General features: G+C 66.5%; 102 protein-coding genes (2 of these 102 cut by a window edge). 44 read left to right on the top strand and 58 right to left on the bottom strand.

From position 1 onward, the window contains the following. The 4 genes from U4Y88_RS00755 to U4Y88_RS00740 form a co-directional block, all read right to left on the bottom strand. Positions 1–546 carry the 5' portion of an SMP-30/gluconolactonase/LRE family protein gene (locus U4Y88_RS00755; RefSeq protein ID WP_321781587.1) on the bottom strand. It extends 390 nt beyond the left edge of the window, so the window shows 546 of its 936 coding nt (coding positions 1–546); the start codon lies at positions 544–546; its stop codon lies off the left edge, out of view. Between the two features lie 34 nt (positions 547–580). Then, complete coding sequence (locus U4Y88_RS00750; RefSeq protein WP_321781586.1) at positions 581–2,101, bottom strand: MFS transporter; 1,521 nt, start codon at positions 2,099–2,101, stop codon at positions 581–583. A 71-nt stretch (positions 2,102–2,172) separates the two neighbouring features. Then, positions 2,173–2,874, bottom strand: a complete 702-nt coding sequence (locus U4Y88_RS00745; protein WP_224011801.1) for an RraA family protein — start codon at positions 2,872–2,874, stop codon at positions 2,173–2,175. Next, a complete protein-coding gene (locus U4Y88_RS00740; protein ID WP_321781585.1) occupies positions 2,871–3,872 on the bottom strand; it encodes a hydroxyacid dehydrogenase in 1,002 nt (333 codons plus the stop codon). The genes U4Y88_RS00745 and U4Y88_RS00740 overlap by 4 nt, the downstream gene beginning before the upstream one ends. Positions 3,873–4,023: 151 nt before the next feature. Here U4Y88_RS00740 and U4Y88_RS00735 point away from each other — a divergent pair, with 151 nt between their 5' ends. From U4Y88_RS00735 to U4Y88_RS00720, 4 genes are all read left to right on the top strand, one after another. Next, the gene (locus U4Y88_RS00735; RefSeq protein WP_224011799.1) at positions 4,024–5,013 is read left to right on the top strand and encodes a LysR family transcriptional regulator; all 990 of its coding nucleotides are present in this window, start codon (positions 4,024–4,026) and stop codon (positions 5,011–5,013) included. Positions 5,014–5,166: 153 nt separating this feature from the next. After that, positions 5,167–5,769, top strand: a complete 603-nt coding sequence (locus tag U4Y88_RS00730) for an NUDIX domain-containing protein (RefSeq protein ID WP_321781584.1) — start codon at positions 5,167–5,169, stop codon at positions 5,767–5,769. Positions 5,770–5,813: 44 nt separating this feature from the next. Continuing rightward, positions 5,814–6,110 (top strand): YciI family protein, encoded by a 297-nt coding sequence (locus U4Y88_RS00725; RefSeq protein WP_224011797.1) that lies wholly within the window; start codon positions 5,814–5,816, stop codon positions 6,108–6,110. A gap of 233 nt (positions 6,111–6,343) precedes the next feature. Beyond that, positions 6,344–8,026: a putative bifunctional diguanylate cyclase/phosphodiesterase gene (locus tag U4Y88_RS00720; RefSeq protein ID WP_321781583.1), complete on the top strand. Its 1,683-nt coding sequence runs from the start codon at positions 6,344–6,346 to the stop codon at positions 8,024–8,026. Between the two features lie 7 nt (positions 8,027–8,033). Here the strand turns inward: U4Y88_RS00720 and U4Y88_RS00715 are convergent, their stop codons facing one another. The 3 genes from U4Y88_RS00715 to U4Y88_RS00705 all read right to left on the bottom strand — a co-directional run bounded on the left by U4Y88_RS00715 (position 8,034) and on the right by U4Y88_RS00705 (position 11,744). Then, complete coding sequence (locus U4Y88_RS00715; RefSeq protein ID WP_321781582.1) at positions 8,034–8,822, bottom strand: FRG domain-containing protein; 789 nt, start codon at positions 8,820–8,822, stop codon at positions 8,034–8,036. Between the two features lie 144 nt (positions 8,823–8,966). Next, a complete protein-coding gene (locus tag U4Y88_RS00710) occupies positions 8,967–10,244 on the bottom strand; it encodes an MFS transporter (protein ID WP_310630278.1) in 1,278 nt (425 codons plus the stop codon). Between the two features lie 42 nt (positions 10,245–10,286). Then, positions 10,287–11,744 carry a M20 family metallopeptidase gene (locus tag U4Y88_RS00705; RefSeq protein WP_415774375.1) on the bottom strand — a complete coding sequence of 486 codons (1,458 nt, stop codon included), beginning with the start codon at positions 11,742–11,744 and terminating at the stop codon, positions 10,287–10,289. A gap of 186 nt (positions 11,745–11,930) precedes the next feature. On the opposite strand from U4Y88_RS00705, the gene U4Y88_RS00700 reads away from it, so the two are divergent. Together U4Y88_RS00700 and U4Y88_RS00695 are read left to right on the top strand one after the other, a co-directional pair. After that, the gene (locus U4Y88_RS00700; protein WP_321781581.1) at positions 11,931–12,839 is read left to right on the top strand and encodes a LysR family transcriptional regulator; all 909 of its coding nucleotides are present in this window, start codon (positions 11,931–11,933) and stop codon (positions 12,837–12,839) included. A 251-nt stretch (positions 12,840–13,090) separates the two neighbouring features. Further along, positions 13,091–14,926 (top strand): methyl-accepting chemotaxis protein, encoded by a 1,836-nt coding sequence (locus U4Y88_RS00695; protein ID WP_321781580.1) that lies wholly within the window; start codon positions 13,091–13,093, stop codon positions 14,924–14,926. 107 nt (positions 14,927–15,033) lie between these two features. Here U4Y88_RS00695 and U4Y88_RS00690 read toward each other — a convergent pair whose 3' ends face one another. Beyond that, on the bottom strand, positions 15,034–15,996 hold the full coding sequence (locus U4Y88_RS00690; protein WP_224011788.1) for a response regulator: 963 nt from the start codon (positions 15,994–15,996) through the stop codon (positions 15,034–15,036). A gap of 464 nt (positions 15,997–16,460) precedes the next feature. Between U4Y88_RS00690 and U4Y88_RS00685 the strand changes: the two genes are divergently transcribed. Continuing rightward, complete coding sequence (locus tag U4Y88_RS00685; RefSeq protein ID WP_224011893.1) at positions 16,461–16,958, top strand: acyl-CoA thioesterase; 498 nt, start codon at positions 16,461–16,463, stop codon at positions 16,956–16,958. A 21-nt stretch (positions 16,959–16,979) separates the two neighbouring features. Here the strand turns inward: U4Y88_RS00685 and U4Y88_RS00680 are convergent, their stop codons facing one another. Both U4Y88_RS00680 and U4Y88_RS00675 read right to left on the bottom strand, forming a co-directional pair. Further along, positions 16,980–18,434, bottom strand: coding sequence for a sensor histidine kinase (locus tag U4Y88_RS00680; RefSeq protein ID WP_224011787.1), 1,455 nt, complete (start codon positions 18,432–18,434; stop codon positions 16,980–16,982). A 370-nt stretch (positions 18,435–18,804) separates the two neighbouring features. Beyond that, on the bottom strand, positions 18,805–19,797 hold the full coding sequence (locus tag U4Y88_RS00675; RefSeq protein WP_321781579.1) for a GlxA family transcriptional regulator: 993 nt from the start codon (positions 19,795–19,797) through the stop codon (positions 18,805–18,807). Positions 19,798–19,990: 193 nt separating this feature from the next. Between U4Y88_RS00675 and U4Y88_RS00670 the strand changes: the two genes are divergently transcribed. Further along, entirely contained in the window at positions 19,991–20,632 is a 642-nt protein-coding gene (locus tag U4Y88_RS00670; protein WP_310631232.1) for an HD domain-containing protein, read from the top strand. A 105-nt stretch (positions 20,633–20,737) separates the two neighbouring features. On the opposite strand, the gene U4Y88_RS00665 is transcribed toward U4Y88_RS00670, so the two are convergent. Then, positions 20,738–22,048, bottom strand: a complete 1,311-nt coding sequence (locus U4Y88_RS00665) for an MFS transporter (protein ID WP_321781578.1) — start codon at positions 22,046–22,048, stop codon at positions 20,738–20,740. Positions 22,049–22,200: 152 nt separating this feature from the next. Between U4Y88_RS00665 and U4Y88_RS00660 the strand changes: the two genes are divergently transcribed. From U4Y88_RS00660 to U4Y88_RS00640, 5 genes are all read left to right on the top strand, one after another. Then, positions 22,201–23,109: a LysR family transcriptional regulator gene (locus tag U4Y88_RS00660; protein ID WP_321781577.1), complete on the top strand. Its 909-nt coding sequence runs from the start codon at positions 22,201–22,203 to the stop codon at positions 23,107–23,109. 219 nt (positions 23,110–23,328) lie between these two features. Continuing rightward, complete coding sequence (locus U4Y88_RS00655) at positions 23,329–25,164, top strand: diguanylate cyclase (protein ID WP_321781576.1); 1,836 nt, start codon at positions 23,329–23,331, stop codon at positions 25,162–25,164. Positions 25,165–25,334: 170 nt separating this feature from the next. Then, entirely contained in the window at positions 25,335–26,954 is a 1,620-nt protein-coding gene (locus tag U4Y88_RS00650; protein WP_321781575.1) for an EAL domain-containing protein, read from the top strand. Positions 26,955–27,023: 69 nt separating this feature from the next. Then, positions 27,024–27,644: an XRE family transcriptional regulator gene (locus U4Y88_RS00645; protein WP_321781574.1), complete on the top strand. Its 621-nt coding sequence runs from the start codon at positions 27,024–27,026 to the stop codon at positions 27,642–27,644. Positions 27,645–27,693: 49 nt separating this feature from the next. Continuing rightward, entirely contained in the window at positions 27,694–28,242 is a 549-nt protein-coding gene (locus tag U4Y88_RS00640) for a GNAT family N-acetyltransferase (protein ID WP_224011779.1), read from the top strand. Here the strand turns inward: U4Y88_RS00640 and U4Y88_RS00635 are convergent. Next, positions 28,197–28,841 carry a GNAT family N-acetyltransferase gene (locus U4Y88_RS00635; RefSeq protein ID WP_405045004.1) on the bottom strand — a complete coding sequence of 215 codons (645 nt, stop codon included), beginning with the start codon at positions 28,839–28,841 and terminating at the stop codon, positions 28,197–28,199. The two genes, U4Y88_RS00640 and U4Y88_RS00635, sit on opposite strands and share 46 nt — an antisense overlap. A 209-nt stretch (positions 28,842–29,050) precedes the next feature. On the opposite strand from U4Y88_RS00635, the gene U4Y88_RS00630 reads away from it, so the two are divergent. Then, positions 29,051–29,527, top strand: a complete 477-nt coding sequence (locus U4Y88_RS00630; RefSeq protein ID WP_321781573.1) for an OsmC family protein — start codon at positions 29,051–29,053, stop codon at positions 29,525–29,527. Positions 29,528–29,555: 28 nt separating this feature from the next. On the opposite strand, the gene U4Y88_RS00625 is transcribed toward U4Y88_RS00630, so the two are convergent. Further along, complete coding sequence (locus tag U4Y88_RS00625) at positions 29,556–30,455, bottom strand: LysR family transcriptional regulator (protein WP_321781572.1); 900 nt, start codon at positions 30,453–30,455, stop codon at positions 29,556–29,558. A gap of 95 nt (positions 30,456–30,550) precedes the next feature. Between U4Y88_RS00625 and U4Y88_RS00620 the strand changes: the two genes are divergently transcribed. Both U4Y88_RS00620 and fabV read left to right on the top strand, forming a co-directional pair. After that, entirely contained in the window at positions 30,551–31,582 is a 1,032-nt protein-coding gene (locus tag U4Y88_RS00620) for an NAD-dependent epimerase/dehydratase family protein (protein ID WP_321781571.1), read from the top strand. Positions 31,583–31,803: 221 nt separating this feature from the next. Beyond that, the gene (gene fabV, locus U4Y88_RS00615) at positions 31,804–33,003 is read left to right on the top strand and encodes an enoyl-ACP reductase FabV (RefSeq protein ID WP_224011775.1); all 1,200 of its coding nucleotides are present in this window, start codon (positions 31,804–31,806) and stop codon (positions 33,001–33,003) included. 78 nt (positions 33,004–33,081) lie between these two features. Here the strand turns inward: fabV and U4Y88_RS00610 are convergent, their stop codons facing one another. After that, the gene (locus tag U4Y88_RS00610) at positions 33,082–34,824 is read right to left on the bottom strand and encodes an IlvD/Edd family dehydratase (RefSeq protein ID WP_321781570.1); all 1,743 of its coding nucleotides are present in this window, start codon (positions 34,822–34,824) and stop codon (positions 33,082–33,084) included. 271 nt (positions 34,825–35,095) lie between these two features. Here U4Y88_RS00610 and U4Y88_RS00605 point away from each other — a divergent pair, with 271 nt between their 5' ends. From U4Y88_RS00605 to U4Y88_RS00570, 8 genes are all read left to right on the top strand, one after another. Then, positions 35,096–36,046: an ABC transporter substrate-binding protein gene (locus tag U4Y88_RS00605; RefSeq protein ID WP_405045010.1), complete on the top strand. Its 951-nt coding sequence runs from the start codon at positions 35,096–35,098 to the stop codon at positions 36,044–36,046. 241 nt (positions 36,047–36,287) lie between these two features. Next, the gene (locus tag U4Y88_RS00600; protein ID WP_321781569.1) at positions 36,288–37,814 is read left to right on the top strand and encodes a sugar ABC transporter ATP-binding protein; all 1,527 of its coding nucleotides are present in this window, start codon (positions 36,288–36,290) and stop codon (positions 37,812–37,814) included. Beyond that, on the top strand, positions 37,811–38,881 hold the full coding sequence (locus U4Y88_RS00595) for an ABC transporter permease (protein ID WP_224011771.1): 1,071 nt from the start codon (positions 37,811–37,813) through the stop codon (positions 38,879–38,881). The genes U4Y88_RS00600 and U4Y88_RS00595 overlap by 4 nt, the downstream gene beginning before the upstream one ends. A gap of 54 nt (positions 38,882–38,935) precedes the next feature. Further along, positions 38,936–40,069, top strand: a complete 1,134-nt coding sequence (gene yjfF, locus U4Y88_RS00590) for a galactofuranose ABC transporter, permease protein YjfF (RefSeq protein WP_224011770.1) — start codon at positions 38,936–38,938, stop codon at positions 40,067–40,069. A 371-nt stretch (positions 40,070–40,440) separates the two neighbouring features. Continuing rightward, positions 40,441–41,589 carry a sugar ABC transporter substrate-binding protein gene (locus U4Y88_RS00585; RefSeq protein ID WP_321781568.1) on the top strand — a complete coding sequence of 383 codons (1,149 nt, stop codon included), beginning with the start codon at positions 40,441–40,443 and terminating at the stop codon, positions 41,587–41,589. Next, positions 41,589–42,599 (top strand): ABC transporter permease, encoded by a 1,011-nt coding sequence (locus U4Y88_RS00580; protein WP_224011768.1) that lies wholly within the window; start codon positions 41,589–41,591, stop codon positions 42,597–42,599. The genes U4Y88_RS00585 and U4Y88_RS00580 overlap by 1 nt, the downstream gene beginning before the upstream one ends. After that, positions 42,599–43,417: an ATP-binding cassette domain-containing protein gene (locus tag U4Y88_RS00575; protein WP_224011767.1), complete on the top strand. Its 819-nt coding sequence runs from the start codon at positions 42,599–42,601 to the stop codon at positions 43,415–43,417. Before U4Y88_RS00580 ends, U4Y88_RS00575 begins: the two co-directional genes overlap by 1 nt. A 62-nt stretch (positions 43,418–43,479) precedes the next feature. Further along, the gene (locus U4Y88_RS00570) at positions 43,480–44,205 is read left to right on the top strand and encodes a FadR/GntR family transcriptional regulator (RefSeq protein WP_224011766.1); all 726 of its coding nucleotides are present in this window, start codon (positions 43,480–43,482) and stop codon (positions 44,203–44,205) included. A gap of 65 nt (positions 44,206–44,270) precedes the next feature. On the opposite strand, the gene araH is transcribed toward U4Y88_RS00570, so the two are convergent. The 8 genes from araH to U4Y88_RS00530 all read right to left on the bottom strand — a co-directional run bounded on the left by araH (position 44,271) and on the right by U4Y88_RS00530 (position 54,866). Then, complete coding sequence (gene araH, locus U4Y88_RS00565) at positions 44,271–45,281, bottom strand: L-arabinose ABC transporter permease AraH (RefSeq protein ID WP_065064750.1); 1,011 nt, start codon at positions 45,279–45,281, stop codon at positions 44,271–44,273. 115 nt (positions 45,282–45,396) lie between these two features. Continuing rightward, entirely contained in the window at positions 45,397–46,956 is a 1,560-nt protein-coding gene (gene araG, locus U4Y88_RS00560) for an L-arabinose ABC transporter ATP-binding protein AraG (RefSeq protein ID WP_224011764.1), read from the bottom strand. Positions 46,957–47,000: 44 nt separating this feature from the next. After that, positions 47,001–48,005, bottom strand: coding sequence for an arabinose ABC transporter substrate-binding protein (locus U4Y88_RS00555; protein ID WP_224011763.1), 1,005 nt, complete (start codon positions 48,003–48,005; stop codon positions 47,001–47,003). A 74-nt stretch (positions 48,006–48,079) separates the two neighbouring features. Further along, entirely contained in the window at positions 48,080–49,009 is a 930-nt protein-coding gene (locus U4Y88_RS00550; RefSeq protein WP_321781567.1) for a Gfo/Idh/MocA family oxidoreductase, read from the bottom strand. A gap of 84 nt (positions 49,010–49,093) precedes the next feature. Then, entirely contained in the window at positions 49,094–50,023 is a 930-nt protein-coding gene (locus U4Y88_RS00545) for a dihydrodipicolinate synthase family protein (protein WP_321781566.1), read from the bottom strand. 72 nt (positions 50,024–50,095) lie between these two features. After that, on the bottom strand, positions 50,096–51,469 hold the full coding sequence (locus U4Y88_RS00540; RefSeq protein ID WP_310632340.1) for an MFS transporter: 1,374 nt from the start codon (positions 51,467–51,469) through the stop codon (positions 50,096–50,098). Positions 51,470–51,515: 46 nt separating this feature from the next. After that, positions 51,516–53,096 carry an aldehyde dehydrogenase (NADP(+)) gene (locus U4Y88_RS00535; protein WP_321781565.1) on the bottom strand — a complete coding sequence of 527 codons (1,581 nt, stop codon included), beginning with the start codon at positions 53,094–53,096 and terminating at the stop codon, positions 51,516–51,518. An 18-nt stretch (positions 53,097–53,114) separates the two neighbouring features. Next, complete coding sequence (locus tag U4Y88_RS00530) at positions 53,115–54,866, bottom strand: IlvD/Edd family dehydratase (protein ID WP_310632342.1); 1,752 nt, start codon at positions 54,864–54,866, stop codon at positions 53,115–53,117. Positions 54,867–55,029: 163 nt separating this feature from the next. Between U4Y88_RS00530 and U4Y88_RS00525 the strand changes: the two genes are divergently transcribed. Further along, positions 55,030–55,995: a LysR family transcriptional regulator gene (locus tag U4Y88_RS00525; protein WP_321781564.1), complete on the top strand. Its 966-nt coding sequence runs from the start codon at positions 55,030–55,032 to the stop codon at positions 55,993–55,995. A gap of 77 nt (positions 55,996–56,072) precedes the next feature. Then, entirely contained in the window at positions 56,073–56,924 is an 852-nt protein-coding gene (locus tag U4Y88_RS00520; protein WP_321781563.1) for a class I SAM-dependent methyltransferase, read from the top strand. 57 nt (positions 56,925–56,981) lie between these two features. Here the strand turns inward: U4Y88_RS00520 and U4Y88_RS00515 are convergent, their stop codons facing one another. Next, positions 56,982–57,341 (bottom strand): glyoxalase superfamily protein, encoded by a 360-nt coding sequence (locus U4Y88_RS00515; RefSeq protein WP_310632345.1) that lies wholly within the window; start codon positions 57,339–57,341, stop codon positions 56,982–56,984. A 170-nt stretch (positions 57,342–57,511) separates the two neighbouring features. Here U4Y88_RS00515 and U4Y88_RS00510 point away from each other — a divergent pair, with 170 nt between their 5' ends. After that, positions 57,512–58,714, top strand: a complete 1,203-nt coding sequence (locus U4Y88_RS00510) for a tyrosine-type recombinase/integrase (RefSeq protein WP_321781562.1) — start codon at positions 57,512–57,514, stop codon at positions 58,712–58,714. 35 nt (positions 58,715–58,749) lie between these two features. Here the strand turns inward: U4Y88_RS00510 and U4Y88_RS00505 are convergent, their stop codons facing one another. From U4Y88_RS00505 to atzF, 10 genes are all read right to left on the bottom strand, one after another. Continuing rightward, a complete protein-coding gene (locus U4Y88_RS00505) occupies positions 58,750–59,439 on the bottom strand; it encodes a GntR family transcriptional regulator (RefSeq protein WP_310632360.1) in 690 nt (229 codons plus the stop codon). Between the two features lie 117 nt (positions 59,440–59,556). Further along, positions 59,557–59,982, bottom strand: coding sequence for an oxalurate catabolism protein HpxZ (gene hpxZ / locus U4Y88_RS00500; protein WP_321781561.1), 426 nt, complete (start codon positions 59,980–59,982; stop codon positions 59,557–59,559). 35 nt (positions 59,983–60,017) lie between these two features. Then, positions 60,018–60,683, bottom strand: coding sequence for an isochorismatase family cysteine hydrolase (locus U4Y88_RS00495; protein WP_321781560.1), 666 nt, complete (start codon positions 60,681–60,683; stop codon positions 60,018–60,020). A gap of 6 nt (positions 60,684–60,689) precedes the next feature. Further along, a complete protein-coding gene (locus U4Y88_RS00490) occupies positions 60,690–61,688 on the bottom strand; it encodes a formamidase (RefSeq protein WP_321781559.1) in 999 nt (332 codons plus the stop codon). A 3-nt stretch (positions 61,689–61,691) separates the two neighbouring features. Continuing rightward, on the bottom strand, positions 61,692–63,344 hold the full coding sequence (locus U4Y88_RS00485; protein ID WP_321781558.1) for an ABC transporter ATP-binding protein: 1,653 nt from the start codon (positions 63,342–63,344) through the stop codon (positions 61,692–61,694). A gap of 2 nt (positions 63,345–63,346) precedes the next feature. Next, positions 63,347–64,039, bottom strand: coding sequence for an isochorismatase family cysteine hydrolase (locus U4Y88_RS00480; protein WP_321781557.1), 693 nt, complete (start codon positions 64,037–64,039; stop codon positions 63,347–63,349). 47 nt (positions 64,040–64,086) lie between these two features. Further along, the gene (locus U4Y88_RS00475; protein ID WP_310632352.1) at positions 64,087–65,013 is read right to left on the bottom strand and encodes an ABC transporter permease; all 927 of its coding nucleotides are present in this window, start codon (positions 65,011–65,013) and stop codon (positions 64,087–64,089) included. Next, on the bottom strand, positions 65,006–66,136 hold the full coding sequence (locus tag U4Y88_RS00470) for an ABC transporter permease (RefSeq protein WP_321781556.1): 1,131 nt from the start codon (positions 66,134–66,136) through the stop codon (positions 65,006–65,008). Before U4Y88_RS00470 ends, U4Y88_RS00475 begins: the two co-directional genes overlap by 8 nt. Before the next feature lie 67 nt (positions 66,137–66,203). Next, positions 66,204–67,301, bottom strand: coding sequence for a BMP family ABC transporter substrate-binding protein (locus U4Y88_RS00465; RefSeq protein WP_224011747.1), 1,098 nt, complete (start codon positions 67,299–67,301; stop codon positions 66,204–66,206). 70 nt (positions 67,302–67,371) lie between these two features. After that, positions 67,372–69,222: an allophanate hydrolase gene (atzF, locus tag U4Y88_RS00460; RefSeq protein ID WP_321781555.1), complete on the bottom strand. Its 1,851-nt coding sequence runs from the start codon at positions 69,220–69,222 to the stop codon at positions 67,372–67,374. A 423-nt stretch (positions 69,223–69,645) separates the two neighbouring features. Here atzF and U4Y88_RS00455 point away from each other — a divergent pair, with 423 nt between their 5' ends. From U4Y88_RS00455 to U4Y88_RS00445, 3 genes are read left to right on the top strand one after another with little or no spacing between them, the layout of a single operon-like run. After that, on the top strand, positions 69,646–70,470 hold the full coding sequence (locus tag U4Y88_RS00455; RefSeq protein ID WP_321781554.1) for a cysteine hydrolase: 825 nt from the start codon (positions 69,646–69,648) through the stop codon (positions 70,468–70,470). Beyond that, positions 70,467–71,642, top strand: coding sequence for an amidase (locus tag U4Y88_RS00450; protein WP_321781553.1), 1,176 nt, complete (start codon positions 70,467–70,469; stop codon positions 71,640–71,642). Before U4Y88_RS00455 ends, U4Y88_RS00450 begins: the two co-directional genes overlap by 4 nt. A 47-nt stretch (positions 71,643–71,689) precedes the next feature. Continuing rightward, complete coding sequence (locus U4Y88_RS00445; protein ID WP_321782228.1) at positions 71,690–73,288, top strand: gamma-glutamyltransferase family protein; 1,599 nt, start codon at positions 71,690–71,692, stop codon at positions 73,286–73,288. 5 nt (positions 73,289–73,293) lie between these two features. On the opposite strand, the gene U4Y88_RS00440 is transcribed toward U4Y88_RS00445, so the two are convergent. After that, positions 73,294–74,148: a TetR family transcriptional regulator gene (locus U4Y88_RS00440; RefSeq protein ID WP_321781552.1), complete on the bottom strand. Its 855-nt coding sequence runs from the start codon at positions 74,146–74,148 to the stop codon at positions 73,294–73,296. Positions 74,149–74,514: 366 nt separating this feature from the next. On the opposite strand from U4Y88_RS00440, the gene U4Y88_RS00435 reads away from it, so the two are divergent. The 5 genes from U4Y88_RS00435 (at position 74,515) to U4Y88_RS00415 (ending at position 80,592) form a co-directional block, all read left to right on the top strand. Then, on the top strand, positions 74,515–75,546 hold the full coding sequence (locus U4Y88_RS00435; protein ID WP_321781551.1) for a BMP family protein: 1,032 nt from the start codon (positions 74,515–74,517) through the stop codon (positions 75,544–75,546). Between the two features lie 2 nt (positions 75,547–75,548). Then, positions 75,549–77,120 carry an ABC transporter ATP-binding protein gene (locus tag U4Y88_RS00430; protein ID WP_321781550.1) on the top strand — a complete coding sequence of 524 codons (1,572 nt, stop codon included), beginning with the start codon at positions 75,549–75,551 and terminating at the stop codon, positions 77,118–77,120. Continuing rightward, positions 77,117–78,235 (top strand): ABC transporter permease, encoded by a 1,119-nt coding sequence (locus tag U4Y88_RS00425; RefSeq protein WP_321781549.1) that lies wholly within the window; start codon positions 77,117–77,119, stop codon positions 78,233–78,235. Before U4Y88_RS00430 ends, U4Y88_RS00425 begins: the two co-directional genes overlap by 4 nt. Continuing rightward, on the top strand, positions 78,232–79,149 hold the full coding sequence (locus U4Y88_RS00420; protein WP_224011737.1) for an ABC transporter permease: 918 nt from the start codon (positions 78,232–78,234) through the stop codon (positions 79,147–79,149). The genes U4Y88_RS00425 and U4Y88_RS00420 overlap by 4 nt, the downstream gene beginning before the upstream one ends. A 357-nt stretch (positions 79,150–79,506) precedes the next feature. After that, the gene (locus U4Y88_RS00415; protein WP_321781548.1) at positions 79,507–80,592 is read left to right on the top strand and encodes a porin; all 1,086 of its coding nucleotides are present in this window, start codon (positions 79,507–79,509) and stop codon (positions 80,590–80,592) included. Between the two features lie 199 nt (positions 80,593–80,791). Here the strand turns inward: U4Y88_RS00415 and U4Y88_RS00410 are convergent, their stop codons facing one another. From U4Y88_RS00410 to U4Y88_RS00350, 13 genes are all read right to left on the bottom strand, one after another. Then, positions 80,792–81,409: an ANTAR domain-containing response regulator gene (locus U4Y88_RS00410; RefSeq protein WP_321781547.1), complete on the bottom strand. Its 618-nt coding sequence runs from the start codon at positions 81,407–81,409 to the stop codon at positions 80,792–80,794. After that, entirely contained in the window at positions 81,406–82,581 is a 1,176-nt protein-coding gene (locus U4Y88_RS00405; RefSeq protein WP_321781546.1) for a transporter substrate-binding domain-containing protein, read from the bottom strand. Before U4Y88_RS00405 ends, U4Y88_RS00410 begins: the two co-directional genes overlap by 4 nt. Positions 82,582–82,711: 130 nt before the next feature. Continuing rightward, the gene (locus U4Y88_RS00400) at positions 82,712–83,419 is read right to left on the bottom strand and encodes an ABC transporter ATP-binding protein (protein ID WP_224011890.1); all 708 of its coding nucleotides are present in this window, start codon (positions 83,417–83,419) and stop codon (positions 82,712–82,714) included. A gap of 14 nt (positions 83,420–83,433) precedes the next feature. After that, positions 83,434–85,302, bottom strand: a complete 1,869-nt coding sequence (locus U4Y88_RS00395) for an ABC transporter permease subunit (protein ID WP_321781545.1) — start codon at positions 85,300–85,302, stop codon at positions 83,434–83,436. Then, a complete protein-coding gene (locus tag U4Y88_RS00390) occupies positions 85,295–86,128 on the bottom strand; it encodes a branched-chain amino acid ABC transporter permease (protein ID WP_321781544.1) in 834 nt (277 codons plus the stop codon). Before U4Y88_RS00390 ends, U4Y88_RS00395 begins: the two co-directional genes overlap by 8 nt. Positions 86,129–86,192: 64 nt before the next feature. After that, positions 86,193–87,356 carry a substrate-binding protein gene (locus tag U4Y88_RS00385; protein ID WP_224011731.1) on the bottom strand — a complete coding sequence of 388 codons (1,164 nt, stop codon included), beginning with the start codon at positions 87,354–87,356 and terminating at the stop codon, positions 86,193–86,195. Positions 87,357–87,421: 65 nt separating this feature from the next. Next, the gene (locus U4Y88_RS00380) at positions 87,422–88,333 is read right to left on the bottom strand and encodes a nitrilase family protein (RefSeq protein WP_321781543.1); all 912 of its coding nucleotides are present in this window, start codon (positions 88,331–88,333) and stop codon (positions 87,422–87,424) included. A gap of 690 nt (positions 88,334–89,023) precedes the next feature. Continuing rightward, on the bottom strand, positions 89,024–89,464 hold the full coding sequence (gene aroQ / locus U4Y88_RS00375) for a type II 3-dehydroquinate dehydratase (protein ID WP_321781542.1): 441 nt from the start codon (positions 89,462–89,464) through the stop codon (positions 89,024–89,026). Between the two features lie 19 nt (positions 89,465–89,483). Further along, positions 89,484–90,320: a shikimate dehydrogenase gene (aroE, locus tag U4Y88_RS00370; protein ID WP_321781541.1), complete on the bottom strand. Its 837-nt coding sequence runs from the start codon at positions 90,318–90,320 to the stop codon at positions 89,484–89,486. Between the two features lie 6 nt (positions 90,321–90,326). Beyond that, positions 90,327–91,538, bottom strand: a complete 1,212-nt coding sequence (locus tag U4Y88_RS00365; RefSeq protein WP_321781540.1) for a CoA transferase — start codon at positions 91,536–91,538, stop codon at positions 90,327–90,329. Then, entirely contained in the window at positions 91,538–91,996 is a 459-nt protein-coding gene (locus tag U4Y88_RS00360) for a MaoC family dehydratase (protein ID WP_224011726.1), read from the bottom strand. The genes U4Y88_RS00365 and U4Y88_RS00360 overlap by 1 nt, the downstream gene beginning before the upstream one ends. A 2-nt stretch (positions 91,997–91,998) precedes the next feature. After that, on the bottom strand, positions 91,999–92,391 hold the full coding sequence (locus U4Y88_RS00355) for a VOC family protein (protein ID WP_224011725.1): 393 nt from the start codon (positions 92,389–92,391) through the stop codon (positions 91,999–92,001). Then, a complete protein-coding gene (locus U4Y88_RS00350; protein ID WP_224011724.1) occupies positions 92,388–93,338 on the bottom strand; it encodes a ketopantoate reductase family protein in 951 nt (316 codons plus the stop codon). The genes U4Y88_RS00355 and U4Y88_RS00350 overlap by 4 nt, the downstream gene beginning before the upstream one ends. A 106-nt stretch (positions 93,339–93,444) precedes the next feature. Between U4Y88_RS00350 and U4Y88_RS00345 the strand changes: the two genes are divergently transcribed. Beyond that, entirely contained in the window at positions 93,445–94,350 is a 906-nt protein-coding gene (locus U4Y88_RS00345) for a LysR family transcriptional regulator (RefSeq protein WP_321781539.1), read from the top strand. 498 nt (positions 94,351–94,848) lie between these two features. Next, the gene (locus tag U4Y88_RS00340) at positions 94,849–96,471 is read left to right on the top strand and encodes an NAD(P)/FAD-dependent oxidoreductase (protein WP_321782226.1); all 1,623 of its coding nucleotides are present in this window, start codon (positions 94,849–94,851) and stop codon (positions 96,469–96,471) included. A 478-nt stretch (positions 96,472–96,949) separates the two neighbouring features. Here U4Y88_RS00340 and U4Y88_RS00335 read toward each other — a convergent pair whose 3' ends face one another. After that, positions 96,950–98,344, bottom strand: coding sequence for an MFS transporter (locus U4Y88_RS00335; RefSeq protein ID WP_321781538.1), 1,395 nt, complete (start codon positions 98,342–98,344; stop codon positions 96,950–96,952). Between the two features lie 34 nt (positions 98,345–98,378). Further along, entirely contained in the window at positions 98,379–99,251 is an 873-nt protein-coding gene (locus tag U4Y88_RS00330; protein ID WP_224011721.1) for a LysR family transcriptional regulator, read from the bottom strand. A gap of 155 nt (positions 99,252–99,406) precedes the next feature. Between U4Y88_RS00330 and U4Y88_RS00325 the strand changes: the two genes are divergently transcribed. Then, on the top strand, positions 99,407–100,915 hold the full coding sequence (locus tag U4Y88_RS00325; protein WP_321781537.1) for an MFS transporter: 1,509 nt from the start codon (positions 99,407–99,409) through the stop codon (positions 100,913–100,915). Positions 100,916–101,310: 395 nt separating this feature from the next. On the opposite strand, the gene U4Y88_RS00320 is transcribed toward U4Y88_RS00325, so the two are convergent. Beyond that, positions 101,311–101,472 (bottom strand): DUF1328 family protein, encoded by a 162-nt coding sequence (locus tag U4Y88_RS00320; protein ID WP_224011718.1) that lies wholly within the window; start codon positions 101,470–101,472, stop codon positions 101,311–101,313. A gap of 377 nt (positions 101,473–101,849) precedes the next feature. Here U4Y88_RS00320 and U4Y88_RS00315 point away from each other — a divergent pair, with 377 nt between their 5' ends. Continuing rightward, positions 101,850–103,781 (top strand): AAA family ATPase, encoded by a 1,932-nt coding sequence (locus U4Y88_RS00315; protein WP_321781536.1) that lies wholly within the window; start codon positions 101,850–101,852, stop codon positions 103,779–103,781. Positions 103,782–103,893: 112 nt separating this feature from the next. Here U4Y88_RS00315 and U4Y88_RS00310 read toward each other — a convergent pair whose 3' ends face one another. Genes U4Y88_RS00310 through U4Y88_RS00300 form a run of 3 tightly spaced genes read right to left on the bottom strand, consistent with a single transcriptional unit; the run spans position 103,894 to position 105,309 of the window. Beyond that, the gene (locus tag U4Y88_RS00310) at positions 103,894–104,223 is read right to left on the bottom strand and encodes a hypothetical protein (RefSeq protein ID WP_321781535.1); all 330 of its coding nucleotides are present in this window, start codon (positions 104,221–104,223) and stop codon (positions 103,894–103,896) included. A gap of 1 nt (position 104,224) precedes the next feature. Continuing rightward, a complete protein-coding gene (locus U4Y88_RS00305; protein ID WP_321781534.1) occupies positions 104,225–104,788 on the bottom strand; it encodes an isochorismatase family protein in 564 nt (187 codons plus the stop codon). Positions 104,789–104,823: 35 nt separating this feature from the next. Further along, a complete protein-coding gene (locus U4Y88_RS00300) occupies positions 104,824–105,309 on the bottom strand; it encodes a MarR family winged helix-turn-helix transcriptional regulator (protein WP_321781533.1) in 486 nt (161 codons plus the stop codon). 170 nt (positions 105,310–105,479) lie between these two features. Here U4Y88_RS00300 and U4Y88_RS00295 point away from each other — a divergent pair, with 170 nt between their 5' ends. From U4Y88_RS00295 to infA, 3 genes are all read left to right on the top strand, one after another. Then, positions 105,480–107,042, top strand: coding sequence for a methyl-accepting chemotaxis protein (locus U4Y88_RS00295; RefSeq protein WP_321781532.1), 1,563 nt, complete (start codon positions 105,480–105,482; stop codon positions 107,040–107,042). Between the two features lie 259 nt (positions 107,043–107,301). Continuing rightward, a complete protein-coding gene (locus U4Y88_RS00290; RefSeq protein ID WP_065064791.1) occupies positions 107,302–107,505 on the top strand; it encodes a cold-shock protein in 204 nt (67 codons plus the stop codon). Between the two features lie 438 nt (positions 107,506–107,943). Then, a complete protein-coding gene (infA, locus tag U4Y88_RS00285) occupies positions 107,944–108,207 on the top strand; it encodes a translation initiation factor IF-1 (RefSeq protein WP_065064888.1) in 264 nt (87 codons plus the stop codon). Between the two features lie 178 nt (positions 108,208–108,385). On the opposite strand, the gene U4Y88_RS00280 is transcribed toward infA, so the two are convergent. Further along, positions 108,386–108,853, bottom strand: a complete 468-nt coding sequence (locus U4Y88_RS00280; protein ID WP_321781531.1) for a YaiI/YqxD family protein — start codon at positions 108,851–108,853, stop codon at positions 108,386–108,388. Positions 108,854–109,095: 242 nt separating this feature from the next. Between U4Y88_RS00280 and U4Y88_RS00275 the strand changes: the two genes are divergently transcribed. Further along, positions 109,096–109,446, top strand: coding sequence for a hypothetical protein (locus U4Y88_RS00275; protein WP_321781530.1), 351 nt, complete (start codon positions 109,096–109,098; stop codon positions 109,444–109,446). 18 nt (positions 109,447–109,464) lie between these two features. Here the strand turns inward: U4Y88_RS00275 and ptrR are convergent, their stop codons facing one another. After that, positions 109,465–110,370, bottom strand: a complete 906-nt coding sequence (gene ptrR / locus U4Y88_RS00270; protein ID WP_321781529.1) for a putrescine utilization regulator PtrR — start codon at positions 110,368–110,370, stop codon at positions 109,465–109,467. A 99-nt stretch (positions 110,371–110,469) separates the two neighbouring features. Here ptrR and U4Y88_RS00265 point away from each other — a divergent pair, with 99 nt between their 5' ends. Next, positions 110,470–111,861, top strand: coding sequence for an aldehyde dehydrogenase family protein (locus tag U4Y88_RS00265; RefSeq protein ID WP_321781528.1), 1,392 nt, complete (start codon positions 110,470–110,472; stop codon positions 111,859–111,861). Between the two features lie 485 nt (positions 111,862–112,346). On the opposite strand, the gene U4Y88_RS00260 is transcribed toward U4Y88_RS00265, so the two are convergent. The 3 genes from U4Y88_RS00260 to U4Y88_RS00250 all read right to left on the bottom strand — a co-directional run. Then, a complete protein-coding gene (locus U4Y88_RS00260) occupies positions 112,347–112,589 on the bottom strand; it encodes a hypothetical protein (RefSeq protein WP_321781527.1) in 243 nt (80 codons plus the stop codon). Positions 112,590–112,768: 179 nt separating this feature from the next. Beyond that, positions 112,769–114,700: an AI-2E family transporter gene (locus U4Y88_RS00255; protein WP_321782224.1), complete on the bottom strand. Its 1,932-nt coding sequence runs from the start codon at positions 114,698–114,700 to the stop codon at positions 112,769–112,771. A 363-nt stretch (positions 114,701–115,063) separates the two neighbouring features. Further along, a protein-coding gene (locus U4Y88_RS00250) for a phospholipid-binding protein MlaC (RefSeq protein ID WP_224011706.1) crosses the window boundary here: on the bottom strand, positions 115,064–115,343 show its final stretch. It continues 356 nt past the right edge of the window; 280 of the gene's 636 nt are visible here — the last part of the coding sequence; its start codon lies beyond the right edge, outside the window — the gene reads right to left on this strand; the stop codon is at positions 115,064–115,066.

Here is a 115,343-nt window from a genome sequence, read left to right as displayed (position 1 = left end):
CGGGCTCACGCCGTTCGAGAGCAGGCAGTCGAGCCGGCCATCGGCGCGCAGGCGATAGACGCGGCCCGTGGGATCCTGGAGGCCCGTCTGCCCCTGATCGGTGAAATAGATATCGCCATTCGCGGCAATCGCGAGGTCGTTGCAGCCCTTGAACGACTCGCCGTTGCGCGAGGTCAGCAGCGGCTCCACGCGTCCGTTTTGCGGATCGAGTTGCATGATGCCGTTGCGGTAATCGGCGATCAGAATGCGGCCGTCGGGGTGGAACTTGAGGCCGTTCGGCTCGCCGTCGTATTGCGCGACGAGCGTCCAGTCGGTATCGCGCGTACCGTCTCCGTCGATGCGGAAAATGCGGCCAAACGGAATATCGACGACATAGAGCCGACCTTGCGCGTCGAACGCCGGACCTTCGAGAAAGCTGTCGACGCTCTGCCCCGCCTTGTTGGCGTCGGCCCAGGCCGAGCCCACGCCGGTCTGGCGAAAGCACGCGGGCATGGTGGAAAACACGCGCGTCTGCACGACGCGCGGCGGTTCATCGAGATAGAACATGCGGTGCCCTCGGGCAAAACCAGATTAAGCGAATTCAACCGGAGATCTGTTCGAGGCTCAGGCCGCGCGAGCGCGGGCCGAACAGGCCGATCGTGAGCATCACCACGAACATCGATCCGGCGATCAGCGCAAACACGCCGGGCACGCCGAGGTGACGCAGGAAGAAGCCGATCAGGAAGCCCGAGAGCATCGCGCTGATGCGGCTCGCCGAATAGACGAGGCCGATGGCGCGCGCCCGCATGCGCGTCGGGAACAGTTCGGCCTGGTAGGTGCGGTACGAGAACGTCATGCAGTTGCCCGCGAGCGTCATCAGCAGGCCCATCGCGACGAGCAGCATCGGCTCGCGCTGCTGCGCGAAGATGACGCCGAGCACCGCCATCGCCGCCGACGCGCCGACGATCAGCCATTTGCGCTCGACGCGGTCGGCGATCAGCATCGACAACAGCGGCCCGAGCGGACTCGCGATGGCGATCAGAAACGAATACCAGAGGCTGTGCGTGAGCGTCACGCCTTTTTCGGCGAGCAGCGTGGGCACCCAGCTCGCGAAACCGTAATAGCCGATCGACTGGAAGAAGTTGAACACCAGCAGCATGATCGTGCGGCGGCGATAGCGCGCGTTCCACGGGCTATCGCTTTCTGTCGATGCTGATACCGTTGAAGTTGCGTGCGCAACGTTATCGACCTGAGGCGCGACCTGCGGGACATGAGCAATCGGCAACGGCTTGCCCGTCGCGCGCTCGATGCGCTTTTCCAGCCGCGCGACGATCGCTTCGGCTTCGGCGATGCGGCCATGCTGGATCAGCCAGCGCGGGCTTTCCGGCAAACCGAGGCGGATCAGCCAGACGAACGCCGCGCCCGAGCAGCCGATCCACACGACCCAGCGCCAGCCGTCCTGACCGAACGGCGCGATCGGCACGAGCTGCCACGAGAGAAACGCGATGGTCGGAATCGACGTGTACTGGATCGCCTGCACGAACGCGAAGGCACGGCCGCGCAAACGCGCGGGCACGAACTCGGAAACGTAGGCGTCGATGGTCACGAGTTCCGCGCCCACGCCGATGCCCGCCACCACGCGCCAGAACACGATCCAGCCGGGCGCGTCCTGCAGCGACATCATCACGGCGGCGAAGGTATAGCAGAGCAGCGCGCCGACGAACACGCGGCGTCGGCCGAGCCGGTCCGCGATAAACGCCACGCCGATCGTGCCGATAAAGAGCCCGAGAAACAGCGCCGCGACGAACGCGCCCAGGCCGCCGAGATCGAACAGCGAGGCCGTCGTCTTCGTGAAGATGCCGGCCTTGACGAGCCCCGGCCCGATATAGGCCGTGAGGAACATGTCGTAGATCTCGAACCAGCCGCCGAGCGCGAGCGCGCCGATCAGGAGCCACACGGGCGCGCTGGGCGGCAGCCGGTCGAGACGCGCCGAAATCTGGCGCGCGTGGACCTCGGGCGCGGCATAGGCGCGATGGACTTCGTGCGCGCCGTCTGCGGCACGCGGCCCATCGGCCGCCTCGCGCGCATCATGCACACCGGCGACGGGGGTGCTCGATTGCATAGCCTAGTCTCCTGTCTTGTTTTTTGATGTCGCTGCGTTTGCGTGTTCGCGTTCGCGTTCGCGTCGGCGTTTTAAACCGGGCAGCCCTTCTTGCGCAGCAGCGCGTTGAAGCGCTCCGGGTCCGCGCTGCCCGCCTGGTTGGTCGCGCGGATCGTGTCTTCCTTGTCGGCGTGCGCGCGCACCAGCGGCAGCAGCGCGTCGAGCCGGTCGACCGGCACGGCGATCACGCCGTCGGCGTCGCCGAGAATCAGGTCGCCGGGATTCACGACCATGCCCGCGCACGCGATCGGCACGTTCACTTCGCCCGGACCTTCCTTGCTCGGACCGCGGAACGTGTGACCGCGCGCGTAGACCGGAATGCCGCCTTCGGCCCACTCGGCCAGGTCGCGGATCGCGCCGTCGATCACGAAGCCGCCGATCTTCTTCGTCAGCGCCGACGTGCGCATCAGCCCGCCGATCAGCGCCTGGGTCAGATCGCCGCCGCCGTCGACGACGATCACATCGCCCGGCTGCGCGAGTTCGATCGCCTTGTGGATCATCATGTTGTCGCCGGGACGCACGCGCACCGTGATGGCCGGGCCGCACATCGTCAGCGTGACCGAGTGGTGATAAGCGCTCAGACCGTAAGCGCCGGTGCTGCGGCCCATGCAGTCGCCCGCATGCGCGACCGGCACGCTGCGAAACGCCTCGATCTGCGCGGCGCTGGGCAGCGAGGTGCGCTGGCCGACGAAAAAGCCTGCGGGCCAGCCGGCCCGATCCTGGTTGGAGTTCATGCGATGACCTTGATATCGGATTGATGATGCTTGAGCACGGCGCCGTTCACGCAGGCGGCGGCATTAACCACCTCGCCGCGCAGGAAGCGCAGGCAGGTTTCGGCGGCGGACACGGCGACGGCGTCGAGCGCGTCGGGCGTCGAGCCGCCCACGTGCGGCGTGAGCACGACGTTGGGCAGCGCGGCGAGCGGATCGTCGGCGGGCAGCGGCTCGTTGCGGAAGGTGTCGAGACCCGCCGCCGCCAGCTTGCCGCTGCGCAGCGCGGCCACGAGCGCCGCTTCGTCGATCAGCTCGCCGCGCGCCGTGTTGACGACGATCGCGCCGTCCGGCAAACGCGCGATAGCCTCGGCGTCGAGCAGATTGCGCGTGTGCGCGTTGACGGGACAATGCAGGCTCAGCACGTCGGCCTGCGCGAGCAGCGCGTCGAGCGACGATTCGAGCGTGACGAAAGGCTGCGCGTCGGCCTGCTTCGCGACCGGATCGAAGGCGCGCACGTGCAGGCCGAGCGCATGCGCGATCGCCGCGACGCGCTGGCCGATCTGCCCGTAACCGACGAGGCCGAGCGTGCGGCCATGCAGCTGACGGCCGTCGCCCGTGCGGGTCCAGCGGCCCGCGCGCAGTTCGCTGTCGAAGAAGTTGAGCTTGCGCGCCGCGGCCAGCATCAGGCCGATCGCGAGTTCCGCGACCGAATGCGTGTTCGTGCCGGGCGTCGTGAAAACCGGAATGCCGCGCTGCGTGGCGGCGTCGACGTCGATATTGGTCACGCCCACGCCGTGCTTGCAGATCACGCGCAGCGTCGGGCAGGCCGCGATGGCCGCGCCGCTCAGTTCGACCGTGCGCGAGATGACCGCGTCGATGGGCTGCGTGGCGAGAATGCGCGCGACCTGCGCGGCGTCCTGGGCGTCGTCGATATAGACGGTCTCGCACTGCGCGGCGGCCAGCACGCGCTGACCGGCGGGCGCCAGACGCGGCGCGGTGACGAGAATGCGATACGACATCGGGTGTCTCCTTGTTGAACGCGAAGGCCTGATGGCTTCCTCACGCCATTGTTGACACCGCGACTCATAATGTCTATTTTCGATTTTTCATCTTTTCATTCCCATCAGCTATGAATTCCTCACGCGGCGCAGACGCCGGAAGGCGGCGCGCATGGTCATGAATCTGCAGGTGCGCGACCTGATGTATTTCGCGAAAGTGGCCGAACTCGGCCATCTCGGACGCGCCGCCGAGGCGCTGCACGTGAGCCAGCCCGCGCTCTCGAAGTGCATCGACCGGCTGGAGCAGACCTATGGCGCGGCGCTGTTCGAGCGCAGCGGGCGCGGCATCCGCCTGACCGACGCCGGGCGGCTGCTGCAGGAGCGCGTGCGCCTGGTCGAACGCACGCTCGACGAAACCCAGCGCGAAATCGCCACGCTCGGCGCGGGCTTGTCGGGGCTCGTGAAAGTGGGCGCGGCGGCCACCATCGCCGAATTCATCATGCCGACCGCCTGCCGCGTGCTGCACGAGGAAGCGCCCGCCGTGGTCGTGGAACTGCAGATCGGCATGAACGACGTGTTGCAGGACGCCTTGCGCAAGCGCCAGCTCGATGTGGTGATCGGGCCGCTCGGCCGTCACGACGACGCGCTGGTGCAAATCCCCATCCTCGCCGATGACGTGGTGGTGGCCGCCAGCGCCACGCATCCGCTCGCGGGCAAGCGCGCGACGCTCGAAGCGATGTCCGCGTGCGGCTGGGTGCTGCCCGCGCAGTCGGTCGCGACGCGGCAGTGGCTCGAAGCCGTGTTCGCGGCGCACGGCCTGCCCGCGCCGCGCGCCGCCGTGATGACGAGTTCGATCGCGGCGGTGCCGCGCCTGATCGCCGAAACCGGCCTGCTGAGCTTTATTTCGCGGCGCAATCTGGAGGCGGGCCGCTTCACGCCCGCGCTGGTCGAACTGCCGAACCCCGTCACGACGATGACGCGCGAATTCGGCGTCGTGCATCGCAACGACGGCTATCTGTCGCCCGCCGCGCGGCGGCTGATCGAGATCGTGCGCGCGCAGCACGAAGCGGCTGCGGAGATGACTGAGGTGGACGAAGCGACTGCGGTGAAAGCGCGTGGCAAAACCGCGGCGGGGACGGCGCGGAAAAGCCGGAGCCGATAGGCGTCCCTTTTTTCCATCGGCGGTTTGCACGAATTTTCTTGAAATTGCACGAGTCTGCACGTTACCATGCAAGGCAGATCGAGCCGGATTCGTGCTGCTCACGCACGCGCTGCGTTCCGGCTCGCGCCCAGAAAACCGCCATTGGAGACTCGCATGACCGCCACCCGCGACCGCGTCCGCATCGTCGATACCACCCTGCTGTCCGATAACTGGTACGTGCTGAAGAAGGTCACGTTCGACTACCGGCGCGGCGACGGCAGCTGGCAGCGCCAGAGCCGCGAAACCTACGACCGCGGCAATGGCGCGACGATCCTGCTGCACGATCCCGCGACCGGCAATGTCGTGCTCACGCGCCAGTTCCGCATGCCCGCCTTCGTCAACGGCCACGACGGCATGCTGATCGAAACGGCGGCCGGGCTGCTCGACAACGCCTCGCCCGAGGACCGCATCCGCGCCGAAGTCGAAGAGGAAACCGGCTATCGCGTGCGCAATCTGCGCAAGGTGTTCGAGGCGTTCATGAGCCCCGGCTCGGTGACGGAGAAGCTCTACTTCTATCTCGGCGAATACGATGCCTCGCTGCGCACCGGCAAAGGCGGCGGGCTCGCGGATGAAGGCGAGGATCTCGAAGTGCTCGAACTGCCGTTGCGCGAGGCGCTGGCGATGATCGAGCGCGGCGAGATCGTCGATGGGAAAACGATTATGTTGTTGCAGTATGCGGCGCTGCGCGGCCTCACGGAGGGCGCCCACGCCGCCTGATCGCGCGCCTCTACCATGGCCTCGCCCACTGTCACGGAATCATCATGTACATCGTCAACCTGACTTATCTCGTCTCGCACGAACGCATCGACGACGCGCTGCCCGCGCATCGCGTCTATCTCGATGCGCAGTTCGCCGCCGGCAACTTCATCGCCGCCGGGCCGAAGCTGCCGCGCGACGGCGGCGTGATCGTCGCGTCGAACATGGATCGCGCGCGTCTCGATGCGATCCTCGCCGCCGATCCGTTCGCGCAGCAAGGGCTCGCCAGTTACGCGGTCACCGAGTTCAAGGCCACGCGGCTCGCGCCCGCTCTGAATCTGCCGATGCCTGAAGCGCCGTAACGCGCGCGTGCCTGCGTATGAGCGTGCATGACCGTCACGCGCCATCGTCCGGCGTAACGTAACGCGCGCAGTCGGCGCACGCGCCGCGTTACGTAACCCGACCGCGTGCCCGGCAACACGCTCGCTCCGTTGCGCACGCACCGGATGCCGCCGCGCCGTGGCATGGCTCCTGCTTGAACGAAGCGCATAACCCCACGTGCGGCGCACGCCCGCACGGACTACACGCGACTTCGATGAGCACGTCCACCGTCTACGAAACGGCCTTTCTCGCCGCGCCCTTCGGCGCATTTCTGTGCCGCGCCGATGGCGTGTTCGCGCGCGTGAATCCCGCCTACGAACAGCTCACCGGCTATCGCGCGCAAGACCTGATCGGCCAGCGCAAATTCATCGCGCTGCACGATCCCGCCGAACTCGCGCGCCGCATCGGGCCGCTCGCGGGCGCGAGCGGCATCGAAGGTTTTCAGGGCGAATGGGCCTATGTGAAGCGCAACGGCACGCGCGTGCCGGTCTCGCTCGCGCTTGCGCCGCTGCCGGGCGCGCGCGACGCGCGTTACATCGGCATCGCCGTCGACACCACGCGTCACGCGCAGGCCGAGGCGCAGCTCTGGTACGTTTCGCATCACGACCGCGCCACGCATCTGCCCAATCGCGAGTTGTTCCTCGAACGGCTCGATCTCTCGCTTGCACGCTGCCGGCGCGCGGACACGGCGCTCACGGTCCTCGTGGTCGAGATCGACGATCTGCACAAGACGCGCGACGCGCTCGGTCCCGATGGCGCCGATCTCGTGCTCGAATACGCGGGCGAGCGCTTGCGTCGGCTCGTGCAGACCGAGTGCGGCGAGAGCGCGGTCGGCTCGATTGGCGGCGATCAGTTCGCGATTGCTCTGCCCGGTCTCGGCGACGACGCGAGCCGCCTCCCGCAACAACTGATCGACGCGTTCGCACGCGCGGACCGCGCGCAGCCGACGCGCGGCGCGACCATGAGCGTGGGCGCGGCGCGCTTTCCCGCCGACGGCGAGGACGCCGCCACGCTCGTGCGCCGCGCGGGCGTGGCCGTTTCGGAAGCGCGGCGCGCGGGACGCGGCCAGCTCTGCCGCTTCGCGCGCGCGCAGGAAACGCGCGCCACGCGCCAGCTCGAACTCGAACAGGCGCTGCGGCGCGCCATCGACGCCCGCGAATTTTTTCTGCACTATCAGCCGCGCGTCTCGCTGAAGACGGGGCATATTACGCAATCCGAAGCATTGCTACGTTGGCGTCATCCGGCATACGGCCTCGTGAGTCCCGCCGAATTCATCCCCGTGGCCGAACAGGCCGGGCTCATCGACGCAATCGGCGCGTGGGTGATGGACACGGCATGCCGCGAAATCGGCCAGTTGCAGCGCCTCGCGCGCACGCCCACGAAGGTCGCCGTCAACGTCTCGCCGCAGCAGTTCGCCAATCCGCGTCTGATCGAGCAGATCGAGCGCGCGCTGGAAAGAGCCGCCATCGCGCCCGAGCAGCTCGAAATCGAAATCACCGAAAGCCTCTTGCTGACCGACACCGAGCGCACCGTGCGCACGCTGCACGCGTTGCGCGCGCTCGGCATCGAGGTGGCCGTCGACGATTTCGGCACCGGCTATTCGAGTCTCGCGTGGCTCGCGAGCCTGCCGCTGAACCGACTCAAGATCGACCGCTCGTTCATCGCGAAGATGGGCACCGACGCGCGCAGTGACGCGCTGGTGGCCGCGATCGTCTCGATGGGACACGCGCTGGATCTGAGCGTGACCGCCGAAGGCATCGAGACCGCCGCGCAGGCGCAGCGCGTGCGCGAACTCGGTTGCGACGAGGCGCAGGGCTTCTGGTTCTCGCGGCCGGTTTCGTTGCAGACGTTGCGGAATTTGCTGGAGCCTAAGCCGGGTTTGGTGTGTCAGGCGTGAGCGGCGTTCACTGCGCCTGCGTCATCCCCGACCACACGATCTCCAGTTCCACCCCGATCGAGCGCGCAAGCCCATCGAGGCCCGGAAACAGCGAGGCGTTGGTGATATTCATCCGATACAGCCACTTCATCGCGTCCATGCGGATGCGCGCGGGCAGCACGATCTGATGCAGCAGTTCTTCGTTGCTCTCATAGCCATCGAGAATCGCCTGAAGCGGTTTATCGATCACGCCCGGCACCACGAAGGTGCCCGACTGCGCGACCAGCCGGTCGTCCATTTCGGTCGGCTCGCCGGACCAGAGAATTTCGTTCGTATTGCAGAAGAAATAGCGTTCGAAATGGCCGGGCACGCGCGGATCGATCACGTCGCGTGTGAGCACGGGATCGGTTTTCGGACGCGCGCGATTATTCCAGAGCGCGGGCGTATTGAGCGCGTACACCGCCGCGTCGCCGGTCGCGCGTTCGAGTGCGAAGAACGCGGCCACGAATGGGCTCTTGGTGAAGTCGAGCAGACGCGTGGGCGCGCCGTGGTGCTGCATCAGCGCGAGGCAACGCAGGTCGTCTTCGAGTATCGCGGGATGCGCGAGAAAGTTATGCGCCTTGCGGCGGAACACGCGAATCGCGCGTTCCTCGCGCGAGCGCCATTGCTCGTGGTCGCCCACATAGTCGCGCATATAGCGCGACAGCGAGCTTTCCAGCCGCCATTGCGCATTCTGCTGCCCGCGAAACGCCCACCCGTCGAGTTGCGTGGTGAGCGCCATGAACTGATTCCAGTCGCTGAGTTCGGTTGTCTGCATGCCCTGTCCTTTCGCCGCGCGGCTCGGCCCGCGCCGACGCGCGCATCGTCGGACAACCTAACACATCGGCGGTGACAGCGTGAAGTCCGTGCGCGCCGCTCACGGCGCTTGCGTCGCTTGCGTCGCTTGCGTCGCTTGCGACCTTCACGCCGCCGCGCGGCGCGGCAGCGGCTCCATCGGCACGCGGCTGACCCACGCGAGCGCGGCGAGGCTGATGGTCGCCGTGAGGATCAGGTAATAGCTGGGCGCGCTCTTGTCGCCGGTCGCGCCGAGCAGCCACGTGACGATCGCGGGCGTGAAGCCGCCGAACACCGTCACGCCCACGTTGTAGCCGATCGCCATGCCGGTCGCGCGCGTGGCGGGCGGAAAGATCTCGGCCATGAGCGCGGGCAGCGCGCCGAAGTAGATCGACTTCAGCAGGGCGAGCCAGGCGATCAGCACGTAGAGCGAAGACGCGCTGCCGCTCGACGTCGCCCAGACGAAGCCCGGATACGCGCTCACGGCGAACAGCAGCGCGATCCACGTCATCTGGCGGCGTCGGCCGATACGGTCGGAGAGCAGGCCCGCGAACGGCGTGACCACCGTGAGAATCACGCCGCCCAGCATGGTGGCCGCGAATCCCGTGGCCGCCGGCAGATGCAGTTCGCGGATCGCGAACGTCGGCACGTATTGCAGCAGATAATTCACCGCTGTCGAAACCGTCAGGAGTCCAATCGATGTCAGCACGAGACGCTTTTGCTGCGCGAATACGGCGCGCACCGGCGATTCGCTGCGTTCGCCTTCGGTGAAGTCCTCGGCATCCTGAAGAAAGCGCCGCAGATACAGACCCACCGGGCCGATCAGCAAGCCGAAGAAGAAAGGCAGACGCCAGCCCCACGCGGCGAGATCGGCGGGCGCCATCGACTTCGCGAGGCCATAGCCGAACGACGCGGCCAGCAAGGTCGCGAGCCCTTGCGTCGCGAACTGCCAGCTCGCGATAAAGCCACGCCGATGCGGCGCGTGCTCGATCAGCAACGCCGTCGACGCGCCGAATTCACCGCCCGCCGAGAAGCCCTGCACGAGCCGCGCCGCCAGCACGAGCAGCGGCGCGGCCACGCCGATCGCGGCATAGTCGGGCACCAGCGCGATGATCGCCGTGCCGAGCATCATGAGGCTCACCGAAAGCATCAGCGCCGCCTTGCGGCCGCGCCTGTCGGCATACGCGCCGAGCACCATGCCGCCGAGCGGGCGCACGAGATACGAGGCGCCGAACGCGCCGAAGGTCAGCAACAGCGAAGCGGTCTCGTTCGCAGCCGGAAAGAAGTGCTTGCCGATAAACACCGCGAAAAAGCCGTAAATCGCGATGTCGAACCATTCGAGCGCGTTGCCGACCGACGTGGCGACGACGAGTTGCGTGAGACTGGGCGTGCGTTTCGTGGACATGGTGTGGGGCGCGCGCGGCGCAGGCAAGAGTGACGATGACGGCTAGCGGGCGGCGCGGTTTTCAGCGCTCGCGGAACCTGACGCAAGACGCTTCGCATCCTCGCCGAGATCGAACCAGAGTCCCGCCATCACGGCGAGCGACTCGCGCGCGACGCTGCCGAGCAGATGCTCGTTCGGTGCGTGCTGCGCGCAGGCGGGATACGAATGCGGCACCCACAGCGTCGGCAGGCCGAGCGTTTCGGCGAACACGTCGTTCGGCACCGTGCCGCCCAGGTTCGGCAGCAGCGCGGGCTTCTTGCCCGTGCTCGCGCGCAGCGAATCGAGCGCCCAGTGCACCCAGGCGTCGTCGGGATCGAGGCGCGTGGCGGCCGCCGTCTGCGTCACGCGCACACGCACGTCGGCGAAACCGAGCCGTGCGAAATGCGCCTCCAGATGCTCGCCCACACGCCGGTAATCGGTGCCCACGACGAAGCGCAATTGGCAGGTCGCGTGCGCGCGCGGCGGAATCGCGTTGACGGGCGCATCGGGATTGCCGGACTTGAACGCGAGCACTTCGAGCGTGTTCCAGGCGATCACGCGTTCGGTGGGCGTGAGGCCCGGCTCGCCCCAGTCGGCGTCGACGGCGGGCGCGTTCTCGTCGCCGCCCAGTTCGATGTCGGCGAGCGCGGCGCGCACGCTCGCGGGCACGGGCGGCGGACGCAGACCCTCCACCGCGATCGCGCCCTGCCGGTCGACGAGGCTCGCGATCGCATGCGAGAGCACGATGGCGGGATTGCGCAGCGCGCCGCCCCAGTTGCCCGAATGATGCGCGCCCTCGCGCAGATCGATCAGGAGTTCGAAGGTTACGCCGCCGCGCGAGCCGAGGAAGATCGTCGGGCGCTGCGCGCTCACGCGCGGACCATCGGAGGCGATGAAGACATCCGCGGCCAGCGCGTCGCGCTCGGCGGCGCAGACTTCATCGAGACCCGGCGAACCGATCTCCTCGCCGGTCTCGAAGATCACTTTCACGTTGTAGCCGAGCTTGCCCTCGCGCGCCGCGAGCACCGCCGCGAGCGCCGCGAAGTTGACCGAATGCTGGCCCTTGTTGTCGGCGCAGCCGCGTCCGTACCAGCGGTCGTCCTCGACGCTCACGCGCCACGGCGCGAGGCCCGCGCGCCACTGGTCGTCGTAGCCGCGCACCACGTCGCCGTGACCGTAGGTCAGCACGGTCGGCAGCGCCGGATCTTCGATGCGTTCAGCGATCAGAAACGGCGCGCGCGCGTTCACCGGATTCGCGGCGAGGCGGCTCGTGAAGCCCAGTTGCGCGAGCGCGGGCGCGATCTCGTCGCTCAGATAGGCGCGCTGCGCGTCGGCCTGCGCGGGATTCTGGCTTTCGGTGCGAAACGCCACGCGGCGTTCGAGGTCGCGCAGGAAGTCGCCGCTATCGAAGTGATGCAGCGCGGCGTCGATGGCCTGCTGGCGTTGCACGGCGTTCCTGTCCACATTGACGTTGGCGTTCACGAAGTCTCCTTTCATTTCGGCGATGCGAATTTTTCGATGGGTTTGCGATTCGAATTCGCTGCGATTGCGATGCTGCGGAATGGAAACCAGTCTAGGAACGCCAAAAATTCGCAACAATTTCAAATTTTGCGGATAGCATTGCCGAAAAGGCAACGCACAACGATTCCATCCCCGGAGAGTGTCCTCATGCTGCACGGCATCGCCCTGCGCTATTTCGTCGAAGTGGCGCGCACCGGCTCGCTCGCCGCCGCCTCGCAGACGCTGCACGTGGCCGTCTCGGCCATCAGCCGCCAGATCGCCAAGCTCGAAGAGGACGTCGGCACGCCGCTGTTCGAGCGCATGCCGCGCGGCATGGTGCTCACGGAATCGGGCGAACGGCTCGCCGCGCACGCGCGCCGCGCGCTGCTCGAAGGCGACGCCGTGCTCGCCGACATTGCCGCCGCCAAGGCGCTCGGACGCGGCATCGTGCGCGTCGGCTGCACCGAGGGCTTCACGCGCTCGTTCCTTCCTAGCGCGCTCGCGCGCCATCACGCGGCCGTGCCGCACGTGCATTTCATGCTGCGCGCGGGCACGCCCGCGCAGGTCGAGCACTGGGTCGCGGCGGGCGAAGTCGATCTCGGCCTCGCGTTTTCGGGCGGCGATCCGGCGAAAGTGCACGTGGAATACACCGCGCGCGCGAGCGTCTGCGCGCTGCTCAATCCGGCGCATCCGCTCGCGCAGCGCGCGTCGCTCACGCTCGCGGACCTGCGCGGCTATCCGGTCGCGCTGCTCGAACGCGGCAACACCGCGCGCCAGTTGCTCGACGAATGCTGCGCGCGCCAGGGCGTCCAGCTTGAGCCGATCCTCACGAGCAACAATTCGAGCGCGCTGCATGCGTTCGCCGCGCTCGCGAACGCCATCACGCTCGGCAGCCGCCTCTCGCTCGCGGGCCTCCAGCATCTCGCCGACGACCTCGCGCTGGTCGCGCGCCCCATCGACGAACCCGAGCTGAGCCAGCGCAGCCTCTGCATCACGACGATGCGCGACCGGCGCCTGTCGTCGGCGATCGAAAGCGTGTTGAAAGCGCTGATCGAGGCGATCGAAGCCGCGTCCTGAAAGTCACGCGGCGGAGCGTCAGCCCTGAAATCCGCGCCTATCCAGACGATCGCAAACGATTTGCGAAATGTCATGCGCCGCGCATCGCGCGCCTTCAGTTCCCCTCGCCCGCGCCGATAAACAGGTCGGGAAGGCGGCCATGCATCGCCTTTTCGCCATGAACCGGGCTGCCCCGCGACGCGCGCGCGTCGCGACGGCCCGCCAAGGAACGGGGACCGCTCCATCTGGAGCCGCACGGGAATCAGGAAAACGTGAAGCGACTATCGTTGAATCAGAAGGCGTGGAGCATCGTCGCGCTGTTGTGGATCGCACTCATCGTCATGGTCGTGGTCAACGCGATCATGACGCGCACCGGGATGCTCGACGACCGCAAGGCGTCGCTCGCGCAGCAGACGCAGACCGCGCTCGGCACGGTCACTTACTTCCAGAAGGAAGCGGCGGCGGGCCATCTGTCCGTCGACGAGGCCAAGCGCCAGGCCATCGGCGCGCTGCGCGTCATGCGCTACGGCGCGGACCAGAGCGGCTACTTCGGCATCTACGACAGCTCGGTGCTCGCGCTGCTCGTGCCGCCCAAGCCCGAACTCGAAGGCAAGAGCCAGGCGAACATGACCGATCCGAATGGCACGCCCGTGGCGTCGGAGATCGTCAAAAGCTCGTCGCCGGGCGGCAATCACTTCAGCACCTATGTCTGGCCCAAGCCCGGCCACGACAAGCCGGTCGGCAAGATCACCTATGCGGATCTCGTGCCGGACTGGGACTGGCACGTGTTCACGGGCATCTACGTCGACGATATCGACGACGCCTTCTACGGCTCGCTGCTGCGCAATCTCGCGCTCGTGATGCTGATCGGCGCGGCGCTCACGCTCGGCATGTTCTGGCTGATCCGCAGCATCCGCGCGAGCCTCGGCGGCGAGCCCGATTATGCGGCCGATATCTGCGAGCGCATCGCCTCGGGCGATCTCACGGCGCGCGTGCAGGTCGCGAGCGGCGACGAACGCAGCCTGCTGCATGCGATGAGCCAGATGCAGCATCAGCTCGTCGATACGGTGCAGCGCATTCAGACTTCGGCGGAATCGATCACGACGGGCGCGCAGCAGATCGCCGCGGGCAATCTCGATCTCTCGTCGCGCACCGAGGAGCAGGCCGCTTCGCTTCAGGAAACGGCTGCCAGCATGGAGCAGCTCACGACCACGGTGAAGCACAACACCGACAACGCGCGCCAGGGCAACACGCTCGCCGTGAACGCGTCGGACGTGGCCGCGCGCGGCGGCGACGTGGTGCGCCGCGTGGTGCAGACCATGCACGATATTTCGGAGACGTCGAAGCGTGTCGAGCAGATCATCGGCGTGATCGACGGCATCGCGTTCCAGACCAATATTCTCGCGCTCAATGCGGCCGTGGAAGCGGCGCGCGCGGGCGAACAGGGACGCGGCTTCGCCGTGGTCGCGGGCGAGGTGCGCACGCTCGCGCAACGCAGCGCGGGCGCGGCGAAGGAAATCAAGGAGCTGATCGGGCAATCGGTCGCGCAGGTCGTGGAAGGTTCGAAGCTCGTCGACGAAGCGGGTTCGACGATCGACGAAGTGGTCCAGCAGGCGCGCCGCGTGGCCGATCTGATGGGCGAGATCGCGGCGGCTTCCGAGGAACAGCACACGGGCATCGAGCAGGTGAACCGCGCCGTCTCGCAGATGGACGAAGTCACGCAGCAGAACGCGGCGCTGGTGGAAGAAGCGTCGGCGGCGGCGCAGTCGATGGCCGCGCAGTCGAATGGCTTGCGCGATGTGGTGGCGGTGTTCCGCATCGGTTCGCAGACGGCGATGCAGACGAACACCCATACGACCGCGCAAGCATCGACGCAATCCGCGCGCCGTACAACGCGCGCCGTGCAAGCGGTTCGCAGCGCGCCTGTTGCCGCGAAATCCACGCAAGCGACGCAAGCGCTTCCATCTGCGCAAGCCGCGAAATCGAACGAGGTTCTGAAGCGTCCGAATCTCGCGGCGAAAGCGAAAAGCGAAGGCGCGCCGAAGCCCGCAATGCCCTCGCCCGCCGTCGCATCCGCGGGCAGCGATGAGGACTGGGAAACGTTTTAATCCGCGCCCGACGGCTTCGCGCCGTCACCGCAAAACGCCATGAAAAAAGGCGCACGCCGTGAAGCGTGCGCCTTTTTTATCGTCCGCATGAACGCGCGTTTAATTCATCACGCTTCGCGCCGTGTACGCAGCCATTGCGCGAACGTCACGCACTCCTGCGCGAGTTCGACGCCTTCGATGCGCGTCCAGCTATAGTGCGCGTCGGGCGCGCCTGGCAGCACCTGCGGCTCGGCGAATTCCACGCGCGCCATGCCCGGGCGATACGCTTCGTTCGGCCAGAACACCGGCATGATGCGCCGCCCTTCCATCTCCTCGCGCAGCGCCGAAGGACCGCCTTCGTCGGTCACCACGTCGCATTGCGCGTCCCAGTCGTGCGCGTCCCACGCGAGAAAGACGCCGGGGTTGCCCGACGCGTCGAACGTGAGCACGGCGTTCTGCTCGGGCCGCCAATAATATTCGACGAGCCGCTCGCGCTGCGCCAGCGCATGCAAGGCGTCGTTGGTGCGGCGGTCGGCGTAGATCGCGCCCACGCCGTGCACGCCGATATGCCCGCGCCCCGCGCAATGCTTCTGCTGCGCGTTGGCGAGCGCATGCGCGAGCTTGCGCGTCATGCCCGGGTCGGACTTCTTCAGATAGAAGTGAATGAGGCCCGCGTTGAAGGCGTCCACGGCATGCGATTCGTCGGCGGTGCCGGTCAGCAGAATGCGCGTGCAGTTCGTGTCCTTCACCGAAGCGAGGAATTCGAGGCCGTCCTGGCCCGGCATGTCGTAATCGACCACGATGGCCGCGACTTCCTCGAAACGCGCGGCGTCGGCGAGCGCGTCCTGACCGAGCGCGTTGCCGCCTTTCTTTTCGAATTCCGACCACGCCTCGCCCGACATCGGGCTATGCGCCGCGCCGCCCGCGCCGCGCTGTTCGATGAACGCACGCGCTTCCTGCTGCGAGGTGAAGAAATGATGCGTGGGCAGGTTCGGAAAGAGGCCGCGCAGTGCGTTGAGAAAATCCGCACTGTCGTCGAGAAAGACCACGGATACGGGATAAAAAACCGGCTGTCTGACGATGGAACTCATGTTTTTGCCTCGGTGAACGCGCCGTCTTGCGCCGCGCCTTCACGTCTCGTGCGCTATGAACAGATGCGATGGCGGCAGGAGCCTCGCTCCGCATGGCGATTCGCGCCCCGCGTTGCCCCCGACGATACGGCAAGCTGCCGCCGCCCGGTGATTATGGGGCCTTGCGGGCGCACTCGGCAACCATTCGCCCACGCGTTCGCCCATTCGCCAGGCATGAACGCGACAGTCCCGGTTCGCCGCTCGACGCGATTCACTTCGCATCCGTGCGCATGCAAGCCGGCATCAAACGTTTGCGCGCCCCGCCGCGCCGCATGAATTCGCGCAAAGCGTCGAGGCCGGCCTCAAGTATGTGAGCGATGCGGTATTGGCTGCCCGTGAACGCGCACAGAATTGGGGGCATGTCTTCAAACATCGAAGGCATGCGAGGCCGCCGCCAGCGGCCATTCCGATCTGGAGTCAATCGCATGAATGCACGTGAATCGATCCCCGCAGTTCTTTCCCGTGGCGCCAACGGATTTTCCAACGAGATCATGGAGGCGACGCCGAGCAAGACCTTCCATCACGTCATCGACATTTATCTCAAGGACTCGAATGCCTTCATGAACACCTATTTCGCCCGCTATTTCGAGTGGCAGGGCATTTGCCGCGAGCGCTGGTTCCACGAGTGCATCCATAACAATCTGCTCGCGGCGGGCGGCGTCTTCGTGACGAAGCGCGCGCATCAGGAATATGTGCAAGAGACGTTTCCGTTTCAGCGCGTCGATTGCTACATGAACACTTTCCAGGTGCGCCAGTGCTCGGCCTATCTCGTGTTTCGTTTTTGCGTCGACGGTCGGCCCGTTTCGCTCGGCTACCAGCAGATTCTCTTTGCCGGCACCGACAAGCGGATCCGCCGTTTCCCGCCGGGCATCATCGAGCGCGTCAAGGAGTATGAACTCGTCCTGCCGACCAGCGCGAACTGAACACCGAACGTCCGTTAGCGTTCAGCCCGTGTGATCCTGCCCCGCCGTGCGGCGGGGCTTCCCCGGCGCGTCGTGCAGCGCGCGGTCCGCCGGGGAGCCCGGCTCGGGCAGTTGCAGCGTGAAGAGGGTGGCCACGCCCGGCACCGACTCGCAGACGATCGTGCCGCCCAGCGCATCGGCCACGCGGCGGCAGAACGCGAGCCCCATGCCCGCGCCCTTGCCATGCGATTTGGTCGAATAGAACGGCTCGAAGATATGCGGCAGCACGTCGGGCGCGATGCCCGGCCCGCTGTCCGTGAAGCGCAGCACGCAATAGCCGTTCTCGCTCGCCGCGCCGATCTCCACGCGCCCGCCGCCGCCCGCATGAATCGCGTAGATCGCGTTCTTCAGCAGGTTGAACAGCACGAACACGACGAGCGAATCGGAGCCCGAAAAACACAGCTGCGGATCGATGGCATCGACACGCACCATCTCGCGCTCGCCGGGCCGGAACGGAAAGCGTTCGAGCGCGGCATTCACGCACGAGCGGATCGGAAAGGCCTCGAAGCTGCGGCGGTCGAGCCGGTCGAGCGTGAACGATGCGAGCGACATCTCCACGACGGTGCTGGTGCTGTCGACCTGGCGGCGAATCGAAGTGGCGAGCGAGGAGAGCCGTTCCGATTGCCCCGGATACAGGCCATCGACGCAAAGCTGGTGCTGCACCGCGAGCTGATAGCCGCGCATGAGTTCGGGCAGCACATTGCCGATCTCCTCCGCGTGCATGCCGATGGCCGCGAGCGGCGTCGCCACTTCGTGCGCCACGGTGGCGGCGAGCAGATACGGCCGCATCAGCCCGTAACGCACGATGGTGACGGCGAGGATGCCGAGGCTCACGGCGATGAACACGGCGCCGACCGGATAGAACGCGACGCCGTAATTGACCGCGTAATCGGTGGCGGCGGCGCCGTAGAGCCCGAGGCTTACCAGGCAGAGATCGAGCAGCTTGCGGCGGTCGCGCGCCTCGGTCTGTCGGCGCGCCGCGAGCAGCAGCCAGCCGCTGCGCAAGGCGAGCAGCACCGTCTGCGCGACGTGCACCGGATGCAGCAGGCCCGCGTGCGGATACTTGCCGAAGAAGAAGCTGCCGTAGCCCGCCACGACTTCGTCGCTGACCACGAGCAGCATCGCGAGCAGCACGCTGAGCCCATACGACGCGACCAGCAGCGGCCGCTCGCTGCGCCGCCCGCTCACTTCGATCACGAAGTGATAGAACGTGGTGGGCAGGAACAGGATGAAGAGATAGCCGAACTTGACCAGCGCGTCCGCGAGGTCGGGGTCCGAGGTCTGGAACAGGAATGCCCACGTGCCTTGCCAGACGAAGGTGGTCGCGCACATCGATGCGAACGGCACCGAGAGCCGCGTGACGCCTTCCGTCAGCAGTACGTACACGCCGAATCCGAGAAACAACGCGGACACGAACGCGGGCAAGATCGAGTACATAAAATGTCGCGTGGGTTTTTGTTTTTGCTGAACAGCGCGCGGCACGCACACATCGCGCATCGTTTCCTGCGCAACCTCCGCGCCCGCTTCTGGTGCATTCTCGTGTTGCACGCGACGGCGCGCGCGGTTTGACGCTACGGTTTGACGCTGTGGTTCGACGCTGAAACCACTGGCCGCGTCTCCCGTTGACGGGATGTCCCCGTGCGGCCGTTTCTGCTTCGCTGCTTTGCTGCCTGTTCCGACCGGAAAGCCGCTTGTCGATGCGCCTTGCATCAGCCGATGCACCGGGCCGTTCGAACCCCGCGATTATCGCCGGGATCGACGCTTTCTGTCTGAAATATTGCCGCCAATGCCGCGCTTCATGCACGTTTCATGCGCGACGGGTCGCATCCGCCGATCCATCGCCGTCACCCGCGAAGCGTCGGCGATATTCGGCAGGCGTCACGCCCACGTGCTTGAGAAACGCGCGGCGCAGCGTGTCGGCGTTCGCGAAGCCGCAGCGCGCGGCCACGCGCTTGGGCGCCTCGCCGTGCGTGTCGAGCAACGCGCGCGCCGCGTCGACGCGCGCTGCCTCCACCCACGCGGCGGGCGTCACGCCCACTTCGGCCTGAAAGAGCCGCGCGAAATGCCGTGGGCTCAGCCCCACGCGCGCGGCCAGTTCCGGCACGCGATGCGGCAGTTCGGGATTCGCCGCCACCCAGCGCTGCAATTCCTGTAGCGCCGAGCGGCCCGAAGGACGCGTCTCGCCCTTGCGGCTGAATTGCAGCTGGCCGCCGGGCCGCTTGAAGAACATCACCAGTTGGCTCGCCACACGCATGGCGATCTCGCGTCCGAGGTCCTCCTCGACGAGCGCCAGGGCGAGATCGAGCCCCGCCGTCACGCCCGCCGCCGTACGCAGCTTGCCGTCGCGCACGTAGAGCGAATCGGGTTCGATGATCACGCCAGGACACGCCTGCTCGAGCGCGTCCACCGACGCCCAGTGCGTGGTCAGCCGGCGCGCGTCGAGCAGGCCACTCGCCGCCAGCGCGAACGCGCCCGTGCAAACCGAGCCGAAGCGCCGCGAACGCGCCGCCGTGGCGCGCAGCCAGTCGCGCACACGCGGCGCAAGCTGCTGCGTGGCGGCGTCGGGCGCACCGGCCACGAGCAAGGTGTCGATGCGTTCCGTGGTCTGTCCCGCCACGGCGTCGGGCAACAGACGCGCGCCCGACGAACTGCGGATCGGGCCCGCGCGGCACGCGATCACGCGCAGATCGTAGAACGCGCGGCCCGATTCGGTATTGGCCTGTGCGAAGACGTCGAGCGGCCCGCTGACGTCGAGCAGCTGCACGCCGGGCAGCGCGAGAATGGCGACGATTTTCGGCATGAGGGTCGGATTCCGGGGAGAAAAACCGCGCGGCTGAATCGCGCGTTTTACGTCAATTTCAGCCATTTTCCTGCGCGGCTCACGCTATGTCCTGATTACGCGCGAAATGGCAGAAATCGACGTACTCAGTCGATTCTGGACAATGCTAGCACAGCCCAGAATAGCGTCCATACCCACCCGACGGAGTCCCGCCATGAGCCTCGAACTCGCAGACGTTGCCATCCCCGACAGCCAGCTTGCGCGCGAAATCACCGAATTCGTGCGCGATACCGAATCGCCCTTGCTGTTCAACCATTCGAGCCGCGTCTATTACTTCGGCGCGCTCGCGGGCCTCAAGCGCGGCCTGAAGTTCGACCGCGAACTGCTCTATGCGGGCGCGATGTTCCATGACGTCGGCCTGATGCCTACGCACAGCAGCGCGCACGAGCGCTTCGAGGTGGATGGCGCGAACGCCGCGCGCGAGTTCCTGCGCGCGCGCGGCATCGCGCAACAGGACATCGACCTCGTGTGGACCTCGATCGCGCTTCACACTACGCCTGGTATTCCTCAGCATATGCATCCCGTGATCGCGCTGGTGACGGCGGGCGTGGAGATGGACGTGCTCGGCCTCACGTATCACGAGTACAGCCATACGGAGCGCGACGCCGTCGTGCACGCGCATCCGCGCACGCCGCATTTCAAGGAAGACATCATCCAGACCTTCTACGACGGCATCAAGCACAAGCCCGATACGACCTTCGGCAACGTGAAGGCCGATGTGATCGCCGATAAAGACCCGCATTTCCACGCGGGCAACTTTTGCAGCGTGATTCGCCGTTCGGCGTGGGGCGCGTGAATTTCGCGTCCCTATCGTGCGTTTTTCACGCGATCGACGCCCGAAATGAAAAAGGCGCGCAGCCGGTTTGACCGGTTGCGCGCCTGCTTGCATCGAATATCCGCGTCAGATCTTCACGCGCACACCCGCCTGCTTGCGGGCGATCACGAAGCCCAGCGCGCCGCACACCGCCAGCATCGCGAACGCAAAGCCCGCCACGGAAGGCCACTGGCCCTTCTGCCAGAACCAGCCGCCCCACGAGCCCAGCACGCTCGACCCCAGATAGTAGGCCAGCAGATACAGCGAAGTGGCGTGGCCCTTCGCGCCATCCGCGAGTTGCCCGACCCAGCCGCTCGCGACCGAATGCGTCGTGAAGAAACCCACGGTGAGCACGACGATGCCGATCACCACCAGCGCCAGCGCGCTCGACAGCGTGAGCGCGAGCCCGATGGCCGCCACGATCACGCCGCCGATCAGCACCGGCGCGCGGCCGCAGCGGTCCGCGAGCGCGCCCGCCGCCGACGCCGCCACGATGCCTGCGAAATACGCGCAGAAGATCATGCCGGTTTGCGTCGCGCTCAGGTCGAACGGCGGCGCGAGCAGACGAAAACCCGCGTAGTTGTAGACCGTCACGAACACGCCCATCGCGAGGCAGCCGGTCGCGAACACGGCAGGCAGCGTCGAGGCCGACAAATGCTTGCGCCAGAGCGCGACGTGATGCGCGGGGCTCAAATCGGTGCGTCGCACGAAGTTACGCGACGCGGGCAGCAGCACGAAGAACGCCAGCGCGGCGGCCACGTCGATCACGCCGATCGTCAGCATGGCCGTGCGCCACGACAGATGCTCCGCGAGCCAGCTCATGCCCACGCGCCCCACCATGCCGCCGAACGCGGTGCCGCCCACGTACAGCCCCATCGCGAGCCCGAGTCCGCCTGCCGATATTTCCTCGGCGAGATAGGCCATCGCGACCGCGGGCACGCCGCCGAGCGCGAAGCCTTCGAGCGCGCGCGCCACCAGAATGCCGTGCCACGCGGGCTCGAACGCGGCGGCCACGTTGAACAGCGCGGCCAGCGTCATCGAACCGAAGATCAGCCCGCGCCGCCCGACGCGCTCCGACAACGCGCCCGCGCAGAGAATCGAAATCGCGAGCAGGCCGGTCGACAGCGAAAGCGCGAGCGAGCTTTGCGCCGCGCCGATGTGGAATTCGCTCGCGAACACGGGCAGCAGCGGCTGCACGCAATAGAGCAGCGAAAACGTCGCGAAACCGGCGAGAAACAGCGCGAGGCTGATGCGCCGGTACGCGGGCGAGCCGGGATCGACGCCGGTGCGGCTCGCGGGCGACGAAACGGCGGATGAGGAAGACTGTGAAGCGGAAGACTGTGAAGCGGGCGCGACGGCCGAAACGCGGCGCGGTGCGGCGGGATGCTGGGTGCTCATGATGACGAAGCCTCGCGGCGATCTGCAATGACGAGGCAAATTGTCCCGCTCGTTCGTTATACTGTCCAATATATGGAACTGGCTAGTGCGATATGTTTTAGCACTGGCCCTTCACGCGTACACCGCGCATATCGTCCCTCACCACGCCGCTCATGGAACTTCGTCATCTGCGCTATTTCATGGCGGTCGCCGCCGAACGCAATTTCACGCGCGCCGCCGAAAAACTCGGCATCGGCCAGCCGCCGCTGAGCCAGCAGATCAAGAGCCTCGAACGCGAACTGGGCGTCGAGCTGTTCGTGCGCACGCCGCAAGGCGCCACGCTCACGCACGCGGGCGAGGCCTTTCTCGTCGAAGCGCGCCGCGTGCTCGACGACGCCGCGCGCGCCGCCCAGGCCGCGCAACGCGCGGCGCGCGGCGAATCGGGACAGATCCGCATCGGCTTCACCGGCTCGGCGGCGTTCAATCCGCTCGTGCCCACGCTGATCCAGCGCTACACGCAGCGCTATCCCGACGTCCAGCTCACGCTCGACGAAGCCAATACGCCGATGCTGGTGCAAGGCCTCGCCGAAGGCCGCCACGACGCCGTGTTCTTCCGCCCCGGCCGCACGAGCCTGAGCGATGCGAGCGCGCTCGCGGGCATCGCGGTGCATCGCCTGCCCGACGAGCCGATGAAGATCGTGCTGCCCTCCGCGCATCCGCTGGCCGCGCGGAGGCGTCTGCCGCTCGCCGCGCTCGCGAACGAATCTTTCGTGCTGGTGCCCGGCCCGGCCGGCATCACGCTGCACGAGGAAATCGTGCGCGCCTGCGCCGAAGCGGGTTTCAGTCCGCGCCTCGCGCAGCCCGCGCCGCAGATCGCCTCGGTCGTGAATCTGGTGGCGGCGGGGCTCGGCGTGTCGATCGTGCCCGCCGCCATCGCCCAGGTGCAGGTCAAGGGCGTGCGCTATCTCGACATCACCGGCGTGCGGATGAGCGCGAAGCTCTCGCTCGGCTGGCGCGAGGGCGACCCCTCGGCCACGCTCCGGCAGTTCGTGGCGCTGGCGCGGCACGCCGAGCGGCACTGAACGGCGCGCTTCAGGGACGCGCCGCGAGCGCGTCACGCATCGGACGCCGCGCCGCCACCCGATGCTATGCTTGACCCCGGCAATCCGGCAGGAAAGCAGCGAACAGGCAACAAACAAGCGGCAAGCAAGCGACAAGCAAGCGGGCGGACGGGCAAGACACGCAGCACGCATTCGCAACGTCCGCCGCGCACGGGCACATCTCCGAAGGGGCCGGGCACGATGCAGCGCAGCGCGCAGGACACGGCAAACCGCAAGCCGGTCCGCTCACTCTCCAGCATGATCATGAAGCGGCCGCATCTCGTGGTCACGCTCTGCTTCGGCGTGGCGATGCTGCTCGTGGCGCTCGTCGGCCTGCGCCAGCTTTACAACATGACGCGCTACGACCTGCAAAGCCGTCTGCGCGATCTCCAGGTGCGCGCCGTGGGCGTCGACGCGCTGATCGAAGCCGAGCGCCGCCGCCTCTCCTTCCTGCGCAATTACGCCGAGCACGTGCTCGCCGCCGATGCCGATCAGCGCGCGAACATCCAGGACCCCGCCGTGCAGCGCGCGCTGCAAATCAGCGCGCAAACCGCGTGGCAGACCAGCGGCGAACTGAACGGGCCGCCCGTGTTCGGCACCAATGCCGCGACGCTCGTCGGCCTCGAAGGTTTTCATCGCGACGATGCCGACTTGCCCGGCGACATCGCGCTCGCCCGCGCGCTCAGTCCGCTCGTGGAAATCAGCCAGCACGCCGACGCCGTGCAGAGCACCGTCGCCTTCATTTCGACCAACGGCGTATTCGTGATCGCGCCCGAGCAGCACAACTGGAGCGTGCCCGATCTGCTGCACCGCTTCAGCGCGATGAACTACTATCGCGGCCAGCTGCCCGACCGCAATCCGTCGCGCGACGTGCTCTGGACACCCGTTTACACGGGCCTGCAAAAAGGCGAGGCGATCTCCACGCTGAGCGCGCCCGTCTATCTGAACGACCGCTTTCGCGGCGCGGTGGTGATGGACATCACGCAGTCGCGCCTGCTGTCCTTGCAGCTCGCAACGGCCGATCCCGGCGAAGCCGACAACCTCGCCGCGCCGGTTGAGTTCGGCCTCCTGAACAATAACGGCAGCGTGGTCTACTTCCGCAACGGCATGCTCGCCGAAGAGCGTCCGCACCGCTTCAGCCTCGCGCTGCTGCAAGTGGCGCGCGATTCGGTCGATGGCTGGATGCGGCGCGGCTCGGGCTATGTCGAGCGGCGCGGCGATTACCTGCTGTATCAGCGCATCGGCCAGACGCACTGGCTGCTGATGGCCGCCACCAACGACCGCGAACTCACGCTCGCCGCCGCGCGCCGCGTGTTCAGCAGTCCGCTGATCGCCGCCTGGGCCGTGCTGGTTTTGCTGCTCGTCGGCACGCTCTTTATCGTCAAGAATATCTTCGGCAATTACGTGGAGGCCAGCGGGCGGCTCGAAGCGCTCGCGCGCAGCGACCCGCTCACGGGCCTCGCGAATCGGCGGCGCTTTCAGGACGCCTTCGACGAAGCGGTCGAACGCGCGCAGCGCGCCGACGATGCGAACCACGCGGCCCACGCGAGCGCAGAGAACACAGAAAACGACGCCGACGCGCCGCGCGAGAACGGCACGCTCGCCGTGCTGATGATCGACATCGACTACTTCAAGCGCGTGAACGACCGCTACGGCCACGCGGCTGGCGACGTCGTGCTCACGCTGCTCGCGCAGATGCTGCGCGCCAACCTGCGCAGCGTGGACGTGCCCGCGCGTCTCGGCGGCGAGGAGTTCGCCGCGCTGCTGCCTGGCGCCGATCTCGCGACCGCCAGCGCCGTGGCCGAACGCGTGCGCCTCGCGGTCGAACTGCACGCGCAGCACCTCGCCGGTCCCGCGAGCGCGGCGCATCCCGAGGCGATTCCGTTCACGGTGTCGATCGGCGTGGCGGTGTGTCCCGCCGACGGCCCCACGAACTACGAAGCCGTCCTGCAGGTCGCCGACCGTCGCCTCTACGTCGCGAAGGAAAGCGGCCGCAACCGCGTCGTGGTCGCCGATCCGCAGACGCTTGGCGCGTAGTGGAACAAGCTGTGGCACATCGTGCCGCGATCCGTGCCGCAAAAAACGCGCCGCGCGCTGTTATCCACGCTTTCATGCGCAACGAATCGCCGCCGCGCAGCGCCGCATCGGCGCGCGGCGAAAACCGCTAACATCGGGCGCAACGCTTCACCCTCGCGCCCGCTCCCCGCATGAAACGACGCCTGACCGCGCTGACGATGTTCTGTCTCGTGGCGCTTGCCCTCTCGGCAACGCTCGCGGCGGTGACGTATGCGGCCGATGCCGTGGTCGAGCACAATCAGCGGCAGCGGGTCGACGAGTATTCGCGCCGCGCGCTCATGCGCGCCGAAGTCGTCACCGACGAAGCGGTCTCCGCGTTGCGTGCGCTCGCGAGCTTCGACGGCACGCCCTGCACGCCCGCGCATCGGCAGGCGCTGCAGCAGACCGAGGAACAACATCGCTACATCCGCAACGTGGCCTGGACCGACGGCCAGTCGATCCGCTGCTCGTCGCAGTACGGCGACGCCGTGCGCGCCCTGCCGTCATCGGAATGGAGCTACGGCGCGGGCTTCACCGCCTGGCACTCGGAAATCGGCAAACGCGGCAACGAGCAGCGCATGCTGAACATCCGGCTCGGCGAACATGTCGTGGTGATCGATCCGCGCTTCTATCTCGACATCGTGCCGCTCGACGACACCATCGAACTCGCGCTGCTCGAATCGAGCGACGGCACGATCGTCGCGCGCTGGCCGCGTACCAATGCGCAACTGATGCAGGCCGCGCTCACGCGCGACGACGCCGAGCCCTTCTTCGAAAACCGCTATTACGTGGTCGAGCACTCGCACCGCTATCCGATTTCGGTGATCGCCTACGAGCCCGCCGACCGCATGCGCCCCAACGTGTTCGCGCAGCTGAAACTGCTCGCTGCCCCCGCGCTACTCGCGAGCGCGTTCCTGACGTGGCTCGCGCTGCGCTGGCGGCGCAAGCTGCGCACGCCGCGCAGCGCGCTGCTCGAAGGCATCCGGCGGCGGCAGTTCGCGGCGTGGCTGCAACCGATCGTCGATCTGCAAAGCGGGCGCTGCGTGGGCGCGGAGGCGCTGGTGCGCTGGACGCTCGAAGACGGCACCGTGATCGCGCCCGACACCTTCATTCCGATGGCCGAATCGCTCGGCCTGATCCAGCCGATCACCGACCGCGTGATCGAGTCGGTGTTCGAGGGCGCGGGCACGTTGCTCGCGCGCCGCCGCGATCTGCATGTCTCGATCAACGTCACGCGCGACGATCTGATGTCGTCGCGCGCGCTGCAATCGCTGCAAAGCGGCTTCGCGAAGCACGACGTGCGCCGCGAGCAGATCTGGTTCGAATGCATCGAGCGCGCGTTGATCGACGCGAGCGAGGCCGCGCCCGTGCTGCAGCGTTATCGCGACGCGGGCCACAAGGTGCTGATCGACGATTTCGGCACCGGCTATTCGAGCCTCTCGTACTTGCAGGATCTGCCCGTGGACGGTATCAAGATCGACAAGGCCTTCGTCAACGCGCTCGCGACCGGCGCGGAAGTGAACGCGATCGTGCCGCACATCATCGGCATCGCGCACGAACTCGGGCTGATGATGATCGCCGAGGGCGTCGAGGTCGAGCAGCAGGCCGAGTACCTGTGCGAGCGCGGCGTGCAGTACGCGCAGGGCTGGCTCTATGCGAAGGCCATGCCCGCCGCCGACTTCGTGCGCTGGGTCGAGTCGGCGCAAGGCGAGGCCGCCGCCCGCCGCGCGGATGCCGACACGGACACCGCGCACGCAGCGCCCGGCGCGTAAATCCCTTCGTCGCGCCCCTTTTCCAGCATATTGACCGCCAATTCCAACTTAGTGGATAATGCGTCCACTATGCTAGAACCCAGCCCGTCCGCAGCCGCCGACGACACCTCGGCCGACACCGGCATCAACGAACGCATCGCCCAGCGCGTGCGCGAATTGCGCGCCGCGCGCGCCCTCACGCTCGAAGCGCTGGCCACGCGCAGCGGCGTGAGCCGCTCGATGATCTCGATGATCGAGCGCGGCTCGGCCAGCCCCACGGCGGTCGTGCTGGAAAAGCTCGCGGCGGGCCTGGGCGTGTCGATGGCAAGCCTGTTCGGCGGCGCGAGCGAATCCGCGCCCGCCGAACCGCTCGCGCGGCGCGACGCCCAGGTCCAATGGCGCGACCCGCAGTCGGGCTACACGCGGCGCAGCCTGTCGCCGCCGAACTGGCCCTCGCCGATTCAGCTCGTCGAAGTGGACTTTCCGCCCGGCGCGCGCGTGGCCTACGAAGCCGGCAGCCGCGAGCCGTTCTATCACCAGCAGGTCTGGGTGATCGAAGGCCGCCTGAATGTCGAACTCGGCGGCCAGCTGCACGCGCTCGAAACGGGCGACTGCCTCGCGATGCGTCGCGATCAGCCGCTGATTTTCAGCAATCCGGCTTCGCAGCCCGCGCACTACATCGTCGCCATTTGCGACGCGCGCAGCAGTTGAAGCGGCGCGGCGCTCGCCGAATTCTCATCATGTTTGTATAGGAATCCCTATGAATACCGAATCGCAGCGCGACCGCGCGACGTTCATCGAATGCACCGAGGCCGAACACGCCGCCGCCATTCTCGAAATCCTGAACGACGCCATCGTCAATTCGACCGCGCTCTACGACTACAAGCCGCGCGCGCCCGAGGCCATGCGCACGTGGTTCGAAGTCAAGCGCGCGAACGGCTTTCCCGTGGTGGGCGCGGTGGACGAAACGGGCAAGCTGCTCGGCTTCGCGAGCTGGGGCGCGTTCCGCCCGTTTCCGGCCAACAAGTACACGGTCGAGCACAGCGTCTATGTGCATCGCGACGCGCGCGGCTTCGGGCTCGGCGAGCGCCTGCTGCGCGAACTGATCCGCCGCGCGCAGGAGAAGGAACTGCACGTGCTCGTGGGCTGCATCGACGCCACGAATGCCGCGAGCATCGCGCTGCATACGCGGCTCGGTTTCACGCACGCGGGCACGATCAAGGAAGTCGGCTTCAAGTTCGGCCGCTGGCTCGACGCGGCGTTCTACCAGCTCAATCTGGCGACGCCTGCGCAGCCCGTCGACGGCTGAATGCCGGGCCTCGCCGCTGCGAACGGCAGGTTCGCGGCGGCGGGTTTGCTGAGTATCGCGCTGTCGTAGCCACGGCCCGCGAAGCGCACCACGTCGACGAGACTGAAGCCTTGCGCGCGGTAGAACGCAATCAGGCCGGCGGCGGGAAACGGCGTGTCGAGCGCGAGTTGCGTGCAGCCGCGCGCGGCGGCCCAATGCGAGGCGAACGCCAGCAGCGCGCGGCCAATGCCCCGGCTTTGCCACGTCGGCTCGATGCCGAACTGATGGACCGAGGCCACGCCGCGCGCGCGGTACTGCTCGCAGGGCGAGTCGCCGTCGCGGCCCTCGATCGTCAGCGTGCCGACGATGCGGCCGCTGCACACCGCCACGAAACACTCGCCCGCCAGCGCGCGCGAACGCGTGGCTCCCGCCGCTTGATCCGCGCACGCGCAATGCAAGCCGACCGACGCGAGCCGCGCGAACGCACGATGCAGCAACTGCGTGAGATGCTCCCACGAATCGCGCTGCGGATCGAAGCGGCGCAGCACCAGACGGCCCATGCCGGGCGGCGTGCAGACGATCCGTTCGTCGTGTCGTTGCGGGGCGCGGCGTGTCGACATGGCTTCTCCTGTCGTTATCCTGAGCCGAAGTCTAGGGTCGCCGCGGCCTTGCCTCAAGAAAAAATCCTGTAAAAATCGTGACGATTCGTGTGAATACGGTGTGATTTTTTTCGCGCTTTATAATTCGTCATCCGAATTAAATAACGCAATGAGAAACTAAATAGACATCAATGAGACAATAGCGCCAACCGACCACACGGAGAACGACGATGGCGCACGGCGAACACACGTACAAGGTGAAAGTCCACTGGACCGGCAATCGCGGCAGCGGCACGTCGGGCTATCGCGACTATGACCGCGACCACCTGATCGAAGCGGCGGGCAAGCCCGCGATCCCCGGCTCGGCCGATCCCGCGTTTCGCGGCGACGCCGCGCGCTGGAATCCCGAAGACCTGCTCGTGGCTTCGGCGAGCGCCTGTCACAAGCTCTGGTACCTGCATCTGTGCGCCGACGCGGGCATCGCCGTGCTCGATTACGCGGACGACGCGCAAGGCACGATGATCGACACCGCGCAGGAAGGCCGCTTCAAGGAAATCGTGCTGCATCCGCGCGTGACGATTCGCGCCGGCGACGACCGTGCGCTCGCCGAGCATCTGCATCACACGGCACATGAGAAGTGCTATATCGCCAACTCGGTCAATTTTCCGATTCGCTGCGAGCCGGTGATCGAGCAGGCGAGCGCGTAAGTCCCGCGTAAGTCCCGTGTAAGTCCCTTCACGCACGCGCGCTCGCGAGATACGCCTCCAGCCCGCTCGCGAGTGCGTCGAACACTGCCTTGCAGCGTCGATTGCCGCGCAGGTCCTCGTGCATCGTGATCCAGACGGGCAGGCGCAGCGCGAACGCGCGCGGCAGCACGCGCACGAGCGAGGCGTCGCGCCGCGCGAGACCGACCTGGCACGCGCCAATGCCGCAACCGGCGCGGATCATCGCGAACTGCGCCACGTCGCTGTCGCTGCGCAGCGCGAACGCCTCGCGCTTCCAGAACGGCCACTTGCGCGTGGCCTCGCGCACGAAGGGCGTGACCGTGTCATAGCCGATCAGCGCGAACTGCGGGAGATCGGCGAGCGTGCGCGGCGTGCCGTTGGCGTCGAGATAATCGGCGCGCGCGTGCAGCCCCACTTCCGTTTCGCCGATACGCCGCGCGATCAGCATCTCCTGCTGCGGCTGCGTCATGCGCACGGCGATATCGGCTTCGCGCTGCAACAGGTCCTGCACGCGGTTGGTCGCGGCCAGTTCCACCACCAGCTCCGGATGCGCACGCCGCAATTGCGCGAGCACGGGCGGCAGCACCTCGACGCTCACCACTTCACTCGCCGAGACGCGCACCACGCCGCGCATGCCGTCGCCCTGCCCGGCCGCCGCGCGTTCGAGCGCGGCCGCTGTGGAGCGCATCGCTTCGGCGTGGCCGCGCAACGCGCGCGCCGCTTCGGTCGGCAAAAAGCCCGTGGGCGAGCGCGTGAACAGCGGCTGGCCGAACGCTTCTTCGAGCGCGGCCACGTGCCGTCCCGCCGTGGGCTGCGTGATGCCGAGCGCGCGCGCCGCGCCCGAGAGCGAGCCCTCGGTGAGCACCGCGAGAAAGGTCCGGTAGAGTTCCCAGTTCAGATTCGAGGCCATACATAAATGTATAGCCGATCGACTGTCTTCGGCAATTTTTTATGAGCACCGATCCGCGCAGAATGCAGCCATCGCATCCCCAACGGAGAACGGCAATGGCGGCAATTCCTGACACGACACGCACCGCACTGGTGCTCGGCGCGAGCGGCGGCATCGGCGGCGAGGTCGCGCGGCAGCTGCGCGACGCGGGCTGGCACGTGCGCGCGCTCAAGCGCAGCCTCGGCGGCACGAGCAGTACGCACGGCAAGAACGGCACCCGCCACGAGGGCGGCATCGAATGGCTGCAAGGCGACGCGCTCGACCGCGAGGCCGTCCTGCGCGCGGCGCGCGGCTGCGCGGTGATCGTCCACGCGGTGAATCCGCCCGGCTACAAGCGCTGGGCCGAAGTCGTGCTGCCGATGATCGACAACACGCTCGCCGCCGCCCAGGCCGGGCGCGCCACGGTCGTGCTGCCCGGCACGGTCTACAACTTCGGGCCGGAGACGCTGCCGCTCGTCGGCGAGGACGCGCCGCAGCAGCCGCGCACCCGCAAGGGCGCGATCCGCGTGGAGCTGGAGCGGCGCATCGAGGCCGCCACGGCGCACGGCGCGCGCGCGATCATCGTGCGGGCGGGCGATTTTTTCGGTCCGCGCGTCGGCAATAGCTGGCTCGCGCAGGGCTTCGTGCAGCCCGGACGGCCCGTGAGCACGGTGCGCGAGCCGGGGCGGCCGGGCGTCGGCCACACGTGGGCTTACGTGCCCGACGTGGCGCGCACGATGATCGAACTGATCGAAAAACGCGCCGAACTCGCGCCGTTCGCCCGCTTTCACATGAAAGGCCACTGGGACGCCGACGGCACGCAGATGGCCGCCGCGCTCTGCCGCGTCGCGCAGCGGCACGGCCTCGCGGCGCGCCGCAAGCCGTTCGCGTGGCCGCTGGTCGGGGTCGGCGCGCTGTTTTCGACGACGCTGCGCGAGCTGCTGGAAATGCGCTATCTTTGGCGCGAGGCGCTCGAACTCGACAACGCGCGCCTCGTGCGCACGCTCGGCCGCGAGCCGCACACGCCGCTGGACGCGGCCGTGGAGGCGTCGCTGGCCGGTCTGGGCTGTCTGGGCGCGCCGGTTGCGGCGCTGGCGGCGGGACACTGACGCGCGAGACCGCTTTCCGGCATGTTTCAGCCGGTTCCGGCACGCTTTTGCACGCCCTGACACGCTTTCGCGCGGCCCCGGCGCGCAAGCACCGGAAAGCCCGCGAAAGCGCCGGAAAGCCCCGGCGCGCCCCAAAACACCCCTCGCGCGCGCCGCACGGCGCTGGCTCGCGTACAATGCGCCCCGTCCCTGCAAGTACCTGAGATAGACGGAGAAGTCTGATGATTATCGAACCACGCGTTCGCGGCTTTATTTGCGTGACGGCACATCCCGCCGGTTGCGCAGCCAACGTGGCCCAGCAAATCGAATATGTCAAAGCGAACGGCGCCATCGCCAACGGCCCGAAGCGCGTGCTCGTGATCGGCGCGTCGACGGGCTACGGCCTCGCCGCGCGCATCTCGGCGGCGTTCGGCAGCGGCGCGGCCACGCTCGGCGTCTGCTTCGAGCGCGCCGGCAGCGAAACGCGCCCCGCCACGGCCGGCTGGTACAACACCGCCGCCTTCGAGCAGGCCGCCGCGCAACAGGGCCTGTACGCCACGTCGATCAACGGCGACGCGTTTTCCACCGCCGTGAAGGACGTCACGATCGAAACGATCAAGCGCGATCTCGGCCAGGTCGATCTCGTCGTCTACAGCCTCGCTGCGCCGCGCCGCACGCACCCGGTCACGGGCGCGGTGCACGCTTCGACGCTCAAGCCGGTCGGCAAGACGCTGCAGATGCGCGGCATCGACACCGACAAGGAAGTCGTCAAGGAAACCGTGCTCGAAGCCGCCACGCAGGCGGAAATCGACGGCACCGTGGCCGTGATGGGCGGCGAGGACTGGCAGATGTGGATCGACGCGCTGCTCGACGCGGGCGTGCTCGCCCCGGGCGCGAAGACCACGGCGTTCACGTACCTCGGCGCGGAAATCACGCACGACATCTACTGGAACGGTTCGATCGGCGCGGCCAAGAAGGATCTCGACCAGAAGGTGCTGGGCATGCGCGAGAAGCTCGCGGCGCATGGCGGCGGCGACGCGCGCGTGAGCGTGCTCAAGGCCGTGGTCACGCAGGCCAGCTCGGCGATTCCCATCATGCCGCTCTATCTCTCGCTGCTGTTCCGCGCGATGAAGGCAAACGGCTCGCACGAAGGCTGCATCGAGCAGGTCTACGGTCTGTACAAGGACTCGCTCTACAACGCCGCGCCCGTGCTCGACGACGAAGGCCGTCTGCGCGCCGACTACAAGGAACTCGCGCCCGAAATCCAGGCGCAGGTGAAAGCCGCCTGGGACCAGGTGAGCGCGGAAAATCTCTACGAGATCACCGATTTCGCCGGCTACAAGGCCGAGTTCCTGCGTCTGTTCGGCTTCGGTATCGAAGGCGTGGATTACGCCGCCGACGTCAACCCCGACGTCGCGATTCCGGGCATCCAGCAGCTTTAATCCGCCGGATTGAAGCTCGCTGCGCGCGGCGCGTCATGCGCCGCGCGCAGCGTCGCTAAATGCGCGCTCAACGCGCGCTCAATGCGAATGCCGGGGCACGTCCGCGCCCCGGCAACCCACCAGAAAGTCGAAATCGCAGCCTTCGTCGGCTTGCAGCACGTGCTCGACGTAAAGCTTGCGATAACCGCTGCCGTCGGCGGGCAAGGGCTGTTGCGCCGCGCGCCACGCTTCGAGCCGCGCGTTTATTTCGGCATCCGTAATATCGATGCGCAGCGTGCCGCGCTCGCAATCGAGTTCGATCCAGTCGCCGTTCTGCACGATCGCCAGCGGCCCGCCCGCGCGCGCTTCCGGCGCGACGTGCAGCACCACCGTGCCGTAAGCCGTGCCGCTCATGCGCGCGTCCGAGACGCGCACCATGTCGGTCACGCCCTGCGCGAGCAGCTTCGGCGGCAAGCCCATGTTGCCGACTTCGGCCATGCCCGGATACCCCTTCGGTCCGCAGTTCTTCATCACGAGCACCGAGTCGGCGGTCACGTCGAGATCGGGGTCGGCGATGCGCGCCTTGTAGTCGTCGAAGTTCTCGAACACCACCGCGCGGCCGCGATGTTTGAGCAGCTTCGCCGTCGCGGCCGACGGCTTGAGCACCGCGCCGTTCGGCGCGAGATTGCCGCGCAGCACGCACAGGCCGCCGTCGTGCACGAGCGGCTCGCCGATCGGGCGGATCACTTCGTCGTTGAAATTGGGCGCGTCGCGCACGTTCTCCCACAGCGTCTTGCCGTTGGCCGTGAGCGCGTCCGGATGCGGCAGCAGCTTCGCTTCGCCCAGACGTCTCAGCACCGCAGGCAAGCCGCCCGCGTAATAAAACTCTTCCATCAGGAAGCGGCCCGACGGCTGCAGATCGACGATGGTCGGCGTGCCGCGCCCGATGCGGGTCCAGTCGTCGAGTTCGAGCGGCACGCCGATGCGCCCCGCGATCGCTTTCAAATGAATCGCCGCATTGGTCGAGCCGCCAATCGCCGCGTTCGTGCGAATCGCATTCTCGAACGCCGCGCGCGTGAGCAGCTTCGAGAGCCGCAAGTCCTCGAACACCATTTCGACGATTCGGATTCCTGACATCTGTGCGAGCACGTAGCGCCGCGCGTCCACGGCCGGAATCGCCGCGTTATGCGGCAGCGACACGCCGAGCGCTTCGGCCATGCAGGCCATCGTCGACGCGGTGCCCATCGTGTTGCAGGTGCCCGCCGAACGCGACATGTTCGCTTCCGCCGACATGAAATCGTGCAGCGAAATCTTGCCCGCCTTCACCTGCTCGCTCAATTGCCACACCACCGTGCCCGAGCCGATGTCGCGCCCTTGATGCTTGCCGTTGAGCATCGGCCCGCCCGTCACGACGATGGCGGGCACATCGCAACTCGCCGCGCCCATCAGCAGCGCGGGCGTGGTTTTATCGCAGCCCACCAGCAGCACGACCGCATCGACGGGATTGCCGCGTATCGCTTCTTCGACATCCATCGACGCGAGATTGCGCGTGAACATCGCCGTGGGCCGCAAATTCGATTCGCCATTCGAAAACACGGGAAATTCGACGGGAAATCCGCCCGCTTCATACACGCCGCGCTTCACGTGTTCCGCGAGTTTTCGAAAATGCGCATTACAGGGCGTAAGCTCCGACCACGTATTGCAAATGCCGATAATCGGCTTGCCCGCGAACTCGTGATCCGGTATTCCTTGGTTCTTCATCCAGCTTCGATACATGAAGCCGTTCTTGTCCGTGGTGCCGAACCACGCGGCCGAGCGCAGGCGCGTCTTGCGAGTGTTCATGGCGTGACCCACTTAGTGAGAAAGTCCCATAAATAGCATGACTATATAACTCGGGAGGATCGGGAAAACGCTAATAAAAACCGCAAATGGCGTCGCATATAGTTTGGCTATTCAAATTGCAGGCGAACGGCTGCCGGTCTCCAACCGGCGGCGTGGGATGGCGCGAACATACTCGTGACACTGTCCGGCCGTGATGGACGCGGGTGTAGCGCCATGAATTAAAAAACTACAGAGCTACACATCGGAGACACGCATGAAATTCGCTACACGCATGGTGAGCGGGCTCGTCGCAGCAGCGGCGGCTTTCTCGATGGCTGCGGGCGTCGCCCACGCCGAAGATAAACAGATTACGCTCGGTTTCGCGCAGGTCGGCGCCGAAAGCGCCTGGCGTACAGCCAACACGGTATCAGTGAAGGCGGCCGCCAAGGACGCCGGCATCAACCTCAAGTTCTCGGACGCCCAGCAAAAGCAGGAAAACCAGATCAAGGCGATCCGCTCGTATATCGCGCAGAAAGTCGATGTGATCGCATTCTCGCCGGTGGTCGAATCGGGCTGGGAGCCGGTGCTCCAGGAAGCCAAGCGCGCCAAGATTCCGGTCATCCTCACCGACCGCAATATCGACGTGAAAGACCAGTCGCTCTACGTGACGATGATCGGCTCGGACTTCCTCGAAGAAGGCCGCCGCGCGGGCAAATGGCTCGAAGATCATTACAAGAGCAATCCCGGCCCGATCAATATCGTCGAGTTGCAAGGCACGGTGGGTTCCGCGCCCGCCAACGACCGTCACGCCGGTCTGATCGAAGTGATCAAGAACGATCCGAAGTTCAAGATCATCGCGTCGCAAAGCGGCGACTTCACGCTCGCGGGCGGCAAGCAGGTCATGGAAGCCTTCGCCAAGACGTATGGCAACAAGATCAACGTGGTCTACGCGCATAACGACGACATGGCGCTCGGCGCCATCCAGGCCATGGAGGAAGCGGGCATGAAGCCGGGCAAGGACGTGAGCGTGGTCTCGTTCGACGCGACCAAGGGCGGCTTCGAGGCGATGATCGCCGGCAAGATGAACGTCGACGTGGAATGCAGCCCGCTGCTCGGGCCGCAACTGATGACGGCAGTGAAGGATGTCGTGGCGGGCAAGCAGCTGCCCAAGCGCATCGTCACGAACGAAACGGTGTTCCCGATGGACGTCGCCGCGCAGGTTCTCCCGTCGCGCAAGTACTGAAATCGCAAACGCTTTGAAGCAGGGTTGAAGCAGGTTTGAAGCGCAGCAGGCTGTACCAGGTAGCAAGCGATCATTGAGCGCGGAAGTTACGCGCCCGGCGCGCGTCACGTGCATGGCGTGATGCGCGCCAGGATTTTTTCGGCGCCTGTTTAACGCATTGTTCGACGCATTATTCGGTTCGCCGCCCGTTTTCAGCATCCGACGAATTTGATTAGCACTTCGGATCATTCCGATTGAGCCCATGAGCGCCCCGCCCCTACTCGAAACCCTCGGTTTGTCGCGAACCTTCCCCGGCGTGCGTGCGCTCGACCGGGTCGATTTTCGTCTGTTCCCCGGCGAGATTCACACGCTGATGGGCCAGAACGGCGCGGGTAAATCCACGCTGATCAACGTGCTCACCGGCGTGCACGAACCCGAAGCCGGCGAGATCCGTCTCGCAGGCCACGCCGTGCGTTTCGCCACGCCGCAGGAAGCCGAGGCGGCGGGCATCCAGACGCTCTATCAGGAAGTCAATCTCTGCCCGAATCTCTCGGTCGCCGAGAATATTTTCGCCGGGCGTCAGCCGCGCAAGCGCGGCCTGATCGACTGGAAAACGATTCACCGGCGCGCCGCCGAGGCGCTCGCCGAACTCAATCTTTCGCTCGACGTCACGCAGTCGCTCGACACCTATCCGATCGCGATGCAGCAAATGGTGGCGATCGCGCGCGCGGTGTCGGTCGACGCGCGCATTCTGATTCTCGACGAACCGACTTCGAGCCTCGACGAAGGCGAAGTCACGCGTCTGTTCGACGTGCTGCGCAAGCTCAAGGCGTCGGGCATCGCGATTCTGTTCGTCACGCATTTTCTGGAGCAGACCTACGCGATCTCGGACCGCATCACCGTGATGCGCAACGGCGAGCGCGAGGGCGAATATCTGGCCGCCGATCTGCCGGTGCAGACGCTCGTCGCGAAGATGGTGGGCCTGAAGGATGCGGGCGAACGGCTCGTGCATCCCGAGCCGCCGCGCGCCGAGACGCAGGCCGAGACCGCGCAGACGCAAGCACCCTATCTCGCCGCGCAAGGCGTGGCGCGGCGCGGCGTGCTCAATCCGCTCGATCTCGAAGTGCAGCCGGGGCAGATTCTCGGTCTCGCCGGGCTGCTCGGGTCGGGGCGCACGGAAACCGCGCGTCTGCTGTTCGGCGCCGACCGCGCGGACGCGGGCGACGTGCGCATCGACGGCAAGACCGTGAAGCTGTCCTCGCCGCGCGACGCGGTGCGTCACGGCATGGCCTATTGCCCCGAGGACCGCAAGAAGGAAGGCATCGTCGCCGATCTGTCGATCCGCGAAAACATCGTGCTCGCGCTCCAGGCGCAGCGCGGCTGGTGGCGCATGATCAGCCGCGCGCGCCAGCGCGAAATCGCCAACGAATACATCGAGCAACTGGGCATCAAGGCGCGCGACGCCGAACAGCCCATCGGCCTGCTCTCGGGCGGCAATCAACAGAAGGTGCTGCTCGCGCGCTGGCTCGCGACCAAGCCGCGCCTGCTGATTCTCGACGAACCCACGCGCGGCATCGACGTGGCCGCGAAGTTTGAAATCATGGACCGTGTGCGCGCGCTCTGCGCGAAAGGGCTGGGGATCTTGTTCATTTCGTCGGAGATCAGCGAGGTGGTGCGCGTGAGCGACCGCATCGCCGTGCTGCGCGACCGCCGCAAGGTGGCGGAACTCGCGGGCGCGAAGCGCTCGGAACACGAGGTCTACGACCTCATCGCCGGAGATCGCCGATGACTCTGCCGCCCATCGATCCGCCCAAACGCGGCGCCCTGCCCGCGTGGCTCTCGCTGCTGCTCAAGCATCCGCTCGTGTGGCCCGCGCTCACGCTGATCGCGCTGTTCGCCGTGGACGTGGCCCACCGCGGGAACTTCCTCTCCATCACGCTGCTCGGCGGCCATCTGTTCGGCGCGCCGATCGACATCCTCATGCGCGCCGCGCCGCTCGTGGTGGTCTCGCTCGGCATGACGCTCGTGATCGCCACGCGCGGCATCGATATTTCCGTGGGCGCGGTGGTCGCCATCGCGGGCGCGGCGGCCGCCACGGTGCTCGCCGCCGATCCGTCGCGCGTGGGCGTGGCCTTCGGCGCGGCGCTGCTCGTGGGCCTCGCCGCGGGCATGTGGAACGGCCTGCTGGTGGCCTTCGTCGGCATGCAGCCGATCATCGCCACGCTGATCCTGATGGTGGCCGGGCGCGGCGTCGCGCAGCTGCTCACGGGCGGGCAGATCATCCCGATCGGCGCGAAGGGCTATCTCTACGCGGGCGGCGGCTATTTCGCGCTGGTGCCCTGCGCCGTGTGGATCGCCATCGCCGTGACGCTGCTGACCGTGCTGATCGTCAACCGCACGGCGCTCGGGCTCTTTATCCGCTCGATCGGCGTGAATCCGGTGGCCGCGCGGCTCGCCGGTTTGTCGTCGCAGGCGGTGGTGTTCGGCGCGTATGCGTTTTGCGGTTTGACCGCGTCCATCGCAGGCATTCTGATCAGCTCGAACGTGCGCAGCGCCGACGGCAACAACGCGGGCCTGCTGCTCGAACTCGACGCGATTCTGGCCGTGACGCTCGGCGGCACCTCGCTCTCGGGCGGGCGCTTCAGCCTCGCGGGCACGGTGTTGGGCGCGCTCATCATTCAAACGCTCACCTACACCACCTATTCGATCGGCGTGCCGCCCGAAGCGACGCTCGTCGTCAAGGCCATCGTCGTGCTGTGCGTCTGCGTGATCCAGTCGCCGGCCGCGCGCGGTTTCGCGGCGCTGCAGCTCAAGCGCCTCGCCATGAGCCGCCGCGCGCGCGCCTCGAACGCCTGATCGCCGCGCCATGACGCCACACGCCAAACAAGGACCATCTCGGGGATGTCAAGCATGAACCGCCCACCGCAAGCCACCGATTCGAACCCGCTCTCCGCCTTCAGGCGCGGCGTCGCGCGTTTCGTCGATCCGCGCGTGCTGCCGATCGTCGTGACCGTGGTGCTGTTCGCCGCGCTGTTCGGTTTCGGCTCGGTGATGTACACCGGTTTCTTCTCGTTGCAGGTGTTGTTCGGACTCCTCGTCGATAACGCGTTCCTGCTGATCGTCGCGATCGGCATGACGTTTGTGATCATCTCGGGCGGCATCGATCTTTCGGTCGGGTCGGTGGTCGCGCTCACCACGATTCTGTGCGCCGTCGGCACCGAGAAACTGCACTGGCCCGTCTACGTGGTCGTGCCGCTCGTGCTGTTGTGCGGCGCGCTCTACGGCGCGGCGATGGGCGCGCTGATTCACTTCTTCCGTTTGCAACCGTTCATCATCACGCTCGCGGGCATGTTCCTCGCGCGCGGCGCGTGCTTCCTGATCACGACCGAATCCATCCAGATCAACGACCCGGGCTTTCACGCGCTCTCCGAATTCAATATTCCGGTCGGCGGCGGCTCGCTCACCACGGGCTCGCTCACGGCGCTCGCGATGCTGGCCGCGGCGATCCTGATCGCGCATTTCACGCGCTTCGGCCGCAACGTCTACGCAATCGGCGGCAACGAACGCTCGGCGCTGCTGATGGGCCTGCCGGTCGCGCGCACCAAGATCGGCGTGTATGCGCTCTCCGGTTTCTGCTCGGCGCTCGGCGGCGTGGTGTTCACGCTTTACGTGCTCTCGGGCTACGGCTTGCAGGCGCAGGGCATGGAACTCGACGCCATCGCTGCCACGGTGATCGGCGGCACGCTGCTCACGGGCGGCGTGGGCTACGTGATCGGCTCGGTGTTCGGCGTCGGCATTCTCGGCACGATCCAGACGCTCATCACCTTCGACGGCACGCTCAGTTCGTGGTGGACGCGCATCGTGATCGGCGCCCTGCTCTGCGCGTTCTGCCTGATGCAGCGCGCCACCGAACGTCACGCGGCGCGCCGCAAGTCGACGGGCGGCGGACGCAGCGCGCCGCGCACGCGCAACGCGCGCACGCAACCGGCCGCGCCGCTCGATCAGGCGAAGCTGGCCGCCGCGCCGCCGCCGCGTCGCGCGTAGGGTTTAAGTCTTCGCGTTTTCGTCATCGCGTTTTTTCATCACAGACTCGCATCGTCCGCACGCTCGACCACGCCTCCCAACGCGCGCCGATTTTAATAGTCGGACTAGTTAGGGGTATACATGGATTAGGAGGCGCAACACCGCTGCACTAAGATTTTTTGCGGTACCGCACGGCGCGCAACGCATGTTGCCGAACATGTCCGAACGCGACACGCGCCGCTGTCCTGCTCACGATCCTTTCGGCGCTTTCACGGCGCTTGCGCCCGAAAGCCGTCCGTCCGCGAGTTTCCGGTGCCGTCCAGCATCTGCACGCACGCGCGTCGACGCACAGTCGACCACATCGACCACGAAGAAGAGAGCCGGAGGAAGACATGGCGCAGCAACGGGATGACGAGCACAGCGGCAAACAAGACGACAACAACGGTAACGAGCAAGGCGGCGCTTTCAGCAGCGCGCGGCGCGGCCTCATGCAAGGCGCGGGGCTGGGCGCGGCGCTCTCGCTGCTCGGTGCTGTGGGTGGCATTGGCGGCGGCGCAGGCGGGCTGATCTCGTCGGCGCAGGCGGCGGAAGCGGCGTTCCCCGCGCACAAGAAATGGAAGATCGTGTTCGTGAACCACGTCACGACGAATCCGTTCTTCGTGCCCACGCAGTACGGTATTCAGGACGCCTGTTCATTGCTCGGCATGGACTATCAGTGGACCGGCTCGGCCACGTCCGACGCGGGCGAAATGGTGCGCGCCGTGAACTCGGCGATTGCCGCGAAGGCCGACGCCATCGCCGTGCCGATCGTCGATCCGAGCGCCTTCGACAAGCCGATTCAGGCCGCGCTCGACGCGGGCATTCCGGTGTTCGCCTATAACGCCGACGCGCCGCGCGGCAAGACCAATCCGCGTCTCGCCTATATCGGCCAGGATCTGTATCTGTCGGGGTATCAGATGGGCGAGCGCATCGTCAGTCTGATCGACAGCGGCATGGTCGCCCTCTTCATCGCCACGCCGGGGCAGCTCAACATTCAGCCGCGTCTCGACGGCGCGAGCGACGCCATCAAGAAGTCGGGCAAGAAGATCGACATTCAGACCGTGGCCACGGGCGCGACCGTCAACGAAGAACTTTCGAAGATCAAGTCCTTCTATCTGGGCCACCAGGATCTCAAGGGCATGTTCTCCGTCGATGCGGGCAGCACGCAGGGCGTCGCGCAGGTCATGAAGGAATCGAATCTGCCCGCGAAGGGCGTGCATGGCGGCGGCTTCGATCTGCTGCCCACCACGATCCAGCTCATTCACGAAGGCTTCCTCGACTTCACCATCGACCAGCAGCCCTACGTGCAAGGCTTCTATACCGTGATGGAGGCGTTCGTGTTCCTCGCCTCGGGCGGCCTCGTCGGACCGGCCAACATCAACACGGGCCTGAAGTTCGTGACGAAGTCGACTGTCGAGCCGTACCTGAACACCTCGACGCGTTATGAAGGCAAAACCACCAAGCCGCAAATCGTGCCGATGAGCGGCGCAATCAAGTCGTGATGGATACGGTGAACGAACCTCGCAAGCTGGAAACCTCCCGCGCGCCCCGGCGCGCGGGGGTTTCGTTCGCATCGCACTGGGCGCCCGAGTTGCGCATCCTGCTCGTGGCCTTGCTGCTGGCCGCCTATTTCGAATTCGCGAACCACGACTTCCTGCTGACCAACGCCAGCCTCGTCAACCTCTCGCAGTTCATCGCGCCGGTGGCGATCATCGCGTTCGGCGAAATCATGCTGATGATCGGCGGCGACATCGATCTCTCGGCGGGCATGGTGTTCGCGTTCGCGCCGTTCATGATGGTGTTCGCGAACGACGCGGGCGCGCCCATGTGGCTCGCCGTGATCGCCGGGCTCGTGGCCGCCGCCGTGATCGGCTTCGTGAACGGCGCGGTGACAGTGTGGCTGCGTCTGCCCTCTTTCGTCACCACGCTCGGCACGCTGTTCCTCATCAACGGCATCACGCTGACCTTGTCGCGCGGCACGCCGGCTGCCACGCCGGGCTCGCCGGAATTCGCGGGATTCATGGGCGCGTGGGGCTACAGCGAAATCCTCTGGACGATCGCGCTCGCCTTCGTCATGCACGTGCTGTTGCGGCATACGCGCTGGGGCCTGCATACGCAGGCGGCGGGCGCGAATCCGGTCGGCGCGAGCGAGGCCGGCATTCAGGTGAACCGGCTGCGCCTCGGCAACTTCGTGCTGGCCGCCGTGCTCGCGGGCTTCACGGGCATTCTCGAAGGCTTTCGCATCACGTCGATCGATCCGCAGGCGGGCGGCAACCAGATCATGTTCCTCGCCGTGGCCGCGGCGGTGATCGGCGGCACGCCGCTCACGGGCGGCTCGGGCACCATCGTCGGCGGGCTGATCGGCGCGGCGGTGCTGGGCATTCTGAACGACGGCTTCACGCTCATCGGCATCAACGCGTTCACGTTCAACATCATCCTGGGCGCCGCGATCCTCGCCGCGATGATCTTCAACATCCACGTGGGCCGCATCCGCCGCCGGGGAGCACGCTGATGGACGAATCGCAGGCCTTCAACGGCCCGAATGCGGGCAACGCCGCCGTGACGGAGCCGCCGCTCGCGCTGCGCGGCGACAAGCTCGTCAAGCGCTTCGGCGCGGTGACGGCGCTCGACGGCGTCTCGCTCACGCTCGGCAAGGGCGAAATTCTCGGCGTGCTCGGCGACAACGGCGCGGGCAAATCGACGCTCGTGAAAATCCTCACGGGCTTTCATCAGCAGACGGGCGGCACGCTGTATATCGACGGCCAGGAAACGCTGCTGCGTTCCGTCGATCACGCGCGCGCGCTCGGCATCGAATGCGTTTATCAGGATCTCGCGCTGGCGAATTCGCTGAGCATTTACCACAACATGTTCCTGAATCGCGAGCTGGTGCGGCGCGGCCCGTTCAAACTGCTCGATCACAAGCAGATGCGCGAGCGCGCCGCCCAATGTCTCGACGATATCGGCGTGCACGTGCCTTCGGTGGATCTGCCGGTGGAGCGCCTTTCGGGCGGTCAGCGCCAGGCGATCGCGGTGGCGCGCGCCGTGCATTCGAACGCGAAAATCCTGCTGCTCGACGAGCCGCTCGCCGCGATGGGCGCGCGCGAGGCGGGGCTCATCATCGACCTGATCCTTCGTCTGAAGGAAAAAGGCGGGCTATCCATTATCATGATCATGCACAACTATGCGCAGACCCTCGATATCGCGGATCGCGTGATGTTGATGCAGCGTGGCCGTGTAACTTACGAACAAAAGAGCGCGCTCACTTCGGTGGCGGAGCTCATGGACATCGTGCGGCGGGAATATCGGGCCATGCGCGCCACCAGCGCGTAGCGGCCCTCACAACGGGGGGACGCCTGATCGGAGCCCCTCGCCGGGCATCCGGCAGGACGAATATGGATTACCGCAATCTAGAGAAACGCAAGAGCCAGCACGGGCGCATCGTGCAGGAACTCGGCATGCAGATCGTCGGCGGCAAGCTGTTGCCGGGCCAGCGTCTGCCGGCCGAACCCACCTTGTGCGAGACCTACGGCGTGAGCCGCCCGGTGCTGCGCGAAGCCACACGCGTGCTCGTGGCCAAGGGTCTCGTGGTGTCGAAGCCGCGTGTGGGCAGCGTCGTGCGCCCGCGCGACGAGTGGCACATGCTCGACCCCGACGTGCTGTTCTGGACCGTCAACAGCATTCCCGAGGGCGACTTCTTCCGCGCGCTGCTCACGGTGCGGCAGATCATCGAGCCCGCGGCCGCCGCGCTCGCCGCCATCTCCGCGACCGACGAGGAACGCGTGCGCATTTCGAAAGCCTACGCGCGCATGGAGCAGGCCAAAACGGCTGCCGACCTGCTCGAACCCGACCTGGAATTCCATCGCGCGATCATGGCCGCGACGCACAACGACATGCTCGCCTACATCGGCAACATGCTCTCGCTCGCGCTCACCGAGTCGATCAAGTTCACGAGCCGGCATCCGAACACGCACGCGCTGTCGCTGCCGCGCCACAAGGCGATCCTCACGGCCATCGAGCATCGCGACGCGCTGGCCGCGCGCCAGGCGAGCGTGGTGCAGCTCGACAACGCGCGTCAGGACGCCAATTCCATACTCGGCGGCGCGGCGCTGGAGACCTGAACACGCGCTTGAGCACGATGCGGTGCTCAAGTGCCGTGTCGCGCGTGCGCCGCCGTACATCATGCTCAGACCGCGCGCTTGCTGCGGCGGAACTGGTCGAACAGCACCGCGAGCAACAGAATGCCGCCGCGAATCAGGTACTGATAGAACGTGGGCACGTTCATGAGGCTCATCGCGTCCTGCACCGCGCCCATGATCAGCACGCCCACCAGCACGCCCGAGATGGTCGCCACGCCGCCCGTGAGCGACACGCCGCCGAGCACGCACGCCGAGATCACGCCCAGTTCGAGGCCGACCGACGTCTTCGGGTCGCCGAGGCTCATGCGCGACGCGAGCATCACGCCCGCGAAGCCCGTCACCAGACCTTGCAGCACGAACACCGTGATCTTGATGCGCGTGACCGGCAGGCCCGCGAGACGCGCGGCCTCGCCATTGCCGCCCACGGCCAGCACGTTCTTGCCGAACACGGTTTTCTTCAGCAGAAAGCCGAACACCACGAAGCCGATGATGTTGCTCCAGATCGGAAACGAAATGCCGAGGAAGGAGCCGCCGCCGAGATCGAAGAAGCGTTCTTCCGAGATCATCACGGCGTCGCCGTTCGAGGTCAGGAAGGCGAGGCCGCGCACGGCTTCCATCATCGCGAGCGTGGCGATCAGCGAATTGATCTTGAAGCGCGCGATCAGCACGCCGTTGACGAGACCCACGGCGCCGCCCGCGAGCACGCCCGCGACAATGCCGAGGATCACGCTATGCGACTGCGTGATGACGGTGGACGCGACCACGCCCGAGAACGCCACGATCGACGCCACGGAAAGATCGACCTCGCCCAGCGCGAGCACGAACATCATGGTGACGGCGATCGAGCCGATCAGCGTCACGGAGAGCAAAAGGCCCTGAATATTGCGGGTCGTGAGGAAATCGGGGACGGTCGCGGAAAGCACCGCGAACAGCACCACGAACACCACGACGATGCCCGACTTGTTGATCATGTCCCACGCGCGCGCACGCGACGGCGTGATCGGCGCGGCGGCTTCGTTGACGGTAGGCGTGCCCTGTGGCTGCATGGCTTCACTCATCTCTGGTTCATCGTTACGGGTCGGACGCGCGTGTCGCTGCGGATAGCGCTACGGCTTGCGTTGCTGCGGCGCGCGTCCAGAAAACAACTTCTTTTAAGGGGTATTCGCGAAACAATCAGCGCGGCAGCGCCAGCTTGATCAGTTCGTCCGGCGAGGCGTCGGCCTTCATGACGCTGCCCGCGATGCGCCCCTCGCGCATCACGATGATGCGGTCGGCCACGCCGATCACTTCGGCCAGGTCGCTCGACACCATGATCACGCTGCGTCCCGCTTCCGCGAGTTCGTACAGCAGGTTGTAGATCTCGGCGCGCGCGCCCACGTCGATGCCGCGCGTGGGTTCGTCCATCAGGAACACTTCGATGCGTTCGGCGAGCCAGCGCGACAGAATCACCTTCTGCTGGTTGCCGCCCGAGAGCGTGCCGATGGCGGTGTCGCCGTTGCGCGTCTTGATCGCGAGCTTCTTGATGTAGTCGTCGGTCAGCGCGCGTTCGCGCTTCGCGTCGAGCAGGAAACGCGCCGGACTGAAATGGCGGCGCGCGCTGATATTCAGGTTGTCGGCCACCGAGGCGATCGCCACGATGCCTTCCTGCTTGCGGTCCTCGGGACACAGCGCCATGCCCGCCCGCACCGCGTCGCGCGGGCTCGCGAAATTCACGCGCTTGCCGTCGAGTTCCACATGGCCCGCGGTGGGACGCTCGGCGCCGTAGAGCAGCTTCATCAGCTCGGAGCGCCCCGCGCCCACCAGCCCGAAGAAGCCGACGATCTCGCCGCGCCGCGCCTGAAACGACACGGGCTCGGCGAGGCCCGGCCCCATCAGCCCTTTCGCTTCGATCAGCACAGGACCGGCTTCGCGCGAGCGATAGCCGTAGACGTCCTCGATCGAGCGGCCCACCATCGCCGCAATCAGGCGATTGCGATCGAGGTCGGCGACCGAATCGAAAGTCTCGATACGCTTGCCGTCGCGGAACACCGTCACGCGGTCGCACAGCTCATAGACTTCGTCCATGCGGTGCGTGACGTAGATGATCGCGCGGCCGTCGGCGCGCAGCGCGTTGATGATGCGAAAGAGGTTTTCGGTTTCGCGCGCCGAGAGCGAACTCGTCGGCTCGTCGAAGGCGATCACGCGCGCGTCGCGCATCAACGCCTTGCCGATTTCGATCATCTGGCGCTGGCCAATGGAGAGATTCTTCACCGGCGTGCGCGGATCGATGCGCTCGCCGAGACGCTGCAATTCCTCCATCGCGCGCTTGACGAGCGTCTGCTCGTCGAGCACGCCGAAGCGGTTGGGCAGTTGCCCGAGCATCAGGTTGTCGGCCACGGTCAGCTCGGGCACGAGATGCAATTCCTGATAGATGATCGCGATGCCTGCGTCGAGCGCCGCGCGCGTGGTCGTGAAGCGCTGCTCCACGCCGTTCAGGCACAACGTGCCTGCCTGCGGCTGGTTCACGCCCGAGAGCACCTTGAGCAGCGTGGACTTGCCCGCGCCGTTCTCGCCCATCAGGCCGTGCACCTCGCCCGCGCGCACGTCGAGCGCCACGCGGTCGAGCGCCTTCACGCCCGGAAAGCTCACGGTGATGCCGTCGAGCTCCAGATACGCGCGCTTCCCCTGTTGATTCCCCGCCTGGCGCGTACCGGCCGCGTTCGCGGCATCTGCATGTGTCATGGTTTCAGTCATTGCATCCCTGCCCTTGCCGTCGCCTCCGTATTGCTACGGATTCCTTAGATACCCAGTTCGCTGCGCACAGCCGTCCAGTTGTCGCGCGTCATCAGCTTGCCGGTGGTCTGCGTGTCGGCGGCCGGTTGCTTGCCGTTGCGGATCCAGTCGACGAGGTTCTGCGCGCTGTCCTTGCCGTGGTTCGTCGAGCTGACGGCGATCGTGCCGTAGAAGCCCGTCGGCGCCTTCTTCTGGAACTCGGCGAATGCTTCGCCCGCGCCGTTGATGCCCACGCCGATCACGTCCGAAGCCGGCAGATGCAGCTGCTCGGTCGCACGCACGGCGCCCAGCACGCTTTCTTCGTTGAGCGCGAAGATCACCCACTTCTTGATGTTCGGATGCTGGGCCAGCACCGGCGAAGCCGCGTTGAAGCCGCCTTCGTCGTCGGTGGTCTTTTGCGGCGCGTCGAAGATGTTTTCCTTCTTGAAACCGCCTGCGATCAGCGAGGCCGTGGCGCCGTCGGTGCGCAGCTTGGCGGTCGGCAGTTCGTAGTCGGTGATGCGCAGCGCGCCCACTTCTTCCGGCTTCCAGCCGCGCTTCTTCATTTCGTCGGCGATGGCGGTGCCGACCTGATTGCCGATCTTGAACGCCGACATGCCGAGGTGCGGCACGTTGCCGAGCGGCTTGCCCGACGAGTCGACCAGCTGATCGTCCACCGTCACGAACTTCATGTTGTAGCGCTTCGCGCGGGCCGCGATGGCCGGTCCGAGACGCACGTCGGGCGCGCAGATCACGAAGCCCTGTGCGCCTTGCGCACCGAGGTTGTCGATCGCGGCCAGCACCTTCTCGCCGTCCGGCGTGCCGATGTTGACGACCGAGAAGTTCTCTTTCTGGCCGAGCGCCGTGGCGGCCTTCTGCTCGTTGATGAACCACGCCTGCTCGGGCATCTTCACGAGGAAGCCGATCTTGGTGGGCGAGTCGGCGTGCGCCGCCATGTTCATGCCGAGCGGCGCGACGCACAGGGCCGCGAGCACGGCGCGAAGGGTGAAGCGGCGGATGTTGCTGGTCATGCTGATGTCTCCTCTGATAGCGCTATTGCGTGTGGTGAAGCGGTTTATGTGGCTATGTCGGGTGCGGCGATGTTTCAGTGGCCGAAGGCCTCGACTTCGATATGGCGGCCGAGCAGGAAAGCGTCGGCCACGAGGCGCAGCGGGCGCACGTCCACGTCGTCGGTGCCGTGCGCGATCAACCAGTGAAAACGTTCATAGAGCGCCGAATATTCCCGTTCGGCGCCCAGCTCGACCGGCTCGCCCGCAATCGCGAGGCGCTTGCCGCCTTCGGAGATCGAGAGCAGGCCCTCGGTGGTCTCCACGTCGATTTCCCATTGCTCGACCGGGCCGTGGCGCCAGTCGAATTCGGCGCGCACCGGCACGCCGTCGGTGTCGATGCAGTCGAGTTCGGCGGCGATCGGCGTCGAGCAGTCGGACGGCACATGCAGCGACGCGCTGCGCAGCAGCACTTCGCGCGGCAGAATGCGCGTGACGATCGAGAGCGCGTTGATGCCCGGATCGAACACGCCGAGGCCGCCCGGTTCCCAGATCCATTGCTGACCCGGATGCCAGCGGCGCACGTCTTCCTTCCAGCGCACATGCACGGCGCGGATCGTGCGTTCGGCCAGCCACGCGCGCGCCGGCTCGACGGCGCTCGCGCAGCGCGAATGCCACGTGGCGAACAGCGTGCGCTTGTGCTGCTTCGCGAGTTCGCGCAGCGCTTCCACTTCGCTCACGCTCGCGCCCGGCGGCTTTTCGAGCATCACGTGCTTGCCCGCTTCGAGCGCGGCGCGCGCCTGCTCGTAGCGCACCTGCGGCGGCGCGCACAGCGACACGGCGTCGAGGTCGCGCTCGGCGGTCAGCAGCGCGCCGATATCGGCGTAATTGCGCACGCCGTCCACTTGCGCGTTGCGGCTCGCGGCGGCGACCAGCTCGAAGCCCGCGTTACCCGCGATGGCGGGCAGATGCTGATCGCGCGCGATCTTGCCCACGCCGACGATGCCCAGCTTGTACGACGCATTCATACCGATCTCCCAACCTTTGTGTATCTCGCGTATTTATCTCGCGCGTTTATTTCGCGCATTTAATTCGGAAAGCGAATCAATGCCTTACTTGCCCCAGCGCAGCACCAGCGGATCGAGGCGGCGCGCGATATCGACGAGTTCCTTGCGCGTCTCGGGATGCATCGCGGGCAGCGGATGGCGCGGCAGTTCGCAGTCGATCACGCCGCCTTCCTTCATCAGCGCCTTGCACGCGAGCAGGCCCGCCTGGCGGTTTTCGTGATTGATCAGCGGCAGCCACTTCTGATAGAGCGAGAAGGCGTCGTCGAGACGGCCTTCGCGGTGCGCCACGATGATCGGACGGATGCCGTCGGGGAAACCGCCGCCCGTCATCGCGCCGGTCGCGCCCGCATGCAGGTCGGCCAGCAGCGTGATGCCTTCCTCGCCGTCCCACGGACCTTCGATCGCATCGCCGCCGAGGCGGATCACTTCGCGCAGCTTGTTGGCCGCGCCCGGCGTTTCGATCTTGAAGTACGAGACCTGCTCGATCTCGCGCGCCATGCGTGCGAGGAACGGCGCGGACAGCACCGTGCCGCTCGCGGGCGCGTCCTGGATCATGATCGGAATGTCGATGGCGTCCGAGACGCGCGCGTAGAACTCGTAGATCTGCTGTTCGGGCACGCGGAAGGTCGCGCCGTGATACGGCGGCATCACCATCACCATCGCCGCGCCCAGTTCCTGCGCGCGCTTGCTGCGCGCCGCGCAGGCGATCGTGCCGTAATGCGTGGTCGTGACGATCACGGGCACGCGGCCCGCCACGTGTTCGAGCACGGTGCGCGTGACCAGCTCGCGTTCGTCGTCGGTGACCGAGAACTGCTCGGAGAAGTTCGCCAGAATGCACAGGCCGTCCGAGCCCGCGTCGATCATGAAATCGACGGCGCGCTTCTGGCTCGCCAGATCCAGTTCGCCGGTTTCGGTGAAGGTGGTCGGCACGACGGGGAAAATGCCCGTGTAACGGGGCGTACGGCTCGTAGTCATGTTGTCTGTCCTGCTTCGAAAATTGCGGTGTGCGGCGCGCGCACGCTTGCTGTGTCTATCTGCCGGAGACGCTCAGGACTCGCTCGCGAGCGTGCCTTCGGCGCGCGGCTGCGGACGCAGCGCGGCGCGCACCACGAAGGCCATGAGCACCGCGAACAGCAACGTCGCCGCGAGAAAATACAGACCGGCGGCAAGACTGCCCGTCGCGTCTTTAATGATGCCGATGCCATAGGGGCCGAGATAGCCGCCGAGATTCGCGAGCGAGTTGATCATCGCGATCCCCACGGCCGCGCTCGCGCCGGTCAGAAACTCGCCGGGCAGCGCCCACACCACGGCCTGGATCGAGTAGATCGAGAACGCGGTCAGGCAGATGAAAAACAGTTGCAGCGCCGGCGTGCGGAACCACGCGCTCGCGGCCATCGTCAGCGCGGCGAACGCCGAGACCACGACGATGTGGCCGTAACGCTCGCGGTGCTTGTCCGAATGACGCGGCACGATCAGCAGGCCCGCGACCGCGAACAGATACGGCACCGCCGACAGCAGGCCCGCCGTCGAATCGGTCACGCCGAACGCCTTGATGATGGTCGGCAGCCACAGCGACAAACCGTAGATGCTCAGCGGAAACGGCAGGAACAGCAGCGCGAGCAGCAGCACGCGGCGGTCCTTCAGCGCCGCGAACGGATTGCGGTGCGGATCGAGCGAATAGCTGCGGCGGTCGGCGGCCAGCGCGCGTTCGATCCAGGTGCGTTCGTGGTCGTCGAGCCAGCGCGCGTGCGCGGGCGTTTCGGGCAGCAGACGCAGCGTCGGGATGCACAGCAGCACGGCGGGCAGGCCGCTCACGACGAACAGCGTCTGCCAGTTCGACAGGCCGAAAAAGCCGTGCGTTTCGAGCAGCACGCCTGCAAGCGGACCGGTGACGATGCCCGCGATCGGCTGCGCGAGCACCAGGAGGCCGATCACGCGCGCGCGATGGCGCATCGGGAACCAGTGCGTGAGGAAATACAGAATGCCGGGATAGAGCCCGGCTTCGGCGGCGCCGAGCAGGAAACGCAGCGCATAAAAACTCTTCGGACCGCTGACGAAGGCCATCGCCATCGTAATCGCGCCCCACGTGAAGAGAATGCGCGCGAACCACACGCGCGCGCCGAAGCGCGACAGCGCGAGATTGCTCGGCACTTCGCAGAGGAAGTAGCCGACGAAGAACAGGCCCGCGCCCATGCCGTAGGCGGCATCGCTCAGGCCGATGGCCGCGTTCATGTGCAGCTTGGCGAAACCCACCACGGTGCGGTCGACATACGCGACCACGTAGATGAGCGCGAGAAAGGGCACGAGGCGGCGCGCGATATGGGCGACGATGTGCTTTTCTTCCTCGCTCGCGCCACTCGCGTGCGCTCCGGTGTTACGCGACCCGGTCTTGCTGGCTTTCAGCGCCTGCGAATTCGTCATCCTGTCTCCTTGATTCTTTTTTGCGGCGATGCGCTTCTGGCGCGTGTCAGGTGCGCTCGGGCTTGCCCGCGAAACGCCGCTTCACCTGCAGCGGATTCGCGTCGCGCAACGCGTCGGGCAGCCAGCCATCGGCGAGATTCTGGTAGCAGACCGGGCGCAGGAAACGCTCGATCGCCGCCGTGCCCACCGACGTGCTGCGGCCATCCGAGGTCGACGGGAACGGACCGCCGTGGACGATCGCATCGCAGACCTCGACGCCGGTCGGGAAGCCGTTCGCCAGCAGACGGCCCGCCTTGCGCTCGATGAGCGGCAGGAGCGCGCGCACGAGATCGCCGTCGGCGGCGTCCGCGTGCAGCGTGATCGTCAACTGGCCTTCGATATGGCGCAGCACGGCGCGCAGTTCGGCTTCGTCCGCGCATTCGACCAGCACGCTGCTCGGACCGAACACTTCTTCGCCGAGCGAGGCGTCCGCCAGCAGATCGCTCGCGCTCACGCGCAGCAGCGCTGCCTGCGCACGGCCAGGCGCCGCCGCGCCGCGTGCGAGCGTCGTGACCTTCGGATGCTCGACCAGACGGCCGATGCCGTGCTCATACGCGCGCAGGATGCCCGGCGTGAGCATCACGCCCGCCGCCGCCGCGCTGAATTCGCGCGCGGCGTTCGTGGCGAAGGCCTCGAAGTCCGCGCCCGCGAGGCCGAGCATCAGGCCCGGATTGGTGCAGAACTGGCCGCAGCCGAGCGTCGTCGATGCCGCGTAGTCGCGCGCCAGCGTCTCGCCGCGCGCGGCGAGCGCGCCCGGCAGCAGCAGATTCGGATTCACGCTGCTCATTTCGGCGTAGACGGGAATCGGCTCGCTACGTGCGGCCGCCAGCTTCACGAGCGCAAGACCGCCCGCGCGCGAACCGGTGAAACCGACCGCGCGAATCGCCGGATGCTGCACGAGCGCGCTGCCGACTTCATGGCCCGCGTCGAACAGCAGCGAGAACACGCCTTCGGGCAGGCCCGCCGCCGCGACCGCTTGCTGAATCGCACGGCCGACGAGTTCCGAGGTGCCCGGATGCGCCGGATGCGCCTTCACGACCACGGGACAGCCCGCGGCCAGCGCCGACGCCGTATCGCCGCCCGCCACCGAAAACGCCAGCGGGAAATTGCTCGCGCCGAACACCGCGACCGGGCCCACGCCGATGCGCCAGAAACGCAGATCGGTACGCGGCGGCTGACGTTCGGGCAGCGCCGGTTCGATGCGCACGTCGAGCGCGTCGCCGCTGCGCACGAGCGTGGCGAACATGCGCAATTGATTCGCGGTGCGCGCGCGTTCGCCTTCGAGGCGCGCGCGCGGCAGGCCGCTTTCGGCCATCGCGCGTTCGATCAGCGGCTCGCCGAGCGCTTCGATGCGCGCCGCGCAATCGTCGAGGAATTGCGCGCGTTGTTCAGCGGGCAGCGTGCGGTAGGTGTCGAACGCGGCGTCCGCGAGATCGCAGGCTCGTTCGACATCGGCTGGCAGCGCGCCGTGGAAAACCGGTTGCGCGATGGGCGTGTTGCTCGCGGCGTCGATCGCCTGGAACGCCGCGCCTTCGCCGCGCTTCGCGAGCGCGCCGATCAGCAGGTCGCCGGTGAGAGTCGTCGTCATGATGGTCGTCCTTGCGCGTCAGTGCGAGTGGCGCGGCACGGCCGAACCGCGCTTGCCCACGAGGAAGTCGAGGTCGCAGCCTTCGTCGGCTTGCAGCACGTGATCGACATAGAGGCGCGCATAGCCGCCCTTGCCCAGCTGCTCGGCGACGCCCGGCGCGGCGGCCGGATCGACGTCGCTCAGGCGGCGTTGCAGTTCCTCGTCGCTGATATCCAGATGCAGACGGCCGTTCTCGCAGTCCAGCTCGATCCAGTCGCCGTTGCGCACCGCCGCGAGCGGGCCGCCCGCCGCCGCTTCCGGCGCGACGTGCAGCACCACGGTGCCGTAAGCCGTGCCGCTCATGCGCGCGTCCGAGATGCGCACCATGTCCTTCACGCCCTGGCGCAGCAGCTTGGGCGGCAGGCCCATGTTGCCGACTTCGGCCATGCCCGGATAACCCTTCGGGCCGCAGTTCTTCATGACGAGGATCGAGTCCTTGTCGACGTCGAGCGATTCGTCGGCGATGGTCGCCTTGTAGTGATCGAAATTCTCGAACACCACGGCGCGGCCGCGATGCTTGAGCAGTTCGGGCGTCGCCGCCGACGGCTTCAGCACCGCGCCGCGCGGCGCGAGATTGCCGCGCAGGATGCAGATGCCGCCGTCCGCGATCAGCGGATTGTCGATCTGGCGGATCACTTCGTCGTTGTAGTTCGGCGCTTCGCGCACGTTGTCCCAGATGGACTTGCCGTTCACGGTGAGCGCGTTCGGGTGCGGCAGCAGGTTCGCTTCGCCCAGACGGCGCAGCACCGCCGGCAGACCGCCCGCGTAGTAGAACTCTTCCATCAGGAAGCGGCCCGACGGTTGCAGGTCGACGATGGTCGGCGTGTCGCGGCCGACGCGCTGCCAGTCTTCCAGTTCGAGCGGCACGCCGATGCGGCCCGCGATCGCCTTCAGGTGGATCACCGCGTTGGTCGAACCGCCGATCGCCGCGTTGGTGCGGATCGCGTTTTCGAACGCTTCGCGCGTCAGCACCTTCGAGAGCTTCAGGTCTTCGAGCGCCATCTGCACGATGCGGATGCCCGACATGTGCGCGAGCACGTAGCGGCGCGCGTCCACGGCCGGAATCGCGGCGTTGTGCGGCAGCGAGACGCCGAGCGACTCGGCCATGCAGGCCATCGTCGAAGCCGTGCCCATGGTGTTGCAGGTGCCCGCCGAGCGCGACATGCCCGCTTCGGCCGAGAGGAAATGATGCAGGTCGATCTCGCCCGCCTTGAGCGATTCGTGCAGACGCCAGACAGCCGTGCCCGAACCGATGTCCTTGCCTTCGAGCTTGCCGTTGAGCATCGGGCCGCCGGTCACGACGATGGCGGGCACGTCCACGCTCGCCGCGCCCATCAGCAGCGCGGGCGTGGTCTTGTCGCAGCCGCACAGCAGCACGACGGCGTCGATCGGATTGCCGCGGATCGCTTCCTCGACGTCCATCGAGGCGAGATTGCGCGTGAGCATCGCCGAGGGACGCAGGTTCGATTCGCCGTTCGAGAACACCGGGAACTCGACCGGGAAGCCGCCCGCCTCATAGATGCCGCGCTTGACGTGTTCCGCGAGCTTGCGGAAGTGCGCGTTGCAGGGCGTGAGTTCCGACCAGGTATTGCAGATGCCGATGATCGGACGGCCATCGAATTCGTGATCGGGAATACCCTGGTTTTTCATCCAGCTTCGATACATGAAGCCGTTTTTATCCGTGGTGCCGAACCACTCTTGGGAGCGAAGTTTGGGTTTCGTTGCCGACATTCTCAGGTTCTGTAGGGCCAAATGTTCGACATAGTCTAAGGAGATCTCTGATAACCTTCTAATGAAATATTTGCCTTTTCCGATATCGTTTTCGGCATTGGTATAAACACTTAAAACTATTTGGGAAATCGGCCCCCCACAGGCCGTAAAGAGGCGGAACACCATGCTGGAGACAAGCCCCTGGTACGTGCGCACGCGCCTGAAGACCCGCCAGCTGCTGCTGGTGGTGGCGCTCGCGGAGGAAGGCAATATTCATCGCGCGGCGGCGGCGCTGAACATGACGCAGCCGGCGGCATCGAAACTGCTGCGCGAGCTGGAGGAAATGCTCGGCGCGCTGCTGTTCGAGCGCATGCCGCGCGGCATGAAGCCCACGCTGTACGGCGACGCGCTGATCCGCCACGCGCGCGCCGTGCTCGGCAGTCTCGATCAGGCGCAGGAGGAATTGACGGCGTTGAAGGCCGGGCGGCTCGGCCACGTGGCGGTCGGCGCGATCACCTCGCCGGGCGTGAGCGTGCTGCCCGCCGCCGTGGCGGCGGTCAAGCGCACGCACGCGAACATGCGCATCTCGGTGGAGATCGACGCGTCCAACGTGCTGCTCGAACATCTCGCGCAGGACCGGCTCGATATCGTGCTCGGCCGCCTTTCCGCCGAACACGACAAGCTCGCGCTGCGCTACGAGGCGCTCACGGGCGAGCCGGTCTGCGCGGTCGTGCGGCCGGGGCATCCGTTGCTGGAGACGGCCGAAACCACCCCGCTCGCGCTCGCCGACGTCGCGCGCGCCACCTGGGTCGTGCCGCCGCTCGCGAGCGTGCTGCGCCATCGCTTCGAACTGATGTTCCAGCGCGCGAGCCTCGCGCCGCCGTCGAACGTGGTGGAAACGCCCGCGCTGCTGTTCATCACGCGCGTGCTGGAGCAGAGCGACATGATCGCCGTGCTCACCGGGGACGTCGCGCGCTACTACGCGGCGCACGGCATGGTCGCGATCCTGCCGCTGCCGATGGATTGCCAGATGGACGACTTCGGCATCATCACGCGCGCCGACAAGCTGCTGTCGCCCGCCGCCGAAGTCATGATCGAGGCCTTGCGCGCGGTGAGCGCGGAGATTTACGGGCCGCGCGACGGCGCCTAGATGCACGCGCCGCGCGAGCGCGCAGCGGGCTCGCTACACTGGCGCTGACATGAAGGAGACGCACCAAGGAGACGCCCATGCCCCACACCGCCGCCCCCGACAGCAGCGCCGTGCGCGTCGCGCTCTGGCGCGCGCTGCACGTGCAGGTCGACGCCGCGCCGCACGTGCTCGAAGACGAACTCGGCATGCAACTGGCCGCGCCCGACGTTCACTGGCGCAAGCGGGGCGACATGGACCCCGACGGCACGCGCGGCTATCGTGCGTCGATCGTCGGGCGCGCACGCTTCATCGAAGATCTCGTGACCGCTCAGGCCAGCGCGGGCGTGACACAGTACGTCATCCTCGGCGCGGGGCTCGACACCTTCGCGCAGCGCCGGCCCGAGATCGCTTCGTGGCTGCATCTGTACGAAGTCGATCAGCCCGGCACGCAGGCGTGGAAGCGCGCGCGGCTCGTCGAACTCGGCTTTCGCGAGCAGGACTGGCTGCGTTTCGTGCCGGTCGATTTCGAGGCGGGCGAATCGTGGTGGACACAGCTCGTGCAAGCGGGTTTCGATGCAAAGCAGCCCGCCGTGATCGCGTCGACGGGTGTCTCGATGTATCTCACGCGCGAGGCGAATCTCGCCACGCTGCGCCAGATCGCGCAGCTCGCGCCCGGCTCCACGCTGGCGATGACCTTCACGCTGCCGCTCGATCTCATCGACGAACCCGAGCGCTCGCAGCACGCGGCTGTGTACGAACGGGCGCGCGCGGCAGGCACGCCGTTCGTCAGCTTCTTCCGCCCCGACGAGATGCTCGCGCTCGCGCGCGAAGCGGGGTTTTCCGAGGTGAGCCATGTGGGCACCGCCGATCTCGTCGAGCAGTATTTCGCGGGTCGCAGCGACGGCTTGAAACCGGCAAAAGGCGAGTCGTTTCTGGTGGCGCGGGTTTAAAGCGCGAAAAACATCCGCATCGACACCATCGACACCATCGACACCATCGACACTTCGTCAGCTCAACTCGCAAAACCGCAGAATATTGCCGAACGGATCGTGAATCTGCATCTGGCGGCCCCAGTCCAGGGTCTCCACGCCGGGCCGCGCATAGCCATACGGTTTCGCGGCCAGCTCGCGATGAAACGCGTCGATATCCTCCACAGGCAGAAAGAGCGCCGTGCCCGGCGTGCCATCGCCGTGATGCTCGCTCAGATGCAGCACGAGCGCGTCGCGGTGCAGTTGCACGTAGAGCGGCAGATCGGGCTCGAAGCGATGCTCCCAGTCGGGTTTGAAGCCCAGATAACCGCAATAGAACGCGTAGGCTTTCTCGACGGAAAACATGCGCAGGATGGGAATGGGAGCGTGGAGTTTCATCGCGGTCGGCGGCGGTTGATGAACGGGCATTGAACGGGGATTGACCGGCCAGCCATGGCCGATCCGGCGCAGACGATTATCGCGTGATGCGCATGATCGTGCGCGATCCGCGTTATAGTCGGCGATCGCCGCCGCATCATGCGCGCCTCACCGTATTGCCTCGCTTGTCCATGCACACCGCTCTCCTCGCCCCGCGTCCGCTCGACGCGCTCGAACTGCCCGCCGATCTCGACGGTCGCGACGGCCTGAACCGCGCGGGCGGCCGCATGCAGATCGCGGCGGCCAACGATCTCGACGCGATCCGCGCCTGGCTCGCGCGCGTCGCCGACTCGAAGGCGACCTTCGAGACCTATCGCAAGGAAGCCGAGCGTCTGCTGCTCTGGGCCATCGTGCAGCTCGGCAAGCCGCTCTCGTCGCTCACGCACGAGGATCTGCTCGCCTATCAGCGCTTTCTCGCCGATCCGCAACCGGCGGCGCGCTGGTGCGCGGGCGGCGGCCGCAAGCACGCGCGCGACGATCCGCGCTGGCGGCCGTTCTACGGCCCGCTGTCGGCCACGAGCCAGCGCCAGGCGATGGTGATCCTCAACGCGCTGTTTTCGTGGCTCGTGAGCGCCGGTTATCTCGCGGGCAATCCGCTTTCGCTGTCTCGTCAGCGTGCGCGACGCGCACAGCCGCGCATCACGCGCTATCTCGAACGCGGCCTCTGGGACGAAGTGAAAGCGTCCGTCGACGCCCTGCCGCGCGAGCGCGCGCGCGAACGCGAACGCCACAGCCGCGCGCGCTGGCTGCTCACGCTGCTCTATCTCGGCGGCCTGCGCATTTCCGAAGTGGGCATCAACACGATGGGCGATTTCTTCGCGCGCCGCGACGCCTCGGGCGAGGAGCGCTGGTGGCTCGACGTGCTCGGCAAGGGCGAGCGCCGCCGTCTCGTGCCCGCGACCGCCGAACTGATGGCCGAACTCGCGCGCTATCGCGAGCAGCGCGGCCTGAGCGCCTTACCCGCGCCGAACGAAGCGACGCCGCTCGTGCTGCCCATCGGCCAGTCGACGAAGCCGCTCACGCGCGCGGCGCTGCACACCATCGTCAAGGGGATTTTCGCCGGCGCGGCGCAGCGTCTGCGCGACGCGGCGCAACAGGAAACCGACGCCGCGCGCGCGGCCAGCGGCATGGCGCGCGCGGCGCTGCTGGAGAGCGCGTCGGCGCACTGGCTGCGTCACAGCGCGGGCTCGCACATGGCCGATGGCGACGTCGATCTGCGTATGGTGCGCGACAACCTCGGCCATGCGTCGATCAGCACGACGAGCCTCTATCTGCATAGCGACGACGACCGCCGCCATCGCGAAACCGAAGCGAAGCACCGCATCGACTGGTGACGCCGTCCGGTCTGTGCGCAGACTGCTCGCGTCATTCAACTCACGAACGGCAGCTTGCTATGGCGCGCCTGCGCAAGCATCGAAACCGTGATCTTGCGCACCTCCAGCTTGCTCTGCGTGACGTGCGCGCGCAGCAGAATGCCCGCTTCGGCGGCCTTGCCGCGCTCGATCAGCGTGAGCATGGTCGCGTGCTCGTCGTAGGTCGCATCGGTGCGATGCGGCTTCAGGAAATCGAGGCGCCGCACGATGCGGATGCGCTCGGTCACTTCGTTGTGAACCCGCAGCATCTCCGCGTTGCCGGTCGCTTCGACGAGGCCGCGATGAAAGCCCTCGTCGAGCCGGAACATCCGCGCCGGATCGCTCTCGCGCGCGTCGGGCGCGACGCACCAGAGCGCCTTGAGCGCCTCGATGGCGGGATGCGGCGGCCGCGCGCTCGCCACGCGTTCGATCGCGGCGAGTTCCAGCACGATACGCAGATCGTAGAGTTGATCGAGCCGCTCGAAGTCGATATCGCAGACTTTCCAGCCGCGCCGGAAACCCACTTCCAGATAGCCTTCGCGCAGCAAACGAAACAGCGCATCGCGCATCGGCGTGCGCGAGACGCCGTAATGCTGCGCGATATCGGTTTCCGAAAAACGATCGCCGGGAAACAGCCGGAAATCGAAAATATCGTGCTTGAGCCGCTGATAGACCTGCTCCGCCAGGGGATTCGCGCCATAGACCACTTTTTCCGCGCTCGCAGTCGCGTCGTCCGACGCGTCCTTCGCGTCGGGGTGCAGTGCTTCGGCTTGCCGTTTCGGTTCGATGACCACTCTCCTGCCCGTTCCTCGTTGCTTTGCGGGTTACGCGCGCGCTTCGTAAGCCGCCACCGCATCGGGCGCGTCGATCAGACTCACATGCGCGGCCACGATGATCCAGCCGCCGTGCACTGCATCGGCCGAACCGAGGCGCGCCCAGGTCTGCATCTGGCGGCCGACGAGCGGCGTCGCATCGCTGGTGAATTCGGTGCTCACCGTCGCGTAGTCGCGGCCGAACGTCGTCACCACCGTGCGATGCCGCCTGCGCGACTTCGGCACCGGCGCGCACGCTTCGCGCCACGCGCGAATCGCCTCGCCGCCGTGCTGGATTTCGGCGATGCCGTAGCGCACCGTCTCGGGCGCGTCCCAGAACAGCACGTTCATGGCGGCGACATCATTGTCGATCAGCGCGCGTTCGTAGGCTTCGAACGCGGCCGTCACTTCGGCGACGATGGCCGGATCGTTGATCATCGCTTTATCTCTCGTGCTTTCGCTTGTTTTCATCATCACGCGTCGGCCTCCAGCAATTGCGCGAGGCTCGCGGTCCACCCGACGATGCCGCCTTGCGAGCGGACCATCGCGAGCGTCGCCTCCTTGAACGCGGGAATATAGCTCGCGGTGGCGTCCTCGATCAGCAGGCAGTCGTAACCGCGATCGTTCGCTTCGCGCATCGACGTCTGCACGCAGACTTCCGTCGTCACGCCCGCGAACACCAGATGCGTGATGCCGCGCTGCGCCAGTTCCTCGCCGAGCCGCGTCGCGTAGAACGCGCCCTTGCCCGGCTTGTCGATCACGAGTTCGCCGCCGATGGGCGCGAGCGCGTCGATGATCGCGTTGCCCGGCTCGCCGCGCACGAGAATGCGGCCCATCGGGCCAACGTCGCCAATGCGTGCGCTCGGCAGCCCGCGCAGCCGCTTGGCGGGCGGACAGTCCGAAAGATCCGCCGCGTGCGATTCACGCGTATGCACGACGAACCAGCCCTGTTCGCGCGCGTGATCCAGCAGACGCGCGACATCCGGCACGATGCCGCCCAGCAGCGAAACGTCGTTGCCGAGCGCCGCGCCGAAACCGCCCGGCTCGATGAAATCGCGCTGCATGTCGATCACCACGAGCGCCGTCTTCGAGGCCTCGAAAACAAACGGCGAAGGCCGTGCAGAAGCAAGAATCGGCATGGTCGATCAACCCTCGTAAGTGCGTTCGGGCGGCGCGAAACCGCAGGACGTGCCGTCGCTCACGCGCACCTCGCTTTCCCACGGCAGACGATATTCGCCGCGCACCATGTCCTGCATGAAGGTGTACGGGCAATCCTGCGCGCCGCCCTTCACGGCCACATAGCCGCGATGGCCGAGCTGATAGATATTGTTCTCGACGCCCCAATGCACGCGCGCCTCGCGCACCAGATCGGGCCGCATTTCGCAGGTGATGATTTCATCGGGACGATGGCTGCCGTCCACCATGACCGTGCCGTCGAAATCGCAGAACATGCCTTCGCCCATCGAATCGAACGTACCATCGCTGCCGCACAAACAAACGCTCGCGGTCTGCGCGAGATTCTGAAACGCATTCGACTGATTGGTGATGCGCCACGCGTGCCGGATCGGCGCCGTGTAGCCCGCCGTGCGCACGATCACTTCCGCGCCCTTGTACGCGGCTTCGCGCGCCATCTCCGGGAACATGCCGTCGTGACAGATGATGAGCCCGAGCTTGACGCCGCGCGGCCCCACGCACACCGGCACGCCGAGATTGCCCGGCTCCCACGGCTCGACCGGCACCCACGGATGCAGCTTGCGATAGTAAAGCTGGATCTCGCCGCGATCGTCGATGATCAGGCCGCTGTTATAAGGATTGCCGCGCGGATTGCGCTCCATGATCGAGAAACAGCCCCAGATGCGATGCTCGACGCACGCGGCCTTGAAGGCCGCCACTTCGGGACCGTCGAGCGTGCACATGATCGCGTCGTCGGTGCGCATCGACAGACCATGCAGCGCGTATTCGGGAAACACCACGAGTTCCATCGAGGCGTTGTTGCGCCGTGCCTTGCCGACCAGCTCGACGATGCGCTGCGTTTGCGCCGCGAGTTGCGCGGGCGTTTCGACATCGGGATTGCGCAGTTGCACGAGGCCGATCACCACGCCCGCGGGCGAGCGGTTCAATCCGCCGAGTCCACTCGAACTCATTGCTCAGGCTCCATGTAAGGCAGCGGACGGAACCGCCGCTTCGGTTTGACGATCGTCGCCGTGGCCAGCCATGTGGCGGCCGAGCACCACGCGGTCCGCGTTCTCCACGGCGGTTTCGAATACGAGCCGCCCTTGCGCGATCACCGCGATGCGGTCGGCCAGTTCCAGCAGTTCGTCCAGATCCTCGCTCACCAGCAGCACGGCCGCGCCCGCGTCGCGCGCCGCGAGAATGCGCGCGTGGATATCGGCCACCGACGCGAAGTCGAGCCCGAACACGGGATTCGCGACGATCAGCACGTCGACCGGCTGGCCCAGCTCGCGCGCGAGCACGGCGCGCTGCACGTTGCCGCCCGAGAGCGTGCCGATGGCGCGCTCCGGCACCGGCGGCCGCACGTTGAATTCGGCGATGCGCTGCTTCGCGCGTTCGCGCAGCGCGCGCCGGTTCAGACGCCAGCCGCCCGAGCGCAACGGCGCGCGGTCGAAATCGCGCAGCGCGAGGTTTTCGGCGACGCTCAGATTCGCCACGCACGCATTGCGCAACGGTTCTTCAGGCAGCGCGAACACCGACAAACGCGTCATCGCTTCACGCGTCGCGCGATACGGCTCGCCCTTCACGCGCATCGCGCCCGACTGCGCGCGGCGCTGGCCGACCAGCGCCTCGACGAGTTCTTTCTGGCCGTTGCCCGACACGCCCGCGAGCCCGAGGATTTCCCCGGCGCGCACGGCCAGCGAGGCCTCGCGCACGGCCGCCAGGCCGCGGTCGTCGAGCACGGTCAGCTTCGAGAGTTCGAGCGATACCGGCGCATGGGCGGCGAGCGGCTTGCGCGCGGGCCGCGCGGTATCGATGCCCGCCGTTGCGCGCGCTTCGGCGTTGGCGGCGGCATTGACGTCGGCGTCGGTGCCCATCATCCACGCGGCGAGGCGGTCGCGGTCGGTGTCGCGCACCGCGCAACTGCCGACGAGACGCCCTTTGCGCAACACCGTCACATCGTCCGCATACGCCATCACCTCGCGGAATTTATGCGTGATCATCAGCACGGTCAGCTCGTTGCGCGTCGCGAGATCGCGCATCAGGCCGAGCACTTCGTCGGCTTCCTGCGGCGTGAGTACCGAAGTCGGCTCGTCGAGAATCAGCAGACGCTGCCGCAAATACAACTGCTTGAGAATTTCGAGCTTCTGCTTCTCGCCCGCCGCGAGACTGGACACGGGCGCGTCGAGCGCGAGCCGGAACGGCATCTCCCGCATAAACGCATCGAGTTCTTTTCGTTCGGCATCCCAATTGATTTTCCAGGGCATGCGGCCGCGCGCGAGCACGAGATTCTCCTCGACCGACAAGCCCGACGCCAGCGTGAAATGCTGATAGACCATGCCGATGCCGAGCGCCTGCGCATCGCGCGGCGAAGCGATGCGCGCCTCGCGCCCATCGGCGACGATCTGGCCGCTGTCGAGCAGGCCATAACCGACGAGCCCTTTCACGAGCGTGCTCTTGCCCGCGCCGTTTTCGCCGAGCAGGGCGTGCACCGTGCCCGCGCGCACCTTGAGCGTGACGTCGTCGAGCGCGCGGAACGCGCCGAAGCGCTTGCTCGCGCCGAGCACTTCGACGCCGAGCGCGCCGCTTTTCGGCGGCAACGGTTTCATGCTGGCGAGCGTCGACATGATCAGCGTCCGAGCGTCGCGAGCAGCGCGTGCGAATCGGACACCGTGCCGAACACGCCGCCCTGCATCAGCACCATGTTCAGCGCCGCGTCGTGATTGCCCTGATCGGTCGCGCCGCAGCAGTCGGCGAGGATCGTGCACTCGAAGCCGCGATCGTTCGCCTCGCGCATCGTCGTGTGCACGCACACATCGGTCGTGATGCCGGTCAGCACGAGATTGGCGATGCCGCGCGTGCGCAGCACGAGTTCAAGATCGGTCGCGCAGAACGAGCCCTTGCCCGGCTTGTCGATTACGATCTCGCCCGGCAGCGGCGCGAGTTCGTCGATGATTTCCCAACCCGGTTCGCCGCGCACGAGGATCTTGCCGCACGGACCGTCGTCGCCGATACCGATGCCGTTCGTGCCCGCCTGGCGGCTGCGCCAGCGCTTGTTCGCGGGCAGATCCGAAAGATCGGGCCGATGGCCTTCGCGCGTGTGGATGATCGTGAAGCCTTGCGCACGCATCGCCGCGAGCACGCGCTTGATCGGCTCGATCGGCGCGCGCGTGAGCGAGAGGTCGTAGCCCATCTTGTCGACATAGCCGCCGAATCCGCAGAAGTCGGTCTGCATGTCGATGATGACGAGCGCGGTGTTATCGGCACGCAACGCGCCGTCGTAGGGCCACGGATACGGACGGGCTTCGATGAAACGGGTCATGTCGGTCTCCGGTGAGACGGGATTAGTCGATGGCGTAGTGGGAAGCATCAGCGCGTGAGGCTCAATTCCCCAGGCGCGCCGGCAAGCGTGCGGTCCGGGCGGCAGTTGACGATCATGATCGCGAGCGTCAGCACGTAAGGCGCGGCGTTGAAGAGGTAATAGCCGCTCGTCACGCCGATCGCTTGCAGCGCGGGTCCGAGCGCGCCCGCCGCGCCGAACAGCAGCGCGGCCCACAAACAGCGCAGCGGCTGCCAGCGCGCGAAGATCACCAGCGCGACCGCCATCAGCCCCTGGCCGCTGGAGAGCCCTTCGTTCCAGCTGCCCGGATAGACGAGCGACAGATACGCGCCGCCCACGCCCGCGAAGAAGCCGCCGACCGCCGTCGCGGCAATGCGCACGCGCGTGACCGGATAGCCCATTGCCCGCGCGCTCTCGGCGTTGTCGCCGACGAGCCGCAGCGTCATGCCCCAGCGCGTCGAGCGCAAACCCCATTGCAGGACGAACGCCATCGCCACGCCGATCAGAAACAGCGGGTTCACGTGCAGCGCGTTATGCAATTGCGGCGACGCGCTCCACGCGCCGAAATCGAACGAACGCAGCATGGGCGCTTGCGGCTCGATGAAAGGCTTGCCGAGATAGAACGCGAGACCGGTGCCGAACAGCATCAGCGCGATGCCGAAGGCGATATCCGAGACGCGCGGCAGCGAGCAGATCAAGCCGTGCAGGCAGCCGAGCAGCAGCCCCGCGCAACCGGCGATCAGCACGCCAATCCACGGCGAGCCACTTAGATACGCGCCCGCATAGCCGCTCATCGCGCCCGTCACGAGAATGCCTTCGAGCCCGAGATTCACGCGCCCGCCCTTCTCGGTCAGGCATTCGCCGAGACTCACGAACAGATAGGGCGTGCTCACGCGCACGGCGCCCGCGATCAGCGAAAGCAGCAGCACGGCAATCGGCGAATGCAGATCAGACATGGCTTTGCTCCAGCGAAGTCGCCGCTTCGGATGGCGCGGCGGTCTGCAATTTCACGCGCCACGCGGCGAGCCGTCCGCCGAGCGCTTCCCACGCGAGCAGGTTGGCGAACAGCAGACCCTGAAGCACGAGCGTGGTCGCGTCGGGCAGATCGAGACGGCGTTGCAGCAGACTGCCGCTCGCCTCGATGCCGCCGATCATCAGCGCGCACAAGATGATCGCGAGCGGATTCTGGCGCGCGGCGAACGCCACGAGAATGCCCGCGTAACCGTAGCCCGCGAGCAGCGACGCGTTCGCGCTGCCCTGCACCGCCGCGACTTCGAACATGCCCGCGAGACCCGCCGCCGCGCCGCCCAGCACGCACGCGGTCAGCGCGAGCGAATTCACCGGCAGGCCGACGAGACGCGCGGCGCGCGCGTTGCCGCCGGTCACGCGCATCGCGAAGCCTTTCGTGCTGTGGCGCACGAACACCCACGCGGCCACGCACGCCAGCGCGCCCCAAAACAGGCCCCAATGCACTTCGAGTCCCGGCAGCGAGCCGATGGAAAACGCATCGGGCAGCGGCGGCGTCGACGGCTTGTTCAGGCTCGCGGGATCGCGCAGCGGCCCTTCGACGAGAAACTTGAACACCGCGATCGCGATATACGACATCAGCAGCGAACTGATCGTCTCGTTGACGCCGCGCCACTGCCGCAACGCCCCGACCGCGCCGATCCACGCGCCGCCGACGATCATGCCGGCCAGCGCCATGACGGGCGTCGCGACGAACCACGGCGTGCCGTGCGGCAGCAGTGACGGCACGACCGCCGCCGCGAGTCCGCCGAGCGCGAGCGCGCCTTCGCCGCCGATCACGATCAGGCCGACCTGCGCGGGCAGCGCCACGCACAGCGCGGTGAGCATCAGCGGCGCGGCGCGCAGCAGCGTGCTCTGCCACGCGAACGACGAACCGAACGCGCCTTGCGCGATCAGCGCGATCGCGTCGCCCGCCGGTTGGCCTTCGATCAGCAAGAACAGCGAGAACAGCAGCAGCGTGCCGACGATGGCCGCGAGCGTCGGCAGTGCGGGCAGCAAGCCGATCAGCGCGCGGGCGCCGGCCGACGTCACCGAGGGAGCGGGAGCGCGCATGATCTCTCCTTGCGAGGTTGAGCGGTTTCGGACGTCACAGCGCAGTCGCGCGGAACAGGGTCATCGTTCAGATCTGCCCGACCACGCCCGCGACGAGGTAATTCATGCTTTCGAGCGTGATGTCGGTCTGCGCGTAGTTCGTGCCCGCCGCGATGGCCGTGCCGCCCTTGTTGTCCTTGAGCGGACCCTTGAAGATCGCGAACTGGCCGGCCATCATCTGCGCCTTGATCGTGTCGGCGTTCTTCTTCGCGTCGGGCGTGACCTTCGCGCCATACGGCGACATCTTCACGAAGCCTTCCTTGAGACCGCCGCGCAGAATATTCGGCTGCGGCTTGCCCGCCTGCGCGTCGGCCACAAGCGTCTGATACGGCGTCGCCCAATCCCATTCGGCGCCCGTGAGATAGCCCTTCGGCGCGAGCGCGGCCTGGCTCGCGTGGTAGCCACAGCTCATCGCGCCGCGCTTTTCCGCCGTTTCGATCACGACCTTCGGACCGTCGACGTGACAGGTCAGCACGTCGCAACCCTGATCGACGAGACTGTTGGTCGCCTCGGCTTCCTTCACCGGCATCGACCAGTCGCCCGTGAAAATCACATGCGTCGTGATCGACGGATCGACCGACTGCGCGCCGAGCGTGAACGCGTTGATGTTGCGTAGCACCTGCGGAATCGGCTTGGCCGCGACGAAACCGAGCTTCTTCGTCTTGCTCATATGGCCCGCGACCACGCCGTTCAAATACTGGCATTCGTCGATGTAGCCGAAGTAGCTCGCGATATTGGGCGGATTGCCCTGCTTCCACAGGCCGCCGCAATGCGCGAAACGGATCTTCGGATATTTGGCCGCCATCTTCAGCACGTGCGGATCGAAGTAACCGAACGAGGTCGCGAAGATCAGCGTCGCGCCGTCCTGCTCGATCATGGCTTCCATCGACTTCTGCACCGCGACGGTTTCCGGCACGTTCTCTTCCTCGACCACCTTCACGTTCGGCAGCTTCTTGATGACCGCCGCCGCTTGCGCCTGCGCCTGGTTGTAGCCGTAGTCGCCCTTCGAGCCCACGTAGATCACGCCGACCGTCAGCTTTTCGGCGGCGAACACGCTTTCGAAAGGCAGCAGGCTGCCGAGCGCGAGCGCGCCGGCCTGTTTGATGAAGTCGCGACGTTGCGTCATGATTTGGATTCCTGATGGTTATCGGTCACTGCGTTCGGTGTTCGCTGCGGTGTTCGTTCTGCGTTTCGGTTCAGCGCTTCGGCGCGCGGTGCGCCAGATACGCGCGCCAGCCGCCATAAGCGGTGATATCGGCTGCGCCCGCTTCGGCGGCCAGCGCCGACGGCTCGCAGACAAAGCCCTTCACGGTGCGCCCATCGGCGATATCGAGCGAGCCGATCGCAAGCGGCGCGGGCACAGCGGCCACGAACGCGCCGAAGCTGCGCAACGGCACGTCCCACAGTTCGATGGCGATTGCGTCGCCTTCCGCGCCCGCGCTCTGCCGCACGAGGCCCGGTTTCGGCGGCGTGGTGCCCGCGAGCGCGTAAAGGCGGTAATGCGGCGCCGTCGTGGTCGCTTCGATAAAGCGCGCGCCCGCCTGCAACAGTTGCCAGTTCAGCGGCTCGCCGCGCAGATGCGCGCCCACCACCGCGAGCGTGACGCTCGGTTCCTGGATCGGCAGCGGACTCGCGGCGATCGCCTCGGCATCGCGTGTTGCGTTGGCTGCAGTGGTTTCAGCCGCTTCGCGAAACAGCGCCTGAATGCGCGCGCCGAGCACCGCGAGTTGCTGATCCGCGCCCGACGGTCCGATCAGCGTGACGCCCGCGGGCAAGCCATCGGCGCGCGGCACGCCCGGCACGGCGAGCGCGCACCAGTCCAGCAGATTGACGAAGTTCGTATACACGCCGAGACGGCTGTTCACCTCGACCGGATTCGCCTGCACCTCGGCGATGGTCGGATGCGTCGGCGCGGTCGGAACGATCAGGATATCGAACTGTTCGAACAGTGCATCCGCCTCGCGCTTCAGGCGCGCGAGCGTGTACTGGCCGTCGAATGCCGTAGCCGCGTCGAAGCGCTGCGCCTGACCGATCACCTTCGCCACGGTCGGGTCGATTTCCGCGTGATGCGTATCGAAGAAGTCGCCGAGCGCCGCGCGCCGCTCCGCCACCCACGGGCCGTCGTAGAGCAGCGCCGCGACCTGCTGCAACGGCGCGAACGCGAAGCGCACGGGCGTGAGCGCCAGATGCGTGGCGATGCCGTCGAGCGTCGCGGCGAAGGCCTGCTGCGCGTGCTCGTCGTTGAAGAAGGTGAGCGTGTCGGGCACGCCGATACGCAAAGGTCCATGCGCCAGGCCGCGCGAAACGAGCGGCTTCGAATAGCCGTCGCGCGCATCGAAGGCCGCGAGGCGGTCGAGCACCGTCCACGCATCGGCGACATCGTGCGCGAACACCGAGAGCGTATCGAGCGTGCGGCACGCGGGCACGACGCCGCGTTTGCTGACGAGCCCGAGCGACGGCTTGAGGCCGACGATCCCGTTGCAGCCCGCAGGCACGCGCCCCGAGCCCGCCGTATCGGTGCCCAGCGAAAACGCGACGATGCCTGCCGCCACCGCGACCGCCGAGCCGGAACTCGACCCGCCTGAAATGTAATCGTCGTGATCGACCTGACGCACCGCGCCATACGGCGAACGCGTGCCGACGAGGCCGGTCGCGAACTGATCGAGATTCGTCTTGCCGATCAGGATCGCGCCCGCGTCGAGCAGACGCGCGACCGCGAACGCCGTTTCGCCGGGCGTGCAGGCGAACGCCGCGCAGCCGGCCGTGGTCGGCAAGCCCGCGACATCGACGTTGTCCTTGACGGCGAACGGCACGCCGAACAGCGGCATGCGCGCGAACAGCGCCGGGCCTTCGTCGGCGAGCTGCTGTTCGAGTTGGGCCGCGCGTGTCACGAGATCGGCGTCGGCGACACGCAGAATCCACGCTTCGGGACGATGCGTGGCCGCGAGGCGGCGCAGCACGGTGTCGATCGTTTCGCGTGGCGAAGTCTCGCCACGTCGATAGGCGTCGAGCAATGCGCGGACTTTCAACGGTTGGGAGCGTGGCATGCGTTCAATCTTGAATACAAGATGGCACGCAACACGCAGCATCCATGCCAGATGACCCGGAGCGCACTTCGAAGGCTTGCCTGGCGTGCTTGTCCGGCAATCATGCACATACCGCGCAGGCAGCACGCGGCGCGGTTCGCGCGCCATCGTGGTCCATGGTGGTCCATTTAGCGTCGCGTGAAGGTGCAACGATTCACGTTGCCTGTGCACGCACCCCGCCGTCGCAACTTCGTGCAGCGCGCCCCGCTTCGGGGCATACGCGCGCCACGCCGGATCGCCGCGCGCACAACTTCATCGCCCGATTTCGCTCGTCACTCCGCTGCGGCAAGCGCTGGCGCCCGCGCTCCGCACTGGCACCGATCTTGCATGTTTCAGTAAGTATCTTATTCATGAACGAACGCTACTCGCGGAGAGCCCCAGCCGATGTCCGAAGCCAACCTTCTTAACGACGCGCCCGCCACCGCCAACCGTCTCGGCCGCGCCGATGCCTATCACTGGCTCGCGAGCCCGGCGCTCGTCGACATGTCGGCACGCGGCCCCGAACCGCGTCTCGCGACGCTCGCCTGCGAGCCGCAGCACGTGCGCGTCGACCTGAGCCGCACGGCCATCGTCGTGATCGACATGCAGAACGACTTCTGCACCGAAGGCGGCTGGGTCTCGCAGATCGGCGGCGACTACAGCGCCGACCGCGCGCCCATCGCCCCGCTGCAAACGCTGCTGCCCGCGCTGCGCGCGCAAGGCGTGCCGGTGATCTGGGTGAACTGGGGCAACCGCCCCGACCTCGCCAACATGCCGCCGAATCAACTGCATCTCTACAAGCCGACCGGACACGGTACCGGTCTCGGCGAGCCGCTCGCGAGCAATGGTTCGCATGTGCTCGAAAAAGACTCGTGGGCCGCCGCCGTGGTGGACGAACTGAAGCCGCTGCCGCAAGACATCTGCGTGGATAAATATCGCATCAGCGGCTTCTGGGACACGCCGCTCGACAGCATCCTGCGCAATCTCGGCGTGCGCACGCTGCTGTTCGCGGGCGTGAATACGGATCAATGCGTGCTGCACTCGCTCACCGACGCCAACTTTCTCGGCTACGGCTGCGTGCTCGTCGAGGATTGCTGCGCGACGTCCTCGCCCGCGTTCTGCACCGAAGCCACGATCTGGAACGTGAAGAAGTGCTTCGGCTTCGTCACCGACTCGAAGCGTATTGTCGAAGCGGTCGAAGCAGTCGAAGCGGTGGAGCAGCCCGCGTGAACGCCTTCGTGCCCGGCGACGCCACCCGCGTCGCGCCGCTCGCGCGCGGCCCGCTCGACGGTCTGCGCTTCGCGGTCAAGGATCTGATCGACGTGGCGGGCGTGCGCACGGGCGGCGGCAATCCCGACTGGCTCGCGGCGCAAACACCCGCACGCGAGCACGCGTCCTGCGTCGCGGCCTTGTTGCGCGCGGGCGCAGCGCTCGAAGGCAAAACGATCACCGATGAACTCGCCTATAGCCTCGAAGGCGCGAATCATCATCACGGCACGCCGCTGAATCCGCGCTGGCCGCACGCGCTGCCGGGCGGTTCGTCGAGCGGGTCGGCTTCGGCGGTCGCGGCGGGCACGGTGGACTTCGCGCTCGGCACCGATACGGGCGGCTCGGTGCGCGTGCCCGCTGCGTTCTGCGGGCTCTACGGCATGCGGCCGACCCACGGCGTGATCGCGCTCGACGGCGTGGTCCCGTTCGCGCCGAGCCTCGACACGGTGGGCTGGCTCGCGCGCTCCGCCGAACTTTTGACGAGCGTCGGCGACGTACTGTTACCCGCCGATCGCGCGACGTCATCGCTCCAGCTGCTGCGCGTGGACGAAGCCTTCACGCGCCGCGCCCGCCACGAACCCGACGATGCCGCGCGCCTCGACGCACTCGCGCAATCGCTCGGCACGCACGACACCGTGCCGATCTTCGATCTCATTGCGGCCGCGGATTGGCTCGCGTGCTATCAGGCCGTGCAGGAAGCCGATATCGACGCCGCGCTCGGCGCGTGGCTACGCGCGGCGAAACCGCGCTTCGGTCCGTCGATCGCGCCGCGCTTCGCGCACATCGACGCCTACGACCGCACACGCACGCCGCATTGGCGCGCGCTGCGCGCGACGCTCGCCGCGCAACTCGACGCGCGGCTGCAAGACTGCGTGCTCGTCATGCCGACCACACCGCGCGCGCTGCTCGCGAAGGACGCCGACGGCGACACGCTCGCGCGCTTCTATGAAGACGCGCTCACGCTCAACGCCATCGCCTCGCTCGGCGGCCTGCCGCAAATCACGCTGCCGTTCACCGACGAATGCGACCGGCCGCTCGCGCTCTCACTGATCGGCGCACGCGGCACCGACCGCGCGCTGCTGCGGCTCGCGCAAACGCTGTCCGCACGTCACGGCGAGACCGCGAACATATAACGGAGTCCAAAATTTTGAATGCTTCAAACGCCCGCTCGCGCGATGGCATGGTGACGAGCCCGCACGCGCTCGCGAGCGCCGCCGGGCGCGATGTGCTGCGCGCGGGCGGCAACGCCATCGAAGCCGCCATCGCCATCGGCGCGGTGCTGTGCGTGACGTATCCGCATTTCACGGGATTGGGCGGCGACGCCTTCTGGGTCGTCGCCGATCGCAGTGGCGACGTGCGCACGATTTCGGGCGCAGGCCAGGCGGCCATGGATCTCCCCAACAACAACGGCGGCTCGATTCCGCTGCGCGGCGGCGCGGCGGCGCTCACGAGCGCGGGCACGCTCGATACGTGGGCGCGCGCCTTCGCTCATTCACGCGATACATGGGGCGGCACGCTGGCGTGGTCGACGCTGTTCGAACGCGCCATCGAATACGCGAAGGACGGCTTTGCCGTGACGCAGTCGCAGCACTTCTGGCAAACGCTGCGCGCCGACGAATTGAACGCGCAGCCCGGTTTCGCCGCGACCTTCGCGCCCGATGACGCGACGGGCGCAGCGCCCGCGCCCGGCTCGCGCTTCGCGCAACCGGCGCTCGCGCGCAGCCTCGAACGCATCGCGCGATATGGCGCGCGCGAATTCTACGAAGGCGAACTGGCCGAGCGTATCGTGCGAGGTCTGCGCGAAGCGGGCTCGCCGCTCGACTTGCACGATCTCGCCAGCACGCGCGCGCGCGAGGAAGCGCCGTTGCGCGTGCCGTATCGCGGCGGCGAACTCGTCGGTTTGCAGCCGCCCACGCAAGGCGTGACGATGCTCGAAATCATGGGCACGCTCGCGCACTTCGATTTCGCCGATATCGAGGAAGGCAGCGCCGACTACTATCACGTGCTCGTGGAAGCCGTGAAGTGTGCGTTCGTCGATCGCGACCGCTACGTGGGTGATCCCGATTTCGCCGAGGTGCCCGTCGACACGCTGCTCGCGCCCGAGACGCTCGCGGCGCACGCGCGCTCCATCGACATGCGCCGCGCGCGTGCATGGCCGCATCGTTTTCGTCACGGCGACACGGTGTTCATCGGCGCGACCGATCGCGAGGGACGCTCGGTGAGCCTGCTGCAAACGGTGTATTTCGATTGGGGCAGCGGCGTGGTGGCCGGCGACACCGGCATTCTCTGGCACAACCGCGGCGCGGCATTCGGCACCGACGCACGGCATCCCAACGCGCTCGCGCCGGGCAAGCGGCCGTTCCACACGCTCACGCCGGGCATGTATCTGCGCGATGGCCGCCCGCATCTGTTGTTCGGCACGCAGGGCGCGGACGGTCAGCCGCAAACGCTCGCGGCCATTCTCACGCGCTTGATCGATTACCGCATGGACCCGCTCGCGGCGCTCGCGAGGCCGCGTTTTCTGCTCGGCCGGACCTTCTCCGACACGCGCGACGCGCTCAAGCTGGAAGCCGATGCGGGCGAGACAGTGCTAGCGGAACTCTCGGCGCGCGGCCACGAGGTCTCGACGATTGCGGCGCAGAGTCCGCTCGCGGGACATCCCGGCGTGATCCGCATCGACGCCGATGGCTGGGCGCTCGGCGCGCACGATCCGCGCAGCGACGGTCTCGCGATGGCCGCCGATGCGAGCCGGCAAGCGCACACGTTCGCCCTGGACTGACGACCTCAGGCGCGCACGAACGCGCGCACCATCTCCTGCGCCTGCCGCTTCTGCTCGTCCTGCCAGCTCGGCGCGAGCAGATCGGCATTGAAGATGCACGACAGCGTGTACGCGTTCGACTTGTGGAACGAACACAAGCTCACGAGCGCGACGTAGAGATGCAGCGGTTCGAGCCCGGCGCGCAGCGTCTTGTCCTTTTCGCCGCGCTCGATCAGCGTGCGCAACAGCACGAGCACCGGCGAAGCCATTTCGGGAATGGCCTTCGAACGCTTCATCACGCGCGCGCGATTCAGGTTCTCGAACGACAGCAATTTGCCGAGTTCCTGATGCGCCGCGAAATGCCCTTCGATGAACTCATAGAGCAGCACAATGCCTTCGACGGGCTTGACGCGATCGACGTCGAGTTCGAGCTTGAGTTCTTCGGCGCGCAAACGGCCGAGCACGAATTCGAGCACTTCCAGATAGAGCGCTTCCTTGCCGCCGAAGTAGTGATAAATCATGCGGATGTTGACCTTCGCGCGGCTCGCGATGGTTTCCACGCGCGCGCCGCTCAAGCCCTTCTCCGCGAATTCCGCGAGCGCGACGCGAAAGATGCGCCCGCGCGTTGCCGCCGCCAGACGCTGCCGCATGGTTTCGCGCACGGGTTCCTGCGCCTCTTCCGCAGCGACACGCGCCGGCTTTTTTGCAGCGGTTTTTTTCGGCTTCGAAGGACTGGCGGAGCGAGCGGCGACACGCGTCATGGCAAAAGTAGGTTCGTTCGTGCGGAAGAAAAATCCATCGGCGCATGCGCCGCTTGCCGCGAATATAGCAGCACGGCGCGCACTGTGCGAACTCGCGGGCCGCTGCATCGATTGCAGCATGGATTGCTGCGTTGAATACCGCAACGAACACCGCATCGATTGACGCGAAGCCGCAGCGCGCCGCCGTGGTGCGTACGCGCGCCATCGCTTGCACGCACGCCCCGCGCGCAGGCATCGAAGGCGGCTTTGGTGCATGCGCGGCGCACTCGCGCGTGTGCGCACACGTTCGCTCAACGCCACGCTCACAGCCTCACACCACGCGCAAACCCCGATGCGAATGGACATCTCGCCGCTTTCGGCAAAACGATGACATGCGTTCGACATACATGGCATTCAACTTGCTTTTATCCGTTTCGTTCATGAAGAGTTCACTTACCGAAACTGCAAAACGAAACTCAAACGCTACGGCAAACAAGGAGTGTCACGATGTCTTCCGCGAAGCTGCTTTCGATTCGATTCCCGCAACGCCCTGCACCGGCGCGCCTGCGTCTGCGCGTGCTCGCCACGGTCGGCCTCGCGCTGGGACTGGGTGCGGTGACGCCGCCCGCGGTTTATGCCGCCGACGACGCCATGCATGTCGGCGTCCTGATTCCCGGCTCGAAGACCGACAAAGGCTGGATGGAATCGGGTTATGACGGCGTGATGGCCGCGCAAAAGGAATTCGGCCCGAAGCTCAAGACGCAGATCATCGAGAACATCAACTACGCGGACATGGAGCAGGCGCTCACGAATCTCGCCGCGAAGAACGAACTCGTGATCGGCGTGGGCGGCCAGACGCAGGCGGCCGTCATCAAGATCGCGAAGCGCTTTCCGAAAGTGAAGTTCTCGATCGTCGGCGGCAGCAAGGGGCAAGCGATGCCGCCCAACGTCGCGGGCTATGACGTGAAGCAGGCCGAAATTGCCTTCGTCGCGGGCGCGGCCGCCGCGATGCTCACGAAGACCAACGCCGTGAGCTACGTGGGCGGCATGGAGATTCCGTCGATCGTGAACGCGGGCAAGGAGTTCGGCGAAGGCGCACGCTATATCAATCCGAAGATCAAATACTTCGAGAGCTACACCGGCGATTTCGACGACGTAGCGAAAGCGCGCGAAGCCACCGCCGCCGCCATCGCGCAAGGCGCCGACATTCACTATCACATTCTCAATCTCGGCTTGCGCGGCATCGAGCAGGCGGCGAAAGAAAAGAACACGCACATCATCGGCAGCTACACCGACCGTTGCGGCAGCGATCCGCTCTATGTCGCGTACAGCATCACGGGCGTCGGCTATCAGGCGCAATACGCGATCGAGCAACTGGAGAAAGGCACGTGGCAGCCGGGCTACAAGGCCTTCGGTCTCGCGATGGGGCCGAAGTCGTCGGGCATGGCCGTGTGTCATTCCACGCCCGCGATCGACACGAAGCTCAAGCAGATCGAAGACGACATCCAGAGCGGCAAGATCAAGGTCATGGAAGGCTGATCATGAACGCCGTCGTGTCTCCCGCGCCCGCGCCGGTGCTGTCGCTCGAAGGGATCGGCAAGCGCTTCGGTGCGTTTCAGGCGCTCGACGAGGTGTCGCTCGACCTCATGGCCGGCGATGTGCATTGCCTGCTCGGCGAAAACGGCGCGGGCAAATCCACGCTCTGCAACGTGATCTTCGGCGTGTATCAGCCCGATGCGGGCACGATGCGCATGAACGGCGTCACGTATCGGCCGCGCAATCCGCGCGAGGCGATCGAGCACGGCATCGCGATGGTGCATCAGCACTTCAGTCTCGTCGACGATGCGAGCGTGCTCGACAACCTGCTGCTCGGCCAGGCGCGCGGGCGCATCGATCGCGCGCGCGAAGCCCAGCGCGTCGAAGCGACGCTCGCACGCGTGGGCCTGACGCTGCCGCTCGACGCGCGCATCGCCGATCTTTCGGTGGGCGAGCGCCAGCGCGTGGAAATCGTCAAGTGTCTGATGCGCGAGCCGCGTCTGCTGCTGCTCGACGAACCGACCGCCGTCCTGTTGCCCGCCGAGATCGACGCGCTGCTCGACACCTGCGCGCGCGTGGCCGCGAACGGCTGCGCCGTCGTGCTCGTCACGCACAAGCTCAAGGAGATCTGCCGCATCGCCACGCACGCGACGGTGCTGCAATCGGGCCGCGTGGTCGCGCGCTCCGAGGCGCCCGCGAACGACATCGACCGTCTCGTCGACGCGATGATCCGCCGCGCGTCGAACGCGCAAGCCGCCGATCTGCACGCGCAACTGTCGCTCTCGCAGCCGCATGAAGGCTCGCCGTGGTCGCGCGCGCTGAGCGACGAGGTGTTGCAGATCGACGGCCTCGCCGCGCGCGACGCCGAAGGCGTGCTGCGTCTCGCCGATTGCACGCTCGTCGTGAATCGCGGCGAGATCGTCGGCATCGCGGGCGTGGAAGGCAACGGCCAGAGCGAACTGGGCGCCGTGCTCGCGGGCATGATGCCCGCGGCGGCGGGCCGCTTCTTCGTCGCGGGCCAGGACATGACGCGCGCGACGCCGCGCGAACTCACGCGCGCGGGCGTGGGCATCGTGCCCGAGGACCGGCACGCGGTCGGCTGCGTGACCGGCATGAGCCTCGTCGACAACCTCATGCTCAATCATCTCGATCGCTACTCGCGCGCGGGCTGGCTGCAACGCCGCGCGATGCGCGAGCGCGCGGTCGAACTGATGGAACGCTTCGACGTACGCGCGAGCGGACCCGACGCGATCTTCGGCGGACTCTCGGGCGGCAATCAGCAAAAGGCCGTGCTCGCGCGCGAACTCACGCTCGACCCGCTGCATTTTCTGCTGGCTGCGCAACCGACGCGCGGGCTCGACGTCGGCGCGGTGGCCGCCGTCTACCGGCACATCCGCGCGGCGCGCGAACGCGGCGTGGGCGTGCTGCTGATCTCGTCCGAACTCGACGAACTGATGAGCGTCGCCGACCGCATCGTCGTGCTGTATCGCGGCCGCATCATGGGCAGTTGCACGCCCGAGGCGGCCAATCGCTCACGTATCGGCGCATGGATGGCCGGCGCAGGAGACTCGCAATGAATTCGCTTCGTAAATCGCTGGCCGCGCGCGCCTGGCCGCTGGCGTCGCCTACCGCACGCGGCGGCGCATCGCCGTTGCGCGGCGCGGGCGTGATCGGAGGCGCGATCGTGTTCGCGTTCTGCGTCGCGCTCGGCCTGATCGCGCTGATGGGCGTGAACGTGCGCGACGCGCTCGCCGCATTCGCCGACGGCGCATGGGGCTCGCCGTATGCCGTGGGCGCGTCGGTCAATCGCGCGCTCGTGTTCGCGCTCGTCGGCATCGGCTTCGTGATTGCGCATCGCGCGCAACTGACCAACGTCGGCGCGGAAGGACAGATCGCCATCGGCGGCATCGTCTCGACGGCGATGAGCCTGTACGGCCACTGCGCGGGCCTGCCCTTCGGCCTCGCCTTCATCGTGCCGATGCTCTGCGCGGCCGCCGCGGGCGCGCTCTGGGGCGGCGTCTCGGGCGTGCTGAAAGCGAAGGCGGGCACGAGCGAAGTCATCAGCACGCTGCTGCTCTCGTTCGTCGCCGTGTGGCTGCTTTACTGGTGCGTGCAAAGCGAAGCGCTCTTGCGCCAGCCGATGACCAGCGGCGCCACGCTGCCCGAATCGCTGGAGATTCCCGACGCCACGCACTTGCCCGCGCTGTTCGCGGACAGCGGCCTCGGCCTGCATATCGGCCTGCCTGTGACGCTCGTGCTCGCCGTCGCCGCGACGCTGATGCTGCGCTACACGCGCTTCGGCTTCGCCTTGCGCGCGACCGGGCTGAACGCGGTGGCCGCACGACGCGCGGGCTTGCCGATCACGTCGACGATCGTCGCCGCGCTCGCGATCGCTGGCGCATTCGGCGGACTCGCGGGCGCGCTAATGCTGCAAGGCGATCAGGGCTCGCTCAAGGCGGGCTTCTCGTCGGGCTACGGCTTCGACGGCCTCGTGGTCGGCCTGCTCTCGCGCGGCTCGATCACGGGCGTGTTCGCCTGCGCGCTGCTGTTCGGCTTCCTGCGCTCGGGCGGCATCAACATGGAGATGGTCGCGGCGGTGCCGTCGGCACTGGTGCTGATCGTGCAGGGCATCGTCACGATCGCGCTCGCGGGCGGCGCGATCTGGCTCGAACGCAAGGGAGACCGTCAATGAACGCGGAACTGTTCGCTGTATTCGCGGGCTCGTCGATCCGCCTCGCCGCGCCGATGCTGCTCGCCTCCACGGGCGAGCTCGTGAGCGAGCGCGCGGGCGTGCTCAACATGAGCGTGGAAGGCATGATGCTGACGGGCGCATTCGTAGGCGCGACGGCCTCGTGGTGGACCGGCAACCCGGCCATCGGCCTGCTCTGCGGCGTGCTGGGCGTGCTGCCGGTGGCGCTGCTCCAGGCGTTCCTGAGCGTGACGCTGCGCGCGAACCAGGTGGTGACGGGCATCGGCATCAACATTCTCGCGCTGGGCGGCACGACGCTCGCGTATCGCGAGATTTTCGGCTCACGCTCGGAAGCGGCGATTCCGGGCCTCGCCCGCTGGTCGCCGCCGGGCCTCGGACAATTGCCGCTGATTGGCGACGCCGTCTTCCACCAGGTCTGGCTGCTCTACGCAGGGCTGGCGATCCTCGCCGCCACGGCATGGACGATGCGCCACACGGCGCTGGGCATCGCGCTGCACGCGGTGGGTGTGTCGCCACGCGCGGTAGACCAGTCGGGCGTCTCCGTAGTGAAACTGCGCTACGGCGCGGTGCTGTTTTCGGGCGTGATGTCGGCGGCGGCGGGCTGCTTCATTTCGATCGGCGACATCCACACCTTTACGGAGGGGATGACGAACGGCACGGGCTACCTGGTGATCGCGGCGATCATCTTCGGCAACTGGAAGATCGGCCGCACGGCGCTGGCATGCCTGCTATTCGGCGCGGCGACGGCGATGCAATTCCAGTTACAGATGTTCGGCCTGCACGTCCCGACCGCGTTACTGGTCATGCTCCCCTACCTGCTCGCACTGATCGCGGTAGCAGGCCTGATGGGCCGCCAAACGGCCCCCCCGTCACTAACCCGCCCCTTCACCCGATGAGGGCGAAACCCTGCGGGTTTCCCGAGCAAACCCAACCGCTGCGCGCATCGCGCGCAGCGGGATGAATGATTGCCTTGTCACTCCGCTGGTGGCCGCGTGATGCCAGACGCTCCGGAACCACTACCGCGGATGGCGCGTGGTGGACGGCGTCACACTAGCGGTGTGAGCGGCTTTCTTTTGCCTACTTTTCTTTGCCGCTGCAAAGAAAAGTAGGTGCCGCCCCGCACAGGGGCAACGCATGCAGACCGACAAGAAAACAAGGAAAGGCCAACACGAGAAGAAAACGCACGAGTAGTAACTAGCAGCCACGCTCCCGCAAAAAATTTTTCACAAGAAATATTAGCCATGCTAATCAAAATGAAAAGCCCAGCAAAAAACAAATCGGCAGCAAACCCGGCAGCACGGCTGCTTCTCGCAGCGGCAACACTGGCACTCACCTCGGCCGCGGCCCACGCACAATCGAGCGTCCAGCTCTACGGCCAGGTCGACACATGGATCGGCGCACAAAAAATGCCGGGCGGCCAACGCGCATGGGAAGTATCGGGCGGCGGCATGTCCACCTCATACTGGGGCCTGAAAGGCTCGGAAGACCTGGGCAACGGCTACAAGGCCGTCTTCGCCCTGGAAGACTTTTTCCTGCCTCAAAACGGCCAGGCAGGCCGCTTCACCGGCGACACCTTCTTCTCCCGCAACGCCTACGTCGGCATCGAATCGGTCTACGGCACGCTGACACTCGGCCGCCAAACCACGCCGCTCTTTATCTCGACGATCCTCTTCAACCCGTTCGTGGACTCATACGAATTCTCGCCGATGATCTGGCACACGTATCTGGGCCTCGGCAGCGGCCCGAGCTATACGACCGACATGGGCGTGATCGGCGATTCGGGCTGGAGCAATACCGTGCAGTATTCGACGCCGAACTATAACGGCCTCTCCGGCTCGCTGATGTACGGCCTCGGCAATCAGGCCGGCGAAAACGGCGCGAAGAAATGGAGCGCGCAATTCCTCTATTTCCATGGTCCGTTCGCGGCCACCGGCGTTTATCAATACGCGAATTTCAACAGCACGCCCGGCGATCTGAGCACGCTCGTCGAAGGCATGCGCAGCCAGAGCGTCGCGCAGGTCGGGCTGTCCTACGATCTGAAGGCGGTGAAATTCTTCGGCCAGTACATGTACACGAAGAACGACGAACTCGCGAGCAGCTGGCATGTGAACACCTACCAGACTGGTGTATCGGTCGCGCTGGGCGGCGGCACGGTGATGGCGTCGTATGCGTATTCGCGCGACAGCGGCGGCCTCGACCAGACGCGGCAAACCGCGGCGCTCGGCTACGACTATGCCCTGTCCAAACGCACCGATGTCTATGCGGCGTATATGTACGACCACTTCGACAAGCTGTCGAGCGGCGACACCTTCGGCGCGGGAATCCGCACGAAGTTCTAGGTCGATTCGGTCCGCGCGCGCACGCTTGCTCGCTCGACGAGATCGAACAGGGCGAGCGCTGCGAATCGCGGTCGTCGTCGGGCGTGATCGTGGCGACGGGTTGGGGCTCGATTGCGTGGATCACCTGCTCCACGCATTGCACGTGGCGCGGCGGTCCGCTTGGCCCAGGTCGTTCAACTGATTCGATCGACTAGCTCGCTCAACCGGGCCGTTTATCCAGACCGAGCTTCTCCATCGCTTCATGAGCGTCGATCACCATCGTCGCCACTTCGCCAACGGTCGCTCGCAAACGCGTCGCCCGCGAGCGGATATGCTCATAAGCCTCGTTTTCGCTGAGCCGATGCACATCGATCAAAATACGCATGGCGCGCTCGATGTGGCGGCGCGCCTTGATGGCATCTTCGAGCTTGCCGATCTTGCTTTGCAGCCGCTGCTGATAACCCGACGCCGCGCGCGCAAGCACCAGCGTGCTCAGAATGCCCGTCGACCGATAAGGCTTGGTGATCACGCCGTGCGCCTGCGTATCGAGCAGCATCTTCAGCGCGGTGGGATTTTCATAGTCGGAGAGCGCGATCAGCGTCGCCTGCGTGTCGGCCGCGCACCAGTTGCCCGCGCGGCGCACATCGGCGCCCACGAGAAAGAACACCACGTCCGCATCGCTCGGCAGTGGTGACGGAAACGGCCAGACCACCGTCACGAGGCAACCGATACGGCGCAACTGCTCGTCGAGCACGTTGCGGTCGTCGCCGGGCGGATGGATGACGAGCACGCGCAGCGTGCGCAGATCGTCGAACAGGCGGCGCGCCCACGTCGTCATGGCCGTTCTCCGTCTAGCCAGAATTCGCCGAAGCCGTACGAGATCAGGTACGGATCGGGTTTGATCGGCGCGCGCCCTTCCCAGACGATGTCGAACGCGCCATCGGGGCGGCAGACCGCGATGCGCGGCGTGAGGATCGCATGATTGTTCTCGCGGTCGATCCGCAAGAGACCCTCGGGCGAATCGAATTCGACTTCGTGCACGGCCTCCACGAGCTTCGCGGTGTCGAGCGTCTTCGTGCGCGCGAGCGCGAGCGCGAACAGATGCACCTGGTTGTACGCCATCTCCGACCACATGCTGGCAGGCTGATCGCCGAAGCGCGCGCGCCACGCGTCGAGAAAGCGCCGGTTGCCCGCGAGTTCGAGCGTGTTCAGATAACTGGCCGCGACGATATGGTGGCCGCAGAGTTCGGGGCCGATCATATGCGTCTCGCCCTCGGTCATCGTCAGGCTCGCGATGGGAATGCGCGCGGGGTCGATACCGTGCTCGCGATAGAGCTGATAGAACTTGCGCGCGCCGCGCCCGATCAGCGTGGAGAACACCACGTCGGGCTGCGCGGCGCGAATCTGCCGCACGACCTCGTCGAGCGCGGCCGGTTCGGCATCGCTCGGCAGATAGATTTCATCGACGATCTCGCCGCCGTGCTGCTCGACCATGTCGCGCATGATGCGGTTCGATTCGCGCGGATAGATGTAATCGGCGCCCACCAGAAAGAAGCGCTGACCATGATGGCGCAGCAGATACGCGGCGAGCTGCATGCTGTTCTGGTTCGGCACCGCGCCCGTATAGATGACGTTCGGCGAATACTCGAAGCCTTCGTAGATCGAGCAGTACCAGAGCAGCGCGTTGTAGCGTTCGATCAGCGGGAGCACCGCCTTGCGGCTCGACGAGGTCGAACCGCCGAATATCACCGTCACGTCGTCGTCCTGGAGCAGACGCGAGGCGAGCCGATGGTATTCGTCCGGGTCGCTGCGCGGATCGTAGACGACCGGATCGAGCAGGCGCCCGTCCACGCCGCCCGCCGCGTTGATTTCCTCGATCGCGAGCACGGTGCCGAAAAAATGCTCGGACTCGGTCGCCGACGTCACGCCCGTGCGCGAGTACAGCACGCCGACCCGCCATCCGGCCTCCGTGGCTGGCTGTCCCCGCGACTGTTGTGATGTGGACTGCATGACGCTTCTCTCCTGATTAGAGGCGGCCGGGATCAAGCACGAGGCACGCGGCATGCGCCCGACGTCAACGCTACGCCGCTCGATCGTACTCGAAGACGCGCTCCGGCACATCGAACTCACGTAACGGCGCCTAGACCCGCAGATGCGCGAAGATCGCGGGCGCGGCGCGGTCCGTCTTCGCGTCGCCCTCCTCGATGATCGCGCCTTGCTTGAGCACGGCGTAGCGGTCGGCGACCGCGAGCGCGAACGGCACGTTCTGCTCGATCAGCAACAGCGTCGTGCCGCGCCGCTCGCGCTCCCAGCGCAGCGCCTGCGCGAGCCGGTCGATGACCGACGGTTGCAGCCCTTCGGTGATTTCGTCGAGCAGGATCATCGATGGCGCCATCATCAGCGCGCGCGCGACCAGCAGCATCTTCTGCTCGCCGCCCGAGAGCGTGCCCGCCATCTGGCGCAGACGATCCTTGAACACCGGAAACACCGGCTCGATCTGCGCGAAGCGTTCATCGAACGTCGACGCCTGTTCGAGCCCGAGTCGCAGATTGTCGCGAATGCTCAGGTCATGAAACAGCGCGTGCTCCTGCGGCGCGTAGGCCACGCCCGCGCGCGCGATGCGATGCGGCGCGAGCCGCGTGACGTTCGCGCCGCGCACGTGGATCGTGCCGCTTTGCGTCGGCAGATAGCCCATGATCGTCTTGAGCAGCGTGGTCTTGCCCATGCCGTTCTTGCCGAGCAGCGCGAGCGCCTCGCCCGCCGCGACGCGCAGCGACAGCTTGCGCAGCACGATCGAATTGCGGTATCCGCTGGTGATGTCGCGAACGTCCAGTGCCGTATCACTCATATCGCTCATCTCACTCATGCCGCCTCCTGCGCGCTGCCCGCGTAGATGGTCTTCACCAGATCGGAGTTCACCACTTCGTCGAAACTCCCCTGCATCACCATCGTGCCCTGATGCAGCACGACGATGCGCGTGGCGACCTCGGCGACGAAATCGAGGTCGTGCTCGACGAGCAGACAGCAGAGCCCGTATCGATGCGCGAGCGCCGCGAGCACGCCGCCGATCTGCGTGCGCTCCACCTTCGTGAGACCCGCCGTGGGTTCGTCGAGCAGCACGATGCGCGGCTCCAGCGCGAGCACCATCGCCAGTTCGAGCGCCTGCTGCTCGCCATGCGAGAGATCCTTCGCGACGGCGTCGAGCTTGCGATCCAGATGCGTCGCGCGCATCACCTCGAGCGCATACGGCGGCAGCGCGAGCGTCGGCGAACGGCGCACGAACGACGGACGCTCGACGAGCGTGCGCGCCACGCGCAGGCACTCGGCGACCGTCAGCGTCTCGAACACATTGGCGTTCTGGAACTTGCGTCCGAGCCCGAGCTTCACGCAGCCCTCGGGCGCCAGCGTGCCGATGTCGCTGCCGCACAGCATCACGCTGCCCGCCGAACGCTCCGCGCCGTCGCTCATGCAGCGCATCAGCGTGGTCTTGCCCGCGCCATTCGGGCCGATCAGGCCGACCAGTTCGCCTCCGTCGGCGACCAGGTCGATGCCCTGCAGCACCTTCAGCGAGCCGAAGTGGCGCGCCACGCCGCTCATTTGCAGCGCCGGTTGGCCGGGCTGCGGTGCGTGATCGTCGCGCGGCGCGCGTTCGGTCAGCGCGGGCGCGCCGGCGCTGGCGGCCATGAAACGGCGCAGCGGCTTCACGAGCAGCGGCACGAGCCCTTGCGGCAGCATCACGATCACGAGGACGAACGCCGCGCCCAGAATCAGCTGCCACGCGAACGGCATGCTGCCGCTCAGGTAGGCGCTGGCGACGTTGATGAGCAGCGCGCCGATCACCGGCCCCCACAGCGTGCCGCGCCCGCCGAGCGCGACCCAGATGATGAGCTGCGTGCCGAGCACGAAGCCCGACAGTTCGGGCGCGACCACGCCGCTGAACGCGCCGTAGCCAAACCCCGCGAGCCCGGCGATTGCCGCCGTCACCGCCAGCAGCGCGATCTTGATCCGCGACGTGTTGATGCCGAGATAGGCACAGCGCGACTCGTTATCGCGGATCGCCGCGAGCAGGCGGCCGCCGTCGCTGCGCACGAAGCACCAGGCGGCGGCGACCACCGCCAGCAGCGCCGCGCCCGCGATGCCGTACCACGCGCCCAGCGAGAGATCGAAGGTCTCGAAGCCGGTGAGGCCGGAACTCGAACCGGTCCACGTGCCGCCCGACAGCAGCAGTTGGGTCAGCACGATCGGTAACACGAGCGACATCACCGTGGCGAAGAACGGCGACGCGCCGCGATAGAACGACAGCCACCCGACCACCGCCGCGACGACGACCGGCGCCGCGATGGCCGCGCCCGCGGCGAGCAGCGCATGCAGCGGCGAGAATCCCGCGTGCGTGAACACCAGGCCGGCCGCATAGGCGCCCAGCCCGAAGAACGCCGACTGCCCGAACGTCAGATAGCCGGTGTAGCCCCACAACAGATCGACGGTGACGGCGACCGCCGCGAAGAAAAAGGCTTGAATCAGGATGTTGAGCAGATACGAGCCGAACAGAAACGGCCCGGCGATCAGCAGCGCGAGCGCGCAGCCGAACACGATCGAGAGATCGCGCCACGACTGGCGGCGACGCGCGCGATGCGTGAGATGCGCACGATGCGTGGACGCGCTTTCGCCCTCGCCCGCGTGCGCATTTGCTTCGGTCCGATCGTGGGACAACGAGACGTCGATCTTAGCCATGAGCGAAGCCTCGCGGACGGATGCGCAGCGTCAGCGCCGCCAGCACCGCGATGGTCAGGCCGCCGAGCACCGGACTCACGAACGTGCTGACGAGTACCTGGCACGCGCCGAACACGATGCAGGTCACGAGCAGGCTGAGCATCGAATGCCCCGACACCATCACGAGCATGAAGGCGCTGACGATCCACGCGACGCCCATGTCGGGGTCCACGCTCGACAGCGGCGTGATCAGCGCGCCCGCGAGCGCGCCGAGCGCCGCGCCCAGACTGAACGTGATGAAGCGGATGCGCCCCGAGTGAATGCCGAGCCCGCGCGCGAGGTCTTCGTTCATGATCACCGCGCGCGTCTTCACGCCGAAGCGCGTGCCGGACAGCAACAGCGTGAGCACGGCGCACAGCGCGAGCGCAACCGGTATCAGCAACAAGCGGTACGCCGAATATTCGGTGCCCGCGATCGAGACCGCGCCCTTGATCGACGTCGGCACGAACTGCACCTCGCGGCCGAACACCATCACGATGATCTGGCCGATGACGATGCCGAGCCCCCACGTCGCGAGAATCGCATCGAGCGGCCGTTTATACAGCGGCCGCACGATGACCCACTCGACGATCATGCCGACCGCCGTGCCCACGACAATCGCGAGCGGCAAGCCGAACCACGGATCGAGTTTCAGTTGCGTGACCACGAAGCTCGCGTAACCGCCGAGCGTCAGCAGCGCGCCGTGAGCGAAATTCACGATTTTCATGACGCCGAAAATCACCATCAAACCGGCTGTCACGATGAACAGCATCGCCGCCGTCGTACCGATATCCAATACCAAAGCCATGTCGCCTCCTGCTCGTTCGGCGCGCGCTTCCTCGCGAAAGCACGCGCCCGATATCCGCCTGCGCTTACTTGAGATTCGGACACTGCAGGCCCGGGTCCACATCCTTGAACGTCTGCAACACCTTCACCGAACCGTCGGGCTGAATCTGCCCGAGCCGCATCGCGAGCGGCACGTGGCGGCTGCGGTTCATCTGCACCGTGCCGCGCGGGCCGTCGAACGACACCTCGCCGAGCGCCTTCACGACCTTCGCCGGATCGGTGGACCCTGCCTTCTCGACGGCCGCCTTGTAGAGGAAAAACGCCTCGTATTGCGGCTCCGACAACTCGTTCGGCGTCTTCACATCCGCGCCGAACTTGCTGTCGAGCGCGGCCATGAACTTCTTGTTCTGCGGCGTATCGATGCTCGTGAGATATGAAGCGGCCAGATAGACGCCGCTCGCGACATCGCCCATGCCTTTAGCCGTGCCTTCGTCGATCGCGAGATTGCCGTACGGCAGCGTGAGGCCCGCACTCTTCAACTGCTTGGCGAGCGCCACGTTCGGCGCGCCGCCCGCCGTCGCGCTGATCAGCGCATCGGGTTTCGCCGCGCGGATCTTCGAGAGCACCGGCGTCCAGTCCGTGCCGTCGATCGGCAGATATTCCTCGCCGATCACCTTGCCGCCGTGCTGCTCGATGTACTGCTTCGTGAAGTCGAGCATGCCGCGCCCGAACGCGTAATCGTTGCCGACCAGATAGAACGTCTTCGCGCCCTTCGTCTTGCTGAAGTAATCGACGATCGGCGCCACGACCTGCTCGGGCACCCAGCCGTTCACGTACATCCACGGGCTGCACGAACGGCCTTCGTAGAACGACGTGTAGATGAACGGCTTCTTGCCGCGCGCGACGATGGGCAGCGCGGCGTTGCGCGCGGCGCTCGTTTCCATCGAGATGATGGCGTCCACGTTCTTCTGGAACACCAGCGTGTCGTAGGCCTTTTGTGCGCCGACCGCGCCGGAGGCGTCGTCGGCGATTTCGAGTTCGACCGGGCGACCCAGAATGCCGCCAGCCGCGTTGATTTCGGCGACGGCGAGTTGCGACGACTGCACGACGGCCGGCGCGACGACGCTGTTGGCGCCCGACAAGCCGACCGCGACGCCGATTTTGATCGGCTCGGCCGCCGCCGCGCCCAGACAGGCGCCGACGGCAGTCGCCGCAACGGCGGCCGCGATGATGCGTTTGAACGACGTCATGATGCTTCCTCGTAGTTGTGGTGATTCGTGGTGGATTCGTGGTGCGGTCATGCGGGTACGTCTATTCAGGGGCGGCGCGCGATCTTCGTGCCGATCTTCGTGCCGATATTCGTGCCAAGCAGCGCGTCGTACAGATCGACGCGCCGGTCGAGCAGAACGTGATTGCGCGGATTCAGCGTGCGCCCGGCGCGTGTGCGCGCGACGTCGATCGCGCCGTAGAGGATCTCCTCGCGATCGGGGCTCGCGGGCCCGGCGATCGGCCAGCCGTCGCCGCCCACGATCACGCTCTGGCCCAGGAAGGGCTGGCCGCGCTCGGTGCCCACGCGGTCGGCGCAGGCAATCGCGAGACCGTTGCTGTGCGCGGCGGCCATCGCGAGCGTCGTCGCCATGGCGGGGCGGTCGTCGGGCTGCGAGGGCATCGGCACCCAGTTGGTCGGCACGCAGACGAGATCGGCGCCCTGCATCGCCGCGAGACGGAAGGTCTCGGGAAACCACGCGTCGTAGCAGATCGCCATGGCGATGCGCCCGAGCGGCGTGGCGAACACCGGCACGCCCACGTCGCCCGGCTCGAAGAAGCGCTTTTCCTCGTTCCAGAGATGCAGCTTGCGATAGATCCCGAGCGGCCCCGCCGGTCCCGTGAGCAGCGCGGCGTTGTAGAGTTGATCGCCCGCGCGCTCGGCGATTCCGCTGACGATATGGATTCCGAACTGTCTGGCGAGGACGTCGAAGGCCCGCGCCGTCTCGCCGTCGGGCAGTGATTCGGCGAGCGCGTACGCTTCCTCGCGGCTCTCGAACACATAACCGCTATTGGCCAGCTCCGGCAGCACCACGAGCGACGCGCCGTTGCGCGCAGCCGTCTCGATGAGCGCGCACGCACGCGCGACGTTCTCGCGGACTGCGCCGACGCGCGGCTCCATCTGCACGCACGCGACGGTGAAAATGCCGGGTGGCGGACCTGCGCTGGGGTACGGCTCCATCGTGTTTGATCTCCAGAAAACAAAAAAGCCCCCAAACCGGCGTCATCAGACGCAGATTCGGGGGCTACGTAGCCTTCCATATGTCGCGCGGCAACGCTGCCGCGGAGGCGCGCGTCGAACGTATCGACGTCACGCCTCAGTCGGAGCGAATGTAAAAAGCCAAATTGCGCATGTCAAGGGAATTTAAACGATCCCATCATCATGCGGTCGCCGCATCTGTTTACTCAGAAGGACGTTGCGGCCCACCTCCTGTCAAAACTCGATATCCCAGGATTGCCACAAAACAGGATGCGAAACGCAGTGAAAACCGATCACTACTCATGGGGGAGGCTTATCTCGATGGATTGGGGATCGATGGGTTATGCGCCAGGTGGTGTCGAGTATTGCTTGCTCCCAATCGATGGTCCCGCTATTTCAACCGGATTCCTTCGACTCGATTGGCCAGGCGTTCAGATTCACACCTCGTCGTGACGCGCGCAAAAGGAGATATCGTCGCCAATCGTTCACCGTTTCGCCTGACCTCATCTGGGTCGATTCGAACCGACGCAAGGAGGCACGAGTCGGCCAGTTTCGGCCAGTCATGAGTATTGAATCGGTGACGTTTGACGGTCCTTACTGCATCCGGGAGCCGTCATTCGCCGTATCACTTACCGCCGCGGAAGTACCCGGATTGCGATTCACGCGCGCCACTCAAGCACAGACGTCCGCATGGACCGCCCGCAGTGCCAGAAGGTAGCTCTCGATCCCGAAACCGCAGATCTGCCCTTTGACGATATCGGCGAACACCGAGTGATGCCGGAACGGCTCCCTCGCATGAATGTTCGACATGTGTAGTTCGACGACCGGACAGGTCAGGATAGCAAGCGCGTCGCGGATGCCGTAGCTGTAATGCGTCCACGCGCCAGCGTTGATCAGCACGGCGTCCTTGCCCTCTTCGTAAGCGTGATGGATGCGCTCGCACATTGCCGCTTCGCTGTTCGTCTGGAACGATTCGACCTGCACGCCCAGTTCTTCGCCCAGCGCCAGCAACCTGGCGTCGATATCGGCGAGCGTCACCGTTCCGTACTGCGCGGGGTCGCGCTTGCCGAACATGTTGTGATTGATGCCATGGAGCATCAGGACATTTTTCATCGGATTCTCCTTTGCTCGCCTAGTCGAGCGGCACAGTGAGACGGTCGATAACGGCGGCCGTTTGCGGACGCACGCCGCGCCACCATGCAAACGCTTCGGCGGCCTGCTCGACCAGCATGCCGACGCCGTCGGCGACGCCATGCACGCCTGCATTGCGCGCGAGCCGCAAGAACGGTGTGAGCCGCTTGCCGTACGCCAGCTCATACGCGGTGCCATCGGGACTGAACACGCTCGGCGGGACAGGCGGCAACTCACCCGTCAGGCTCGCGGAGGTCGCGTTGACCACGAGATCGAATCGGCCCATCGCAGGCAGATCGCCATAGCCGCGAACACGCAGCGCGGCGCCACGCGCGCCGACCTGGCCCGCCAATGCCTCGCCCTTGGACACATCGCGGTTGGCGATGACCAGTTCGGCGGGACCCGTCTCGAGAAACGGCAGCAACGCGCCACGCGCCGCGCCGCCGGCGCCGAGCATCAACACACGTTTGCCAGTGAGCGGAACGCCGAGATTGACCTCGATATCACGCAACAGGCCAATGCCGTCGAAATTCTCGGCAATGATCCGGCCGTTCTCGAATTTGAGCGCATTGGCCGCGCCCGCCATCGCCGCGCGTTCACTGCGTTCGTCGGCGAGCGCGAAGGCCTTCAGCTTGAACGGCGCGGTGACGTTCATGCCTTTGCCACCCTCGTCGGCGAACTGGCGTACTATCCTTGCGAATCCATCGTCGGGGTCGAGCGGACCTTCGATCGCGACGTACGACATCGCCTGTTGTGTCGCCTCAGCAAACAGGCCATGAATCAACGGCGATTTCGTGTGTCCGATCGGATTCCCGATCACTGCATACGGGTCAGTCATGGTGTCTCACTTCGAGTAGAGAACGCCTTCGGTTTGCATGGCATCGATTTCGGCGGCGGAGAAGCCGAGCGATTGCGCGACCTCCATGTTGTGCTGCCCGAGATCGGGCGCGAAGTCGCGGATGGTCGTGTCGCAATGAGAAAAGCGGAATGGCAGGTTGGGCAGACGCAGCTTTCCGTAACGCGGATGATCCTGTTCCACCACCATGCCGCGCGCCTGGATCTGTGGATCGTTGAGCACTTCGTCGATGCGCTGCACCTTCGCGCAAGGCACGTCGATGCCATCCAGCAATTCGAGCACCTGTGCGACGGGCCGCGCGGCAACCCACGGCTGCACGACGGAGAGAATCGCCTGCCGATGCGTGTTGCGGCCCACGCTATCGTGAAAGCGCGAATCGCTGCCGAATCCGGCTGGTCCGCCATGTGTTTCGATCAGCGCGGCGAGACGTTTCCATGCGTCATCCACTTGTGCCGCGATCACGAGGTCGCCGTCTGCGGCCCGAAACACGCCGTAAAGCGTCGAGGTAGGCATGTCGTGGCCGGTTTGCTCCGGCAGCACGCCTCGCAGCGTGTAGCACTGCACCGCGTACTCGTGCATCGAAACGAGCGTGTCGTACAGCGCCATGTCGATGTGCTGGCCGCGGCCGCTCTTCACACGTCCAAGCAGCGCCGCATTGATCGCCGCCACTGCGTGAATGCCGGTGTACATGTCGCCGAGCGAAATGCGCAGCAGCGGCGGCGGCTCGCCGGGCGTGCCTACCATCTGCATGATGCCGCTCTTCGCTTCCGCGATCAGGCCAAAGCCGGCGCGATGCGCGTCGGGGCCCGTGTGGCCGTATGCCGAGATCGAACAATAGACGAGACCCGGATTGCGCTCGGAAAGCGCCTCATAGCCCAACCCGAGTCTATCCAGCGCGCCTGGGCGGTAGTTTTCGACGAACACATCGGCGGAGTCGCACAGGCGGCGCATGAACTCCTTGCCGCGCGCGTCCTTCATGTTGACGCTGACGCCGCGCTTGCCCATGTTCAGTTGCAGGAAATAGCCGCTTTGCTGGTCGTCTAGCACGGTTGCGTGCTGGCGTCCCGCGTCGCCGCTTCCAGGGCGTTCGACTTTGATGACTTCGGCGCCGAGCGCCGCGAGGCAGCGGCCCACGTAGGGACCGGCGAGGAAGTGGCTATAGTCGACAACGCGTATGCCTTCGAGGGGACGAGCCTGCATCAGAACGCTCCCGGCCGGCGCGGCACCATCAGACGATGCTCGCCGCGTTGCACTACCTGGTTATCCTGATTGATCAATTCCGACGGCAGCACGACGATGCCCCAGCCCGGACGGCTGTTACTGGGCCGCATGGCGCCGACGCGAAACTTCACGTGCAGCACATCGTTGACCTTGATAGGTTGCAGAAAATCCCACGTCCAGCCGAGCGACATGCCGGGCAGAAAACGATAGTCGCTCTGGGTTTTGAGGCCGTCCGCAATCGAGAGCCCGAACAGCCCATGCGCGACGAGGCAGCCGAAGTGGCTCGCGTTGGCATACGCTTCGTCCACGTGCACGGGCGTGTGGTCGCCCGTGAGGTCGGCGTACGCGAGAATGCGCTCCTTCGTCACGGTGTAGTTCGGGCTCGCGCACTCGTCGCCTTCGCGGGCGTCGTCCCAGTACTTGTCGATGATCGTCATGCTCACGCCTCCACGCGCGGGTTGATGCTCAGCGCCTGCGCGACACACGACGCGGGCCTCGCCTGAATCAGTTCGACGGCAAGGCCGTCGGGCAGACGCAGCCAGTTGCGCCCTTGCGGCATTTCGCTTACGCCATAGGCCTTGGCCGCAGTCAATGCCGCTTCCAGGTCTGCACACATGACGCCAAGATGCGCGAGGCGCCCTTCCGGACCTTCGTGTTGCGGTGCATGGATGAACTGCAGGCCGCCGAGCGTCCAGTACTGGCGCGGCGCTTCGACGGTGCCGTCGACTTCGCGCATGCTCATGCCGAGCACGTCTTCGAAGAAGCGGATATGCCACTGGATGTCCTTCACCCAAATGGCGACATGCTCCAGATAAGCCTTCGAGCCGCTCATGCCGTCACCTCCTTGCGCTGTTCGTCGGCCATTGCGCGCTCGATGCCCTTGATGCACGCCACCAGTGTCGCGTTGACGGGCGTCGGCACGCCGAGCCGTTGTCCCCAGCGCACCACCGAGCCGTTGATGAAATCGATCTCCGTGATCGAGCCTTTTTCGAGGCTCTGCAGCATCGACGTCTTGAACGCGGGAGAGAGACCAGCGGCTGCGAGTGTCCAGGCCTGCTCGGGGTCCGTCATCGACAGCGCGATGCCCGCCGCCTGCGCAGCCGCCATGGCTTCGCCGATGGCCGCGAGCGCCGTCGCCTTCAACAACGGCTCGTCATAAAGCTGACCGTAGGTGAGCCGCGTGATGCCAGTGATCGCGCCCGTGGCGACGTTGACGAGCAGCTTGTCCCACATCGTGCCCATGATGTTGTCGCTGACCGTGGTCATCAGCCCGGCGGCGTTGAACCCGTCGGCAATCGCCTGCACGCGAGGCGTGATCTGGCCATCGAGTTCGCCGATATAGGTCGCCTTGCCGGTGACGCCCGACTGGATATGCCCCGGACCGCGCAGCACGCCTCCCACATACGTCTTGCCTGCCAGCACGCGCTCCCGGCCCACGATATCGGCGAGCACGTCTTCGTGTCCGAGTCCGTTTTGCAGCGAAAGCACGAGCGTTTCGGGCCCGATCAGCGCGAGTGCGCCGCGCATCGCCGCGTCGGTGTGGAAGGACTTGACCAGCACGACGACCACGTCGGCCACGCCGACTTCGCTCGCGTGGGTCGCTGCGCGCACCGCGACGCGCCGCGTGCCGTTATCGTCGTCGACCTGCAGACCGTCGCGACGCATCATGTCGACATGGACGGGCGAACGGTCCAGCAGCCAGGTTTCGTGGCCGCCCTCCGTGAGGGTGGCACCGATCGCGCAGCCTAGTGCGCCGGCGCCGAGAATCGCAATCTTCACTGAGCATCTCCTTGACGTGTAGGCACACGATAGGAGTTACCGCCCATATCAGCAATGCAATGACTACAATGGCATCATTGCCCCAGACAATAACGACCGCCACACCATGATGCCGCCCGATTTACCCGACCTGAAGCTGCTGCAGCTCTTCGACTTGCTGTACGACACGCGCAGCGTCACGCGCGTCGCGGAACAACTGGGGCAAAGCCAGCCGACCATCAGCATCTGGCTCGGGCGGCTGCGCGAAACGCTGCAGGACCCGCTTTTCGTCCGCACGCCTGGCGGCATGGCGCCGACGCCGCAAGCCGACGCGCTGATCGGACCTTGCCGCGAAATTCTCGAATCGCTCAGGCGCTTCGTCGCGTGGGAGATCGCTTTTGATCCCGCGACGGCGCAGCGGCGCTTTCGCATCTGCATGACGGATGCGAGCCACATCACGCTGCTGCCGCGCCTGCTCGCGCACGTGCGCGCGCAAGCGCCCGGCATCCGGCTCGAGGCTGCGGGAATCGATGGCAACACGGAGCGCGCGCTGGAGTCGGGTGAAGCCGACCTCGCGATCGGCTATGTGCCGTGGCTCAGCGGCGGCATTTATCAGCAGCAGCTCTATCAGCAGGACTGGGTATGCTTGACCAACCGGCATCACCCGCGCGTTCGCGGGCGCCTCGGTTTGAAGCAGTACCGTTCGGAGGGGCACGTCGCCATCGAATCGGGCACGGGTGCGCAACTGCTCGAACAGGCGCTGGCGCGCGAACGGATCGAGCGTGACGTCGTGCTGCAACTGCCGGGGTTCCTCGGGCTCGGAACGATCGTCCAGACCACCGATCTGGTCGCCACGTTGCCACGTCACATCGGCGAAACGCTCGCGCAGGCGGGCGATCTCGCCGTTCATTCGTGCCCGGTTCCCGTAGATGGCTTCGCCGTGCGGCAACACTGGCATGCGCGGTATCACCAGGAGGCGGGGAATCGCTGGCTGCGTGGGGTGGTCGCTCAGTTGTTCGGGGTTTCACCGTGAGAGTGAACCTAAGGCGCCGCGCGCCAGTTCACGAAGAATACGACCGTTGTACCTCTGCAACCTGCCGTTGAAGGCATGTGCAAACGAGCGTCCGAGATGGGTCGCACTGAGCCGGCCCATCATCGCAACGCCCTCCTCCACGACGCATGGGTCGGTAGCCGGCCAGAAACGCGCGTTGGCTTGCACCCGCGCGAGGACATTCGAACGTCGGCTCCCAGGAGAACGGATCTCGGCGTACCCATTGACAGCGATATCATCCGGTCGGACGAGAAGTCCCGTCGAGCCACAATTCAGCCCGATCGGCGGTCTGCTCCGAGCCGTCCACATGGCGAACTCCGCCACCCGCATGGCTTTCTCCGCCTGCTTCCACACGGTCACATTCCGCTTGTCGCTGAAGCGCTGGCGTTTCGTCGGACGGCGCCTTTTCATTTGGGAATCCGCCGAAGCTATAAAATACGGGTTGGCCACGATTCCCGTGGCGATCGCACCTTGGCACCCATGTTACGTTTATCCGAAATTAAACTTCCTCTCGACCATGCCGAAACCGATCTTGACGCCGCTGTTCGCGCGCGCCTCGCGGATCTCGGCATAGCCGCAGACGAGCTTGTCCGCTACACCGTATTTCGCCGCGCCCATGATGCACGCAAGCGCTCGGATATCAAGCTGACCTATATCGTCGACATCGAAGTCAAGGACGAAGCGGCGGTGCGCAAGCAGATCGACGGCCGGCCGCATTGCGGGGTGACGCCCGACATGACGTACCGGTTTGTCGCGAAGGCGCCCGAGCACACGACTCGTCCGCGTCCCGTGGTGATCGGCATGGGGCCGTGTGGTTTGTTCGCGGGATTGATCCTCGCGCAGATGGGGTTCCGCCCCATTATTCTCGAGCGCGGCAAGGCCGTGCGTGAACGCACCAAGGACACCTTTGGCCTGTGGCGCAAGTCCGTGCTCAATCCGGAATCCAACGTGCAGTTCGGCGAAGGCGGGGCCGGGACGTTTTCCGACGGCAAGCTGTACAGCCAGATCAAGGACCCGAACCACTATGGCCGCAAGGTGCTCGAGGAGTTCGTCAAGGCTGGCGCACCGGAAGACATCCTGTATCTGAGCCGTCCGCACATCGGCACGTTCCGCCTCGTCAGCATGGTAGAAAAGATGCGCGCCACCATCCACGAACTGGGCGGTGAAGTGCGTTTCGAAACCCGGGTTGACGACATCGAAATCGATCAGGGCAAGGTGCGCTCGCTCAAGCTCTCGAACGGTGAAACGCTGCCGTGCGACCACGTCGTGCTGGCCGTCGGCCACAGCGCCCGCGACACTTTCCAGATGCTGCACGATCGCGGCGTGTACATCGAAGCCAAGCCGTTTTCCCTGGGTTTTCGCATCGAACATCCGCAGGGGCTCATCGATCGCAGCCGCTTCGGCAAGTTTGCGGGCCACAAGCAACTTGGCGCGGCCGACTACAAGGTGGTCCATCACGCCAATAATGGGCGGGCCGTGTACAGCTTTTGCATGTGCCCAGGCGGCACGGTGGTCGCGGCGACCTCCGAGCCGGGCCGCGTCGTCACCAATGGGATGAGCCAGTATTCCCGCGCCGAGCGCAACGCGAATGCGGGCATCGTCGTCGGCATCACGCCGGACGACTATCCTGGGGGGCCGCTGGCGGGCATCGCGTTCCAGCGCAAATGGGAAGAGCGGGCGTTCGAACTCGGCGGCGGCAATTACCAGGCGCCCGGTCAGTTGGTCGGAGACTTTATCGCGGGCCGGCCGTCAACGTCGCTTGGCTCTGTCGTGCCGTCGTACAAACCGGGCGTGCACCCGACCGATCTCAGCACGGCGCTGCCCGACTACGTGATCGAGGCAATCCGTGAAGCACTCCCCCAGATCGACAGGAAGATCGCAGGCTTCGCGATGCATGATGCCGTGCTAACCGGCGTCGAGACGCGCACGTCGTCACCCATCCGGATTCGCCGCAAAGACAATTTCCAGAGCATGAACGTCGAAGGTCTGTATCCGGCAGGCGAAGGCGCCGGGTACGCCGGCGGTATCTATTCGGCGGCCATCGACGGCATCGAAGTCGCACAAGCCTTGGCACTCGATCTGGCATCGACGCACGCGTCCTGATGGGCGGGAAGGCGGGGCTGGAGGACGCGTCAGCGCATCCTCCACCTCGCCTGGCTGCCCGACCTGCGGGCAACAAGTCCTCGTGGTACCTGCCGCAGAGCGTTGCGCCGTTTCGATGCCGAAACCCACGGCAACCGATGCAGCCCTCGTCCTTGCACGACGGACTGCTGGACCATTGGAAGCGGATTTCGACCTCACGCGAGTGCCTACGACCGCGACGGGTCGCACTGAGCCGGTCGCCCGCCTTCCATGCCACCCTGGTTCACGCGAGGCAAACAGGCAGCGAGGGGAAACGTCTCCAACGTAAGCGGGACGTTCTCCTGCTCGCGCCGCACCAGTCCGAACTGCGATTGAGCCAGCCGCGCCACCTTCGCGCTCTGGGTTAGCGCAATCGCCACTCATCGCGGCCGACGGCTGCTTGTTTACAAGACGCCGCGCGCGGCTTTCGTCACCGCTTCCGCCGCCGCCTTCGTCGCGCCTATTCCTCCTCGCGCCGCTCCTTGAACAGCGCCACCGCGCACAGGCTCACGCAGCACGCGGGCGTCACGTACCAGGCGGCGGCGAGCGGATTGCCGCTCCACTTCACCAGCGCCGTGACGATGAATTGCGCGGTGCCGCCGAACAGCGCCACGCTCAGCGCATATGCGAGCGCGAGGCCGCTGGCGCGCACGCGCGCGGGCAGCGCTTCGAGCACGAGCAAAGCGACGGTGCCCGCGCTGAACGTCATCGACACGCTGATCAGGCCGACGCCGACCAGCATCGCGGGCAGGCTGCGGACGTTGTCGATCAGCAGGAAAACGGGCGTGCTCAGCAGCGTGGTCGCCGCGATGCCCGCGAGCGCCACCGGCTTGCGGCGCGGCAGGCGGTCGAGCAGACGACCGACGAAGGGCGGCAGCGCGAACAGCAGCAGCGCCGACAACGCCGACACCGCGAAGCCCGTGCTCGCGGGCAGATGCATCACGCGAATCACATAGCTCGGCATGAAATAGACGATGGCATAGACCGGAATCGTCTGGCCCATGACCATCAGCATCGCGAGACCGAGCGTGCGGCCATGCTCGCGCCAGAGTTCGACGAAAGGCGGCGCGGCGGGCGCGCGCGGTTCGCGCGGGGTGTCGCGTGTATCTCCTTTGTTGTCGATATCGTCGATGTCGTGCAGGCGGCTACGCAGATACACGCCGACCGGCAGCACGAGCAGGCCGAACCAGAACGGCACGCGCCAGCCCCACGCTTCGAGCGCCTGCGGTGAAAGCCGATGCGTGAGCACCAGACCGAACACGGCGCCGAGCAATGCCGCCGCGCCCTGGCTCGCGATCTGCCAGTTCAGGCGCGCGCCGCGACGCGACGCCGGCCCCGCTTCCAGCAGATACGCCGCCGCCACGCCGATGTCGCCGCCGAGCGCGAAGCCTTGCAGCGCGCGCGCCAGCACCACGACGAGGGGCGCAGCCACGCCGATCGTGGCGTAATCCGGGCACAGCGCGATCGCGGCCGTACCGAGCCCCGCGAGCCAGACCGTGCGCGTAAGCGCGACGCGGCGGCCCACGCGGTCGGCGTACGCGCCCAGCGCGAGCGCGCCGAGCGGCCGCATGAAAAAGCCCACGCCGAAGGTGCCGACAGCGAGCAGCAGCGAGGTCATCGGGTCGCTCGCCGGGAAGAACTTCACGCCGATCATCGCCGCGAAATAACCGAACACCGTGAAGTCGAACATCTCGAACGCCGTCACGAGCGAGGCGCTCACGACGCGTTTGAGCACGTCGCGCGGCGACGCTTCGAGCGCTTCGGCGTGCGTACCGGCATCGGCTGCATTCACTGTATTTGCGGCATCGGCGGGGTTGGCAGCCGGCCGGTCCAGCGCGTCTTGGCTCAAGGGCATGGGTCAGGAATTCAGTCGTTCGGATGCGGGGATATCAGACCAGCAATTGCCGCGACAGGACTTCGCGCGCCTGCGCGACCGTCTCGCGCTCGCCGGGCAGCGGCGGCGTGAGCGAGAACACGGCCTCGGGCAGCGCGGGCAGACGGTGGCGCGCGCCGAGCTTCATGAGCCCGTCGGTGATCGCTGAGGCGCAGAGGCAGCCCACGCCGAGGCCCGCCGCGAGCATCGACTGCAAACCCGCCACGCCGGACGCGCTATGCACCATCACGAACGGACGTCGGTGCGCCTCGAGCAGGCTCACGGCGATCTGATGCAGCATGCAGTCGCCGGGCAGCAGCACGAGCGGCAACGGCTCGGGCAGCGCTTCGGCCAGCGTCGGCGACGCCACCCAGTGCAGCGGCTCGCGGCGCAGCACCCAGCGCGGATCGCCCTGTGCGGGCCGCACCGGTCCGTTCGACATGTTCATCACCACGCCTATATCGATCTGCCCGCGCGCGTGCGCGAGTTCGATCTCGGTGCTTTTCATCGTGCTGACGTGCAGGCTCAGCTGCGGGTAGCACTCGCGCAGCCGCGCGAGCATGCCCGCCACCTCGTGCGTGCGGAAATAGTCGGTGATCGCCACGCGCAGTTCGCCCTTGATCGCCTGGCCGCGCACTTCGTCGAAGGCAGCCTCGTTGAGCGCCACGATGCGCCGCGCGTGCGTGAGCAGCCGCGACCCCGCGGGCGTGGGCTCGACGCCGCGCTTGCTGCGCACGAACAGCGGCACGCCCGCGCGCGCTTCCAGCTTGCGCATCTGGTCGCTAACGGTGGACTGCGAAAGATTCAGCGACGGCGCGGCCGCCGTCAGGCTGCCCGCTTCCGCCACCACGGTGAAGGTACGCAACTGGTCGAGTTCGAAGCCTCGCATGGCTTGCTCCTATCCATCGAATTACTCGATGAATACTACCGCAAATTCCGGCTTTTCTGGAGGATGCGCGACGCCTAAGATACCGGTTCGTTCAGGCTTCATCGGCGGCGATGTCATCTCCATCGATCCGCCCCCGCTTTCGACACAGGTTCATCATGACCGACTCTTCACTTGCCGCCGCGCCGAGCGTGGCGGTCTGCCCTTCAGCCGCTCCCACTCCGGCTTCGGCCCAAGCTTCGGCACCCGCCGCGCGCAGCCATCATGGCTGGGCGCTCGTGGTCCTGCTGGTGGGCGCCATCCTGCCGCCCGTCGATTACTTCATCGTGAATCTCGCGCTGCCCGCCATCCACACGGGCCTCGCCGCCAGCGCCGCGCAGCTCCAGATGGTGGTGTCGGCCTACGCCTGCGCCAACGCGGTCGCGCAGATCACCGGCGGACGTCTGGGCGACCTCTACGGCCGCAAGCGCATGTTCATGATCGGCATGGCGGGCTTCGTGCTCGCCTCCACGCTCTGCGGGCTCGCGACCTCGGGCGCGATGCTGGTGGGCGCGCGCATCCTCCAGGGGCTGTTCGCCGCCGTGCTCGCGCCGCAGGTGCTCGCGACCATCCGCAGCGTGTTCACGCCGCACGAACAGGTGCGCGTGATGGGCTTCTACGGCTTCGTGTTCGGCGTCGCGGCGGTGATCGGCCAGCTCGGCGGCGGCGCGCTCATCAGCCTGCATCCGTTCGGGCTCGGCTGGCGCGCGATCTTTCTCGTCAATCTGCCGATCGGCGCGCTCGCGCTGCTCGGCAGCTGGCGCTTCATTCCCGAAAGCCGCCCGCCGCGCGGCGCGCGCATCGACGTGCCGGGCACCGTGCTGCTGTCGCTCTTTCTGCTGATGCTCGTCTATCCGCTCACGCGCGGACGCGAGGAAGGCTGGCCCACATGGATGCTGATCTGCCTGGCCGCCTCGGTGCCGATGCTCGGCGCGCTGCTGCGCGTGGAAGCGCGCAGTCTCGCGCGCGGCCACGATCCGCTGCTCGACGTGCGCCTGTTTCGCAATCCGGTCGTGGCGCTCGGCCTCACGCTCGCGTTTCTGTTCTACACGCTGAGCGCGTTCTTCCTGAGCTACGGCATTTATCTGCAAGGCGCGCTGCACTGGACGCCGCTCGCTTGCGGCGTGGCGATCCTGCCGTTCGGTCTCGGCTTTCTGTCGAGTCCGCTGCTGATGCCGCGCCTCGTGTTCCGCCTCGGCGGCTATCGCGTGCTGACGCTCGGCTTCGCGCTGATCGCGCTCGGCCTCGCGGCGGCCGCGTCGCTCGCGAACGTGGGCGCGCCCGGCGCGGGCTTCTACCTCGGCCTCGCGGCGATGGGCGTCGGCCAGGGGCTCGTGCTGCCTTCGGTCGTGCGCATCGTGCTCGCGGAAGTCGAGCCAGCGCGCGCGGGCGTGGCCTCCGGCATGGTCACGGCGACCTTGCAGATCGGCGCGGCCGTGGGCGCGGCGACGCTCGGCGGCGTGTTCTTCTCGCACCTCGGCGCGCATCCGGCCGCGCTCGATTACGTGCAGGGCTTTCGCATTTCGATGTTCGCGCTGGTCGGCATTTTGGGCGTCTGCGTGCTGATCTCGCTTGCGCTCGGGCCGATGCATCGACGCCTGCATCCGCAGCAGGCGCAGCAGGTGTGATGTAACGCGCTCATGGCGCTGATCACAGGCTCGTGGCGGGCGACGTCTGGCGCACGAGGTGTGGGCCGTGTGCGCCGTTTTCGATGACAAAAAAGTCGCCGGTTTTTCAACGGGCGGCCAGATGGCAATGGGTCGTCGTAAAGCGCGACATGTACCGACGCTAGACGCAGCCGGCCCCCAGCATGGGCTGACAACATGCGGGGATGAAAACGAGGGAAGCGGAAAAGAGATTCATGCCGACGATGCTAACGTCGAACGGGTGGTCAAGCGCAGAACAAGGGCGGAACAAGAACGGAACACGCGCATTCGCGGGCGGCGACCGGAGGAGTCGCCGCCCGCGCGATGAATCCGCTTATTTGCTCAATTACTTCGAACACCTATGAATCCACGCGCCGTTACCGTCGCACCAGACCCATGACGAGCGTGACGAGGAAAATAACAAGGAAGATAAAGAACAATATCTTCGCGATACTGGCGGCGCCAGCCGCGATGCCGCCGAAGCCCAGAGCCGCCGCAACGATCGCGACGATGAAAAATACCAGCGCGTAATACAGCATGATGTGACCTCCGTCCGGTGTGGAATGTGTCGTACGCCCGACGCGATGCAAGGGCGGTCTGGGTCATTGAGCAAGCGCCATTCCCGCGCCGAACCGGCGCACCGTCCCCAATCATATGCGCGGATTGAAACCACTTGTTGCGCTATTCCCGGTTTTTGATTGCCGGTTAACGCAGGCATAATGCGCGGGCATAATGCCAATGGAGAAATGCGAGTAAACAGGGTCGTGTTCGCATTGCTAACGATTTTTTCAGTCGGGATTTTTCAATCCGCCTCCATTCAGGCCGAACGCTCGACCATCCGAGATTCGCGCCGCCAGTCCCTCCCGTACGATGTTTTTCGGGCGCCGCGCCAGCGGGCCCGCGCAGGAAGTGTTCGATGAAACCGGCAAGAAATTCGCTCTGGTCACGTGTTGGCCGCTATGTGGCGTGCGGCGCGGCGGTGGCCGCGCTCGCGGCAACCGTGGGTTTTCTGCATTGGCGGCAACAGCCGGCCGAGCCCGTTACGCAGCCCCAGCCCGAAGCGCTCAGCGGCGTGGCGAGCGAGATGCGTCACGACGCGTCCGCGTGGACGCATCGCGAGAAAGACGTGTCGGCCATGCTCGGCGATATCCGCGCGCATGACGTGCGCGCCATCGGTGTGAGCCGCGACGCGATTCTGGTTTCGACCCTGCAAGGCGATAAATATTACGTCGCCGATCACAACGGCACGTTCTCGAACGCCCTGCTGCTCGGCGACCTGAAACCGGACGGCGCCGCGCCCTGGCAACTCGTGTGGCTGCCCGACGCCAACGTGCGCACCGGCCTCGCGCGCTGGAGCGACACCTTCGACCATGTGCGCGACGCGCTGAGCCTGCTGCTCTCCGTGCTCATGCTCGGCGGCCTCGCATGGTTCGTGCGCCGCGAAATGACGGGCGGCGCGCAACTGCTCGGCAAGCCGCCCGTGCTCCGTTTCGACGATGTGATCGGCGCGGGCGAAGCCAAATCCGCGCTCGCCGACGTGCGCGCGTGGCTCACCGAACCCGCGCAATTCACCGGCATGGGCGTGCGCGCGCCGTGCGGCATCCTCATGACGGGCGGCCCCGGCGTCGGCAAGACGCGTCTCGCGCAGGCGCTCGCGGGCGAATGCGGCGCGAGCTTCATCGCGATCACAGGCAGCTATTTCAGCGCGAAGTATTACGGCGTCGGCATTCAAAAAGTGAAGCGCCTGTTCGAACTCGCGCGCAAGAACGCGCCCACGGTCATCTTCATCGACGAAGCCGACGGCCTCGGCAAGCGCACCGACACGGGCGGCGGCCCGGTCGAAGCGGAGAGCAACCGCATCATCAATCAGCTGCTCGCGGAAATGGACGGCTTCGCGTCGAACGAAGGCATCATCATCGTGGCCGCGACCAATCACCCGGACAATCTCGACGAAGCGCTGCGCCGCCCTGGCCGCTTCGATCGCACCGTGGCCGTGCGCCTGCCCGATCTCGAAGACCGTGCGGACATCCTGCGCTTCTACGCGGCCAATCTGAAGACGAAAACCGACGACATCGATTTCGACCAGCTCGCGCGCCTCACGACCGGCCTCTCGCCCGCCACGCTCTCGATGATCGTTAATCAGGCGGGACTCGTCGCGCGCAAGGCGGGCGACCGCCATGTGGGCGCGGCGCATTTTCTCGAAGCCATCAAGATCGCGCGCATCGGCGATATCAACGGCGCGGAGCGCGCGCTGTCCGACGACGAGCGCACGCGCATCGCGATTCACGAAGCGGGCCACGGACTCGTGGCCGCGCTGCTCGGCACCGGCGTGCTCGAAGAAGTGACGATCCTGCCGCGCGGCGGCGCGCTCGGCGTGGCGCTCATCACGAAGATGCAGGACAAGTATCTGTACCGCGAAACGGAAATGCGCAACGAGATTCAGGTGCTGCTCGGCGGGCGCAACGCGGAACTGCTGATGTTCGACGAAGCGTCGAGCGGCGCCGCGCAGGACTTGCAGGAAGCGTCGCGCATCGGGCTCGACATGGTGTCGAAACACGGCTTCAACGCCGACGGCAATCTGTTCAGTCTCGCCGCGCTGCCGCAGCAGGTGGCGGGGCTGCAACTCAAGAGCGCGATCGAGCACGCGAATGCGCTGCTGCACGAACTCAACGACGCCTGTTTCGCGCTGCTGCGCGCGAACGAACCGGTATTGCGCGCCATCGCCGACCGGCTGCTCGACGAGGAAACGGTGCCGGGCGAAACGGTGTATCGCCTGATTCGCGAGCACGCGGCGAAAACCGCGGCAATCGAAGAAGCCGACGACGTAATCGAAATTGCAGCGGCTTGATAATTGATTCGGATGGCGAATTATTTTCGTCATCCGCGCATTCCGCAAAAATATAAAACGCGCCTCGTATCTCACGAGGCGCGTTTTTTTTATGCGTGCCGAAAGCCTTGAATCAGGTGCCTTTCGGCGTATTGCCGCCATGCAGCGCGCCGAAGTGGCGCGCCGCGAACAACCCCATCGCCAGCACGCCGAGCCCGAACGGCACGACATCGGCGCTCGTCTTCAGCGAGAAATCGCCCACGCGGCAGACCAGAAAATAGCCCGCGACGAGATTCAAGCATCCCCACAGCACATTCACCGTCGACGACGACAAGCCCTTGCCCGGCGGATTCGCAAACGGCGTCTGAAACGGCTCGCCCATCACGCCGCCGACGAAATGCGGCACGGCATTCGCAAGCAATGCGCCGCCAAAGAAGTACGCAACAACCTGTGACCCAACCATTTCAGACGCTCCTCGCGGCAAGTAAATCGATGATGTCCTGAGCCACGCCCGTTTCGCCCAGGCGGGGAAAAACGTGCGCGATGCTGTAGTCGTGCGCCTCGGCGCGCGCATCGGTCATGGCGTCGATCGCGAGGCTCACGTTGAAGCCGAGTTCGTAGGCCTGACGTGCGGTCGATTCGACGCCGGTGCCGGTCGCAACGCCCGTGATCACGACTTGCGTGACGCCCAGCGCCTTCAAACGCGCGTCGAGCGCGGTGTGAGCGAATGCGCCCCACGTGCGCTTCGTCACGACGATATCGGCGGGTTGCTGATCGAGATCGTCGATGAAATCCGTCCAGCCTTCGGGCAGCACGTCGTGGCGTCGCGGCCGCTCCGTGCGTCCGGGCGCGATGCCCGCCACGTTGACCAGCACGACCGGCAAGCCGCGCGCGCGAAACGCGCGCAGCAACGCGCGGGTCCGTTCGATCACGGGTTCGATGGGATGCACGAAGGGCGCACCCACGATGCCCTTCTGCAAGTCGACGACGATGAGCGCCGTGTTGGGGTCGAGCGCGGTGTAAGGCATGAGATTCCGTGGCGTGACTGGCGTGACGATGCGGTTTAGAAGTCGGCGAGACGTTGCAGCAGCTTCACGGCATCGGCGAGCGCGGCCCGCTCTTTCGCCGAAAGCTGCGCCTGCAGCGCCTGCACGAGCCAGTCCTCTTTCGCGGCGCGGCTCGCGTGCAGCTTGCGCCGGAACGCGGACGTGAGCTTGATGAGCGTTTTGCGGCCGTCGTCGGGATCGGCCTCGCCCTCGACCACGCCCAGCGCCTCCAGCCCCGCGACGGTGATCCGCATGGACTGCGGCTTGACGCTTTCGGCGCGCGCCAGTTCGGAGACCGTGGCCGGACCGCTGCGGTCCAGATGCACGATCACCGACTTCTGCGACGAGGTGAAATCGCCGGCCTGCGCCTGTCCGCGCACACGCCGGACCAGTTTGCCGACGGCCACGCGCAACTCGCCCGCCAGCGCGGGCAGATCGGTGGCGCTGTCTGTGACGCTATTTGTGGCGTTATCGGTCGAGTGGGAAAGGGATCGCGTTGTCATGGGCGAAGACTAGCATATATACAGTTAAACTGTACATATAAACTGTATAAATTGCGCCCGAGCGCTCGCCGCCCCCAAGGGTAAACACCCAACGAACCCGATTAATTTCCAGTGCGAACGTGCCGTTATACTTTCCATACACGGCATGATGTTTCGTATATGGAACAATAATGAAAAGCCTGACTATCAATTTGCGACTCGCGCTGACGGTCGTGACACTCGGGGCACTGGTGGTGGCGATGGGCGTTGTCAGCCTGATCGGCATGGATCTGACCAATCGCGCGCAGCACGACGCGTATGCGGTGCATTTCGCTTCGGCGGTGGCGCTCGGCAAATCGGGCACGGCCATGTCGCGCGCGCGCTTCGGTCTCGACTGGGCGGTGGCGAATCCGCATTCGCCGCAACTCGGCCCGCAGCTCGACCGCGCGCAAATGCTGCTCGCCGAATCGGACCGCTGGTGGCAGCAGTTCCGCGCGCTGCCCAAGACCGCCGAACTCCAGGCGCTCACCGACGACCTCGACGCCAAACGCGGCGCCGTGCGGCGCGACGCGATCGACCGCCTGATCGCCGCCATCCGCAGCGGCGACACGAGCTGGATGGACGAGCACCGCGCCGCCGAGCTGATCGGCCTCTACACCGCGATGAACACGAGCCAGGGCGCGCTCGAAAACTATCTCGACGAAGCCGCGCGACGCGCCGACGCGCAATCGAGCGAGCGCTTCCACACGCTCGGCGTGGTGTGCGGCGCGAGCATCGCGCTGGCGCTGCTGATCGCGTTCCTGAGCTGGCGCGGCCTGCGTCGCGCGGTGATGGACCCGCTGCGCGCGGCGATGGCGCATTTCGAGGCAATCGCGGCCGGCGATCTCACGACCCGCGTCACCGCCCATCGCGCCGACGAAATGGGCCTGCTGCTCGACAGCCTCGCAGCGATGCAGACGCGCCTGCGCGAGACGATGGAGCAGGTGCGCAGCGGCGCGAACGCGATGGCGACCGCCACGCAGCAGATCGCCACCGGCAATCTCGACCTCTCGCAGCGCACCGAGGAACAGGCGTCGTCGCTGGCGCAGACGGCTTCGGCCATGCAGGAGCTGATCGGCACGGTGCAGGCCAACGCGGTCCACGCGCAGCAGGCGCGCGAACTCGCGCTCGGCGCCTCCGACGTGGCCGGGCGCGGCCGCGACGCGGTCACGCGCATGGAGCAGACGATGCACGAGATTCATGCCAGTTCGTCGAAGATGACCGACATCATCGGCACGATCGAGAGCATCGCGTTCCAGACGAATATCCTGGCGCTCAACGCGGCGGTCGAAGCGGCGCGGGCGGGCGAGGAAGGCCGCGGCTTCGCCGTGGTCGCGGGCGAGGTGCGCAATCTCGCGCAGCGCGCCTCGGCGGCGGCGCGCGAGATCGGCGCGCTGATCGCGGGCTCGACGGGACGCGTGGCGAGCGGCGCGGAACTCGTCACCGAGGCGAGCGGCGCGATGGCCGAGATCCAGACCTCGACGACGCGCGTCGCCACGCTGATCCACGAAATCGCCGCCGCCTCGCGCGAGCAGAGCGACGGCATCGAGCAGGTCGGCCTCGCCGTCACGCAGATGGACGAAGTCACGCAGCAGAACGCGGCGCTGGTCGAAGAAAGCGCGGCGGCCGCGTCGTCGCTCGCCGAGCACGCGAATTCGCTCAATACGCTGATCGCCGGGTTCAAGGTCGAGGGCGGCGTTGTGGCGCCGCTGTGACGTATGAGGCGCCCGTCGCGCACTTCGCCTGAAAGGGCGAGCGATCCGCAACGCCGCACGCACACAAGCCACTTGACCAGATGCCAGACTTCGTGTAATGTCGACAGGTAAATCTTCAGCTGTGTCTGCTCATCTTTTGCCGCTACCGGTCTGCTTTGGCTGATCGACATTAGCGGCTCTCGTTGACCTCTCCTGCTTGATACTTTATTCGCCCTTTCCGGGGCGCATGTGTGTTTATTGTTTATTCAAGGATTTTCTAGTGGAAACCGGTACCGTCAAGTGGTTTAACGACAGCAAGGGCTTTGGCTTCATCACCCCGGACAAGGGCGGCGACGACCTGTTCGCTCACTTCTCGGAAGTGCGTGGCACGGGCTTCAAGACCCTGGCAGAAGGCCAGAAGGTCAGCTACGAAACCAAGCGTGGTCCGAAGGGCCTCCAGGCTTCGAACATCACGCCGCTGTAAGGTGTTTGCATCGCGTCCGGCCTCTGGCTGGACGCGCTTGCCCTGTCTCAGACCGTGGCTGTCACACGCCACGCGTATCTTGTGCGTGTTCCCGCGTTTGTGTTCGCTGCGCCCGCAGGCCAGGACACCTGGTGCACACGCGCCCGATGGTCGTTCCGGCGGATAATCTGGCTCACGCCAGCACGTCCGTGTTCACGGTTGGCTCATCAAGAGCACGAGTTGCCCACGCATTGGCGGACGAACGTCGCGGTGCGGGATCGCCTGATTCTGGCGGCCGAGGGCCTCGCCGTTGCCGGTTCCCGAGCGCATTTGCCGTCTCGTCCGCGTGCATCGCGGGCGCGGGGCACCGGGCAACCGTAGCGAGCCGACGGCGTTCGTACAGGGCATCTCAGCGCGCTCCCCGCGAGCGCGGCATTGTGTATTTCAGGAGGAATGGATTTGGCGAAGGAAGAACTGCTTGAACTCGACGGCGTCGTCGACGAAGTGCTGCCGGACAGCAAGTATCGCGTCACGCTCGAAAACGGCGTGGTCGTGAACGCTTACGCGTCGGGCCGCATGCGCAAGAACCACATTCGCATCATCGCGGGCGACCGCGTCACGCTCGAATTGTCGGTCTACGACCTGACGAAGGGCCGCATCAACTTCCGCCACAAGGATGCATCGGGCGGTGGCCCGCGTCCGGCGCAAGCTCGTCGCCGCTAAGCAGTTAGCCCGCAGTTAGCCGCTGAACGGCCGTCCCCGGCGCGAATGCCCGGGTGAGGCCGTCGTCGGCGTGTGCCCGCTTACCCGCGCACCTCCCGGTAGCGCGCGGCGCGGGCACGGCTGTTTTCGTCTGACGCATGCATTAATTGCATGGTTTGGCCGCATTCATCCGGTCGACTCATGACGTCCCGCGCTTCGGTGTGGCGGCCGTCGCGAGGAATCGATCCAGCTGGCCCGCAAAGGTCCGGCTGTCACGCAGCGCATAAGGCGCCGGGCCGCCGGTGTCGATCCCGGCGCTGCGCAGCTGCTCCATCGCGTCGCGCACCGTCAGCCGCTCGCGAATATTCTCAGCCGTGAACCAGCTCCCGCGCGGATCCAGCACGCGTGCGCCCTTGTCCAGCACCGCCGCCGCGAGCGGAATGTCGGCCGTGATCACCAGATCGCCGGGCTCGGCCATTTCGACGATGCGTTTATCGGCCACGTCGAAACCGGCGGGCACCTGAATCGAGCGGATGAACGGCGACGGCGGCGTGCGCAGATATTGGTTCGCGACCAGCGTCACGATCACTTCGACGCGGCGCGCCGCGCGAAACAGGATGTCCTTCACGACGACGGGACACGCGTCGGCATCGACGAGGATTTGCATGGGGTTCGCTTGCTGAAGGGCTTGAAGACAGGCTCAAAGAAAACTACGCGCCGACACTATATCGGATCGCGTCACCGCGCCGGGCGCGCAGATTTTTCAAGCGCCAGAGCAGCGCTTACCGCGTCGATCGCTCTGACCGCTCGTCGTCGCGCCTGAGATCCAACGTCAGACGGGGCAAGGCCGCGATTGGCATGGTCCATGCAGATCATCGAACACGATCACCCGATTCAGGGAGTCAAACGATGAGCACGCCATCCAGCGACAGCAATGCACGTGACGAGCGCGCCAAACGTGACGAGCGCGCCGACGCCCCCGACACGCCGCCCGACGACGACACCCGCCCCACCGACCTGCCCAAACCCATCGGCGACGCCATTCCCGCGCCGACCGAACCGGGCCTCGATCAGCCGCTGCCGCCAAAATCGCGCGACAAGACGCCTGACGACAAGTCCGACGTCAAGCCGGACCAAACGCCCGAACCCGCGCCCGATCAAGACGCCCCGCCCGTCGACCTGCCCCGGCCGTTCGGCGACGCCGTCCCCGCGCCTGCCGAGCCGGGCCTCGATCAACCCTTGCCGCCCAAGCACGGCTAGCGCTTCACCGACACGCCCTCACGCGCTCGCACTTTCCCCAGTCTGCCCGGCCTGCGCGCCCGCCTTGCGCTGCGTCTCCAGCATCTCGACGAGCCGCTGCACGGCCGGCGAGCGCAAATCGCGCCGCCACACCAGATAGATATTCACCTTGCGATACGCCGCCGGCAGCCGATGCGCCTTGACCGCACTGCGGTTCGGCAGGCTGTCGAGCAGGCTCGCGGGCATGAGCGCGAGCCCCGCGCCCGCCGAGACGCACGCGAGCATGCCGTGATACGACTCCATTTCGAAGATGCGCCCCGGCGCCGCGCCGTCCTCCTCGAACCAGCGCTCGAAGGTGCGCCGGTACGAGCAGTTCGAGCGGAACGCGTAGAGATTCGCGCCGTTCACGTCGCGCGCGCATTTGATCGGCGCGCGGTTCGCGGCGGAGATCAGGATCAGTTCGTCGTCGAAAACGGGTACGCCCGTGAGCGCAGGATGCGCGACCGGGCCGTCCACGAAAGTGGCCGCCAGCTCGCCTTCGATCACGCGGTCGATCAGTTCGCCCGACGGCCCCGTCGAAAATTCGAGCGTCACATCGGCATAACGCTGGTGAAACGCCGCCAGCACGGGCGGAATATGCACGGCCGCGGTGCTTTCGAGCGAGCCGAGCGGCAGCGCGCCGCGCGGCTCGTCGCCGGCCACCGAGAGTTTTGCTTCGTCGACGAGATCGAGAATGCGGCGCGTGTAGTCGAGAAACGCCGCGCCCGTCGCCGAAAGCCGCAGCCGCATCTTCTCGCGGATAAACAGTTCCGCGCCCAACTCCTCTTCGAGCTGGCGCAGCCGCGTGGTGAGATTCGACGGCACGCGATGCAGGCGCTGCGCGGCGGCCTGCACGCTGCCCGCGTCGGCGATTTCCCTGAAAATCTGCAATTGGGCCAGTTCCATGCATTCGCTCCGAGAGAACAATTTGTTCAATATTATTCACTTTCACTGAGCATTGCCAGCCCGTATCCTTGCAGCAATCACTCGCTCAAGGAGCCCACCATGACCGCAGCAACCCGCACGGAACACGCCGTCTCGCTCAATCCCGCAACCGGCGAGATCATCGCCCGTCACGCATTCGACAGCCGCGAGGCCGTCGAGGCGGCGCTCACGCGCACCGCCGCCGCCGCGCGCATCTGGCGCGACACGCCCGTGGCGCAACGCGCGAACGTGCTGGTCCAGCTCGCCCGTGTGCTGCGCGAGCGCAAGACCGAATTCGCGCTGATGATGGCCGACGAAATGGGCAAGCCCATCGCCCAGGCGCGCGGCGAAGTCGAGAAGTGCGCGGCGCTCTGCGAGTGGTACGCGGAGAACGGCCCGGCCATGCTCGCGCCCACGCCCACGCCGGTTCTGCAAGGCACGGCGCGCCAGGAATTCCGTCCGCTCGGCCCGATTCTCGCGGTGATGCCGTGGAACTTCCCGATCTGGCAAGTGCTGCGCGGCGCGGTGAGCATGCTGCTCGCGGGGAACACCTACGTGCTCAAGCACGCGCCTAACGTGATGGGCAGCGCCTACCTGCTGCGCGACGCGCTCGCCGCCACCGACCTGCCCGCCGGCGCATTCGAAGTGCTGAACCTGCCGCCGGAAGACGTCGCGCCGGTGATCGCCGACCCGCGCATCGCCGCCGTCGCCGTGACCGGCAGCGTGCGCGCGGGCGCGGCCATCGCCCAGCTCGCGGGCGCGGCGCTCAAGAAGTGCGTGCTGGAACTGGGCGGCTCGGACGCCTTCATCGTGCTCGCCGACGCCGATCTCGACGAAGCCGTGCGCTCCGCCGTGCTGGGCCGCTTCGGCAATACGGGCCAGGTCTGCCTCGCGGCCAAGCGTCTGATCGTCGAAGCGCCGGTGGCCGCCGAATTCGAGGCGCGTTTCGTCGAAGCCGTCAAGGCGCTGCGCATGGGTTCGCCGCGCGATGAGGCGAACTTCATCGGCCCGATGGCGCGCTACGATCTGCGCGACGAGCTGCACGGCCAGGTCGAGCGCACGCTCGCCGAAGGTGCGCGCCTCGTGCTGGGCGGGCACAAGGTCGAAGGTCCGGGCAACTACTACGAACCGACCGTGATCGCCGACGTCCAGCCCGGCATGACGTCGTTCCGCGAGGAACTGTTCGGCCCGGTCGCGTCGATCATCGTCGCGCGCGACGCGCAGCACGCGGTCGAGATGGCGAACGACAGCGAGTTCGGTCTCGGCGGCACGATCTGGACCCGCGACCTCGAACGCGCGGACGCCATGGCCGCGCAGATGGAAACCGGCGCGGTGTTCATCAACGGCGACGTGGCGACGGACCCGCGCGTGACGGTGGGCGGCGTGAAGAAAAGCGGTTTCGGCCGCGAGCTGTCGAGCTTCGGCATGCACGAGTTCTGCAACGTGCAGACGGTCTGGACCGACCGCCGCTAAGCGCACGGGAATCGGCGCGCGGGCGCAAAGCGCAAGGCTCAAGCCGAAAACGTTCAGCGATGCTGAACGTCAGGACGCGACATGCCGCAATACGCCGCGACATGCCGCGACACCCGGCGAAAGGACGGGTTTGTCCTGATGCACCGAATCGCGGTGTCATCCGTTAATCCGTTCATGGAGCGCGGCGAAGGGCCGCCTGACTTGCCGGTCCGGCGCCGCGTGCCATACCCTGTCCCCGTTCATTCTGGGACCATGCAGAGTCGAAGTATTCAGCGCCGACGGGAAGCCGCCGGCGCTTTTTTTTGCGTGCGCCGGAAGCGAAGAAAAAGAAAAAACGGGGATAGTTCGAACGACGAAAGAACTTCGCCGAAACAGATATCGCTGCGGCACGCTCACTTGCGCGCGCCGCGTTCGATGTTCAATAGACGTTTAATGGACGCTCAATCGACGTTCAATCGATGCATCAACCGATGCTCAATCGACATTCAATGCGCGTCGTAACTGCCGGCTTCCTCGTGCGGCACGAGGCGCGTTTGCGCGCGGCCGAGCGCTTCGAGCAGCGAACGGCCTGCGCTCGTGAGCGACAGGCGGCGAATGCCTTCGGCGCGCTGTTCGAGCGCGACGAGCTGACGCTCGAAAAGAATATCGAGTTCGTGGCGGTTCATATCGATCTGCTCCGGCGCGTGGCGGATCAGCATCAGCGTGGCAAACTCGTGGGGGCTTAGCACTTCTCCTCTCCTTGATCGACACCTCTGGAATGCAACCAGGGGCGCAGGGCCGCATATCATCGGGGTGCAATGTGACGCGCGCGTGACTGTCATATTGCGTGTCACGCGCAAACAACGTTCGACACGCTCGCCACACTTTCCCCGTCTGCCCGGATCGCCGAGTTCGCCGACGCGTTCGCTCAGCCTCGCGGCTGGACGAGCGCCGTGCCGCACGCCTCCACCAGATCGCGCAGCGTTGGCGCGAGTTGCGTGAGGGCGTCGTCGGCGATGCTCATGCCTTCCTCCCTGCGCACGGCGCGAATGCCCACCACGATCGACGCGTCGGGCGCACGCTCGCGCAGCCGCCGCACCAGGTTGCGGAGATACGGCGGCGACTCCGCGGCGTCGAGCGACACCACGCAGACCGCGCTCGTCTGCGCATCCACCATGCCCGCGCGCGTGGCGCGCACTTCCTCGTAGGTGGTCGCCGCGCTCGGAATCTTCGCGCGCCCGAGCAGCTGGCAGACGACCGCCACCGCCACGTCGTCGAAGGCGCCGCGCCCCGGCACGCAGAGCACCGCGCGGCCGTCGTCGGGGATCTCGGCGGGCAGTTCGGCCGCCAGCCCGGCGGCGTTCTGCTTGCGCGCGCCGTGTCCGCCGTTGCCGTTGCCGTTGCCGTTGCCGTTGCCATTGCCGCGCGACGCATGGCGCGAATCGTCCACGGAATCGAGATCCTCGACGATATCGAGCAGCGCCTGGTTGATGCGCGCGATCTGTTCGGCGGGCAGCACGCCGCGCAGCACGTCGTTGCGCGCGAAGCGCAAGCCTTCGAACACGACCTGCTCGTAATAGTCGATCAGCGGCATCTCGTTGAGCAGGCGGTCGGCCTGCAGCAGCGCTTCGTGCGGATCGTCGGCGAGCAGACGCTGATAGCAGGTCTGCGCGGGCGTGAGCGCGGGCTGGTCGCCGAGCAGGATGGTCAAAAAGTTCAGGCGATCCACGTAACGCCCGAGCGTGACGATGCACAGCGTGAGCGGCGTCGACAGCACGAGCCCGACCGGCCCCCAGAGCCAGCTCCAGAAAATCGCCGCCACCACCACCGCGAGCGGCGACAGGCCGGAGCGGCGGCCGTAGAGCATCGGCTCGGCGAACTGGCCCGCCACCACATCGACGACGATGAAGAAGACCAGCGTCCACACCGCCATCGTCCATTGCGGCTGGATGGCGGCGGCGAGCAGCGTGGCGAGCACGGCGGCGATCCAGATGCCGATGTACGGCACGAAGCGCAGCAGCGCCGAGAGCGCGCCGAACAGCAGCGCGCCCGGCACGCCGATGCCCGCCAGCCCGATCGCCAGCACCGCGCCCACCGAAACGTTCACGCCGAGCTGGGCGACGAAGTAGCGCGACAGGCGCTCGGAGGCGTCGTTGATGGCGGTGGTCGTGCGGTGCAGGTCGTCGGAGCCGAACACGCTGATCAGGCGGTCGCGCAGATCCTCGCGCTGCAAGAGGATGAAGATCGTCACCACCAGCACGATGAAGCCGGTCTCCAGCGGCGCGACCACCGGCGAGAACGCGCGCTGCGCGAGCTGCAGCGGCGTGGGCGCGGGCGTGTGCACTTCCACCGGCATCGGCTGCTGCGGCTGGTTGCGCGCGGCGCGGCCGCGCGGCTGCGGCGGCGCGGGCGGCGGCGTGGGCGTTACGCGTTGCAGCGCGACGGCGGCGCGCGTCATCAGCGAATCGGCGCGGCCGACGGTCTTTTGCTGCACCGTCTGCACCTTCTGCTCGATCTCCTCCTGATACTGCGGCAGGTCGGCGGCAAGCTGCACGATCTGCGCGCCGATCAGCGCGCTCACGCCCGCGAGCGCGAGCACCGTGGCGAGCACGGCGATCAGGATCGACAGGAACTCGGGCAGCCGCACGCGCCGCAGCGTGTTGACGAGCGGCGCGAGCAGAAAGCTCAGCAGCACCGAGAGCGTGATCGGAATCAGCACCGCGCGGCCGAAGTACAGCGCGCAGACCACCGCCACGCCGGTGATGACCGAGGCGAGCGTGTGGACCGTGGGCGTGCTCGGCGGGAACACGCGGTTGCGGCGGCCCGTGGCCGAGCCGGGATGCGGCACCTGCCAGGGCATGGGGTACGGTCGGCCGGACGCGTCGTCGGACAGGCGCTCGGCGGCGCCGTCGGAAGCGGCATGCGGCCCCTCGGAAGCGGAATCCGACGGTCGGCGAGACGACGCGTCGGGCGGCAGCGGAAAATTCATGGCGAAGCGGTCAGCGTTGCGGTAAGGGTTCGGGCGTCGGCGCCCGTCTGGTTTTCATCGTAGTCGCCCGGCTCCAGGCGCGGCGGCGGGCGGGTCTGCGTGCGGCTTTGCGTACGGCTTTGCGTGCGGCTTTGCGTGTTAGTCCCGGTCATTCAGAGCATGGCGCGCGCCGGGACGTGAGCGTAACGCATGTGCGCCGCGCCGCGCAGTTCCAGGCGGCTCCGGCGCGGCACGTCAAGGCTTGCCCGCCTGCAACTCCTGGTTGCGCGAGCTGAGGAACTGGATCAGCCCGTCGACGCCGCCCTGCTGGATCTTCTCGTTGAACTGCGCGCGATAGGTCTGGATCAGCCACGCGCCGAGCACGTTCAGGTCGTAGAGCCGCCAGCCCTGCGGCGTCTTGTAGAGCCGGTAGTCGATCTCGACGGGCTTGCCGCTCGTCTGCGCGAGCGTGCGCACGACCACGTCGGTGTCGCCGGGCGCGTTGCGCATCGGCTGATAGTCGATCTGCTGGTCG

This window comes from Paraburkholderia sp. J94 (genome assembly GCF_905220285.1).
Classification (GTDB): Bacteria; Pseudomonadota; Gammaproteobacteria; order Burkholderiales; family Burkholderiaceae; genus Paraburkholderia; species Paraburkholderia tropica_A.
Note: the sequence above shows the minus strand (reverse complement) of the source record. Positions and strands in the feature narration are given on the sequence as shown.

Coding starts and splice junctions, on each gene's coding strand:
- U4Y88_RS00750 (WP_321781586.1), bottom strand. CDS start 2,101: ATGCAATCGAGCACCCCCGTCGCCGGTGTGCATGATGCGCGCGAGGCG.
- U4Y88_RS00745 (WP_224011801.1), bottom strand. CDS start 2,874: ATGAACTCCAACCAGGATCGGGCCGGCTGGCCCGCAGGCTTTTTCGTC.
- U4Y88_RS00740 (WP_321781585.1), bottom strand. CDS start 3,872: ATGTCGTATCGCATTCTCGTCACCGCGCCGCGTCTGGCGCCCGCCGGT.
- U4Y88_RS00735 (WP_224011799.1), top strand. CDS start 4,024: ATGGTCATGAATCTGCAGGTGCGCGACCTGATGTATTTCGCGAAAGTG.
- U4Y88_RS00730 (WP_321781584.1), top strand. CDS start 5,167: ATGACCGCCACCCGCGACCGCGTCCGCATCGTCGATACCACCCTGCTG.
- U4Y88_RS00725 (WP_224011797.1), top strand. CDS start 5,814: ATGTACATCGTCAACCTGACTTATCTCGTCTCGCACGAACGCATCGAC.
- U4Y88_RS00720 (WP_321781583.1), top strand. CDS start 6,344: ATGAGCACGTCCACCGTCTACGAAACGGCCTTTCTCGCCGCGCCCTTC.
- U4Y88_RS00715 (WP_321781582.1), bottom strand. CDS start 8,822: ATGCAGACAACCGAACTCAGCGACTGGAATCAGTTCATGGCGCTCACC.
- U4Y88_RS00710 (WP_310630278.1), bottom strand. CDS start 10,244: ATGTCCACGAAACGCACGCCCAGTCTCACGCAACTCGTCGTCGCCACG.
- U4Y88_RS00700 (WP_321781581.1), top strand. CDS start 11,931: ATGCTGCACGGCATCGCCCTGCGCTATTTCGTCGAAGTGGCGCGCACC.
- U4Y88_RS00690 (WP_224011788.1), bottom strand. CDS start 15,996: ATGAGTTCCATCGTCAGACAGCCGGTTTTTTATCCCGTATCCGTGGTC.
- U4Y88_RS00685 (WP_224011893.1), top strand. CDS start 16,461: ATGAATGCACGTGAATCGATCCCCGCAGTTCTTTCCCGTGGCGCCAAC.
- U4Y88_RS00680 (WP_224011787.1), bottom strand. CDS start 18,434: ATGTACTCGATCTTGCCCGCGTTCGTGTCCGCGTTGTTTCTCGGATTC.
- U4Y88_RS00675 (WP_321781579.1), bottom strand. CDS start 19,797: ATGCCGAAAATCGTCGCCATTCTCGCGCTGCCCGGCGTGCAGCTGCTC.
- U4Y88_RS00670 (WP_310631232.1), top strand. CDS start 19,991: ATGAGCCTCGAACTCGCAGACGTTGCCATCCCCGACAGCCAGCTTGCG.
- U4Y88_RS00665 (WP_321781578.1), bottom strand. CDS start 22,048: ATGAGCACCCAGCATCCCGCCGCACCGCGCCGCGTTTCGGCCGTCGCG.
- U4Y88_RS00660 (WP_321781577.1), top strand. CDS start 22,201: ATGGAACTTCGTCATCTGCGCTATTTCATGGCGGTCGCCGCCGAACGC.
- U4Y88_RS00655 (WP_321781576.1), top strand. CDS start 23,329: ATGCAGCGCAGCGCGCAGGACACGGCAAACCGCAAGCCGGTCCGCTCA.
- U4Y88_RS00650 (WP_321781575.1), top strand. CDS start 25,335: ATGAAACGACGCCTGACCGCGCTGACGATGTTCTGTCTCGTGGCGCTT.
- U4Y88_RS00645 (WP_321781574.1), top strand. CDS start 27,024: ATGCTAGAACCCAGCCCGTCCGCAGCCGCCGACGACACCTCGGCCGAC.
- U4Y88_RS00640 (WP_224011779.1), top strand. CDS start 27,694: ATGAATACCGAATCGCAGCGCGACCGCGCGACGTTCATCGAATGCACC.
- U4Y88_RS00635 (WP_405045004.1), bottom strand. CDS start 28,841: ATGTCGACACGCCGCGCCCCGCAACGACACGACGAACGGATCGTCTGC.
- U4Y88_RS00630 (WP_321781573.1), top strand. CDS start 29,051: ATGGCGCACGGCGAACACACGTACAAGGTGAAAGTCCACTGGACCGGC.
- U4Y88_RS00625 (WP_321781572.1), bottom strand. CDS start 30,455: ATGGCCTCGAATCTGAACTGGGAACTCTACCGGACCTTTCTCGCGGTG.
- U4Y88_RS00620 (WP_321781571.1), top strand. CDS start 30,551: ATGGCGGCAATTCCTGACACGACACGCACCGCACTGGTGCTCGGCGCG.
- fabV (WP_224011775.1), top strand. CDS start 31,804: ATGATTATCGAACCACGCGTTCGCGGCTTTATTTGCGTGACGGCACAT.
- U4Y88_RS00610 (WP_321781570.1), bottom strand. CDS start 34,824: ATGAACACTCGCAAGACGCGCCTGCGCTCGGCCGCGTGGTTCGGCACC.
- U4Y88_RS00605 (WP_405045010.1), top strand. CDS start 35,096: ATGGTGAGCGGGCTCGTCGCAGCAGCGGCGGCTTTCTCGATGGCTGCG.
- U4Y88_RS00600 (WP_321781569.1), top strand. CDS start 36,288: ATGAGCGCCCCGCCCCTACTCGAAACCCTCGGTTTGTCGCGAACCTTC.
- U4Y88_RS00595 (WP_224011771.1), top strand. CDS start 37,811: ATGACTCTGCCGCCCATCGATCCGCCCAAACGCGGCGCCCTGCCCGCG.
- yjfF (WP_224011770.1), top strand. CDS start 38,936: ATGAACCGCCCACCGCAAGCCACCGATTCGAACCCGCTCTCCGCCTTC.
- U4Y88_RS00585 (WP_321781568.1), top strand. CDS start 40,441: ATGGCGCAGCAACGGGATGACGAGCACAGCGGCAAACAAGACGACAAC.
- U4Y88_RS00580 (WP_224011768.1), top strand. CDS start 41,589: ATGGATACGGTGAACGAACCTCGCAAGCTGGAAACCTCCCGCGCGCCC.
- U4Y88_RS00575 (WP_224011767.1), top strand. CDS start 42,599: ATGGACGAATCGCAGGCCTTCAACGGCCCGAATGCGGGCAACGCCGCC.
- U4Y88_RS00570 (WP_224011766.1), top strand. CDS start 43,480: ATGGATTACCGCAATCTAGAGAAACGCAAGAGCCAGCACGGGCGCATC.
- araH (WP_065064750.1), bottom strand. CDS start 45,281: ATGAGTGAAGCCATGCAGCCACAGGGCACGCCTACCGTCAACGAAGCC.
- araG (WP_224011764.1), bottom strand. CDS start 46,956: ATGACTGAAACCATGACACATGCAGATGCCGCGAACGCGGCCGGTACG.
- U4Y88_RS00555 (WP_224011763.1), bottom strand. CDS start 48,005: ATGACCAGCAACATCCGCCGCTTCACCCTTCGCGCCGTGCTCGCGGCC.
- U4Y88_RS00550 (WP_321781567.1), bottom strand. CDS start 49,009: ATGAATGCGTCGTACAAGCTGGGCATCGTCGGCGTGGGCAAGATCGCG.
- U4Y88_RS00545 (WP_321781566.1), bottom strand. CDS start 50,023: ATGACTACGAGCCGTACGCCCCGTTACACGGGCATTTTCCCCGTCGTG.
- U4Y88_RS00540 (WP_310632340.1), bottom strand. CDS start 51,469: ATGACGAATTCGCAGGCGCTGAAAGCCAGCAAGACCGGGTCGCGTAAC.
- U4Y88_RS00535 (WP_321781565.1), bottom strand. CDS start 53,096: ATGACGACGACTCTCACCGGCGACCTGCTGATCGGCGCGCTCGCGAAG.
- U4Y88_RS00530 (WP_310632342.1), bottom strand. CDS start 54,866: ATGTCGGCAACGAAACCCAAACTTCGCTCCCAAGAGTGGTTCGGCACC.
- U4Y88_RS00525 (WP_321781564.1), top strand. CDS start 55,030: ATGCTGGAGACAAGCCCCTGGTACGTGCGCACGCGCCTGAAGACCCGC.
- U4Y88_RS00520 (WP_321781563.1), top strand. CDS start 56,073: ATGCCCCACACCGCCGCCCCCGACAGCAGCGCCGTGCGCGTCGCGCTC.
- U4Y88_RS00515 (WP_310632345.1), bottom strand. CDS start 57,341: ATGAAACTCCACGCTCCCATTCCCATCCTGCGCATGTTTTCCGTCGAG.
- U4Y88_RS00510 (WP_321781562.1), top strand. CDS start 57,512: ATGCACACCGCTCTCCTCGCCCCGCGTCCGCTCGACGCGCTCGAACTG.
- hpxZ (WP_321781561.1), bottom strand. CDS start 59,982: ATGATCAACGATCCGGCCATCGTCGCCGAAGTGACGGCCGCGTTCGAA.
- U4Y88_RS00495 (WP_321781560.1), bottom strand. CDS start 60,683: ATGCCGATTCTTGCTTCTGCACGGCCTTCGCCGTTTGTTTTCGAGGCC.
- U4Y88_RS00490 (WP_321781559.1), bottom strand. CDS start 61,688: ATGAGTTCGAGTGGACTCGGCGGATTGAACCGCTCGCCCGCGGGCGTG.
- U4Y88_RS00485 (WP_321781558.1), bottom strand. CDS start 63,344: ATGTCGACGCTCGCCAGCATGAAACCGTTGCCGCCGAAAAGCGGCGCG.
- U4Y88_RS00480 (WP_321781557.1), bottom strand. CDS start 64,039: ATGACCCGTTTCATCGAAGCCCGTCCGTATCCGTGGCCCTACGACGGC.
- U4Y88_RS00475 (WP_310632352.1), bottom strand. CDS start 65,013: ATGTCTGATCTGCATTCGCCGATTGCCGTGCTGCTGCTTTCGCTGATC.
- U4Y88_RS00470 (WP_321781556.1), bottom strand. CDS start 66,136: ATGCGCGCTCCCGCTCCCTCGGTGACGTCGGCCGGCGCCCGCGCGCTG.
- U4Y88_RS00465 (WP_224011747.1), bottom strand. CDS start 67,301: ATGACGCAACGTCGCGACTTCATCAAACAGGCCGGCGCGCTCGCGCTC.
- atzF (WP_321781555.1), bottom strand. CDS start 69,222: ATGCCACGCTCCCAACCGTTGAAAGTCCGCGCATTGCTCGACGCCTAT.
- U4Y88_RS00455 (WP_321781554.1), top strand. CDS start 69,646: ATGTCCGAAGCCAACCTTCTTAACGACGCGCCCGCCACCGCCAACCGT.
- U4Y88_RS00445 (WP_321782228.1), top strand. CDS start 71,690: ATGGTGACGAGCCCGCACGCGCTCGCGAGCGCCGCCGGGCGCGATGTG.
- U4Y88_RS00440 (WP_321781552.1), bottom strand. CDS start 74,148: ATGCTGCAATCGATGCAGCGGCCCGCGAGTTCGCACAGTGCGCGCCGT.
- U4Y88_RS00435 (WP_321781551.1), top strand. CDS start 74,515: ATGTCTTCCGCGAAGCTGCTTTCGATTCGATTCCCGCAACGCCCTGCA.
- U4Y88_RS00430 (WP_321781550.1), top strand. CDS start 75,549: ATGAACGCCGTCGTGTCTCCCGCGCCCGCGCCGGTGCTGTCGCTCGAA.
- U4Y88_RS00425 (WP_321781549.1), top strand. CDS start 77,117: ATGAATTCGCTTCGTAAATCGCTGGCCGCGCGCGCCTGGCCGCTGGCG.
- U4Y88_RS00420 (WP_224011737.1), top strand. CDS start 78,232: ATGAACGCGGAACTGTTCGCTGTATTCGCGGGCTCGTCGATCCGCCTC.
- U4Y88_RS00415 (WP_321781548.1), top strand. CDS start 79,507: ATGAAAAGCCCAGCAAAAAACAAATCGGCAGCAAACCCGGCAGCACGG.
- U4Y88_RS00410 (WP_321781547.1), bottom strand. CDS start 81,409: ATGACGACGTGGGCGCGCCGCCTGTTCGACGATCTGCGCACGCTGCGC.
- U4Y88_RS00405 (WP_321781546.1), bottom strand. CDS start 82,581: ATGCAGTCCACATCACAACAGTCGCGGGGACAGCCAGCCACGGAGGCC.
- U4Y88_RS00400 (WP_224011890.1), bottom strand. CDS start 83,419: ATGAGTGATACGGCACTGGACGTTCGCGACATCACCAGCGGATACCGC.
- U4Y88_RS00395 (WP_321781545.1), bottom strand. CDS start 85,302: ATGGCTAAGATCGACGTCTCGTTGTCCCACGATCGGACCGAAGCAAAT.
- U4Y88_RS00390 (WP_321781544.1), bottom strand. CDS start 86,128: ATGGCTTTGGTATTGGATATCGGTACGACGGCGGCGATGCTGTTCATC.
- U4Y88_RS00385 (WP_224011731.1), bottom strand. CDS start 87,356: ATGACGTCGTTCAAACGCATCATCGCGGCCGCCGTTGCGGCGACTGCC.
- U4Y88_RS00380 (WP_321781543.1), bottom strand. CDS start 88,333: ATGGAGCCGTACCCCAGCGCAGGTCCGCCACCCGGCATTTTCACCGTC.
- aroQ (WP_321781542.1), bottom strand. CDS start 89,464: ATGAAAAATGTCCTGATGCTCCATGGCATCAATCACAACATGTTCGGC.
- aroE (WP_321781541.1), bottom strand. CDS start 90,320: ATGACTGACCCGTATGCAGTGATCGGGAATCCGATCGGACACACGAAA.
- U4Y88_RS00365 (WP_321781540.1), bottom strand. CDS start 91,538: ATGCAGGCTCGTCCCCTCGAAGGCATACGCGTTGTCGACTATAGCCAC.
- U4Y88_RS00360 (WP_224011726.1), bottom strand. CDS start 91,996: ATGACGATCATCGACAAGTACTGGGACGACGCCCGCGAAGGCGACGAG.
- U4Y88_RS00355 (WP_224011725.1), bottom strand. CDS start 92,391: ATGAGCGGCTCGAAGGCTTATCTGGAGCATGTCGCCATTTGGGTGAAG.
- U4Y88_RS00345 (WP_321781539.1), top strand. CDS start 93,445: ATGATGCCGCCCGATTTACCCGACCTGAAGCTGCTGCAGCTCTTCGAC.
- U4Y88_RS00340 (WP_321782226.1), top strand. CDS start 94,849: ATGTTACGTTTATCCGAAATTAAACTTCCTCTCGACCATGCCGAAACC.
- U4Y88_RS00335 (WP_321781538.1), bottom strand. CDS start 98,344: ATGCCCTTGAGCCAAGACGCGCTGGACCGGCCGGCTGCCAACCCCGCC.
- U4Y88_RS00330 (WP_224011721.1), bottom strand. CDS start 99,251: ATGCGAGGCTTCGAACTCGACCAGTTGCGTACCTTCACCGTGGTGGCG.
- U4Y88_RS00325 (WP_321781537.1), top strand. CDS start 99,407: ATGACCGACTCTTCACTTGCCGCCGCGCCGAGCGTGGCGGTCTGCCCT.
- U4Y88_RS00320 (WP_224011718.1), bottom strand. CDS start 101,472: ATGCTGTATTACGCGCTGGTATTTTTCATCGTCGCGATCGTTGCGGCG.
- U4Y88_RS00315 (WP_321781536.1), top strand. CDS start 101,850: ATGAAACCGGCAAGAAATTCGCTCTGGTCACGTGTTGGCCGCTATGTG.
- U4Y88_RS00310 (WP_321781535.1), bottom strand. CDS start 104,223: ATGGTTGGGTCACAGGTTGTTGCGTACTTCTTTGGCGGCGCATTGCTT.
- U4Y88_RS00305 (WP_321781534.1), bottom strand. CDS start 104,788: ATGCCTTACACCGCGCTCGACCCCAACACGGCGCTCATCGTCGTCGAC.
- U4Y88_RS00300 (WP_321781533.1), bottom strand. CDS start 105,309: ATGACAACGCGATCCCTTTCCCACTCGACCGATAACGCCACAAATAGC.
- U4Y88_RS00295 (WP_321781532.1), top strand. CDS start 105,480: ATGAAAAGCCTGACTATCAATTTGCGACTCGCGCTGACGGTCGTGACA.
- U4Y88_RS00280 (WP_321781531.1), bottom strand. CDS start 108,853: ATGCAAATCCTCGTCGATGCCGACGCGTGTCCCGTCGTCGTGAAGGAC.
- U4Y88_RS00275 (WP_321781530.1), top strand. CDS start 109,096: ATGAGCACGCCATCCAGCGACAGCAATGCACGTGACGAGCGCGCCAAA.
- ptrR (WP_321781529.1), bottom strand. CDS start 110,370: ATGGAACTGGCCCAATTGCAGATTTTCAGGGAAATCGCCGACGCGGGC.
- U4Y88_RS00265 (WP_321781528.1), top strand. CDS start 110,470: ATGACCGCAGCAACCCGCACGGAACACGCCGTCTCGCTCAATCCCGCA.
- U4Y88_RS00255 (WP_321782224.1), bottom strand. CDS start 114,700: ATGCCCTGGCAGGTGCCGCATCCCGGCTCGGCCACGGGCCGCCGCAAC.